Genomic DNA, 94,840 nt, shown 5'->3' on the forward strand with positions numbered 1-94,840 from the left:
CAGTTTTCCGGTTTAGGATTACTGGCATCAACCGTTACAATTCGCTTATTAGGAGCATCCCTATCGGTCACAATCAACAACTTTGTTCCCTCGTTATCAATAACGGTATTATCACTATTAAAATCAGCAACAACAGTAACAATTGGGCTATCAGCTTTAGACAAATCCTGAATATACAATTCATTTCCATAGGTAGAAGTAGCGGCTGTAATAACCAAATAGCGGTCGTCTTCAGTAACAGCTCCACCTACATAGCGTCTTTTTTGGCTTTCGCCAAAGATAATTTTATCTTCTTTTTGAGGAGTCCCGAGTTTATGAAAATACAATTTATGCTGATCGGTTTTAGCCGATAATTCACTGCCTTCAGGTTTCTCGTAACTCGAATAATAAAAACCTTCATTCCCTTTCCAGGACAAACCACTGAATTTTATATCGACCAAAGTATCTTCTAAAATCTTCCTGCTCAAAGCATCCATGATGATGACTTTCCGCCAGTCACTGCCCCCTTCTGAAATGGAATAAGCCATTTTAGAACCGTCTTTAGAAAAAGCAAATTCACCCAAAGAAGTCGTTCCATCTTTTGAAAAAGTATTTGGATCCAAAAAAACAGTTTCATTCCCCTGCACGTCTTTTCGATACAAAACCGAATGATTTTGCAAACCGTTATTTTTAAAATAATAAGTAAAATCGCCTTCAATAAAAGGAGCTCCTATTTTTTCATAATTCCATAGTTTCTCCAATCTTTCTTTGAGTTGCTTTCGAAAAGGGATTTGTTCCAGATAAGCATTTGTTACTTTGTTTTCTGCCTTTACCCATGCAGCCGTTTCAGCTGAACGATCGTCTTCCAGCCAACGATACGGATCATTTACTTTTGTTCCAAAATATTCCTCTACAGTATTGTCTTTTCTGGTTTCCGGATAAATGATGGTTTTTAAATGGTGGGCAAATGATGTCATTACAGAACTGATAATTGTAGTTAAAATAATTGTTTTTTCATAGCAATCTCACTATTGATTTACACAAAAATAAGCATAAAAATACCACAGATTCACAGATTCCTTTTTAATCTGCAAATCTGCGGTAAATATTTCTGTATTCTTTTTGCTTAGAAAAATTATAAATTAAAATTCACGCCCAGAACAATGTTTCTTCCAATATTAGGAATCCCGTCTGTTTTTAATCTTGACAAGTGAGCAATGTATTTTTTGTCGAATAAATTATTGGCATTCAAATTGACATTGAACGCTGTTTTACCCAATTTTATATTTCCTCCCAAACCTAGATTCACTAAAGTATAACCATTAGAACCGGTTTCAAAACCGCTGACATTGTCCTGATTAAAAGTGGTATTTACATTCAAACTGGCAAATCCTTCTTCGAGCCAGTTCATAATTTTAAATTCGGTTCTGATGGTATTGTTCCAATTGTTTGCCGGAATTAAAGGTAAATAATCACCGTTTTCTTTTTTTCCCATTACGGTTTCAAAACTGGTTTCATAATGCAACCAATCTAATGGATGTGGATGAAAATGCAAACCTATTTCGCCTCCATATAATTTAGCATTGTCCTGAATATACTCAAAAACAGCATTGTCTTCCAGCTGCTCTCCGGTGGGCGAAGTATAAATATAATTGTTAATGTGATTGTAAAATCCATTAACAAAAAACTCAAAATGTGTATTTCCGTATTCTAAATTAATATCCGTTTGCAGATTTTGCTCCGTTTTTAAATTAGCGTTTCCTATCTCGAAACGATTCGTTCCATGATGCACACCATTAGAAGTCAACTCGGCCAAATTAGGTGCTCTAAAACCCGAAGCCACATTCATACGCAACACTAATGTTTTGGAAAGATTTGTTTTATATCCTAACGAAGCATTTACACTATTGAAAGATCGGTTCAGGGCATCAAAATCGCCACCATGATGTTCATGCTCATGTCCTTCTTCTGTTTCTTCATCATGATGTTCATGTTCTTCTCCGGCTTCGTGTGCCAAAGATTTCAAATTACGATTATCAAAACGCAATCCTGCCTGCAAAACACTTGTTCCCCATTCGTAATTCACCGTTCCAAAAACACCAAAATCATTCGTAGTAGCATCCGGAATCAAATATTCTTCTCCACGGTTTTTATTGGTTTGGTGCATTCCCTGAATTCCTAAAACCGTTTCAAAACGACCTAGTTTAGGCAAATGGTATTTTGCATTGTAATTATAGGTATTCAACAACATGTCTAAAGAAGCCTCATTGCCATTTTCATATTCCATACGGTTGTTAGAAATATAACCTAAATCGACATCTAATTTTGAATTGCCAAAATAAATCACATTATTCAAACTCAATAAATGATTGTACACTTCCTGACGGGGAGATTCAGGATCTTTACTGTAAGTTTGCTCCGCCAGACCTTCTTCGGGAATTCCTAAATCCAGTTTATTAAAATTGTATCGGACAACAGTAGAAAATTTGCTGTTATTGTATCCTATTCCGGTTTTAAAATCGGTTTCATTGTAACGGCTATTAGTCACCCGGTCTCCCTGTCCGGATTTATAATCAGAATGCGTATTGTGAGTTCCTCTGGCTAAAAATTTCCAGTTATCTGTTGATGTTTTCAGTCCCACTGAAGCATTGCTTCCCAATGTATTGCTGAAATACTTCTGATTAAAGTTAGCCTTAAAAGTATGCGCATCGGCAAATTTTTCAGGATTAAAATACAAAACCCCTCCCATAGCATCCGAACCGTATAATAACGAAGCCGGTCCTTTGATAACCTCAACACTTTCGATTCCGGCATCATTTAATCCCAAACCATGCTCCGCCCCAAACTGCTGGTTTTCGATACGAACACCCTGTGAATACACTAAAACACGATTCCCACTCAAACCACGAATTACCGGTTTACCTATCGAAGTTCCTGTCGAAATTTGTGAAACTCCCGGAATTGTTGCCAAACCTTCAATCAAAGTAGAAGTCCCTTTTTGCTGTAAACTTTCAATACTTTCATGTTCTACTTTCATTACGTTTTGCGACTGCATTTTATTAAAAGGAGTAGAAACAATTACCTCGTCAATCTCCAGAATAGCATTTTCCATTTGGATATTCACAATGGTATTTTTAGTGAGTTTTTCAATCCATTGATTTATAGTCTTAAAACCCACATAAGAAAAAGCGATTCTGAAACTTCCGTTAGGCAAATTTTTAAAAGCGTATTTTCCATCAGCATCAGTAGTAGTTCCTTTGTGCAATTCCGGAATATAAACAGAAGCCCCAATAATAGGTTGATTTGAAATATCGGTTACGATTCCTGAAACGGTATTTTGAGCCTGCAACATAGCCGAAACGCCCAGAAACAGGGCTATTATATATTTTTTCATTGAAAATGATTGTTGTGTTTTACAAAAAGATGAAGCCAAGTAGATATCCGTTATCACCACGGACAAAACGAATTTAACAGATTAGCACTGATGACCAAAAAGATTTCATACAGATTAAATCTGTATTTATCCGTTATATCAGTATAATCTGTGGGCTGAAATTTTATTTAGCAATTAGCTTAATTAATAAAAAAAGTGTTTTACACAAAATATGGAGGACCGCGGTGAGCAAACAAACTCCCTGAGAAGGAAAAAATTTCTTTTGGATTAGTAGCGAAAAAAGGAATCGCCCGGAAATCAGAAAAGAAATGGTAACTTATAAATTTTGGATACAAACAACTCCCAAAAGCAAACTGACAAATGGCACAATGCTCAACTATTTTGTGCTCATGAGTGAGTTCTGACTTATTCCTTGTGGAATCGTGCTGGCAGAATTTATGAGAAAGTTGTTCTTCTAAATGCTCATAACTATGAAAAGACTGGAACAGTACCGAGAACAATACTACTATCGCAAGTATGACACTATATTGAATTTGCTTTCTTTTCATTGGTTGCAAAGGTAAGCTGTGGGATTAAGAAATCCAAGGTGGGCTGATTTTGATTTTTATTCAAAACGTTTTTTGAAAAATTTGTAAGAATATTTTAATATATTTGAAATGCTTTTTAGAGAAAAGAATTCCCATAGATTAAATATTTTTCCACCTTTATAAGTTGTATATGTTATCAATTAGCTATCATTGTCTATGTTACAAAAAATTCACATTAGTTTATAATAAATCTAAACAAATTATTTATAATTTTGCACTATGAACCAAATTAAAGAAATACAAATAACCAATGCTCAATTACTTGCAGATTTTATTTTGCAAGAATATGGCTCTATGTCACATTTAAAACTTCAAAAATTAATCTATTATTGTGATGCTTATCATTTAGCTTATTTCGACAACCAACTGGTTGAGCAACAGTTTGAAGCTTGGGTTCATGGTCCAGTATGCAGGGAAGTTTACAATAATTTAAAAGATACTTCATTATTATATTCTGACATTTCAATAGATTTAAAAGGTTCTAAATATGATCCCAAAAATGAGCTTACAAAAATCATAACAAGTAACCAATTTGAACTAATTAAAGATGTTCTAGATGAGCTTACAACTTGGACTGGATTAGAATTAGAAGATGCAACTCATAATGAATTACCATGGATTGAAGCCAGAAAAGGTTTTTCACCAGCCGAAAGGTGTACTAATGAAATTTCCAAAGAAACTATGAGAGTTTTTTATAAAGAGGAAATCAATGCCTAGTTTTAGGAAAGACAAACAAAAATCAATAATAAAATCCACTTTAGAATCTAAGAAATCTGTAAATGATAGTTCTGAAAATTTCAAAGTATCATTTCAATTTATTGACACTTCACAAAAATTTGGCTCAACTTTTAAAGATTGGCAAAAAAGTGGATTATTAGCTAAAATGTTAGAATGTTTTAGCGGTTACTGTTGTAATCAATTATTACAGCAAGTTGATGGAGATAAGTTTTCAATTTACGGAAACTTTCCACCAAAAGACAAGACCTTATTTTCTTTTCCTGAATTTGTTCCTGAAGATGCTAACTGGGCGAGAATCCATATAACCGGAAAAGTTGTTGTAATTGGACATATAGTAAAGGACACTTTTTATGTTGTCTTTCTAGACAAAACACATAAATTTTGGTTAACTAAAAGAATCACTGACAACTAAAAAATAACTACAGCAAATACTTGCGCTAAATTTTGATTCTTCTCAATGGCTTTCAAAAAAAACGCAAAAAACTCCAAAAAATGAGATTGAAAAAGCGTTATGATTAATGAACTCAGTATTATCAGGAAAAATCAAATGAACATGGAAACTAAAAGCTGGAAAGAAATTAAAGATACTGTTTACGGTGAAAAAGGAACCGGAAGACGCGACGAACTGGAACGGGATTTTGAAGGTTTTAAAATTGGTCTGCAATTAAAAAAAGCCCGTGAAGAAAAACATCTTACCCAAACAGAACTTGCTGAACGCATTGATAAAAAACGAGAATATATTTCCAGAATTGAAAATAACGGAAGTAACTTAACACTAAAAACGCTTTACGACATTGTAGAAAAAGGTTTTGGCGGAAAAGTTACTATCAATATTGAAATCTAAAATTTTCACAAAAAACATAAAAAAACCTTCCCCTGACCATTCAGATATACACAAACGTTAGCGCTGCATTGCATTCTGTGCCCAGCAAGATGTGATTGCTTCGCTGCGCTCGCAATGAATTTAACCCATAAAAAAAGCTTCTCAATCGAGAAGCTTTTCAGTTTATAGTTATTTAGTAATTACACTAAGTTGTTCGCTACTAAATATTCAGCAATTTGAATCGTATTAGTTGCAGCACCTTTTCTTAGGTTATCAGCAACAATCCACATGTTCAGGGTATTTGGTTGAGATTCGTCTCTTCTGATTCTACCTACAAACACATCATTTTTACCCTGGGCAAAAAGTGGCATTGGGTATTCAAACTCTTTTAAATTATCCTGAACCGTAACACCATCTGTTTCAGAAAGAATGTTTCTTACTTCGTTTACATCAAAATCATTTGAAAATTCCACGTTTACAGCCTCAGAGTGTCCACCTACGATTGGCACACGAACCGCAGTAGCCGTAACTGCAATAGTGTTATCGCTTAAGATTTTTTTAGTTTCGCGAACTAATTTCATCTCCTCTTTAGTGTATCCGTTTTCTTCAAAAACATCACATTGAGGAATTGCGTTGCGGTGAATTTGGTATTTGTAAGCCATATCTCCGTCAATTCCGGCATATTCGTTTTCTAATTGTTTTACTGCTTTCACACCCGTTCCGGTGATAGACTGATAAGTAGAAACGATAACTCTTTTTACATTGTATTTTTTATGTAAAGGCGCTAAGGCCAAAACCATCTGGATTGTAGAACAGTTTGGGTTAGCAATGATTTTGTCTTCTTTTGTTAATTGGTCTGCGTTAATTTCCGGAACAATTAATTTTTTAGTTGGATCCATTCTCCAGGCAGAAGAGTTGTCTACTACGGTGGTTCCTGCAGCAGCAAATTTTGGCGCCCACTCTAATGAAGTATCACCTCCTGCTGAGAATAAAGCAATTTCCGGTTTCATATCTACAGCAGTAGCTAATCCTACTACTTTATAAGTTTTCCCTTGAAATTCCATTTCTTTTCCAACTGAACGCTCAGAAGCTACAAGAATTAATTCGTCATTAGCAGTCACAAAATTTCTTTCTGCCAATACCTGTAACATTACTTCTCCAACCATACCGGTTGCACCAACAACTGCTATTTTCATATCTATATCTTTAGTTTTGTCTTTAGTTTTATTTTAAAAATCAAATTTCGAACTGCAAAAGTAATTAATATTCAAAGGAAAACAAGCGCGTTCACAAAAAGTAACAAAAAGTTATAAATATAACAAAAATAGAAAAACCATCCGCCGCAGCGGATGGTTTAGTTGAACATATAGTGAAGCGGTATTATCTTTTCTCTTTCAGCAAATCTCTAATCTGGATAAGCAATTCTTCCTGAGTAGGTCCGGCCGGTGGCGGTGGAGCAGCAGCAGCTTCTTTCTTTTTAGTTTGCTCGTAAGCCTTCAGCACTAAAAAAATACAAAAGCCGATAATTACAAAATCAAAAACCGTTTGAATGAAAGCTCCGTAATTAATGGATACTTCAGCAATTCCGGGTGCTATTTCGGCTCCATTTTCAACAACTGCCGGAGTACCTTCCTGCAGCACTATTTTTAAATTCTTAAAATCTACTTTACCTAATAACAGACCTATTGGAGGCATTAAAACATCATTAGTAAAAGAGGTTACTATTTTTCCAAAAGCTCCACCAACAATTACGGCTGTTGCCAAAGTTACTATTTCACCTTTCATCAAAAAGGCTTTAAAATCACTAAAAAATCCCATAGGTATCTTTGTTTTAAAATTGAACTTGATTGAAAATCTAAATTAACATATTTTTTAACAAAAAAAGCATTTTAAACTAAAAAATAAACTATCGATAGAATATCCGCTTGACTCTCTGAGAGATACTCGTTAAAACCTCATAAGGAATCGTATTCAGTTTCTGAGCGATATAGGAAACCGTTGGGCTTTCGCCAAAAATTATTACATCGTCGCCTTCTGCACAATCAATTTCAGTTACATTTACCATTAACATATCCATACATACGCTTCCTAAGATGAATGCTTTCTGATCTTTAATGGTTACAAACCCCACTCCATTTCCCCAGGCTCTCGAAATCCCATCGGCATAACCTATAGGTATAGTAGCCACCTTAGTCTGTTTATCAGCCATAAATCTACGACCATAACCCACACTATCACCAGCCGGAATAATTCTTATTTGAGAAATAATGGATTTTAATGTCCCTACATTTTCTAATTCTTTTTGTTCATTTTCATCATTTGAAACACCATATAAGCCAATACCTAAACGAACCATATCAAATTGCGCTTCAGAAAAATTACTGATTCCCGATGTATTTAAAATATGACGAATAGGATTAATTTCTAACTCTGTCATTATTTTGGCTGATAGTTTATCAAACAATTGTATTTGAGATTTAGCAAAATCAGAAAATTTTGGATCATCACTGGTAGCCATGTGCGACAGAATGCTTTGCACTTTAACCGTTGCATTTCCTTTTAATGTTGCAATCAATTCGTCTACTGTATTTTCTTCAAAACCCAAACGATGCATTCCTGTATCAACTTTAATGTGAATAGGAAAATGCTGCAGATTTTTTTGTTTGGCGATTTTAAGAAAAGCCTGCAAACCTTTTATACTATAAATTTCAGGCTCTAATCTATGCTGAATAATAGCTGAAAAACTGGTGCTTTCAGGATTTAGAACCATAATAGGCAATTTGATTCCGCCGTTTTTCAACGAAATTCCTTCATCGGCGAAAGCCACACCTAAATAATCCACTTTATGATGCTCGAGTAATTTGGCAATTTCGAGTCCGCCATTCCCATAACTAAAAGCTTTGACCATCACCATGATTTTTACGTTAGGTTTTAGCTTTGATTTAAAAAAGTTCAGATTGTAGCTAATCGCATTCAGATTGATTTCCAGAACAGTTTCATGGGTTTTTTCTTCTAATAAAGCTACGATTTCTTCAAACTGGAACGAGCGCGCTCCTTTTATCAAAATGCTTTCATTGGAGAAATCCAGCTTGTCAAAATTGGCAATAAAATCGGCAGTATTTTTGAATGTAATACAATTTGAAAATTGACCTTTAAACTCCGAAATAGTTTCTCCAATTCCGATTACCCGATTGATTTTATTCGAAATAATCAACTGCGCTACCTTTGCATACAATTGTTCATTAGGAAAACCACTTTGAAAAATATCGGAAAGAATGACTGTTTTCTTCTTAAATTTATTCTGACTTTCCAAAACGTCCAACGCTATTTTTAAAGACTGAAAATCCGAACTGTAACTGTCATCAATAATACTGCAATTGTTAATACCGTTTTTTACTTCCAGACGCATCTCTACCGGAAACAGCATTTCCATGCGCGATTGAATAACGCTGTTTTCATAACCAAAATACAGCAATACCATTAAACTGGAAACAGCATTTTCGACAGAAGCTTTATCAATAAAAGGAATTTTTAACTGGTAATTATTGTTTTTATAGGTATAGAATAATGTTGTTTGTTGGTTTTCAGTTTCTTTTCTAAATATAAAAACATCGGCATTCTCTTCTTTATAGCTCCACGAAAAAGGATTTGTTTTTGCAGAAATATATTTTTCAACTTCGTTGTGTTTTTGGTAAATCAAAACTACTGCGTTTTGAAACAACAACATTTTTTGTTGGATTTTTTCTTCTAAATTGGTGAATCCTTCATCGTGTGAAGAACCAATATTGGTCAAAACACCTATAGCAGGTCTGATGATTTTTTCCAGTTTATCCATTTCGTTCACGGTAGAAATTCCCGCTTCAAAAATTCCTAAATTGTGCTTTTCATTAATTGCAATTACCGACAAGGGAACGCCCACCTGTGAATTGTAACTTTTAGGACTTCGAATTACGTTATAATCAGGACTTAAAAGAAAATTAAGCCATTCTTTCACAATGGTTTTTCCATTACTACCCGTTAAACCAATAATTGGAAAATGAAAAAGACTGCGGTAATAAGCGGCAAATTGTTGCAACGCCACGAGCGTATTTTCGACAATTAAAAAGTTTGCCCGATTTTCGCAATCTTCAGGAATATGGGTAACAACAAAATTCTGAACTCCGTTATCAATTAACTCATTGATATAATGATGGGCATTATTATTAGGTCCCGTTAAAGCAAAAAACAGGGTGTGTTCGTTATTTTGCAACGACCGGCTGTCAATTGAGATATTATCAACAGCTGTTTCGGAATTTATGCCAATCCATTTGGCATTTAGGATAGTAATACTCTTTTTAATTGATATACTCATGGATTTAAAATAGGCTTAAAAAACTATGTTTCTTCAAAAGTAAGACTTCTTTTTAAATTGAAACCACACAGAGAGCGTTAAAAATAAGAGCACAGAATAATTCGGGTCTTACAAAACAATCTCTTTTTACAAGATTCGTTATATTTGTGAAACTAAGCTATTTTACAATGCCAAAAAAAATATTTTCTTCCTTTTCTTATGTATTCCATCCGGTTTTTATCCCGATTTACGCTACGTTATTTTATCTTTTTTCGAACCATTCTTATTTTCTGAATAAAGAGAAATACCTTGTTTTGCTGGAAGTAACAACGATTACTTTTATAATTCCTGTATTATTTTTTTTTCTGCTACGTTTAACCGGAAAAATTAATTCGATAATGGCTGCTGAGTTATCAGAACGAAAATTGCCATTAGTTATTCAGTGCTTTCTCATTATTCTGTTGGTTCGAAAAAGCATTACCTTAGAACGTTATCCTGAACTTCATTTCTTTTTCCTGGGAGCCTTAATGAGTACATTAATCGCTTTAATCCTTCTGTTTTTCAATAAAAAAGCCAGTTTACACATGATGGCACTAAGTGCTTTGACGCTCTTTGTATTTGGATTCAGCATACACAATCATAATCCAAACACTTTAATGATTATTCTTCTGGTTTTAATGAACGGTTTTGTTGCCTCCTCCCGACTGGTTATGAAAGCACACACTCCTATGGAACTGATTATTGGAGTACTTTTAGGCAGTATTCCGCAAATATTTTTACTTTTTTTGTGGTTATAAAATATAGAAAATCACTCCAACACTTAGAGCTTTCATATCTATTTTCTGACCATCAACTTCGGCGGACTTAAATATTGGATTTAAGCCATAATAAGCATACACATTTAAAGTATTGTATCCCGCAGACAAATACAATCCATATAAAAATTTATTAAAATCAGCATTATTGGTAATCACTGTTTTGCCCTGATTAACCTTAAGTACTGATTTGCTATAGGCAAGATAACTGAATTTCATGCCGCCATAAATCCTCCAGAACTTATAACTTTCATAAGTAGAGGTTCTCCATCTGAACTCAATAGGAACATCAATTAACAGCTGCTTGAAATTATTTTTATCAAAATCCAAATCGGAATCCAAAACAGTATAGACCGCATCCTGTGCTGTTCCTGTAATTCCTATGTTTTGATTGTAATTGTTGTAACTGACTCCTAAACCTGTTGCAAAAGCTTTAGTTCGGGTTTTATTAATGGGCATATCTCTCAAAAAACCACCTGAAATACCGATAGAAAATTTTTGTTGTTTTACTCCTGCCGGTTTTTGCTGCAGTGTATTATAATTGAAACCAAAGTAAAACTGATCTTCCCGATACAACGAATCCACTTTTATTTCCTGTATTTCAGGTTTAGTTTGTATTTCTTCCTGTGCAAAAGCACTAAAAAAGGGCAACAATAGCAAAACACTTAAAAATAATTTTTCTCTAAACTGGTTTTGAAGTAGATTCATAGGTTTGTTGTTTTTTTAAATGCATTACAAATATAATTGTTTCATAGCAGTAACGATTTATTAAACAAAAAAGGAGCAAAAAAATTGCTCCTTTATATATGATATGTCTGTCTGCTAATCAGACTAAACAGAGAAATAAGCTACAGTGACACCGATACCAACGGATTTTTATAACTTTTATAAATTATAATCTGCGGTAATCAGCTACTATTTATTTTTGATTTCCTCTAATTCCTCTTTCAAGACCTCTTAATTCGGCTAAACCTCTTAAGCGACCAATTGCAGAATAACCCGGATTCATTTTCTTATCTAAATCATCCAGCATCTGGTGACCGTGATCGGGACGCATTGGCAATCGGTAATCCGGACGACCATTAGCGATTCTTTTATCTTGTTCTTCCACAATGGCTTTCATCACGCCGTACATATCCACATCGCCATCTAAATGATCTGCTTCGTAGAAGTTTCCTTCTGCATCACGTTTTGTTGCTCTTAAATGGATAAAGTTGATACGGTGACCTAAACGCTGTACCATTCCTACCAAATCATTGTCTTCTCGTACGCCATAAGAACCGGTACAAAAACACAGTCCGTTACTTTTGCTATCCACAACTTCAATCAATTGCTTGGCATCAGCCTCAGTACTTACAACTCTTGGTAATCCTAAAATCGCATAAGGCGGATCATCCGGGTGAATGGCCATTACAATTCCTGCTTTTTCAGCTGCCGGGATAATTTCTTTCAGGAATGCATAAAGATTGTTTCTCAATTCGGCATCGCCTATTTCAGCATAATCGTCTAATGCTGTCTGCAATTGCTCTACTGTATAGCCTTCTTCAGCACCTGGTAATCCTGCAATAATATTTTTAACCAATAATGTTTTTTGGTCTTCGTTCATCGCTTCGAAAACCTTCGTTGCTTTAGCGATTTCTTCAGCAGTATAATCGTTTTCAGCACCTTTTCTTTTTAGCAAAAACAATTCGAAGGCAGCAAATTCCATACGGTCAAAACGCAAAGCTTTAGAACCATCTTCTACTTCGAAAGCCAAATCCGTTCGGGTCCAGTCTAAAACCGGCATAAAATTATAACACACAGTATCAATTCCGCAGGCACCTAAATTAGCAATGCTTTGACAATAGTTTTCAATGTATTTTTTATAATCGCCTTTTCTGGTTTTGATGTTTTCGTGAACCGGAATACTCTCTACAACTGACCATGTCAATCCAGCGTCTTCAATTTCTTTTTTTCTTTTTTGAATTTCTTCCACAGTCCAAACCGTTCCGTTTGGAATATGATGTAAAGCTGTCACAATTCCTGTAGCACCAGCCATTTTAATATGAGAAAGAGGCACAGAATCTTTTGGTCCGTACCATCTCCAGGTTTGTTCTATTCCCATTATTTTTTATAAGTTATTTATATTAAACACCACTATACGCTAAAAACCCTCCATCAACAGCAACAACAATTCCCGTTACAAAACGAGAAGCAGGATTACAAAGCCATAATAAAGTGCTGTCTAAATCACTTGGTTCACCAAATCTTCCCATTGGAGTTTGCGAAAGGATTTTATTTCCTCTTTCTGTCAGGCTACCGTCCTGATTAGTTAATAAAGTTCTGTTTTGTTCTGTAAGGAAAAAACCCGGTGAAAGTGCATTGACACGAATTCCTTCTTTAGCAAAATAAACCGACAGCCATTCTGTCAAATTACTGATTGCCGCTTTAGCAGCACTGTAGGCCACCACTTTTGTCAAAGGATGAAAAGCACTAACTGAAGATATATTAAGTATGCTACATCCTTCTCTTCCGATCATATCAGCAGCAAAAACCTGAGTTGGTAATAAAGTACCAATAAAATTCAAATCGAATACAAAGCGCAAACCTTCGGTATCTAAACCAAAGAAAGTTTGTAATCCTTCTGCTTTATTTTCTCTGTCGAAAGATACATCAGAACTTGTTCCTTTTGGGTGATTTCCTCCAGCACCATTAATTAAAATATCAACTAATCCTAAACTTTCATTAATTGCTGCATGGGCTTTTCTTAAACTGGCTTCGTCACAAACATCGGCAGAAACACCAATTGCTTTTCCGCCTTCATTATTGATTTCTTCAGCTAATTTTTGGGCTTTCGCCAAATCTCTGCCTAATATAGCTACTTTAGCACCTTGTTTTACTAATGCTCTTGTAAATCCTGCACCTAATACGCCGGCGCCTCCTGTTATTACAACTACCTTATCTTTTAGTCCTGTAATTATGTCCATTCTCGTTTATTTGTTAGTTTGTAGCGAAACTACAAAAAAAGATTTATTTATTTCTTTTAATCGTTATTTTAAGGGGGTTAGCTAACATTTTCGCCTGTTTTTGTAATAAAGTATCCCAATCAGCTTCATTAGCAATTTGTCCGCTTTTCTGCCAGGCAAAACCAGCGTAATAAGTCAATTGATTGTTTTTTGGTTTGCCAATTACTAATAAGTTACTCTGATCTTTTTCAGTGGAAACATTTGCAAAAGCCTCTTTTACCACCTTCGGATTCAACACAATTCCTTCTCCTAATAAATTTCCATCGATAGTTTCTGTATGACGGAACCAGCCTTCTTTTTTGTTGATTTTCACTTCGCCTTCATTGTCATGCAAAGTTATTCCTGTTGTAATATTAGGAAGTGCTTTATTAACATCCATGGTTATTTCGAACTTAGAAAAATTCGAACCTAAATCTAAAGAAATCCTTTTGGTTTCCTTAACTTCATAAGGGCTATAAGGAGCATAACTCAATTCAAAAACAGTGCGTAATGGTCCAACTGCAATAGTTTTATAACTGACAAAGTTTTTAGAAACGGCTAAATTGTTATTTTCCCAAATTCCCGTTCCTCCGGTGCCGCGACTGGCACCTACATGATACGGGTCATAACCCTCACCATGATCAATATGGTAATAACCTCCCTTTTTTACATTCTCAGCATACCATTTGTTGATGATGGATTTATCTGTTCTTTTTAACCAAAGATCAATTCCGCTGCTGAGTGTTCCTTCAGGACGTTTTTCTTCTGTTCTTTTCTGGGCATCCGGACCATACGTTCTAAAAGCTACCTTATCATTTTCCCAGGCATAATCATCCGTTCGCTCCGGTACAAAACGGGAATAGGTTGTAATTGTGCTTTCCGGCAAAGCAGTAGTTTCATCAAAAACAATTTCATAATTTACTTTTGCTTTAGCGGGAACCTCAGTTTCAAATAACAGCTCATCCTGAATTCCGTCCTGATTATAATCAATCCATTGTAAAACAATAAATTCAGAGTTTCCTTCTTTTTTAATTCGTAAATCCTTAGTTTGATTTCCTTGTAACAAGTCTGAAAGTGATTTACCCGATATAGAAACAATCTCCGTACGTGAGAAATCGAGCTTATTTTTTACCGTAATTTTAGCAGTTGTATTTTGGGCATTGACCAAAATTGGAAAAGATAAAAACACTAATAAACACCCAAGTATTACAGTAATATAATTCTTCATAGTTTTAACATTGTTTAATTTTAACAAAATTCACACCTGTTTATTCACCTTGGACAAATTAGTGCAACTCGTGTCAGTAATTATTTTTTCAAAGGCTGAATCCCTTCCAATGTAGGTTTTACAGCAATGATATTTCCTTCTTCATCAAAATACAAACGGTCAATACATACTTCTCTGTTAAATCCGGCAGCACGTCCCATTGTAATTCCTTTTGGAATCGTAAAACGATGATATACTATGTACCATTCATCAGTTCCAGGAATCTGGATCACAGAATTGTGTCCCGTTCCGTAAATTCCCAGCGAAGGATCTTTAGCCAGTATCAGATTATTTTTGGGTATCGTAAAATTACCCAATGGAGAATCAGAAGTAGCATAACGCACTCTGTAATTTTCGCTTCTGGTATCATCCTGTGACCATAAAAAGTAATATTTTCCTTTTCTATAAAACACCTCTGTTCCTTCTCTAAAAGTCCCATCGGGTTTTAAAACCGTGAGTGTATTCTCTTTCAGCGAAACCATATCGTCGTTTAATTCGGCTCCTACCATAAAACCATTGCCCCAGTACAAATAACTTTTTCCTGACACAGGATCATTAAAAACATCCGGATCAATTACCTGCCCTCTTGTAATTCCGTTTGGCTTAGTGGCTATTAATGGTTTTCCAATATCAGTAAAAGGACCTTCTGGATTATCACTTACTGCCACGCCAATTTTTGCTTCACCGGTATAATAAAAGAAATACTTGTATTTCCCATCTATTTTTTTCTCGGCTGCTGCAGGTGCCCATGCATTTTTATCAGTCCAGGAGACATCTTTTTTAAAATCCAGAATCACACCATCATCTGTCCAGTCTACCAGATTAGCGGATGAAAAACTCTTGAAATAATAACCACTCCAGCTATCAAAACCATCGCTGGTAGGATACAGATGAAAACGTTTGTCTTTATTAGAATACAAAATTTCCGGATCAGCATAATATCCCGCTAATGCCGGATTGTTTCTGACTGCAACTTCAACATCATAAGATGCTTTTGTTAAACCTTCCAACTCAAAATCGTATTTTACAGCTTCTTTTGAAAAATCCTGAGGTGCTGACGGACTAACTAACACTCCAGCATTAGTTTTAAACTCAGGATTGAAATGTGTTAAATCAGTTCCGTTTTTTACCGGAAGCAGGATTTTTTTATTCTCAGCATCAATAATAACATTATTTTGCTTTACAGCTTCTGATTTTGTTTTTAGAATTTCTTCATTTGGAGTCCATCCAAACTTTGCTATTAAAGCATCAGCTTCCGTTTTAGTAATAGGTAAAACTGTTCCGTGTCTTGGATGAAAATCCATGGAAACATTCTCATCGATTACTTTGAAATTTTTTAAATCCGTTGAAGAAGTAAACTGATATTTCCCTTTTCTGTACATATCATACATTAAAATATAAGTATCCGAATTGTTTAGTTTAAAAACCCCGGAACCTTCAACCGATTCATTGGTTTGATCCACATACCTCTCTTGTAATACATATCCAGATGTTAATTTATCCGAAACAGCCACTTTAATTCCTTTGTCTTTTTCATCTTCGGTTTTCATAAACAAATGGAATTTTCCATCTTTTTCAATAATATCGGCATCAATACAAGAACGATTTATCGGACTGTAAAACAATTGTTGTGGCGCAGTTTCTAAGGCGGTAAAATCTTTATTAGCATATGCATAATAAACAATATCTGTCCCACCCGGCTGCAACATCGAGAAATACACCATATATTTCTTAGCCTTAGTATCATAAATAGTTTGTGGTGCCCAAACTCTTTTCACATCTTTGAAATTCTCAAAAACTTTTGAAACATCCACTTTTGAAGAAGTCCAATTGACTAAATCGGCTGATTTTAAAAGTACAATAGCCTGGTTTTCCCAGCCGTTAGTTGTTTGCAAATCGGTAACCGTCATATAAAAAGTACCATCAGCACCTCTTAAAATATGCGGATCACGAACTCCTCCGGTTGTACTAATTGTTTCAGATGCAATTACAGGCTGATTGCCATTGAGAGCATAAAAATTATATCCGTTGTTACTTATAGCAAAACGAATGGCCTCATCTGTTTTGGCATTTCCTGTGAAATACACAAAAAGGTAAGCACTGTTATTTTCTTTTACTACTGTTTTTTTAGTACTGCTACAAGAAGAAAACAGTACTAAAATCAGACTTACTGAAATTATTAAAAAGGCAGATTTTATTTGTTTCATAGGTAGTAACTATAACGCCTTGGAGCAATTATCCTGATAATCCCGTCCAAGGCGTTAATTATATTATTTAGTAGAATTCATTAAACTCAATGTATAACTATAGCTGTATTTAGGAGCTCTAAGTAAATATTGCGAATGCGGATAAGCACCCCAGCTCGTATCGCCTCCTACTCCGCGTTGTGCTAAATCGACATGTACATATACCTTGTCTTGCGGTTTCACATCATTAGTATGACGTTGATTTTTGGCTTTTCCAGGATCTAAAGATTCTGTCGAAACATTTAAACTACTAAATCCTAAAGTCTGTTCCCCGGTAATTTTCAATCCTAAACCTTTGCTGTTTTGCAAAGAAAACCAACGTGTATCTGTTTTATAACCACATTCCTGTGGACGAATGTATTCCCATACAAACTGATTTGCTACTTTGTCTTCATAAGTCCCCACGAAAGAAGCCGTTTTTCTATCGGAATAATTTTCTAAGGGCCCACGACCGTAGTAACTTAAATTCTCAAAAGCACCCGGAAGCTCTACTCGCATTCCAAAGCGTGGCAATTCCGGTAAATTTTTATCAGTCATATCAATGCTGGCTGTGACTTTAATTTCGCCATTATTCTGGATCAGATAATTCACTGTGTAAGGCGCATTGGCTCCAGCTAAAACATATTGAACATCAATAGGTAATCCTAAATCGGTTTGTTTCCCTACCGTAACCGATTGTACTTCCGGATTCAAATGAGCATCTTTCCAAATGGCTAATTTCTCCGGCATTTTGTTTCCAAAATCATTATCTGTTGGTGCTCTCCAGAAATAAGGCGTTGGGAAATGTGTGATAATTTCAGCATTTTCAGCTTTAAAATTATAGCTTTTAATTTCTCCTTTAGCCAAATCAAAAGTACCGGCAATTGTTTTAGTCTCAAAAGACAATTCATTGCCTTTTTTCCTGATTTTTAATTCCTTCTTTTTAGCTATTTCGGCTGTTTTTTCTGCAAAGAAATTTCCTTTTCCAATAGCAAATTGCTCTCTGGCAATTTCATGATTCGCCGGAACTAAATCTGTTGCTATTTTTGTATAAGCATAAACATTTAAGAAATATTCTCCGGTCTCAGTCAAGGCTTCAATTGGCAAATCCAGCGTTGTACTTTTCTCAGGAGCGCAATCTACATCGAATGTTTTCTTCTGGATTACCTGACCGTTTTTAATCAATTCAAATTTGAACTGATATTGATTTAAGTTCGTATAATGAAAAATATTCTTGATTGTCAATTGGTTTGTCACCTTCAAACTAAACAAAATATCCTGATATACTTTTTTCACTTCTGCCAATCCCGGATGTGGCATTCTATTGGCACTCACCAAACCATTGGCACAAAAGTTATCATCATTTTGCAAATCTTTCCCTCCTAAATCACCTCCGTATGCATAGAAGACGGTTCCGTTTTTATCCTGAGTTTTAATACCCTGATCCACCCAGTCCCAGATAAATCCACCCTGCATGTGCGGACTGCTGTTGATGATATCGAAATATTCCTGAAAATTTCCGTTAGAATTTCCCATCGCATGTGAGTATTCACACATAATAAAAGGTCTGGGTTTATCTGCAGCTGCATATTCTTTCATGTATTTGATACTTGGGTACATTGGCGCCACAATATCTGTATTTGGGTTTTCTTTAGATTGTTCAAATTGTACCGGTCTCGAAGTATCTCTGTTTTTCAACCATTTGTAAGCTTCATAAAAAACAGGACCATTAGCACATTCGTTACCCATTGACCAAATAATAATCGAAGGATGATTTTTATCAGCTTCTAACATACGCTTAATGCGATCCAAATGCGCAGGAGCCCATGCCGGAACATATGCCGGATGAATATTTTCGTCTAATGATTTTTGCCCATCAACTCCCATTCCATGCGTTTCAATATTAGCCTCGTCTACTAAATACATACCATACTCATCACATAATTCATATAAATACGGGTCATGCGGATAATGACTCATTCTGATAGCATTGATGTTATTTTGTTTCATCAATTCCAAGTCTCTGCGCATCGTTGGTCTGTCAGGTGCATGTCCTTTGGTTTCATGATGATCGTGAATGTTTACGCCACGCACTAACATTACTTTTCCGTTTACCAAAAGTTGGGCATTTTTAATTTCCACTTTTCTAAAACCTGCTTTGCGATAAATCACTGAATTTTCGGCAGGATTAGCAGTTTCTAATTTGATAATATAACTGTACAAATAAGGCGTTTCTGAACTCCATTTATTCACGTTATTAATCGTCGAACTAAAAACAACTTCCTTCGTTGCATTGGTCACCTTCTTCGTTTCACTGTACACTTTTTTGCCTTGAGCATCTAATAAAGTCAAACTTAGATTGGCATTTTTAATTTTATTTTGCTGAAAAGCTCTTAACTGAACAGTTGTTTTAAAAAGCCCATTGGTATAATTTTCGTCCAAATCGGCATTTACAAAATAATCCCAAATAGTTAATTTAGGAGTCGCCTGCAAATAGACATCTCGCTCAATACCGCTCAAACGCCAAAAATCCTGATCTTCTAAATAACTGCCGTCGTGCCAGCGAAACACTTGTACCGCCAAAAGATTTTCTCCTTTTTGTAAAAAGGAAGTGACGTCAAATTCGGCTGCTGTTTTGGAAGCTTTGGTCATCCCCACTTCTTTGCCATTTAAAAATATGCGTGCATATCCCGAAATAGAATTGAAATGTAAAAGCACCTCTTTGCCCGACCAGTTTTCCGGCACTGTGAATGTTTTACGGTAACTCCCTACCGGATTGTAAGTGTTGTCTACAAAAGGGGGATTCTTTGGAAAAGGATACACAATGTTAGTATAAATTGGAATATCATAACCTTCCATTTCCCAGTTTGAAGGTACCGGAATATTTTTCCAGCTTTTATCATCTAAGTTTGCTTTGTAAAAATCCAGCGGACGATCGGCTGGTTTTTTAACAATGTTAAACTTCCAATCGCCATTTAAACTTTGATAATAAGCCGATGCTTCCGGTTTATTTTTAGTCGCCATAGCTTCATTTTGATACAAAACAAAAGTAGCCCTCCCTGCTTCTTTGTTTCTGTCAACGATAGTTGGGTTTTCCCATTCATTTTGTTGCTGTTGTGCCGAAACTAACTGCACAGCTACCAGCAACGCTAACATAATTTTTCTTTTCATTCTCTTATTTTTTAGTGGTTTTTAGTGTTCTTTTTAATATTGTTTGTTCCGAATTAAAGGCATTTTTTTTAATTCCAAAACCTGAACCGGCTGTGGTGCTACCTTTGCCAATCCTTCTCCGTCGGTTTGAGTAACGTTTTGAGAAAAAATATGTAATTGTTTTTTGGTTGCCCAAAGTTCTTTATCAAAATTAGGTTCCCATTGTCCTACCGAATTTGGACTAACATCTTCTAATTGCCATTGTTTCTGTTTCAAATTGGCATAAGCCAAGGTAATTTTATTGGCTCTTTCTTCATCCCGATACAGTAAATACAACATCGATTTGTGTACTAAAATCTCCGGACGGGAAATAGGGATTCTTTTCGTTCCTCCTCCGCCTAAAGCAAATGTTTTATGATGAAAATCCGTATTGATTAAATTCCATTTTCCTTCTTTGAGATACACTACTTTGTATTGTGGCACCCCGTCATTATCCCAATAACTGGCAATATAAGGATTACCATTTTCATCAACAGTCATTGAAGTCTGATTGATTAAACTACTGTTTGGAGATACTTCCCAGGCAATTTCAGCAGTAGCTTTAGTGATAGGTAATTGGTATTTTTCTCCGGTTGATTTTTGCCAGGTTTGTCCGCCATCAGCTGAAAAAGCATAACAAATATCGTGATTTGTCGAAACATCCCAGCTTTCTCTCCAAACCCAGGAAAGATAAATCCCTTTTTCGCCTACGCAAATTTGCCAATAGGCTGAACGCTGATTTTCGCCATTAATTAAATTATTTTGTAACGCAGTCCATTTTTGAGTTTCAACATCATACACTTTCATAATCATATTTCCTCTTCCCGAAGCTCCCGAACGGTAACAAAACAATAATTTTCCATTGGGTAAATTATGGAATTCCGGATAGGTTACTTTAGCTTCATCCGTTCCGGTCATTGGCAATTCTTTTCCTAATTCGAGACTATACGGCTGTGTGCTTCTTGCATATCGCAAATGGGTATCATGATGATCCCAGCTTACATGTAAAAACCCTTTACTATCTATAGCAATGCTTATATCATTATGCGCATCTTTTACATTTCCAGCATAGGAAGTAACCACTACATCCCATTTTTGAGAATTCAGTTTACGCTTTGCCAGAACCATTTTTCCTTCCTGATTGTAATAAGCAGTGTATTGAATTCCTTTAAAAGTAGTGAGTGCTTTATTTCTAAAAATCACTGTATTTACAGAGTTATTACTCCAGCCCAAACCAATGTCGCTTACTTTAGTATTTATCTGCGCCAAAATTACAGCAGGAAAAAAAAGAATCACTAAAAGTAAGCCCTTAACAATGACTGCTACTTTATTACAATACATCTTCATATTTCTATTTTTTAGAAAATCTTATTTTCAATATCCAAAACCCTATTTTAGAATAAAATAGCAAATCTATTTTTTTTCAATATTATTTTTATGGACTAAATAACAAATGTATGTACAACACTAACAAAAACAAACCAGCACCTACCAGTTTATGATTTTATCTACCAGATGTAAACAATAATAGTTATTGAAAAAAGTATTGATAAAAAAAAGAAGTCCAAAACCATACTACCACACACCGGTTATTTATTTATATTTATACCCTCACATTTTTATTATGAAAATAATATCTATCAATAAAAGGCAGAATTTACCCAAATACAAACAAATTATCCTGTCTATTGAAGTATCAATAGCCGAAAAACGTCTAAAAAGAGGAGATAAACTGCCTTCTGTAAACAAAGTATCACTGGAATTCGGAATTTCCAGAGATACCGTTTTACTGGCTTATGACGAACTTAAAAAAAGAGGAATTATTTATGCTATTTTAGGCAAAGGCTATTATGTAAAAAGTGAGGACTTTAGTTTTGAGCAACGTATTTTTTTATTGTTTGATGAATTGAACGCCTTTAAAGAAGATCTTTACAATTCATTTCTGGAAACCATCAACAGAAATGCGCAAATTGATATTTTTTTCCACTATTTCAACCCGGAAGTTTTTAAAAAACTCATTCATGATAACAATGGCAATTATTCTAAATACATTATCATGCCTACCAATTTAGTTAATGCCGCTGCGATAATCAAAACATTACCTCCACAAGACGTATTAATTCTGGATCAGACTAATGCAGAATTAAAAAACTATCCATCCATACATCAAAATCACGCTAAAGACACTTTTAATGCTCTGGAGTCCGGGAAAGATAAAATTAAAAAATACCAAAAATTAATCTTGATTTTTTCCAGTTACAAACAACCTGTAGGAATGAAAGAAGGATTCATCGATTTTTGCAACAAACATGAATTTCATTACGATATCATTTCAAATTTTGAGCAAAACGAAATACAATCTGGCGATCTTTACCTCATTCCTGACGACCGTCATCTGGTAAATGTTATTGAGCAGGCCAAGGAGCAAAAACTAGTTATAGGCAAAGATTTGGGAATCATTTCCTACAATGATACTCCGCTAAAAAAAGTAGTAGCCGACGGAATAACTACTATTTCAACTGATTTTAAAGAAATGGGATGTGTTCTGGCCGAATTGATCTTAAAGCAAAGCAAAGAACAAATTGAGAATAAAAGCAGCCTGATTATGAGGAGTTCTTTGTAATTTTTTTTATGCTAAAAAACCTCGAAATCCTATCGTATTTCGAGGTCTTAATGCCTTTTTTATTTAATAGTGGTTTGAAAAAACAGAGAACTGATGAAAATTATTTACTTTTAGGCTCTTTAAGCATCATGAATTTTCTAATTTCAACATCTGAAATCTCAGGGTTTGCACCTTCCTGTCCGGCAACTAAAGCACCTACTGCGCAAGCATAGTTTAATGCTTTTTGAGGTGATTTCCCTTTGAGCAATTTCATGGTTAATGACGCTAAAAAAGAATCTCCGGCACCTACTGTATCCACCACTTTTATAAAGTAACCACTGTTATAATAGAACTTTACATCATAATACAATACCGCTCCAAATTCTCCTTTGGTTACACAAATGTGTCTGGCTTTTGTTTTCTCAGCTATAAATTTAATATTTTGTTCGAAAGAATTGTATGGAGAATCTAGTTCCCGACTTATTTCTCGTAATTCATCATCATTCAATTTGATAAAATCAGCTTTTGACATTAGCTCGATAAGCACTTCGGTAGTATAATAAGGAGCTCTCAGGTTGGCATCCAGTATTTTGTATTTTGCAACATCCAAAAGAGCATACAAGGTTTTTCTTGACACTTCGTCTCTACAAATCAAACTTCCAAAAACGAATGCATCTGCTTTTGAAACCAATTCCATCATTTCATCGGTCAGTTGGATTTTATCCCAAGCTGAAGGATACATAATATCATAAGAGGCATTTCCTTTTTCGTTAATCATGACATTAACCACACCGGTTTTGTAATCAGCTCCTTCCTGAATAAATTGAGTATCGCTCTGATGGTCTTGAATAAATTCTTTGATATCGGAACCATTTTCATCTACTCCCACCCGACTGATCATTGTGGTTTGAATGCCAAATGAATTCAATCGAAGCGCCACATTCAAAGGTGCTCCTCCAATTTTTTTGTGTGTAGGGAAGACATCCCAAAGCACCTCTCCAAAACAAACTGCATTAAGTTTTTTTCCGTTGTTCATAATTTTAAAGTTAAAAATAAAAGAGAAAACCCTCTCAGGGAGCTAATAAAAACACTAATGAAACCATAACTCGTTCATCCTCATTAAGAAAATTTCCATTAAGGATTTATCAACCAAAATGCAATTTAAGCTTCTTGAATTATGCAACACCTATGGAGATTTCATAAAATTAGCATAATATTATTGAATTCAGATCCAGATTCTGCTGTATTTGACATTAATATCATTAATCTTGTCGTACTCAACAAAAACATCATCAAGTAATTCATCTCCTATTAGAATCTTTTTCCAGAATAAAATTTTTGTAACTAATAACTGACTCTACTCATTCGAAGATTTCAACATGGAATCATTTTAAAAGCAAAAAACCTCGAAAACTAAGATTTTCGAGGTTTTATTCCATTTGAATTTTAATCAGCAGAGAGGAAGGGATTCGAACCCTCGATGCAGTTACCCACATACTAGCTTTCCAGGCTAGCTCCTTCAACCACTCGGACACCTCTCTTTTTGGGATTGCAAATAACATGAAAAAATCTGACTTAGAAAAATATTTTTTGAAATATTATGTCATTTCTCCCCGTAAAGAAGTTTCAAAAACTGTTTTAAAATGGTTTGGAGGTGTATTTTGCCCCAACAAGAACATCAGTTTAGTAATTGCAGCCTCTGTTGTACTGTCTTTAGCGGAAATTACTCCTATTTGCTTCAAGACTGAACTCGTTTCATATTGTCCCATATTTACTGTACCTGTTAAGCATTGCGTAACATTCACAATATGCTTTCCGCTTTCTATTGCCTGCGTCAGGGCTTTGATAAACCATTCATCGGTGGTAGCGTTTCCGGCACCATAGGTTTCCAGCACAATTCCTTTAAGATTTGGAATATTTAAAATGGCTGTAAAAACACTTTCGCTCATTCCGGGAAACATTTTTAAAATAACCACATTGGTGTCAAAAGAAGTATGAACAATCAAATCCTTAGAATCATCATTAGTTAAAAACAAATCAGATTTCAGATTTAAATTCACTCCTGATTCTACTAAAGCCGGATAATTAGGGGAACAAAAAGCATTGAAATTTTCAGAATTAATCTTAGTCGTTCTGTTGCCGCGATACAATTTGTATTCAAAATAAAGGCAAACTTCAGTAATAACCGCTTTATTATGCTGCTGTAAAGAGGCGATTTGAATGGCTGTAATCAGATTTTCTTTGGCATCTGTACGCAAATCACCAATAGGCAATTGTGAACCGGTTAGAATTACCGGCTTAGCTAAATTTTCGAGCATAAAACTCAGTGCCGATGCTGTGTACGACATGGTATCAGAACCATGAAGCACCACAAAACCATCAAATGCTTCATAATGGGATTGTATCATTCCGGAAATCGAAATCCAATGCGAAGGATTCATATCAGATGAATCAATTGGTTTTTCAAAAGAAAGGGTTTCTATCTCACAATCCAATTGTTTTAACTCAGGAATTTTTTGTAATAATTTACTAAAGTTGAACGCTTTTAATGCTCCGGAATTCAAGTCCTTTTGCATACCAATGGTTCCGCCCGTGTAAATTAAAAGAATTTTAGTCCTTGAGTTCATGGGTATATTTCAGTTTATTGACAACCGGATTAGCATACATGGCTAATATCCCTTGTAATGCTATAGGATTTTCGGCATCAATTCTTTTTTCTAACCTGCGCTTGAAAACTGCTTTTTCATCTTCGGTATACAAATGCGAATATTTATCCGTTTCATTTAAAATATCATAAGCAATATAATTAGTAGGCCATAATTTATAACTGCTCAAAATAGAATCATCTATGGCTTGTGCCAAAGCCTGAATTTGTTTATTTACATTATCGTTTTCAGCAATAATAGTATCAATTTCAGTATCCAGAACTTTTCCAATATGAATAAAAATACGTTTTTTAGGACCTAAAGCACCGCTCAGGATAGTCATAAAATCCTCGTTTTCCTGTTTTACATACACTTCATTATTTGCTTCCGCCAATAATTGAGGCATTTTTAAAGCGTCGGTAGGATCGTATTCATACGAAATTGAAACGGGAACAATTTTGATTTTTTTGAAATAGTCCATCAAATTGGCTTCGTCATTTGCCATTCCCAGCATTTTTAAAACCCCGGGATTAGTCATGTCATTACCATCTTTTGTTCGTCCTTCGCGTTGTGCAATCCAAACCGAACGGTTTTCATGTTGCAACAAATGACTTATGTATTCTGATAATGTTTTGGAACTTTGCAACATCTCCCTTGGTGGCAAGCCACGCTGTACCAAAAAATTCCGATTTAGTTTAGCTAATACATTTAAAAAAGGCTGTTTTACTAAATTATCACCAATGGCCGAAGCGGTCATCACTAAATCATGCTCAAATAAAGTAGCGTTAAGCAAGGTGGTATCGAGTAAAATATCTCTGTGATTAGAAACAAACAAGTAAGAAGTATTAGGTTCTAAATGTTCAAATCCGGAAGTTGACAAGCCTTCAGAACTTTTTTCTAATACTTTTTGAACGGATTGATAGATAAAATTACATTGAAAATCACGAATAGAATGCGTTTTCATCAATTGCTCTTTCCATACTTCATCATCCACATTGGGGAAAGAGAAATTCATTAATGACTTCAACATCGGATGATGAAGTACTTTTTTTATCGCTTTATTTATTTCGGAATCATAATACGGCCGAATCTCGTCAAACTTTTGCATTTTGGTACTATTAGAAAAACAAATGAACAAAAAAAATATTAAATTTTAGCGAATTCTACTTTAAATCCCAAAAATTGCTTTTGAATTTTCAGTCGTTTTTTGCGCAATTTCAACAGCAGAAACATTGTAAATCTGTGATAACTTATCAATTACATTCACAAGATAACTGCTTTCATTTCTTTTGCCCCTGAAAGGAACCGGAGCCAGATAAGGCGCATCCGTTTCTAAAACGATGTGTTTTAAATCAATTTTATTCAAAAACTGATCGATTTTTCCATTTTTAAAAGTCACTACACCACCAATCCCCAATTTCATATTATAAGACAAAGCCTGCAAAGCTTGTTCGTATGTCCCCGAAAAACAATGAAAAATTCCAAATAAGTCATCTGCTTTTTCTTCTTCCAAAACTGCAAAAACTTCATCGAATGCGTCCCTACAATGGATCACAATTGGCAATTGATATTGTTTTGCCAATTGGATTTGCTTTTTAAAAGCCAGTTGTTGTTCTTTCAAATGGGTTTTGTCCCAATACAAGTCAATCCCAATTTCGCCAATAGCATAGAATTTTCTTTTTTTCAGTTCTTCTTCCACATGAGCTAATTCGTCCAGATAATTATCCTTCACATGCGTAGGATGTACCCCAGTCATTAAAAAAACATTTTCCGGATATTTCGCTTCCAAATCATACATTGCAGCCGTATAAGCCGAATCGATGGCTGGAATAAAAAAACGAGTCACACCAGCCGCTAGGGCACGTTGCATCATTTCACCTCTGTCTTCATTAAAATCCTCGCTGTATAAATGCGTGTGGGTATCGGTAATTATGGGTTTTGCTTCCAATGTTGCTGTTTTAAGGATGCAAAATTGCAAAGTTTTTTAAAATTTAAACACAAAAGACACAAAAGTTTTATTTTAATCCCATTAAAAACCAAAGACACAAAGTATAAAATCTTTGTGTCTTTGGTTTTCCTTTGTTTCTTATGTGTTTAAAAACTTAATCCAATTTATCCAGCAATTCCTCAACCTTCTCATAATTTTCATAATCCGAAGGAATCGTCAACAGGATTTTTTTACAGGATTGATACTCTTTTTGTTTCAATTTGGCTAAAGCCAAAGCATAAATCGCTTTGTTTTTGTAAACCGAATTTCCTGATTTTATTTCGTTAAAAACTACTTCTGCTTTTTCAATTTGGTCGTTTTCTAATAAGGAAATCCCATAAAAATACTGAATCTCTGCTGTTTTATTTACTTTTAAAACAGACTCAAAAAGCGGAATAGCGGTTTTATAATCCTTAGCATTAAAAGCTATTTCAGCTTGTTTTAAATTCGCAACCTCATCTCCCCTTTCGGTTAAATAAGCGTTTTCGTATTGATTGTAATCCTCAAAACTAGGTTTGGAAGGATTAAACAAAAACAATCCCAATAACAAAACCACTGATGCCGCAACTAAATACGCCCAAGGTTTCAACGAAATCACTTTAGTATTTTTAGGCTTAAAATGTTCGTTAGAAATTCTTTTTAAATTTGCTTCAAATGTATCTCTATCAACTGCAAAATCAAATTTTGTTTCTAACTGTAATTGTACTTCTTTGAAAGTTTCAAATTCAGAAGCCAATTCAGGATTCTCCAAAAGTTGGTTTTCAAAATCCAATCGGGCCTCGTCTGACAATTCGTCCTGAAGATATTGATCGAATAATATGTATTTGTCCTCGTTCATGACTTCTATTTTTTTAATGATTTAAAACGACTACTTTCCTGAATCCACTGCGTCAATTGACCAGTACAAAGCGATTTTTTCTTTCGAACATAACCATAAGTTACATTCAGTTTTTCGGCTACTTCTTCCATTGATTTCAAAGTAAAACTCCACTTTAAAACTTCTTGGCATTTTTCACCTAATCGCTGAAACATGGTATCAAAAAGCTGTTGCTTTTCTTCAAACACCTCTGTTTGTGCCACCATTTCTTCTGTGGGTTCATTAGTAGATGTAAAATCATCGGAAATTGTTACCCCTTTATTAGCCGATTTTTTGAGTTCGTTCAACCATTTTCTTTTGCACAACAAAAAAAAGTAGGCATCAAAAGGACAGGTCAATTGCAATTGCTTGGCTTTAGCCTGATTGAACAACAAAATCATGATATCCTGAATTACATCTTGCGCCTGATCTTCATCGCCCGAATTGTTTCTGATATAAGAAACCACCTTGGGAACAAACTTCTTATAAATGGACTGGATTATCGCCGAATCGTTATTCGCCAATCCTTCTATTAAATATTGATCAGGATGCAATAGATTTTTGGACATAGAAAAAATTTTAACTGCTAATGTAAAAAAGAATCTGAAATAAAAACGGATTTAAGGGGTAACAATTATAAAATCAAATGGATATAAGACTAATAGCAGAAGAATAATTTCAATTTAGAAACTATGAAAAATAAAGCACACAGTACTAAAAACTTTTCTAAAAAGCTTTCGAATAAAATAAAAGCCGGTTTTAAAATAACCGAATACAACACCAAATTACCCTATGTGGTTTTGACAAAAGAACAAAAAAACATCAACCACAATGTACACCTAGTACTTTTTTGCCTCACCATCGGGATTTGGTCTTTGGTCTGGATTTATGTGACACTAACTCATACTCCTAAAAAAGAAATCCTTATAGCCATTGACGAAGATGGAAATGTTTTTGAAGAAAAATGTTTGCTCAACTAATTGAAAACAGGGTAACACTTTTAATACCTAATTGATATAGCAGTATAAACAAGGAAAATCATTTTAATCATAATTAAAAATCAAGAAATCATGAAAAATCTTAAAACCTTATTATTTTGTTTTACAGTCGCGTCAATTATTAGTTGCGACAATGACAACGACCCAACAAATAACGTATGTGACACCAGTTATGTTTCTACCCTAATTACAAATGCTTTTTCTACAGCAAATGGTTATGACGATATAGAAACCATGGATTTAGAAACCCATGAATACACCATTCAAATTAATGCAGATGGCGAAATTTGTAGTGTGGGGTATCAAAATCCATCAACCTATACAGGCGGTTATACCATGACGATAACTAATACAACCTCTAACACTTCCTATTCCGGAGTCCATACTTTTTCACAAACAGCACTAGATTATCAATCCATTACTCCTGTACTAGTGAATAATGGAGATATTATCAATGTAAAAAGAACCATCCTTCCCGGCTATACCATGTTAAATCAAACTATTGGCCGATTGCTAAGACCCTCTAATTATAATGACGTTCCTTATCCAATTACTCAGGGAAATGTAGTGTTTTTAAGTTCTAACTTTTACGGCACAGGCGGACCTATTCCTGATTTTGCTCAACCCTATATTGCATTGGGCTTCAAAGTAAATTAAAAATAGGGGTAACAATTTGAAACAAATATTGATATACCAATAGAAACCCGAAGTTTTAAAAATATTTTAAAAACAGGGGTAACAAATTAAAACAAGAATTGATATAACAACAGAGTCAGAAACACAGAAAAAAAATTTAAAAAAAATCAAATACCGGGGTAACAATTTAACAACCTAATTGATATAACGGTATAAAACAAGTAAAATCATTTTAACCATAATTAAAATCAAGAAATCATGAAAAATCTTAAAACCATCGGAATTTTATTTTTAGCAGCCATTTCATTAATAAGCTGTAACAACGACGACAACGAACAAATGCCAGCAACAGCAGCAGAATTTGCAAACGTAAGACAAGCGGCCTTAGACAAAATGGTACAAGAATTTACCATCACTGCCGAAGACGGTGCTACCACACTAACATCCGAAAACGGAGTAAAAATTACCTTAAACGGAAATTGTTTGACTAAAGACGGAAATCCTGTAACTGGAGATGTGAAAATTGAATTCGTAGAAATCTTCAACAAAGGAAATATGTTGGTAACTAACAAACCAACTATGGGAATCATGCCTGATGGAAAACGAAACTTATTAATCTCAGGAGGTGAATTCTTCATCAAAGCCACTCAAAACGGAAAAGAATTAGCCACAAGCTGCAACATTAGCTTACAAGTTCCTACTGATTTAACTGGTGGAGTTGACAACACTATGACTTTATGGAACGGAATCATTGACGACGAAGGAAACCTGGCTTGGGAAGATGCTCGTAAAGCCGATGGAAATGGAAAAGGCGGTGTAGAAGCTGGACAAAACAGCTACTATGTAAGTTTTGGAAACTTTGGATGGACAAACGTTGACCGTTTCTATAGCGACCCAAGACCTAAAACGACTATCCTTGCCGATGCTCCGGAAGGATATGACAATACAAACAGTTCTATCTACTTGTCTTATGATGGCGAAGGAACTAACGCTTTAGCAAAATTAGATACTTATACTGCCGAAGGATTATTCAGCGAACACTACGGTCAAATTCCAATTGGTTTAGCTTGTCACGTGATTTTTGTAACCGAAGACAATGGAATGTGGAGATATGCTATCAAAGGTGTAACTGTTCAGGCTAATGATGTTTACACTTTCACAATGGGAGAAACCACTGTAGGAACCGAAGCTCAATTAATTGCCGCAATCAATGCGATTCAATAAAGAACTCCAAATTTAATTTCTGAAAAAAGTGGTGATTTACTCATCACTTTTTTCTATTTTTAAAAGATTTTAACCGCTAACCAACCAAGAATTAGTAGCTTATTCCTGCTGTTCGCTGTATCTTTTATGTCTTAAAGAAAGCCATAAAAGGATGCCGCTGCCATCAGGGCTAAAACCAGATTTGATTATGAAATACTATCTATCTTTTCTCTGTCTTCTTTGTTCTTTCCTCTTATTTTCACAAAAAAAAGTCAAAGACACCATAACCCGAAGAGCTGCAATAAACTACATTCAAAATGCAAATGTACTTAGCTACAAACCCGAAACACCACCATTAATTCCTATTGCAGGCGCACCTAAACCTAGTTTTTCTTATTTATGGGAATTTGGCGATGGTGCTTACAGCAAACAAGCCGAACCCAAACACACCTATAAAAACAAAGGAACTTACACCACCCGACTCACCGTAACCAATAATTATGACAACGGAAAACCTCCAGCAACCCGTCCCAAAAAAGTGGTTATTAATGAAATCACAGATAAAAATTTTAACGAAATCGCATCAGTTGCAGACCAAAATGGTTTTACCTTACAAAAAAATTGCGACCCTATTCCCGACCAACAAATGGAAGTTATCCTGAGTTATCAAAACCTGGAAAATTATGTAGCTAATGGCAAAATCTATCTGTTTTATAACGAAACGCAATTTAAAGACAATAACTTCGAATTGACTGATTTTCGAACCTATGCAGGCGAAAGAGAAGTCAAAGAAAATACTTTTGCTGTCAGCAACGACATTAATCAATCCAATTTATATTTGGCGTCAACCAACAATTATTTGCCCATTAACAAATACGAAAATACCACTACCGAAGAAGACTTAGACGCTACACTTGCCGAAGCACATAAAACCTTTAAAAATGTTTCTATCTTAGAATTTGACGACGCTAATCCGCAGGAAACACGCAATGTTTTTTACACTTTCAAGACCACTCCCGAAATGCTAAAAGACACTAGCGCCACCATAACCATGCGTGGTATTTATGTTCCCAACCGCAGTTATAAAAACCATAAAATAAAAAACCTGGAAATGGAAATTGTAACTTCTCATGACCCTAACAAAATGGGATCTAACGGAAGCTTTATGAATTACAGATTCGTTCGTTATAAAAGAGTGAATTTCAAAACCCGTTTTCAAAACAACGGCGAAGGTCCGGCAAGAATGATTCGTCTGGAAACTGATATTCCGGATATGTTTGACAAAAAAACATTCCAAATTGAAGACATGTATCCTAAATGTCCCATTTGCCCGAAAGACGAAATTCCAACTACGAGTTGTTTAGACACAATAATTAAGCAAAAGCAAATCTTCTTTACTTTCAAAAACATTTATTTGCCTGGAAGCGAACAAAAAAATGTAAAAGAAAAAGACAGTACTAAAGGCTTTGTAAAATACTCGATGAAATTCAACAAGGATTTCCACAAAGTAAATACTAAAAGCAGAACAGCTATTATTTTCGATAAAAACGAACCTATTATCACTAACTACGCCACTACCCGATTCCTACCCGGAATTTCTATTGGTGCTAAAGCAGGATATAACTATTATCCAAACTTAGATAAATCAACCAGCTATTTTGTGGGTGCTACTATTTCGCCGTACAAATCCTATCGTTTCTATTGGCAAGCGGAATTAATCAATAGCAAACATGATTTTAATTCAGAAACTACCGTTAGCAATAGTATAATCTCTTCTGCCAATGGCGTTCGTCAAGCTACCAGAACTACTTCTACGACAAGTTATTCTAATTTCAACAACGAAATTCCTTTACTTATTCGCTACAACATCAACAATTACATCGGAATTGGAGCGGGTGTACAAGCCAATATGAATGCTTCACAAAAAGAAGAACGATATACCAAAACAGAGACTTTTGAAACAGAAAAACCAGATACCAACATCATTGACATCCAAGAAAACAGTGAGAACACCAGTAAGACATTTACCAATTTCAAATCAGGTTTATTATTTGATTTAACAGTTGGTGCCGCTCGCATCGGGCCAAGTTTAGGTGTACGTTATGTGATGAATTTCAAAGAAAATTTCAATTATTTTCAAGTGTATGGAATATGGAAGTTTTAGTTTTATTTTTATTTTTTAAACCACATAAGTCACAAAAGTTTTTCAAAATCCTTTCGTGAATGTCGTTGATTTACTTTGCGTATCTTTGTGAAACAGCTGTTTATGAAAACATTTATTCTCTATCTTTTCCTATTTTGCTCTCCGATTATATTCGGACAAAATCCGCCTGCCCAAGAAGATAAAATCTACGATGCCATTGATCATTTTGTAGCTAATCCAACTGAAGAAAAATTACACGACCTCAGTATTACCGAAAATGCTTTCTGGAAAAATCCAAAACCTAAAACAAAACCGGAACTCCTGGCGATTGTCATTTTAAATTGCAACAAAGCCTATTACGAAAAACAATTCAATCGCATTCAGGATGCAATTAACAGTTACGAAAATGCCTGGAAAATATACAAAAAATATAATCTCAGCAATTATGACATTGTAGAATTTTGCTTAAAACCCTTAGGAAATCTGCACAGTATTATTGGTGATTACGACAATGCCGAAAACACCATCAAACAGTATTATTATATTGCGAACCAAGAAAAAAATCAAGAAAAAAAAATAGCGGCAATACTCAATTTATCGAATGTATACCAAAACTCGGGTAAGATTGACTTGGCCATCGACTTACTGGAAAAAACCATCCGAAGTGAGAAATTATCTAAAACTCAAAAAGGAATTTTACTGAATAATTTGGGAAATAGTTATGTATTGAGCTACAATAAAAGAGATATAACTGTAAAAATTATTCCCAATATTTTTGACAAACTTGAAAACACATATCTTGATGCCATCAAATTATTACAATCTGACAAAAACCAAGTGGAAACTATCGCTAATTGCTATAGAAATTTAGCTTCCCTTAATTCCCAATGGCAAAAGTTTGACTTAGCTAATTCTTATTTCGAAAAAGCCAAAAACTATTTCTATGCCACACCCAATCTTTCTACCCGCAAAACAGCGCAATTCAAATATGAGGAAGCTTCTTTGTTGTTTCAACAACAAAAACTAAACGAATCTACTGCCGCCATTACTGCTGTATTCAAATTGTTAATTCCGAATTATTCTGGTAAAAATAATTCTTTACCGGAACAAAATTCACTTTATACCGAAACGACTTTGTTAGATGCTCTAGATTTACAAGCAGCTATTTTCAGCAAACAGAACCAACCTAAAAAAGCACTAGAAAGCTATGCTTTAGCATTCCACATAGATGAATTGTTTGCTAATTTAATGGTGTATGAAAACTCTAAAATCATCAATCAAACCCGAGTAAGAAACCGCACCGAAAAATGCATAGCTATTTATGATTTGTTGTACCAAAAAGAGCAAAAACAAAGTTATATTGAAGCCGCTTTTCAATTAGCGGAGCAAAGTAAATCGGGTGTTTTAAAAAGTTATTTATCCCAAAATAAAACAGCTTCCAGAAAAGAAAAACTCCACATCGAACAATTGCAAAACTGGAGTAATGTTATCCTGAAAGAACAACAAAAAGGAGATTTGGCAGACATTGCCAAAATAAATGAAGCCATCGAAAAGCAAAATGGATTGATGCTCTCGTTAAAAAAAATACGTTCTGAAAACACCGCTTCCGAAAAACAAACTATCGACTTGAAAGCTTTGTATACCAAATTAGAAAAAGACAAAGCCATGATGATTGAGTATTTTTCTGGATATGAAAAAATGTATTTTTTCACCTTGGCTAACAAACAAATATCTTTAAACCAATTGAGTAATAATGCACATACTTCTGTAAAAATTCTCCAATTTATTGACTATTTCAATAATCCAAATGCTATCATAAACAACATCAAAAGCTATAATCATTATGGAAAAATAGCCTATGATGTTTTGCGTTTACCAAAAAAAACCAATTATAACAACTGGATAATCATCCCTGACGGAATTTTAAACTTCCTTCCTTTTGAAGCCTTAATCACTCAAGAATCGAACACTACTAATTTTGCCCAAATGCATTATTTATTGAATGATTACAATATAGGTTATGAGAATTCAGCTCAGTTTTATTTGTCTTTCGACCCAAATAAAAAAATGCAGGACAAAACAGTTTTAGGCATTTTCCCTGTTTTCGAAAATACAGCTTTCACTTTGTCTTATTCTAAAAACGAAATGAATTCGATTCAAAAAAAATTCGAAGGAAAGTATTTTCAAAATGCCGAAGCTACTTTCGATAATTTTAAAAATAATGCCGTTAATTATTCTATTTTGCATTTATCTACGCACGCTTCATCGGGGGACATTGACACACCGGCAAGCATTAAATTTTATGATCAGGAAATTTTATATTCGGAATTTTACAATTTAAATATCAATCCGGATTTAGTAGTATTAAGTGCCTGCGAAACGGGTATTGGCAAACTCTTTAAAGCCGAAGGAGCCATGAGTATTGCCCGCGGATTTCAATTGGCGGGAGCGCAAAACTTATTATTTTCGCTTTGGAAAGTCAATGATTACACCACTTCGGTTTTTATGGATTCTTTTTACCACAATATAAAAAAAGGTCAATCTTATTTAGAGGCTAATGCTAATGCCAAACGTGATTTCCTGAAAAACCCTAATATTTCCAATGCTAAAAAATCGCCTTATTACTGGAGTGCTTTTGTCTATTATGGTGATTTAGAAAAAAATAAAGCTCCTTTTAATTATATTTATATTATTTTGGGAATTGTACTTGCAATTGCATTAATTTGGCTGTTTATCCGATTTAAAAAATGAAAAACCTGCACGAAATCCTTAAAAAGGAAAAATATAAAAAAGTAAAATTCAAAATTACCAAAACGCAACATTTACTGATAAAAGCCAAGATCAATGGCGTCAGAGGCAACTTCATTTTAGATACTGGAGCCTCTAACAGCTGTGTAGGTTTTGAACATATTGCTTTATTTAATTTAAATGCCGAAGACTCAATAACCAGAGCCTCGGGTGCAGGAGCAACAGGAATGCTTACTCAGACCGCTTCAGAAAATAAATTACAGTTAGGTTCCTGGAAAAATCACAGTTTTGATTTGGTTATTTTTGATTTATCTCATGTCAATGAAGCCTTGACAGCCTACAAATCAAAAACTGTTGACGGTATCATTGGTGCTGATGTATTATTGAAGGGAAAAGCAATTATCGATTATTATAATAATTATTTATATTTACGCTAACCAACCAACACCAAGATATATGACTAAAAATTACTATAAAGCAGCTTGTTTAGCAATTGGAATGCTCTTGTTTTCCTGTGCCAGTGAAGACATGATGGAAGAAACATCAACGCAAACCACTACAGTTGGCATCAATAACACACTTGAAATGTCTAAAAAGACTCCAATAAAAACTCCTGTAGATATTCTAACATGGGATTTTAATGATTTAAACGAATGGGAAGATGCTACACAGGCAGGTGTTCCTAATTATTACATCGAAAATGGAATTTTACGCATGTTTACCAATGCAAACACCTGGGACAGAACTAAAGTTAAATCGGTAGCCACTTATACTTCGGGAACCTATTCCTGGCGTGTTTATGTACCCACAATGGGTGTTGGCGACTGCGCCAGCATTGGTGCATTTTTATACAATGATGACACGCACGAACTCGATTTTGAAATAGGTTATGGGAAAGAAAGCGCTCGTCAAGAATTAAATGCCGTTGCAGATGATCTCATTGTTTATGCAACTTCTCAGGCAAATCCTTATCATTCTTTTCCAACAAAAATCAAACGGGAACAATGGTACACCCTTTCGATTACATTAGCCTTAAACAACAAGAAAAAATATGTTGCTACTTGGAAAATCGACAACCAGATCTTAACTACAAAAACACTTACTTATGGTACTCAGAAAAAGTTTAAAATCTTCTGTAGTGTCGAAAACCTCAGTTTCATCGGCGATCATATTCCAACGACACAGAATTATGGTTTGTTTGACTGGGTAGAATTCAAATAAAATAAATAATCCTTCTTTTGGAATTAAAAGAAGGATTATTTATTTACCATCCGAGCCAAATCATTCCAATTCCGCACACTAAGATTATGGAACCGCTAATTAACTCAATAAACTTTTCAAATCCTTTATAGTTGATGGAATTAGCACCAAAAAAACCAATTAAAACCATGGACAGCATGGTTAAAACAGTTGCTAACGTGTAGACTATAATCAGCATTCCAACCTCAGTTAATGAATAATCAATAGCAGGATAAATAATAAGTGGAATCATGGGTTCACTTGGACCAGATGCAAAAATGAAGAACATCACCCAAGGCGTTACTTTAAAACGCTGGTTTGGTGCTACCGTTTGTCCATGTTGGTGTTCAAAAACATAAATCTCTCCTTCCTCGGAAGTATCAAAATGTTTGTGAATTTTATTTTTATTCATATTATAAAGAGCGTACAATACATATCCTAATCCAAAAAGGAACAACATCCAGGAAGCAAATCCACCACGAATGGATTCTATGTTAAAAGTTTTGGCCAAAGTCCAGCCTAAAACTATTCCCACAATCCCTAATAATACGGAACTTAAAACATGAGCCAGCCCACATAAGGAAGTCCAAAGTATTGTTTTCTTTAAGCTCCATTTTTTAGAACGCGATAAAACAATAAACGGTAAATAATGATCCGGCCCACTAAAAGTATGTAAGGCACTAATGGAAATTACCGTTAAGCAAAGTATATTAAAATCCATTTTGTTTGATTATTTTAGTCATTTCTCTCATCCAGAATAATAGTTTTTCGGCTTTGTCATGCAAAATTTTAACAACCAAGCCATTTGTTGGCGTTCCTGAAATTCCGAACACACAGTTTTTATCCTCTAAATAAGTGTCCAATTGCTTCTTTAAGTTCTTTACATCGCAAGATTCGTTCAAAAAAACCAAACTCAACTGATGTGTAAAACCTTCATATTGTCCTAAATTCATCGGATTAGATTCTGATGGTTTTAAATATAAATTTTCAAAAAACACTAATCTATTTTCCTGATAAATCTTTGTCACCGATTGAAACTGCTTGAATTCAAAAACTTCTTCTTTTAGTTTTCTTCCACAAGTAAAAATTTCACCCCAGAGTACCGAAGCATTTTTTTCTAAATAAATCGTATTACTACTCTTAAAACTAGAATCTTTATGAGGTACACAAGGATGTGGCAAATAGCATAAAAAAGAGTTGGTTTTCAAAGTCACATTTGTTTCTTGAAAAGCGCTCTTTTCCATGGTAAACAAGCGTTGAAAAGATTGAGTAGTAAACTCCATTTGACTATTTTCATGCAAAGTAAAATCAAAATACAATTCATCCTCGTCCAAAACTCCAGGTGAAGAACTCATCAAAATAAGTTCCAGCAAGGGATTTTTTTTATCTTCCCGAATGTCAACTACTTTAAATGGGGTATTAAAAAAAGCCGATTTCAATTGGGTAAGCCCATTTTTCACTTCAGCTTCTATGCTTACTTTTGAAATCATCTAACTAAATTAGGTTCGTCTACAGCTTCTAACAAGGCATATTTTTGAATCCAACCAATCACATCATACAAGCCTTCTTTCTTCATTAAATTGGTAAAAACAAAAGGTTTTCCATTTCGCATTTTTCGGGCATCGCGTTCCATTACACCCAAATCGGCATTGACATAAGGAGCTAAATCAATTTTATTAATCATCAACAAATCGCTACGTGTGATTCCTGGGCCACCTTTTCTCGGAATTTTATCTCCTTCGGCAACATCAATTACAAAAATGGTTAAATCAGCTAAATCAGGACTAAAAGTCGCCGATAGATTATCGCCACCACTTTCGATAAAAACCAATTCGATATCTGGAAATCGTTCAATCAATTCATCCACTGCTTCAAGATTCATACTGGCATCTTCGCGAATAGCAGTATGAGGACAACCTCCTGTTTCCACCCCGATAATTCTATCTGCTGGCAACAAACTGTTTTTTGTTAAAAAGTCGGCATCTTCCTGTGTATAAATATCATTGGTAATTACACCTAGTGAATATTTAGATGCTAATTCGCGTGTTAATCGCTCAATCAAAGCTGTTTTTCCTGAACCTACTGGTCCTGCAATTCCTATTTTTATATAATTTCTTTCCATTTTTTATTTTTAAGACATGTACAATCTGGAGTATAAATTTTCATGTTCCATCGCCCGAATGTCAAAAGCAGTGGCACTCATTCCTAATACGTCAAGATTGGGCTGTAGTGCTTTTTGAGTCAATTTTTCTAAAACAGGTAATAATTCAAACAGCATTATTTGTCCGGAATCCTGACTCAAAGGGATTAATTTGACAGCATTGGTGATGTAACCAATGGTTGTATTATAAAAGAATCCTTCTAAAGCTTCTTGTTTTACTATTTTTAATTCGTGCGCATAAATGGCATATAAAATACAATAATGTCCATTTATACTTTTGTTTTTTAGTGCCAATTTTAATTCTTGGATTAATTCGGTTTCAATTAAAGGATTGAAAATTTTCGTTAACCGAATCCCTAGTTTCTGACTAGCGGTTCTAATTTCTTTGGGCAATTTTGACGCATGACACAAACCATCAAGTTCTATAATTTTGTCCCAATCTTTTTGCTCACAAGCATCATAAACCAAACTAATAAAAGAAGCTTCATTAGGCAAAATGCTATGAGTCAATATTTCGGTCAAAAAAACTCGTACACTTTCTACCGATTTTACTATTTCTTTTTGAGTATATGTTTCCAATCCATAAGAATGTGAAAATCCCCCAATAGGTAAAGTAGGATCAGAAAGATGCAATAAATGCAGCAATGAACTTTTCATTATTTTTGGGTTAGATTCATAATTTTCGAAAACAAAGTACCACTTTCTCCATGTGGCGCCACTGAAGTTCTTAAAGGAGTTAACAACTGTCTTGTTTGCTCATAGACTTCAAAACCCATCGCTGACAATTGGCGAAAAAGCGGTTTTTCTAAAGGGACTAATAGCGCTTCTTCTTCATAAAACAAGGGCAAATGTTTGTTTCCTATTTCATAACAAATAGAGGCCGTTTCAAAATTATTTTTGGGAATAATAACCAAGCAATCACAAGGAAGAATATTCACTACGTAATTCTTATCTCCTTCCTGACTTAAGATTTCTCCTTGTTCTAAATTAGGATTTTCGTTTAAAAATTTCAATCGGAAATCTTTACCATCCCTTGCTGTTTTATGTTGGATACGCTTATTGGTTTCAAACCATTCAAAATCAATTAAGATTTCAGTTCTCGGTTTAAGACAAAGCGATTCGGGTTGAATTTTAGTGGTAATAATCATTTAAAATAAAAAATATCTTTGCGCCATTGGTACTTCTTTCAAAGGTTCGCAAGTAATATGCTCTCCATCTACTCTTACTTGATAATTCTCTGGATTGACTTCTATATTTGGCGTTTTATCATTGTGAATTAAATCTTTCTTCCCTATGTTTCGGCAATTTTCTACCGGAAGGATAATTTTGTTTAATTCGTATTTTTCAATCGTTTTGTTTTCAATCGAAATTTTGGAAACAAAAGTAACACAGGTTTTATGCAAAGCTTTTCCATAAGCCCCAAACATAGGACGGTACATTACAGGTTGCGGGGTAGGAATAGAAGCATTAGGATCTCCCATTCGTCCTGCGATAATCATTCCGCCTTTAATAATCAATTCGGGTTTTACGCCAAACATAGCTGGTTTCCACAACACTAAATCGGCTAGTTTTCCAGGTTCAATAGAACCTACATGTTTTGAAATTCCGTGAGAAATGGCAGGATTTATCGTGTATTTGGCAATATATCTTTTTACTCTAAAGTTGTCATTGCTATTGGCTTCATCTTCGGGTAAAAAGCCTCTTTGGATTTTCATTTTATGAGCGGTTTGCCAAGTTCTGATTACAACTTCACTCACTCTTCCCATGGCTTGTGAATCACTACTCATCATACTAAAAATACCTAAATCGTGTAAAATATCTTCGGCAGCAATGGTTTCTGGACGAATTCTGGAATCAGCAAAAGATACATCCTCAGGCACGGATTTGTCCAAGTGATGACAAACCATCAACATATCTAAATGTTCATCAATAGTATTAATAGTAAAAGGACGCGTAGGATTAGTACTGGATGGCAAAACATTTGGATACATGGCTGCCTTAATAATATCAGGTGCATGACCTCCTCCTGCTCCTTCGGTATGGAAAGTATGAATTACTCTGCCATCAATCGCCTCAACAGTATCTTCCAGAAAACCACTTTCGTTAAGTGTATCCGTATGGATAGCAACCTGAATATCGTATTTATCAGCAATAGTTAAGGAAGCATCAATAGTAGCCGGAGTAGCTCCCCAGTCTTCGTGAATTTTTAATCCTAAAGCTCCTGCTTCAATTTGTTCTACAAGTGGATCCAATGTAGAACAGTTTCCTTTTCCAAAAAAGCCTAAGTTCATCGGAAAAGCTTCTGCACTTTCGAGCATTTTTTGAATATTCCAAGCACCCGGAGTTACCGTTGTAGCATTGGTTCCATCAGCTGGACCTGTTCCGCCACCAATCATAGTGGTCACTCCACTATATAAAGCGTGGTCTATTTGTTGCGGACAAATAAAATGAATATGCGTATCAATTCCTCCAGCAGTAACAATTAATCCTGCTCCCGAATGCACTTCGGTTGAGGCACCAATAATCATATTTTCGGTAATGCCATCCATAGTGTCTGGATTTCCTGCTTTTCCAACGGCAACAATTTTTCCGTCTTTAATACCAATGTCACCTTTCACAATTCCCCAATGATCAATAATCATGGCATTGGTAATCACAAAATCAAGTACACCTTCATCTCTGGTGGCTCTAGCGGATTGTGCCATTCCATCGCGAATGGTTTTTCCTCCACCAAATTTGGCTTCTTCACCATAAACCGAAAAATCTTTTTCAATTTCGATAAACAATTCTGTATCAGCCAATCGTATTTTGTCACCAACTGTTGGCCCAAACATATTGGCATATTTTATTCTATTTATTTCTATACTCATCGCATATTATGGTTTTAGAAATTCGTTTAATTTTTCCTGAATGCTTTCTTTGTCTAAAATATTGACATTGGAATCTATCAAATTATTGAATCCATAAATAGTTTTATCGCCACTTATTTCAACTAACTCCACTTCTTTTGCTTCTCCTGGCTCAAAACGCACCGCAGTTCCTGATGCAATATTCAATCGCATTCCAAGAGTTTTCATTCGATCAAAATCCATTTTTTTATTGACTTCAAAAAAATGAAAATGAGAACCAATTTGAATTGGACGATCTCCAGTATTGGTTACTTCAATAGCAACGGTTCGCTTACCAACATTAATTTGAATGGGTTCCTCTTTTAAAATATATTCTCCTGGTATCATTTGATTGGATTATGAACGGTTACTAATTTAGTTCCATCTGGAAAGGTAGCCTCAATTTGGATATCGTGTATCATTTCAGGAACTCCTTCCATTACATCTTCTCGACTCAGAATTGTTGTTCCATAATGCATGAGTTCTGCAACTGTTTTTCCATCTCTAACTGCTTCTAAAAGTTCCGAACTAATTAGAGCAATTGCTTCTGGGTAATTTAACTTAAGACCTCTTTTTTTTCTTTTATGGGCGACTTCTCCAGCAGTATGCAAGAGTAATTTTTCTATTTCTTTTGGAGTTAGGTGCATGATATATTATTTGAACTTATTGTTACAAAAATATCATTATTTTTTATTGAAATCCGAATCTACAACGGAACATTTTAAATAAAATACCACAAAATACTTATTTCTCAAAAAAACTAATTGTAAAAATAAAATACAAAAAAATAGGGGTGATAAATCTAAAATATAATAATTCTTACACTACACCCCCTATTTTTTAGGGGGTCTTACAAAAATAATTATAATTTTACCTCAGTAGAAACCAAAAATAAAAATCAAGCATTATGAAAAAAATCATTTTAGCACTTACAAGTTTAGCATTATTTGCATCATGCAAAAAAACGACCTCTACTGAAGGCAAAGAAGATGCCGAAACAGTAAAAATAGGAGTATTACATTCATTATCAGGAACAATGGCTATCTCCGAAACAGATTGCAAAAACGCTACTCTTTTAGCTATTGAAGAAATAAATGCCGCTGGCGGAGTTTTAGGAAAAAAAATTGAACCTATTGTAGAAGACGGCGCATCTGATTGGCCGACATTTACTGAAAAAGCAACTAAATTAATTGACCAAGATAATGTAAAAGCAGTTTTTGGATGCTGGACTTCATCAAGTAGAAAAGCTGTTTTACCTGTTTTTGAATCTAAAAACAACTTGTTATTCTATCCAGTACAATATGAAGGAATGGAAGCTTCTAAAAACGTAATTTATACCGGAGCAGCTCCTAACCAACAAATCCTTCCTGCTGTTGACTACTTAATTAAAGAAGGAAAGAAAAAATTCTTCTTAGTGGGTTCTGATTATGTTTTTCCAAGAACAGCTAATAAAATCATTAAAGCTAAATTAAAGGCAGAAGGTTATGAAGTGGTAGGTGAAGAATATGCTCCACTAGGTCATACTGACTTTACATCTATTGTTCAAAAAATAAAAAGTTCAGGAGCTGACGCTGTATTAAATACCATAAATGGAGACAGCAACATTGGATTCTTTAAACAAATGAAATCAAACGGATTAGTTGCTCCAGCAGTAACTTGTATGTCGTTTTCTATTGCTGAAGTGGAGTTAAAAGGAATTGGAATTGACATTATGAAAGACCAATTGACTGCCTGGAATTACTTTATGAGCATGAAAGGAGAAGCTAACGAAAAATTCATCAAAGCATATCAAGCAAAATATGGCACTGATAAAGTTACTGATGACCCAATTGAGGCAGCTTATTTTGGAGTATACATTTGGGCTGAAGCTGTTAAAAAAGCAAATTCATTTGAACCGGCAGATGTACAAAAAGCAATTGGCGGTGTTAGTTTTGACGCTCCGGAAGGAAAAGTTTCAATTGACCCGGTAACAAATCACACTATTAAAAACTTTATGGTTGGTAAAGCCAATGACAAAGGACAATTTGATATTATGTACCAATCTCCAGAAATGATTAAAGCCGATCCTTTCCCGAGTATTGCTACTAACAAAAAAGTAATTGCCCCGGGAAACATCCAATAACCAAAACCATTTTATAACAATCCCAAATAATAGCCATTTATGAAAAAAATTTTATTGACACTCGTTGCTCTTTTATGTACTTCCGTTTTTTTTGCCCAAGATAAAGGAGAATTCAATTTAACCGGATCATTCCATAATCAATGGTACTGGAGAGGCTATGCAGTAGGACCGGATCCCATTGTGGCTGCTCAGGCTAGTTTTAAATACAAAGGTTTAGAAGTAGGTACCTGGAACGGATATGGTTTAGCCGGAATCTGGAAGGATGTTGATTTGTATGTTTCCTATACCACTAAATTCGGATTAAGCATAGCACTGTGGGATATTTATAATTACAGTGATTACACCGCTTCTCCAGCGTATGCGGCTTATGGAAATCACTCACAATCTAATTATTTTAATTATGGAGATGGAACCAGACATTTCTTTGATTTGTCTTTAGCCTACACTATTCCAAAAACAAACCTCAATTTATTTCTGGCTACAATAGTAGCAGGAAGAGATAAAAATACTGATGATTCGCAACGACTGTCTTCTTATTTCAAAGCTTCATACGACTTTAGTTTTGAAAACAGCATAACAGTTAGTCCTTATATCTCTTATGGGTTTGCATTGAATAGTGATGAAGGAGATACGTTTTGGCAATGGACAGACAAAGCCGTTGCTGATGCTAAAAGTTCGGGATTTAATGAAATTGGAATCAACATTAGTAAGCCAATAAAAATTACTGATAACTATAGCATAAAAGCGAGCGCTGGTGCAGTTGCCAGTCCTGTAAATCACACAATGACAGGTTTACTTGGTGTTACTTTATTTTAAAAATTAATTTTCAGCTTATGGATTGCATGAGTATTATCAATTCATGTAATCCGTTTGCTTTTATAACAAAAAACTCATGGAAGAATTTCTACCATTTTTATTTAACGGATTAAGTATTAGCTCCATACTTCTGCTCACAGCAATTGGATTGAGTATTGTTTTTGGAATGATGGGAGTCATTAATTTCGCACATGGTGAATTTATAATGATAGGCTGTTACAGCACCTACATTGTAAGTCTGGTAATGGGAGGAGAAGGTACGTGGCTCACTTTAATTATAGCATTTTTCCTTTCATTCATACTCTCGTTTAGTATTGGATTTCTGGTCGAAAAATTTATTATAAAACGACTATACGCCAGACCTTTAGACAGCATTCTGGCCACATGGGGAGTTAGTTTAATATTACAACAGGTTGCACGGAATATTTTTGGCTCTAATAATGTGAATGCACCGATGCCTAAAATATTAAATAACGGATGGAAAATTTCAGAAGACATTACTTTACCTTATAACAGGCTTTTTATTATTCTGATCTCTATTTTGGTTTGTCTTTTTGTTTATTATTTCATGTATAAAACTCCGAAGGGAAGAATTTTACAATCGGTAATGCAAAACCGTTCCATGGCAGCCTGTATCGGTATCAATACAAAGAAAGCAGATGCATTTACTTTTTCATTTGGTTGCGGCTTGGCCGGAATCGCCGGAATTTGTATTTCAATGTTAGGTTCAATCGGCCCGTCTACTGGTCAAAATTACATTATTGACACCTTTTTGGTTGTTATCTTAGGAGGAATTGGAGGCTTAAGAGGATCTATTTTAGGAGCTTTACTAATTGGTATCAGCAGTCCGTTTATAGAAAATTTTACTACATCAAGCATGGCAAAAGTGATTATACTATGCCTGGTACTTATCACTTTACAATATAAACCTCAAGGTTTATCTCCAATGAAGGACAGAACTATTGACTAATCTTTTGAATTATAAAAAATGAAACAAAAAATAATATATATAATATTAATTACAATACTCATAATTGTTCCCATTTTTGCACTGTCGGATTTCCGTCTTTCATTATTAAGTAAATTTTTAGTGTTTTCTATTGTAGCAATCTCTATCAATTTACTATGGGGATACACCGGAATTCTAAGTTTAGGACATGGCGTTTATTTTGCACTTGGCGGCTATTCTATGGCTATGTATTTAAAACTTCAATCACAACCACTTCCTGATTTCATGGAATGGTCCGGAATTGAAACTTTACCATGGTTTTGGAAACCCTTTCAACACTTACCCTTTGCATTAGCAATGGTAATATTGTTACCTGTGACATTAGCTTTATTAGTAGGTATTCCTCTTTTCAAATCCGGAACTAAAGGTGTTTACTTTACTATTATTAGTCAGGCAATAACATTAATCATGTCTATTCTTTTTGTTGGACAACAAGGATTTACCGGAGGTTCAAACGGGATTACTGGTTTTGACGGTCTATTTGGCTATTCTTTGAGCGATCCCAATTTAATTAAAATATTATACCTCATGGCAGTATTGATTTTGGTAGCCATCTATTTTATAGTCAGATTTATGTTGAATACTCATGGTGGAATTATTATTAGAGCTATTAGAGACAGAGAAACAAGACTTCGTTTTTTAGGTTATAAAACAGATTCTTTCAAAATACTTACTCTAGCTACCTCGGCAGCAATTGCAGGAGTTGCAGGTGCTTTATTTGTACCAATTGTCGGCATCATATCTCCGTCAATAATGAGTATTTTAATGTCAACTGAATTTGTGATTTGGGTAGCTATTGGCGGTAGAGCCACGTTATTAGGCCCCATCATTGGAGCTTTGGTCATCAATTATGCTAAAACCAGTTTTTCAGAATCCATGCCCGAATACTGGTGGTATTTTTATGGTTTCTTATTTATAGCTGCCACTATAATTGTTCCTAAGGGAATTGTTGGAAGTTTATTAGAAAAAAAATGGTTTATCAATGCATTAAACAAAATTAAAAATGAGTAAATTACATCAGTTAGTACCAAATCCCATTATTAGTTTACGTGATGTTGAGGTAGATTTTGACGGATACAAAGCATTAAATAAAATAACCATTGATTTTCCGCACAAAGGAGTGCAATTTATAATAGGTCCTAACGGAGCCGGAAAAACAACAATTTTAGATGCTATTTGTGGACGTGTCAAAACCTCAAAAGGGAGTATTACTTATAAATTTGATACTGAAATTCAAAACAAGAAACCTGAAAAAATTGTTCATCTTGGAATTAGCCGAAAATTTCAAAATCCCACTATTTTCAATACACAAACCGTTTATGAAAATATGAAGCTGGCTTTAATTTCAGGAAAGGCAACAATTTGGTATCTTTTCAATTATAAAATCACTACAGAACAAGAAGTCATAATTGATGAAACTTTAGAAAAATTAAACTTATTAGCATTCAAACATGCTGTTAGTGGTTCTTTATCACATGGCCAAAAACAATGGCTAGAAATCGCCATGTCTATCATCAACCAACCCGAGTTGCTATTGGTAGACGAACCCATTGCCGGAATGTCGCCAAACGAACGAGATAAGACCGGAGAATTACTGACACAAATTGCCCAGGACCGAACTGTTTTTGTTGTAGAACACGACATGAAATTTGTAAGTAACTTTTCAACTTCCGTACTTGTTATGCATGAAGGACGGATTATAGACCGAGGTACTTTTGACCAGATTGTAAACAACCAACAGGTGATTGAAATTTATCTGGGAAGACAGAAATAACTCTCAAGTTAAAGTCTCTCCAGTAATTCACACCATCCTAATCAAAATAAAAATGTTAGAAATAAAAAATTTGACCGCCGGATATTCAGACGAAACCGCAGCCATTCACGACATCAACATTCAGGTACCCAAAAATGAAGTTTGTTCTATTATTGGAAGTAACGGAGCCGGAAAAACAACGCTGTTAAAATCCATCATGGGCTTACTACCTTCTTCTAATGGTGAAATTATTTTTGACGGACAAGAAATCTCTAAATTAGATTCAGAAACAATTTCTCAAATGGGAATTGGCTATGTGCCTCAAGGACGAATGATTTTCCCTTATCTGACAGTAGAAGAAAATCTATTGTTGGGCTGCGAAGTTCGAAAAATGAATTTAAAAAAGGCACTTGAAGTAGGCTACGATTATTTCCCTGATTTAAAAGGAATAAACAAACGAAAAGGCGGAATGCTAAGCGGTGGTCAACAACAACAATTAGCCATTGCCAGAATGCTCGTTATAGACCCAAAACTGATTATACTAGACGAACCCGCTGAAGGAATACAGCCCAATGTGGTTCAGGAAATAGGCCGTATACTAACAAAAATCACTTCAGAGCTAAATGTTTCGGTTCTTTTAGTAGAGCAATTTGTAGGCTTTGCACTCGAATTGTCTCATTCTTATTACTTCCTTCAAGGGGGGCAAATAACCAATGGAGGCATCATTACAAATGAGAACAGAACACAAATCATTGATAGTATTAAATTGTAAAATTTAAATTAGCCATTAAAAAAAAACGGTATGGAGTGTGGCTTAGAATTAAAATGAATAAAATAAAAATGAATAAAATATTAGCATTGCTATTAATACTAACAAACTGTATTTGTAATGCCCAAAATATAAAAGGAAAAATTATAGATCATTACGGACATCCAATTGAAAACGCCTATATTTTAAACACCATAACTAATAATCATGCGCATAGTAATGAATTAGGCATTTTTTGTATGGATAAAACCACAACAAATACGCTATTAAGAATAAGCGCTTTAGGATTCAAAAAAACCGAATTTACTGTTAGTGATAGCGTAATTTTAATTACACTTGAACCCGCTACTTTCCAATTATCAGAAGTAGTTATTCAACCTACATTATCGGCAATGAACGTAATTACCCAAATTGATTTAGAAACATCTCCTGTAAATTCTACTCAAGAAATATTGCGTAAAGTACCTGGTTTATTCATCGGACAACATGCTGGTGGCGGTAAAGCAGAACAAATGTTTTTGAGAGGATTTGATGTCGATCACGGTACAGATGTAGCACTTTCGGTTGATGGAATGCCTGTAAATATGGTTTCTCATGCTCACGGGCAAGGGTATTCTGATTTACATTTTGTGATTCCTGAAACGGTTGATAAAATAGATTTTGGAAAAGGAACTTATTATACCAATAAAGGGGACTTTAATACTGCTGGCTATGTTGATTTTAAAACGAAAGATAAACTCGAAAAAAGTACTATCGGAGTTGAAGTTGGACAGTTTGATACTTTTAGAACCATTGGTTTATTTGATTTATTAGGTAACCAAAAAAAGCAGAGTGCTTATTTGGCAACCGAATACATTATGACAAACGGTCCTTTTGATTCTCCACAAAACTTCAATCGCATTAATATATTAGGTAAATATTCGACAATTTTGGACGATAATAGCTCGATTTCTGTTTCAGGCTCTCATTTTACCAGCAATTGGGATGCTTCAGGACAAATTCCACAAAGACTGGTAGATACTGGAACTATTTCAAGATTTGGTGCTGTTGATGATACCGAAGGAGGAACTACTTCAAGATCCAATTTCAATGTTATGATGAACAAACATATTGACGAAGACACCTTTTTAAAAACTAATGCTTTTTACAGTAATTATCAATTTGAATTGTATTCTAATTTTACCTTTTTCTTTGAAGATCCAATAAATGGAGATCAAATCAAACAAAAAGAAAACAGAAACATTTATGGTATTAACGCCGAACTAAATAACAAACATCATTATGGAGCAACTGATGTTTTATACCAATTGGGAGTTGGTGTTCGCAATGATCAGACAACAGACACTGAATTATCCCATACCATAAACCGAAATACTACTCTGGAACAAATTAAATTAGGTGATATTAATCAGTCTAACTTGTTTACTTATTTAAATACTGAAATTACATTAGGAAAACTGACAATCAATCCCGGACTTCGATTAGACTATTTTAAATTCAATTATCAGGACAAATTGCAAATAGCTTATAAAACTCAAACGGAAGACAAAGTAAAAATTTCTCCAAAATTGAATTTTATTTATTCTGAAAATGCCAATTTACAATTCTTTATAAAATCAGGAATGGGATTCCATTCCAATGACACTAGAGTTGTAGTAGCAAATAATGGAGAAAAGATTTTGCCTACTGCTATTGGAACCGATATAGGAACGATTTGGAAACCTTTTCCAAGATTAATTGTCAATTCTGCTTTATGGTATTTGTATTTGCAACAAGAATTTGTCTATGTAGGTGACGCAGGAATTGTTGAACCCAGTGGAAAGACCAAAAGAATGGGAATTGATTTAGGCTTACGCTATCAATTGAATGATTTTTTATTTTTTGATTTTGATGGGAATTACACTCATGCGAGAAGCATAGAGGAAGCAAAAGGAGAAGATTATATTCCGTTAGCTCCCGCTTTTACAAATACTGCTGGAATCAGTTTACAAAATTGGAAAAATTTTTCAGGTGGAATTCGCTATCGTTACATGGATGACAGACCTGCAAACGAGGATAAGTCAATTGTAGCTAAAGGATATTTTGTAGCAGATTGCAATTTAAATTATACCTACAAGAAATTAATATTTGGTATTTCAGTTCAAAATTTATTCAACACCCAATGGAATGAAACTCAATTTGCAACCGAATCCAGACTACAAAACGAATCAACTCCTGTAGAAGAAATTCATTTTACACCCGGAACACCATTCTTCTTAAAAGGAATGATAACTTATAATTTTTAAATAGAATCAAAAAACCCAACGCCTTCTTTCAGTTTAAAAAGAAGGCTTTTTTGTATGCACTATTTATTTTATTTTTTCTTCAAATGAAACTCTTTTGGCTTCTTACCCAAAGCCCACAGAAGCCCACCTTCAAGATGTTTTAAAAATACGGGATCAACATAATCTTTACTATCATGACCTAAAGCGGTATAAAACACTCTGCCTCCTTCAAACTCATGACACCAGGCCAAAGGTAAATAATCCCCAAAAGTACGCCCTGGATAGATTTCTTTTTCTTTATCTTTCACTGTTCGCATATCGGCAGCCAGAAGAACATGGTTATTAGGATTGAATTCGTTCATATAATAACACTCATCTTCTTTTGTCCATTTTTCTCCTAACATTGAAGTAGCCGGATGATTTTTATCAATTACTTTTATTTCAAATTCCTGAAAAGCCGGATGCCTTTTAAACTTTCCTCCTACCATTTCAGCATACCAAGGCCAGTCTTTTTCAGAATCTGATGCACTATGAACTCCAACATAAGCACCACCAGCATGAATATAGTCGACAAGAGCCTGTTTTTGTTCTTCGGTATCAAAGATATCATTGCAGGTATTCGAAAATACCAGACAGCTGTATCGAGCCAGATTTTCGGTCGTCATTACCCCTGGATCATTAGAAGTATCAACGATTAAATTATTTGCTTCGCCAATTTTTTTCCAGGCTTCCACACTTGAGGGAATGTTTTTATGCACATAGCCTTTTCCGTTTTTGGTATACACCAAAATGCGTTTTTTAGCAGGTGGATTTGCAAAAACAGAACTTAAGCTAAAAACAATAGTAAGCAGTAGTAATTTGATTTTCATATCCTTCTATTTTTTTATTTTTTTAATAATTCACCGAATTCCTGAATAATATAATTTTCTAATTCTTTCATCACATTATCCAAATCGTGTTTCACTCTAAAATCAGAAACCCTGTAAACATGTAGTCCTAAATTACTCAAAAACGCCTCTCTCATAGCATCATATTTTTCTTTATTATCATGACTCGAACCATCAATTTCTATAATTAATCCAAGAGATTTTACATAAAAATCAACAATAAAACTACCTATAATTCGCAGCCTGTCAAAATCAATAGACCAAAAAGTATTATTTCGCACTTGTCTCCAAAAAATAACTTCCGACAAAACTCCTGCTTTTCGCAAAGACCTCGCCCTGCCAGATAGCGCTTTATTATATGGCAACAAATCGACACTTCTCCTGTAAATGGGCTTCTCATTAATATAAGTAAGAATTTCGGATTCCATACTCTGATTTATTTTTTGATTCAAATATAGTAACCACCCCGCCCTTCGGGCACCCCTCCAAAGGAGGGGAAGATAAAGTTTCTAAAAAAAACCGCATTGATTATAAGCGTTACACTTCCCCTCTTTTTAAGAGGGGTGCCCGAAGGGCGGGGTGTTTTTAACGAATAATCGCATTACCGAATATAAAAAGAAAATCCCAAAGTCCTTAAATGAACTTTGGGATTTATATGTTTGTCAGACTGAGCTTGTCGAAGTCTACAATTCAAATGCTTTTTTAGGATTTCCACCGCAAAGCAATTCTACCGGGTTTTCTAAAGCTTCTTTTACAGCAACTAAGAAACCAACAGACTCACGACCATCAATAATTCTGTGGTCATAAGATAAAGCCACATACATCATTGGGTGAATTTCAACCTTACCGTTTACAGCTATTGGACGCTCAATAATGTTGTGCATTCCTAAGATTCCTGATTGTGGAGGATTGATAATTGGAGTAGATAACATAGAACCAAATACACCACCGTTAGTGATTGTAAAAGTACCACCAGTCATATCGTCAACCGTAATTTGACCGTCACGTGCTTTGATAGCTAATCTTTTGATTTCAGCTTCAATTCCACGGAACGTCAGGTTTTCAGCATTACGAACTACAGGAACCATTAATCCTTTAGGACCGGAAACTGCGATAGAGATATCAGCAAAATCATAAGCTACTTTATAATCACCGTCCATCATAGAGTTCACATCAGGGAACAACTCTAAAGCTCTTGTAACCGCTTTTGTAAAGAATGACATATACCCTAAACCAACACCACCGTGTTTTGCTTTGAAAGCATCTTTGTATTCATTACGCAAAGTATTAATTGGCGTCATGTTCACTTCGTTGAAAGTAGTCAACATAGCTGTTTCGTTTTTAGCAGCCACTAATCTTTCGGCCACTTTACGACGCAACATGGATAATTTAGTACGCTCAGCACCACGGTTTCCTCCTGTAGGAGTTCCCATTGACGGTACTGCATTTACGGCATCATCTTTAGTTATTCTTCCTCCTTTTCCAGTTCCAGAAACTGAAGCAGGCTCGATATTTTTTTCGTCTAATATTTTTTTAGCTGCCGGAGATGGAGTTCCGGTTGCATAAGTAGCTGCTGGTGCTGCCGGAGCCGCTGGTGCAGGTGCTGCTTTTGGAGCTTCCGCTTTTGGAGTCTCTGCAACAGGTGCTGCTGCCGGTGCTGATCCTTCCGGTTTAGCCGCTGCAGTATCAATATGGCAAACTACTGCTCCTACTGCTACTGCATCACCTTCTTCTGCTTTTAGGGTAATTATACCACTCGCTTCAGCTGGTAATTCTAATGTAGCTTTGTCTGAATCTACTTCAGCAATTGCCTGATCTTTTTCAACATAATCCCCATCTTTTACTAACCAAGTGGCGATTTCAACTTCTTTAATAGATTCCCCTGGTGATGGAACTTTCATTTCTAAAATCATGTCCTAATATTTTAAATTATGAATTTTATTTTTTAATGTATGAATCGTTATTCTTTTGTGTTTAATTCTAGCCCTGATGACAGCGGCATCCTTTTTCTTTTTTTCTTTAAAAAGAAAAAGATACAGCGGACAGCAGGAAATAGCTTCTGAAAAAAAAATATTTTAATGAGATTGCTTTGCCACGTACCTCGCAACTCTTCGCAATGACTATCTAAATAAATTTTTATCAAATACCATTCTGATAGCATCTGCATGACGGCGTTTTGCTCTTGTATAACTTCCTGCAGCTGGTGCCGAGTATGCTTTTAACGAAGCCAATCTCCATTTAACCAAATCAAAGTTAGCCAACATATACGTGTAAGCTCCCATGTTTTTAGGTTCTTCCTGTGCCCAAACATAATCATCCGCATTTGGATATTGAGCGATAATTGCTTTTAATTGTTCTACCGGTAATGGGAACAATTGCTCGATACGAACCACCGCTACATCATTACGTCCGTTATTTTCTCTTTCGGCTACAATATCATAGTAGAATTTACCCGTACAGAAAACTAATGTTTTCACATCGGCTTTGTTAACAGTAGTATCGTCAATAGTTTCCTGGAATTCACCATTAGCTAATTCTTCCACTGTAGAAACACATCTTGGATCACGCAATAAACTTTTTGGAGAGAAAACAACTAATGGCTTACGGAATTTAGTTTTCATTTGTCTTCTCAACAAATGGAAGAAGTTAGCCGGCGTTGTACAGTCTGCTACATACATATTGTGACGGGCACATAATTGTAAATAACGCTCCATACGTGCAGAAGAGTGTTCAGCTCCCTGACCTTCGTATCCGTGAGGCAATAACATTACTAATCCGTTTTGATTGTTCCATTTGTCTTCTCCACAAGAAATGTATTGGTCAATCATGATTTGAGCTCCGTTAGAGAAATCTCCAAATTGTGCTTCCCAAATAGTCAGTGAGTTTGGATTAGCCAGAGCATATCCATAATCAAATCCTAAAACTCCGTATTCAGACAAGAAAGAGTTGAAGATGCGGAAGTTTCCTTTTTTGTTTTCGATGTGGTCTAATAAAACTACTTCTTCTTCAGAATCTTCTACTTTTACTACTGCATGACGATGAGAGAAAGTACCACGCTCTACATCCTGACCTGAGATACGGATATCAAAGCCTTCGGTCAATAAAGTACCATAAGCCAAAGTCTCAGCAGTACCCCAATCGATAGTATTGTTGTCGTAACCCGCTTTTCTGTCGGTAACGATTTTTGTAATTTTATTGATGAATTTTTTATCAGACGGTAACGTAGAAACTGTTTTAATAATTGAATCCAAAGTTGTTTTTTCAACTTTAGTTTCTACTTTTTGCAGCATTACATCATCGGAAACCTGTTCAAATCCTTTCCATTCATTTTGCATAAACGGAGTAATTACAGTTAAATCTTTTTTACGGGAGGCTTCCAGATTATGATCTAAATCGTCTTTGTATTCTTTTTCTAAAGTTTTAACCAAATTAGCATCGATTACACCTTCAGACAATAATTTTTCAGCATAAATATCTCTTGGATTTCTGTGCTTTGCAATCAGTTTATACAATACTGGCTGTGTAAAACGAGGTTCGTCCCCTTCATTATGACCGTATTTTCTATATCCTAATAAGTCAATAAATACATCACGTCCAAACTGCATACGGAAATCCAATGCAAATTGCATGGCGTGAACTACAGACTCAGCATCATCAGCATTCACGTGCAATACCGGAGACAAAGTCACTTTAGCCACATCCGTACAATATGTTGATGAACGTGCATCTAAGTAATTCGTTGTAAAACCAACCTGATTATTGATTACAATATGAATGGTTCCTCCTGTTTTGTAACCATCTAATTGTGCCATTTGAATAATTTCATAAAGAATTCCCTGTCCTGCAATTGCAGCATCACCGTGAACGGCGATAGGCAATACTTTAGAAAAATCATTTGCAAAATATTTATCCTGTTTTGCTCTTGTAATACCTTCAATAACTGCACCTACAGTTTCAAGGTGCGAAGGATTTGGAGCTAAGTTAATGTTGATTTTCTTGCCTGACTTGGTAATTTTATCAGCCGTAAGACCTAAATGGTATTTTACGTCACCATCAAAATATTCCTGATCATAATCTTTTCCATCAAATTCAGAAAAGATATCCTGAGTAGATTTACCAAAGATATTAGCCAAAACGTTCAGACGACCACGGTGAGCCATCCCCATAACAAATTGCTCTACTCCTTTTTCGGCTGCTCTCTCAATTAAGGCATCCAGTGCAGGAATAATTGTTTCTCCTCCTTCAAGAGAAAAACGTTTTTGACCTACATATTTAGTATGCAGGAAGTTCTCAAAAGAAACTGCCTGATTTAATTTATTTAAAATTCCCTTCTTTTCTTCAGCAGAAAAAGTAGGGCGGTTTTCATTAATATTTAATTTCTCCTGAATCCACTCTACAATCTCAGGTCTTCGGATGTACATGTATTCAATACCGATATGCTGACAATAAACCGCTGTAAGATGGTCAATAATCTGAGACAAAGAAGAAGGTTGCAGGCCTAATAATTTAGCCGCATCAAAAACAGTAGCTAAATCAGCAGACGACAGACCAAAATTCTCTAAATCCAGACTAGGAGAAAAAGTTCTGCGTTCTCTTACAGGATTTGTCTTAGTAAATAAATGTCCTCTGGTACGGTATCCTTCAATTAATTTTACAACTTTAAATTCTTTTTGAAGTTGTTCTGAAATCTTGCTGTTATCAACAGCTGCAGGAGACACTGAAGCTGAAGCAACTTCTCTGCTGTATTGAACTGGATTCTCCTCATTGTAAGTTTCCATTCCAAAATCGAAACCCTGGAAAAAACTTCTCCAGCTAGGCTCAACGCTATCTGGATTTTCTAAATATTGATCGTATAATTGAGCGAAAAATTCGGTATGCGCTGCATTTAAAAATGAAAACCTATCCATAATATTGTGAATATACTTTTTGTTAAAATAGTTTGGCAAAAGTACAATAATCAACTAAATTTACCTGTAAATTAAAACACTTTTAACTATTAAAATGTTAAATACCTTACTACTTATGACAAAAAAACATGTCTTAGGCGTATCAAATTTAATTTTGACCGTCTTAATCGGATTTTTTTCAGCTCAATTATCAGCTCAAAATCAGAGTTCCAACTTTAAATCCGGTAATAATTTTTGGCAGAAAGTACAATTTGGAGGCGGATTAGGCTTAAGTTTTGGCAACAGATACACTGATATTTCCGTTTCTCCAAGTGCGATTTATAATGTAAATGAATATTTTGCAGTAGGTCTTGGCGCACAATATACCTATGTAAAACAAAAAGATCTTTACAATTCAAACCTTTACGGCGGAAGCTTAATCACCCTTTTCAATCCTATTCCTGAAATTCAGCTTTCTGCCGAACTGGAACAATTAAGAGTCAATGTCAAAGGAATTGGCGACAATGATGGTTTTAGCAACAATTTCTGGAACACTGGTTTGTTCCTAGGCGCCGGTTACCGCAGTGGAAATGTAACTATTGGCGCCAGGTACAATGTTTTACATGACGACAACAAAAGTGCTTACAGCGATGCGTTTATGCCTTTTGTACGGTTTTATTTTTGATCAAAGTTGCTGAGGCACTGAGTTTCTAAGATTCTAAGTTAAAACTTATTTTAAAGATAACGATCTAGCAAAATCATGAATAAATTTGCAATTTTTAAAAAAACCAAAAAAATTTACTGGAGCACTAACAAAATATATTATTGCACATTATTTTCCCTTTTAGGGTTAGGCTACGTTTCAGAAAAAATATTCAAACCAATTGGTCTTATTTTTCAATGGTCGGCTCTAGTAAGTATGTTTATTGGTATTTTTTACAAATTCAAAGGTTTTACAGAAATCGAGCCTGTAAGAGGAACTTTAGGAGGGAATTTGATTTTTGAAAAAGATTCAATTATTATAGATGATATTCACTATTCTTTAGACGAAATAAATAAAATTAAAATCTCAAACGATGACTACATTGGAAAATTAATCTATACTTCCAAAGGACATATTGGCCCGGCTCTATCGAACGGAACCAACAATTACTTAATTATTTTCTTTAAATCAAAAGAACCTATAAAAGTCTTTTTCGAACTAATAAACTCTAATGATTTTCAAAAAATCAAACCCATACTAATCGAATATTATTTAAAGAAGAAAATTGATTTTGATGAAATGACATACGTTCTTGGAGAAAAAAGCCGTTCAGATCTTCAAGAATTCAAAAAGGACATAGAGAAAATCCGAGATTCAAACAACCTCAGCAAATCAGAATCTTAGCTTCTCAGCAACTCATTTAAACTTATTTCTGAACCACACTTTTTGCCATTCTCTTTTTAAAATTAAAAAAGCAACTTGTTCTGCTAAGACAACTAAATCAGAGCCATCCAACTTTTTGATTTCATCTTCAGAGACATCAATTACATAAAGCAAATTCAAATATTCTGCAAACTTATACTGGATTAACCGATAGACTTTCTCATGCAATTGAATCTTTAGTTCTTCCGGAGAAATACTCATAGGAAAATCCACTCCTTCATTAGCCAGATTGAAATCTTTGTTTAATTGCTCGACTAACTTCAAATACAAAGCATCTTTTTGCGCTTCTTCAAACAACAAATCAGTATTTACAGGACTAATAAAATTCATAACAGTAATCAACAGGTTAATATTCTTTTTTGCCTTTCCAAAAGTTCAACAATCTTAACTAAAAGCACATCTCCGCCGGCATAAACGAAAACTGCTCCAAGAGGCGGATTTACTGTAGGTATTATTCCGAAAATTTCAGGTTCCCAAATCCAGCATTGAAAAAAAGTACCCACTAATTCTATAAAAACAACACAAAGAGCAATAAAAAAATAGAGATTTTCCCAACGCTTTCTTTTTAAAAGTAAAAAAAAGCAAATACCGAAAATCAAAGAAAAAATATCATTTAAAAAAAGACCCACAAAAAGAAACAGCAAGATAAACAATATTGGAAAAAACACTTTTAATTTTCGTTCTTGCCTGATTGCCCATTTTGTATGTGCAAAAACATAACCTGAAGCATACACTATTGCGTGACCAAAAGGAACATATAAAGGTATAGCTTCATTTCGATAATGATACATTTCTAAGCATTTACAAAAGATAATTTCACCTAAATAAGATAAAAAGACCATGATAAACATTAATTTCCTCAAATAGGAATCAGATGCAAAAAAGAAAATCAGGAAATAAACTATCGAAATAAAATTAGTTATTTGCCTTCCGTCAAAACAACGTCCGGCAAAAAAGACAGAATCAATTCCGAGTGCCGTAAAAGTAAAAACAGGAAACAAAAACGCCAATAACAATTGCATTCCGGCATTTGGTTTTTCGGGAAGAAATAGAATCCTGTTTATCATTTTTAAACTTTACGCCCCATCAGATTCTCGCCAAAAGAACGGAGAATTTGTTTTTTATCCTCCTCAACATCCATCTTATCTAAAGTATCAAAAGCTTTAAAAGTATAGACTTCAATCGCTTTCTTAGTTGCAGCCGAAGCTCCTGAATTGATAAATATTTCTTTTACCTGAACAATCTTAGCTTCATTTTCTTCCATTTGAATCGAAAATAAATCAGCCAGTTCCTGCCTGTCCATCGCGTTAGCAAATTCCATTGCTTTTAGATACAAATAGGTTTTTTTATTCTCAATAATATCACCACCCACCTGCTTTCCAAATGTTTCCGGATTGCCAAAAGCATCCAGATAATCATCCTGCAACTGAAACGCTAATCCTAAATTCAAACCAAATTCATAAATTAAATCAGCATTTTCATCAGAAGTCTGAGCTATAACAGCTCCCATTTTCATTGCCGCAGCCACAAGAACAGCAGTTTTATATTCAATCATTTTTAAATATTCCGGAATGGTAACGTCATTTCGAGTTTCAAAGTCCACATCCCATTGCTGACCTTCGCAAACCTCCAGCGCTGTTTTACTGAATAACTTAGCTAACGCCTGAAAAATTACAGGTTCATATTTTTCAAAATACTGATAAGCCAGAATCAGCATTGCGTCTCCGGACAAAATAGCGGTATTAGTATCCCATTTTTCATGCACAGTGACATTCCCTCTTCTCAACGGCGCATCGTCCATAATATCATCATGTACCAATGAAAAATTATGAAAAACCTCAACAGCTAAAGCAGCCGGTAATGCTTTTTCATAGGAAACATCAAAAATTTCCGCACTCATCACCGTTAAAACAGGACGAATTCTTTTCCCGCCAAGATGCAATATATAATGTATGGGTTCGTATAAATTTTTAGGTTCTTTTACTTCTAACTGCGATTTAAGATATTCTGTTACGAATTCCTGATATTGACTTAAGGCGTGCATAAACATAATTTTGGGCTAATTTACAGCATTCACACTGGATTACAAACTTCGATTATCAATGAAATGTTAAATTATTTTAAATACAATGGAAACTATTTTGGTTTTTAAAGTTTCCGTTCTATATTTGCGCCATATTTAACAATTAAATTCCGAAGCGCTTCTAATCAGGAAAAACTTTATATCATCGGAAGAAATTGTAAAAAACCTATGGCATCATGAAGACAAAATGGAAAGTTAATTCAAATGAATCGGATGTTTTAATCAGAATGAGACATTCAATAATTGCCTATTTAGGAGGTACATTCAACAGTTTTCAAGGCTATGCTGATTTTGACAACAATGAGATTGAAGACGCCACAATAGCTTTTTCATTAGATGTTAAAAACAGGGAATCCAAGCTGGAACAGTTTAGTAATTACTTAAAACTGAATGATTTTTTCGACGTAAATCAATACCCCACTATCAGCTTTAAATCCACATCTTTTCAAAAAATTAACAAAAATATTAATTTTATAAAAGGAGATTTAACCATCAAAAACATAACTAAAACAGTAGAACTTGATGTTGAACTGATAGAAAATGACTATTTAGACGGAGAAAAAAAAATAGCTTTTGAACTCACGGCAGCTATTAACCGAAAAGATTTTGGATTAGCCTCTAATTCTTTTCACACTAATAACGGTTTAACAACCGGACAGGATATAAAACTAGTGGCCAACGTAGAGTTTAGTATGTAATCAATAATGAAAGTAAGACAACAATGAAAGAGAAGATTATTTCCAAGGCAAGCGAAATGTTTTTAAAATTAGGTTTTAAAAGCATCACCATGGACGACATAGCAGGTGAAATGTGTATTTCTAAAAAAACCATTTATAAATATTTCTGCAACAAAGAAGTATTAATTCAGGAAAGCACCGAACTGGTTCACAAACAGGTGCATGAATTAATTGACAGTGTTGTAGCGAAGAACTACAATGCCATCCAGGAGAATTTTGAAATCAGAAAAATGTTTGGAGAACTTTTTAACAGCAGCCTGGACAACTCTCCTATTTATCAGTTAAAAAAACATTATCCTGAAATATACCAGCGGGTTCTAGAACAGGAAGTAAACCAATGCGAACACTGTTTTAGACAAAACATCACCAAAGGAATTCAGGAAGGCTTATACCGAAACGATCTTGATGTTGAAACTTATGTAAAGTTTTATTACATCCTGATTTTTCATATCAATGAAAATACCAGTTCTGAACGCGAAGCTAAAAGAATAGAACTTGAAGCTTTAGAATACCACACCAGAGCTATGGCTACAGAAAAAGGAATTACTGAGTTAAATAAACAATTATCAAATCTTAATATAATTAATAATCAATGAAGAGAATAATTTTAATCACCATATTATTTCTAGCCGTTTCCATCGAAGCGCAGGAAATTAAATCGCTAACACTCAAAGAAGCGATTCAGTATGCACTGGAAAATAAGGCAGATGCTAAAAAAGCGCAATTACAAATTGAAAACAGCGAATATCAGATTCAGGAAGTTCGCTCCAGAGCTTTACCTCAAATTTCGGCAAACGGAAATTTGACTTATAATCCTATTTTGCAGTTGAATGCTTTACCGGGCGATTTTTTCGGCACACCGGGAACGACAATTTTAGCACCATTAGGACAAAAATGGACTTCTACAGCAGGTGTATCTTTAACACAGGCGTTATTTGATCAATCTGTTTTTACAGGTTTGAAAGCAGCAAGAACGACCCGTGAATTTTATCAGATCAACAATCAGCTAACCGAAGAACAGGTTATTGAAAGAGTGGCTAATAATTATTATCAGGTATATGTTTTACGTCAAAAGCTGGCGCTTGCTGAAAGTAATTTAAAAACAACTACTAAAGTTCGCGATATTGTAAAAGGACAATTTGATAACGGATTAGCCAAAAGAATTGATTTAGACAGAATGACGGTAAATCTTTCTAATATCAATACTCAAAAACAACAAATTATTAACTCGCTGCAGTTACAGGAAAATGCGTTGAAGTTTTATATGGGAATGCCAATGGATGCACAAATCGAAATCCCGCAAACAGAATTTGAAATAACTCCTGCTGCTTTTACAGATGCTCCAAATACCAATAATCGTTCTGAATATTTACTGCTCAAAAAACAGGAAGAATTATTAGTACTGCAAAAAAAATCAATAATTGCAGGCTATTACCCAACACTATCTCTTTCAGCAAGCTACAATTACATTGGTCAGGGTCCTGAGATGCCATTGTTTGCAAAACCATCTGACGGTGTTTACTGGTCAGATTTTTCAACCATTGGGATGAATTTAAGAGTTCCTATTTTCTCAGGTTTTGGGACAAGAGCTAAAATAAGACAAGCTGATATTGAACTAAGAACGATTCAGGAAGATATTAAAGACACGCAGTTATCTTTAGATTTAGATTACAAAAACGCAAAAACTCAAATTGAGAACAGCATCATCACGCTGCAAAATCAAAAAGAAAACATGAGTTTAGCGGATGAAATTCTGAAAAACATCAACAATAACTATCAGCAGGGTTTAGCCTCTTTAACAGACTTACTCGATGCAGAAAATGCTTCTACCGAAGCACAGAACAATTATACTGCCGCAATTTTAGATTATAAACTGGCAGAAATTAAACTAATAAAATCAAAAGGAGAACTTAAAAACTTAATAAATAACTAAAATGAAAAAAAAAATAATATATGCCATCGTAGCAGCTGTTTTAATAGGACTGGCAGCTTACAAAATTGGAAATAATAAAGAAAAGCAACAACAAGAAGTAGCCGAAGTTGCTAAACAAGTAGATAAAATCAACGTAAATACCATTACTGTTTCCAGAGAAAATATTAATACCGCTTATGTTGCCAATGGTACTTTTCTTCCAAAACAAGAAATTAATCAAGCCGCAGAAATTTCAGGTCGCATTCTAAGTGTTCTTGTAAAAGAAGGATCGAAAGTTAGTGCCGGACAAACCCTGGCTACTATCAAAAGGGACGCTATTGAAGTTGAAGTAACTCAGGCACAAAACAATTTACAAAATGCCATTGCCGATAATGAACGTTATGAAAACGCCTATAAAACCGGTGGTGTTACAAAACAACAGCTTGACAATTCAAGATTACAGTTGAAAAATGCTCAGGCTGCTTTAAAATCACAAAATGTAAAAGTAAACGACACCCGAATCAAAGCCGGAATTAGTGGTACCATTAATAAAAAGATGGTTGAACCAGGAATGGTAGTTTCGCCTGGAACTGCTTTGTTCGAAATCGTTAATATTAACTCTTTAAAACTTTCTGTTTTAGTGGATGAAAGTCAAATAGGGAAAATTTCAATAGGTCAAAAAGTATCAATAAATGTTAATGTTTTAGCAAACGAAAACTTTAGCGGAAAAATTACTTTTATTGCCCCTAAAAGTGATGCTTCATTAAATTTTCCAGTGGAAATTGAAGTTCAAAACAGTGGAAATTTAAAAGCAGGTATGTATGCTACAGCTAATTTTAAAACTAATAGCGGAGCTGAAACTCAAAATATGATAACCGTTCCTGCAACAGCATTTGTAAACGGAGTAAGTTCAGGGCAATTGTTTGTAATAAACAATGGAACTGCAAAATTAATTAAGGTACAAACCGGAAAAGTATACGGTGATAAAGTTCAAATCTTAGACGGATTAAATGAGGGAGAACAAGTAGTTACTTCTGGACAAATCAACCTGGACAACGGTTCTAAAATTAACATCATAAAGTAACATAAAAATGAAGTTAGCAGAAATATCTATTAAAAGACCATCCCTGGTAATCGTACTATTTACGATACTTACCTTAGGAGGTTTGTTAAGCTACTCCTTAATGGGGTACGAGTTAATCCCGAAGTTTGAAACTAATATGGTAACTATTTCTACGGTTTATCCGGGAGCTTCGCCAAGTGAGGTAGAAACTTCGGTAACCCGAAAGATTGAAGATGCCGTTGGTGCTCTGGAAAACGTAAAAAAAGTAGAAGCTTCATCATACGAAAGTTTATCAGTTGTAATGGTTCAGCTAAACACTGGTGCCGATGTAAACTACGCTATGAATGACGCGCAAAGAAAAGTAAATGCAATCTTGGGAGATCTTCCTGAAGATGTAGATGCTCCATCTCTTCAAAAATTCTCATTAGATGATCTTCCTATTATCACCATGAGTGTTTCCAGTGATAAACTGAATAATAAAGAATTATACGATCTTTTAGATAAAAAAATCGAACCAATATTCTCACGTGTAAACGGAGTAGCTCAAGTTGATCTTGTAGGTGGTCAGGAAAGAGAAATTCAGGTTAATTTAGATGAAAAGAAAATGCAAGGATACGGCCTTTCTATAGGCGATGTACAACAGGCAATTTTAACATCTAACCTTGATTTCCCTACTGGTGCTCTAAAAACAAGAACATCAAGAGCAACTATCCGACTTTCCGGAAAGTACCAAAACATTGCCGAAATGAATAATCTTGTGGTTTCTAATAGAAACGGAGCACAGATAAGACTTTCTGATATTGCAAGCGTTTTTGATTCTCAAAAAGATACTGAAAAAGTAGCAAGATACAATCAGTTACCAACTATTTTAATGCAGGTTAAGAAACAATCGGATGCCAATGCAGTAACGGTTTCTGAATTAATAGAAAAAACAGTTGCTCAGGTAGAAACGGATTATAAAACACAAGCGGTAAAAGTAAAAATTGTAGATAACACTACCGATTTTACATTAGAAGCAGCAGATCACGTAATCTTCGATTTGTTCTTAGCAATTATTTTGGTTGCAATTGTGATGTTACTATTTCTTCACAACATCCGAAATGCCTTTATTGTAATGGTTTCTATTCCAGTTTCGTTAATCGCAACTGTAATCGGGATGTACTTGATGGGATACACCTTAAACTTAATGAGTTTATTAGGACTTTCATTAGTAGTTGGTATTCTTGTGGATGATGCGATTGTGGTTTTAGAAAACGTATATCGTCATATGGAAATGGGTAAAAGCCGAATTCGCGCTGCTTATGACGGTGCTTCAGAAATTGGATTTACAGTAACCGCTATTACATTGGTAATCGTGGTAGTGTTCTTACCAATTGCGATGAGTTCCGGATTAGTAGCAGATATATTAGCTCAATTTTGTGTGACTGTAGTAATCGCAACAATGTTCTCTTTACTAGCTTCTTTCACCATTATTCCATGGTTATCCTCAAGATACGGTAAATTAGTTCACCTTACTGGAAAAAATATTTTCGAAAGATTTATTCTTGGTTTTGAAAAACAATTAGATAAATTCACACACTGGATTTCAGGAATTTTAGAGTGGTGTCTAAGAACAACTTTAAGAAGATTCCTTACTGTGTTTTTAACATTTGTCCTTTTAATTGTAACTACAATGGGATTACTTGGGGGTGGATTTATTGGTGGAGAATTCTTTCCTAAAACCGATAGAGGTCAATTTTTAGTTCAAATGGAATTAACCAAGGATGCTTCGGTAGAAAAAACAAATCAATTAACTTTACAGGTTGAAAAATTTCTTAGAAATGATAAAGAAGTAGTAGATATGATTACTACCGTGGGACAACAATCCACCGGTTTTGGTGCTGCACAGGCTACTTTATATCAATCTGAAATTCAGGTAAATCTAGTAGACAAATCATTACGTTCCGAAAGCACAGATATTAAATCGGCTAAGGTAAAAAGAGCATTAGAAGAAAAATTCACGGGAGTTGAATTTAAAACCGCTCCTATAGGATTAATGGGTGCAGATGCTGCACCAATTGAAATGGTAGTTACAGGTCCGGATAATGCAACAGCCAATAAAGAAGCAAATCGAATTCTTGAATTGCTTAAAAAAGTACCCGGATCAGTAGATGCTGAATTATCATCAGATGGCGGTAGTCCGGAGGTTCAGGTAAATATTGACAGAGATAAAATGGCATCCTTAGGTTTAAACTTAGCAAGTATAGGACAAACCATGCAAACGGCTTTCAGCGGAAATACCGATGGAAAATTCAGAGCAGGAGAATATGAATATGACATCAATATTCGTTTTGGTGATGCTAACAGACAATCTATTGAAGATGTTAGAAACTTAATGTTTACAAATCCGCAAGGACAACAAATTAGATTAAGTCAGTTTGCTGATGTAAAAATGGGCTCTGGACCAAGTTTGCTAGAGCGTAGAGATAAATCACCATCTGTAAAGGTTAAATCAAAAGTAGTAGGTCGTCCAATAGGTGACGTTGCTAATGAATGGGCAGCCCAGTTTATGGATAACGAAAAAACGAAACCAGCTGGTGTAAATTACATTTGGAGCGGAGATATGGAAAACCAAACTGAAGGTATGGGTACCTTAGGAATTGCGTTATTAGCGGCTATCATATTAGTTTATTTGGTTATGGTATCGTTATATGACTCGTTTGTATATCCGTTTGTGGTATTGTTTTCAATTCCGTTAGCATTGATTGGAGTAATGGTAATTCTGGCATTAACAGCAAATTCATTAAATATCTTTACGATGCTTGGTATGATTATGTTAATCGGTCTGGTAGCCAAGAATGCAATTATGATTGTCGATTTTGCGAATATGCGAAAAGCTGAAGGAGAAAATACTCATGATGCATTGATTCAGGCCAATCATGCGCGTCTTCGTCCGATTTTGATGACTACCATTGCGATGATCTTTGGTATGATTCCGATTGCAATTGCAAAAGGAGCCGGAGCAGAAATGAATAACGGTTTGGCTTGGGTAATTATTGGTGGTTTGACATCATCATTATTTCTGACTTTGATTATCGTTCCAGTAGTATATTCATTATTTGACTCTATCTTAAGGAGAATGGGCAAAGATGAAAAAGTAGATTACGATGCCGAAATGGTGGCGGATTATGACCATAAAGAATTAAGCGAAGACGGTTTTACCCCAAAACATACAGTTTAATTTTTACATTCAAAGACAAAACTAATAAAGCCTGTACAAACTACCGTACAGGCTTTATTAGTTTTGTAATAATACTTCCTTCAGCAACATCAGTTTTTAGCATCTTATTTAGAATAAATTAAAATTATTTGGTTTTTCGCATTTCACTCTTTACTTTTGCGCTATCAAAAACAATTCTAAATAAAATGAAAACAAAGGCTACGCTGATTATTTTAACTTCATTATTTATTCTCTTATTTTCTAATCCAAGCTGGGCACAGGAAAAAGGGACAATAACAGGACAAGTGAGCTTAAATGACAAACAGTCTCCTGAAAACATTTCTGTTATTCTAAAAGGAACCAGATGGGGTACCATTACAGACGCAAATGGAAATTATAAAATTAAAAATGTAAAGCCCGGAAGTTATACTTTAAAAATTTCGGCTATTGGATACATCGCCAAAGAATTTAAAATAATCTTGTCTTCAGGTCAGGAATTAATTCAAAATGCTGAAATCAATGTTAATTCAGAAGAACTTTCAGGAGTAACCGTTAATAGTAATAAAAAGAACAATTTTGCCAGAAAAGAAAATGTTCAGGTATCACGATTACCTCTGAAAAATCTTGAAAATCCTCAGGTTTATACCACCATCACTTCAGAATTATTAAAAGACCAGGTAGTTACTAATATTGACGACGCCTTAAAAAATGCTCCTGGCATACAGCCACTTTGGACATCAACGGGAAGAGGTTCAGACGGTGCGGGTTATTTTTCTCTACGTGGTTTTGCAGTTCAGCCAAGAGCTCTAAATGGATTACCGGGATTGTCTAACGGAAGTCTTGATCCGGCAAACATAGACAAGATTGAAGTTATCAAAGGACCTTCTGGAACCTTATTTGGAAGTACTTTAGTTTCCTACGGAGGATTAATCAATATTACTACTAAGACTCCACACGACCGTTTTGGCGGAGAAGTAAATTATACTACAGGCTCCTACGGATTAAACCGTGTGACAGCTGACATTAACACGCCTCTTAACGAAGAAAAAACCGTTAATTTCAGAATAAATACTGCCTATCACAACGAAAATAGTTTTCAGGATGCAGGATTCAGAAAAGCACTATTTGTAGCTCCATCATTGTCTTATAAAGCGTCTGACAGGCTTTCATTCTTAATTAATACTGAATTTTTAAGCAATGAAGCGACGAATGCAACAATGTTGTTCCTGACCCGTTCTACTCCACTAAGAGTCAAAAACATGGATGAATTAGGATACGACAACAAGCGCTCTTACACCAGTAATCAATTATCAATTAAAACTCCTTCTTTCAACTTACAAGGGCAAATGTTTTATAAAATAAATGATTCCTGGACTTCACAAACCGCTGTTTCCAGAACATCGGCAAAATCAGAAGGCTATTACAGCTATTTATTTGAAGGTACTTCGTCTTTTCCGGCCATTACAGACGGTGTAGTATTTGCTCGCTATATAAACTATCAAAACTCAACAACTTTAGCAACCGATATTCAACAAAATTTTATTGGTGATTTCAGAATTGGAAAACTGAGAAACCGAATTGTAGCGGGGCTGGATTATTTTAACAGACAAATTATTGACAATGGTACAGGGTATATTATTAATGGAACTATATATATTGGAAATGATAATTTACAAACTGTAAACGAAAATGTTTTTGGAATAACTGATCCTACAAAATATATAACTACAGGAGATAACGGTAAATTGAGTAAAAATGCCACTGATGCCTTATTAGCCGGAGCAACTGTTAATAATTCCAAACAAAAACAGGAAGTATACAGTGCTTATGTATCAGATGTAATCAACTTTTTGCCTAATTTATCTGCTATGGCGAGTTTGCGCGTAGACCGATTTATGAATGCTCAAAACGGAGGCTACAATCAAACAGCACTTTCTCCAAAATTTGGAGTAGTTTTCCAGCCTGTTTTAGATAAAGTATCCCTTTTTGCCAACTATATGAACGGATTTACAAATGTTGCCCCTGCGGAAGACATTAACGGATCCACCAGAACACCAAGAGTTTTTGATCCTGAACATGCAGACCAATTAGAATTTGGAACAAAACTGAATTTATTTGAAGATAAATTATACACAACAATCAGTTACTATAACATTAAAGTTACTGACCGTGTTTATAACATTCGTAACTCAGCAACTGATATTACATACTTTCAGAACGGAGCTCAAAGAAATGAAGGCTTTGAAGCCGAAATTATTGCCAACCCAATTCAGGGATTCAACATTGTTGCAGGTTACAGCTATGTAGATGCCGGAGTAACTAAAGGAGATATTAATACTGTGGGATACAGACCAACAAGTGCTGGTGCTTATAATACAGCTAATTTATGGGCAAGTTACAGATTCCAAAATAATACATTAAAAGGATTTGGTTTAGGATTTGGAGGAAACTATTCCGGTGAAAACAAAATTACTCACGGTCTGGTTACCGGAACATTTACTATACCTGAATATACGGTTCTGAACTCTTCTGTGTTCTATGGAAATGACAAATTCAATTTAACATTAAAAATTGATAACATTGCTAACGTAGATACCTACGACGGATGGTCAACGATTCATCCCAGAAACATGAGAAGCGCGTCAGCCAGTTTCTCTTATAAATTTTAATAGTATAAAAACAAATCAGCTTAGACAGTCTATTTCCAGCTAAGCTGATTCTAGTATATTAAGTTATGATTTCAGTTGTAAGTTTTCTAATCTTCATGGGCTTTTATGCACTTTATTATACTTCGCAAAAAACCTATGTTTCGTATGACAGGCCATATGAGCAATGGATTAAAAAAAATACCAGACCTACTAAATATGTAGGTTTAGTATTGTTGCTGAGTGCTTTTTTTGTTTTATTACTCGAAAAAGCATTAGGTTCAGGAACACTGATTTACTTCATACTATTAATGACTATCGGAAGCCTGATTATCATTATAAGTCCCTTAAAGATTATAAAACCGTCATTTGTCATTCTACTTTTTACAACGGCCACTTTAATCGAAATGTTATAACTAATTAACCATGCCAGCAAATCCAAAATATTTAACACAATCCAAATGGCAGCGTTTTGCTAAAATAACTGCAGCGATTTTAGGCGGTTATCTGGTCTCTATCAGCTTCCATTTAGCTTTAGCCAGCTGGTTTAACCGAGCCAACATTATTATAACAATGGCTTTTAGTGGTTTTATCCTTTGGGTGGCATTGATGGTAGTGGCATTCTTAGCTAAGAATGGATGGAAAATCTGGCTGATTTACTTAGCATTAAGCCTGCTCTTTTCAGCAATACTATACTTAGGGCAAAATTATAATCCGATAGCACAATAATTATGAATAATAGAAATTACAACATCTTTTTTCATACCCACACTGTCAGTGGAATTGTAATCAGCGTCGTTTTATACGTAATCTTTTTTGCAGGTTCATTTTCATTTTTTAAAGAAGATATTGCAAGCTGGGAAAAAGGGACACCCACTTCAGCAAGTCAAACGATACAATTAAATTTTGATGAGGCTCTGAAAAAATTAGATTCGGCTTATGATTTACAGGGCAGAAACATCAGTTTTTATCAACCTCAGAATAAGCATAGCACAGGAATTTCACTTGAAGCATCAAAAGGCAGCCTGGCTTCTGATAAGGCAAAAGAATCAAAATACCTTATCTTAAACAATAAGACTTATCAAACATCGACCTATGAGGAATCATACAATCTGGGCGAGTTTATTTATCGTTTGCATTTTCTGGCACAAATTCCCTATCCTGTAGGTTATTATCTGTCCGGATTTATTGCTCTGTTTTTTCTTTTTGCCATTGTCACCGGAGTTTTATTACATTGGAAAAAAATTATTTCCAGCTTTTATGTTTTTCGTCCAAAAGAAAAATTAAAAACCTGGTGGACCGACGCACATACTTCTCTGGGAATGCTGGGTTTACCATTCCAGTTTGTATATGCAGTAACGGGTGCTTTTTTTATGATAAAATTAGTCATTGTAGCTCCCAGCGTTCAATTGCTTTATCAGGGAGATCAGAAAAAATTATATACAGAATTACAATATTTCGGCACTGATTATCCATTTAAATACAAAGTATTAACCAAACCGTTCAGTATTAATGAAATGGTTGTAAATACTAAGAAAAACTGGGATGATTTTAATATTACCCGTGTAGAAATTCAAAACTATGGGGATGCTAACATGCACGTAACTGTAAAAGGAGAAATCGAATATGACAAAAAATTTACCGGTGCTGGTGAAGTAGTTTATAAAGTTGCCACCGGGGAGATCGTATCTAAAAAAAATCCTCTGACACAAACCACCTATTTAGATTGTGTAAAAAACATTTTGTATCGCATTCATTTTGGCGACTATGGCGGTTATGGTTTAAAAATAATCAGTTTTTTATTGGGAATTTTATCCTGTTTTGTAATCATTTCAGGAGTTATGATTTGGTTGGTTGCAAGAAATAAGAAAAGTATACCTGAGAAAAAAAGACGTTTCAATGAAGTTGTAGTCCGCATTTATTTGGCGATTTGCCTGAGCATGCTACCGGTTACCGCATTTACCTTTATTATTGCTAAAATGTATTATCCTCTGGGGAGAGACAATACGTATTCAGTATATTTTATCAGCTGGTTACTTTTAAGCATCTTTTTTGTTCTAAAGAAAAACAATCGTTTTACTAATCAGTTTTGTTTAATTTCGGGAAGTATACTGGGTTTTATGATTCCTGTTGTAAATGGTATCAAAACAGGAAACTGGTTTTGGATAGCTTATAACAACAATCAATTTCAAACATTTTTTATAGATGTTTTCTGGATTATACTCTCGACAATAACTTTATATGCCAGCTTTAAATTAAAAAGTCATAAAGAAAAAAAATAATGAAGCTAAAAAAAGGCTTTTCCTGAATAGGAAAAGCCTTTTTTTGAATCAACAATTGCACATTTAATCAATGTTCACTATTGCTTCTTTTTTCCAGTTTTTTACAGAGGCAATTTTATTATCAGCATAATCCACTTCGCTTAGAGTTGAAGCATTCCAGTGGAACCATTTCCCCACTTTTTCTCCTTTTTTGTACTCAGCAATAGCTAATTTGTTTCCTTCTTTATCATAGGAAACCCATTTTCCGTCTAATTTTCCGTCTTTATAAAAACCTGTTTGCTGCACGTGTCCGTTTTCATAAAAATAAGTTGCTTTTACTTTGTTTCCTACTGCTTCTAATTGTGGTTTAGGTGCTTGTGCAAAAATCATCCCTGTAATTAAAATTGCTCCGATAACTATATATTTTTTCATAATGTAAAATTTTACGTGGTTTCTTTTATCAAAATTACATATTAATTTACATTTAAAAAACAATTTAGTAACAATTTAGTAACATTGGATAAAAACTTAACATTGGAAATTAAAACTACTTATTACCACTACTATTAAAAAATCAATTTTCTCAATTCAATGTACATAATTAGTTCTAAATTTGCAGCCGGTCTTTAAACGGACTTACAAATCAAATAATTAAATTTTTCAAGAATGTATAGAAGTCATAACTGTGGCGAGTTAAACGCCTCACATATTAATACCGAAGTCACACTTGCGGGTTGGGTTCAGAAATCACGTGATAAAGGATTCATGAATTGGGTAGATTTAAGAGACCGTTATGGAATAACACAATTAATTTTCGACGAAAGTCGTACTGAAAAAATAGTATTTGAATTAGCAAAAACTCTTGGAAGAGAATTTGTAATTCAGGTAAAAGGAACTGTTATTGAGCGTGAAGCTAAAAATAAAAATATCCCAACGGGTGAAATCGAAATTTTAGTTTCTGAGTTAAACATTCTAAACAGCGCTTTAACACCTCCTTTTACAATTGAAGATGAAACAGATGGTGGGGAAGACATCCGAATGAAATACCGCTACCTTGATATCAGAAGAAATCCGGTAAAAAACAGTTTATTATTCCGTCACAAAGTAGCGATGGAAGTGCGTAAATATTTATCTGATTTGGATTTCTGCGAAGTAGAGACACCCTATTTAATTAAATCGACTCCGGAAGGAGCTCGAGATTTTGTAGTACCTTCCCGCATGAATGAAGGACAATTCTACGCTTTACCACAATCCCCACAAACCTTCAAACAATTATTGATGGTAGGTGGAATGGATAAATATTTCCAGATTGTGAAATGTTTCCGTGACGAAGATTTGCGTGCCGACCGTCAACCTGAGTTTACTCAAATTGACTGCGAAATGGCATTTGTGGAACAAGAAGACATTTTAAATATTTTCGAAGGGCTAACACGTCATTTGCTAAAAGAAATAAAAGGAGTTGAAGTGGACAAATTCCCTCGTATGACCTATGAACATGCGATGAAAACTTATGGAAACGACAAACCGGATATCCGTTTTGGGATGGAATTTGGTGAGTTGAACGAATTTGCACAACACAAAGAATTCCCCGTTTTCAATACTGCCGAATTAGTAGTAGGAATTGCAGTTCCGGGAGCAGGAAGTTACACCAGAAAAGAAATTGACGCCTTAATTGACTGGGTAAAACGTCCTCAGGTCGGTGCATCAGGAATGGTGTATGTAAAATGTAATGAAGACGGAAGCTTTAAATCATCTGTAGATAAATTCTATGATCAAGAAGATTTAGGAAATTGGGCAAAAGTTACTGGTGCAAAAGCCGGAGACATGATTTTTGTACTTTCAGGACCGGCTAACAAAACCAGAGCACAATTAAGTGCTTTGAGAATGGAATTAGCTACTCGTTTAGGATTACGCAATCCGGATGTTTTTGCACCACTTTGGGTTGTTGATTTCCCATTATTAGAGTTTGATGAAGAAAGCGGTCGTTACCATGCGATGCACCACCCCTTCACTTCTCCCAAACCGGAAGATATTGCTTTATTAGAAACCGAACCCGGAAAAGTTCGTGCCAATGCATACGACATGGTTTTAAACGGAAACGAAATTGGTGGTGGATCAATTCGTATTCACGATAAAGCTACACAACAATTGATGTTTAAATATTTAGGATTCTCCGATGAAGAAGCAAAAGCACAATTTGGCTTCCTGATGGATGCTTTCCAGTTTGGAGCACCACCACACGGAGGACTTGCTTTTGGATTGGATCGCTTAGTGGCTATTTTAGGTGGACAGGAAACTATTCGCGACTTTATTGCTTTCCCAAAAAACAACTCCGGAAGAGATGTAATGATTGATGCTCCTGCAGCCATTGACAGCACACAATTAAAGGAATTACGCATTCAATTGGATTTATAATAAATATCTTTCGAAACGCACTGAATAGGCTGAATATCAATTATTTTATTAAAAAAATTGATATTAATCATTTTCGTATTGTATTAAACATTACATTTGCCTTATTATAAATTATTATTACTATTACAATGCGTACAGGTACAGTTAAATTTTTCAATGAATCAAAAGGTTACGGATTCATTACAGACGAAGAAACAGGAAAAGACATTTTTGTTCACGCTTCAGGAATCAACGCGGAAGAATTACGCGAAGGTGACAGAGTTAGCTACGAAGAAGAAGAAGGAAGAAAAGGAAAAGTTGCTGCTAAAGTTGCAGTAATCTAAACAAAATATTTTTTTGTTACGAATGCTCAAAGCGTCCCGATAATATCGGGACGCTTTTTTTTATAATTAAAAGTTAAATTTTTAGTTTTTTTTAAGAAACACAGAAATCCTTATTTATAATCATTAAAAACTACCGAAAAACTCCTTCAAAACCAATATGATTTTACATTCACTGCTTGTGATTTATAACATTGAAGCATATCTTTGTGACTTATTTTAGCACAAATATTTTATTATGCAATCAGAACAGTTCAATTATTTTCCTATTTTAATGCAAGCCTTACTTGCTGTGGGCTTCGTAGTAGCCACCATCCTTATTTCCGGGAAATTAGGCCCTAAAAGAAAATCAGTTATAAAAGACAAAAATTTTGAGTGTGGAATTGAATCTGTGGGAAATGCACGTATCCCTTTTTCAGTAAAATACTTTCTGGTCGCTATTTTATTTGTTCTATTTGATATCGAAGTAATTTTCTTATATCCCTGGGCTATTAATTTCAAAGAACTGGGAATAGAAGGAATGATAAAAATGATTGTGTTTATGGCTTTACTTTTAGTTGGTTTTTTCTATATCATCAAAAAGAAAGCTTTACAATGGGAATAAAGAAATATTAGATTTCAGATTGTAGATTTTAGATTTTTTTGATTTAGAATTTTAGATTTGAAAAGTAAATTTCTCAAAATATAATATTGATTTTTAAATATTGATTTCATTTTTAAGGTTTTCCAAATCTGAAATCTAAAATCTAAAATAAATGAGCGATTCAAAGATAAATATGGTTGCCCCTCCGGAAGGTGTTGTTGGTGAAGGTTTTTTTGCTACAAAACTGAATGATGTTGTAGGATTGGCACGTGCTAATTCACTTTGGCCATTACCTTTTGCAACTTCTTGTTGCGGTATTGAATTTATGGCTACTATGGCATCTCATTATGACCTGGCTCGATTTGGTTCAGAGCGTGTAAGTTTTTCTCCTCGTCAAGCTGATATGTTATTAGTGATGGGAACAATTTCTAAAAAAATGGCTCCGATTTTGCGTCAGGTTTACGAGCAAATGTCTGAACCCAGATGGGTTATTGCCGTTGGCGCTTGTGCATCCTCAGGAGGAATATTTGACACATACTCTGTTCTTCAGGGAATTGACAAAGTAATTCCGGTTGATGTATATGTTCCGGGTTGCCCTCCAAGACCGGAACAAATTGTAGATGGTGTAATGAAATTGCAAGAACTGGTAAAAACAGAATCTGTAAGAAGAAGAAGTTCGCCGGAGTATCAAGAATTATTAGCTTCTTATAATATCAAATAAAATGGCATTAGAAAACACCGCTATTCAGGAAAAATTAGTAGCTGCTTTCGCTGAGAATGTAGTTAACTTCCAACAGGAAAGAGATATTTTTTCTTTCGAAATGAATGCAAATACTAACACCGCTATAATTTTATTTTTAAAAAACGATCCCGAATTACGTTTTCATTTCTTAACTGATTTATGCGGTATTCATTACCCTGACAATCCGATTGAAAAGCAATTTGCAGTAGTTTACCATTTGCACAATTGGTATGAAAATAAGCGAATCCGAATTAAAGCTTTTCTGAACTCAGAAAACCCTGAAATAAAAACAGTTTCTAATATTTTCTTAACCGTTAACTGGATGGAAAGAGAAACTTATGATTTTTTCGGCATTAACTTTATTGGCCATCCACAGTTGAAACGTATTCTGAATATGGATGAAATGATTTCTTTCCCAATGCGTAAAGAATTCCCAATGGAAGATGGTGGAAGAACCGATAAAGACGACCGATTCTTCGGAAGAACAATAGACAATTGCTAAAATAAAATATATAATTTTTCACATTCTATAAATGTCAGAACTATTATTACCACCAGAGCATCGCTATGCTAAAATAATAAAAGAGCAACTAAACGAAGACGGAAACGAGCTTTCTATCCTGAATTTAGGTCCGACTCACCCGGCCACTCACGGAATTTTCCAAAATATTCTGCTGATGGATGGAGAACGAATTTTAGATGCTGAACCAACTATTGGTTATATTCATCGTGCTTTTGAGAAAATTGCCGAAAATCGTCCGTTTTACCAAATTACTCCTCTTACTGACCGAATGAACTATTGCTCTTCTCCTATCAACAACATGGGATGGTGGATGACATTAGAAAAATTATTGGGTGTTGAAGTTCCTAAAAGAGCACAATATTTAAGAGTTATCGTAATGGAATTAGCCAGAATTACTGATCACCTGATTTGTAATTCGATTTTGGGCGTAGATACCGGTGCATATACAGGCTTTCTTTATGTTTTCCAGTTTAGAGAAAAAGTATACGAAATATATGAAGAAATTTGCGGTGCCCGTTTAACTACTAATATGGGGCGAATTGGCGGTTTTGAAAGAGACTGGTCTCCTAAAGCTTTTGAATTATTAAATACTTTTCTGGAAGAATTTCCAGTTGCCTGGAAGGAATTTGAGAATCTGTTTGAAAGAAACAGAATTTTTATAGACCGTACTGTAAATGTAGGTGCAATTTCAGCCGAAAAAGCAATGGCTTACGGATTTACAGGACCTAACTTACGTGCTGCAGGTATTGATTATGATGTACGTGTTGCACAACCATATAGTTCTTACGAAGATTTTGATTTTAAAGTCCCAGTAGGAAAATCAGGTGATACTTACGATCGTTTTTGTGTTCGTAATGCCGAAGTTTGGGAAAGTTTGAGTATCATTCGTCAGGCATTGGATAAAATGCCGGAAGGAAATGAATACCACGCCGAAGTTCCTGATTACTACTTGCCTCCTAAAGAAGATGTTTACAACAATATGGAATCTTTAATCTATCATTTCAAAATTGTAATGGGTGAAGTTCCAGTTCCGGTTGCCGAAATTTATCATCCGGTAGAAGGAGGAAATGGAGAATTAGGTTTCTATTTAGTAACTGATGGTAGTCGTACTCCATACAGATTGCATTTTAGAAGACCTTGTTTCATTTATTACCAGGCATATCCCGAAATGATTAAAGGCGCATTATTATCAGATGCCATTGTTATTTTATCCAGTTTAAATGTAATAGCCGGAGAATTAGACGCATAAATTATGGAACGTACACATTACAAACAAGAAATAAACATGACGGAAGCATTGATGACTCGCATCAGTGAATTACTAAGTCATTATCCTGAAGATAAGAAAAAATCGGCTTTGTTGCCTGTTTTACATGAAGTACAAGATGCACATGACAACTGGCTGAGCATTGAATTGATGGATAAGGTTGCTGAAATTCTTGAAATATTACCTATTGAAGTTTACGAAGTAGCTACTTTCTATACCATGTACAACCTAAAACCTATTGGGAAATACATGTTTGAATTTTGCCAAACATCCTGTTGCTGCCTGAGAGGAACTGAAGATTTAATGGATTATACCTGCGAAAAGCTAGGCGTGGGCATTGGCGAAACTACTGCTGACGGACTTTTTGAAGTGAGAGGTGTAGAATGTCTGGGTGCTTGTGGCTATGCTCCAATGATGCAATTGGGGGATTTCTATAAAGAACACTTAACCAGAGAAAAAATCGATCAGATTATTGCTGATTGCCGAGATAATAAAATAATATTACACGATAAATAAGATGTCAAAAAAAATATTATTAGACAAAATCAACATTCCGGGGATTAAAACCTACGAAGTTTACCGCCAGCACGGAGGTTATGCTTCTGTAGAAAAAGCTATGAAATCAATGACTCCTGACGAAGTGGTTGAGGAAGTGAAAAAATCAGGACTTCGTGGTCGTGGTGGAGCGGGTTTCCCAGCCGGAATGAAATGGAGTTTTATTGATAAAAAATCAGGAAAACCAAGACATCTGGTGTGTAATGCCGATGAGTCAGAACCAGGAACATTCAAAGATCGCTATTTGATGGAATTTATTCCTCACTTATTGATTGAAGGAATGATTACTTCCAGTTTTGCATTGGGTGCAAACCGTTCTTATATCTACATTCGCGGAGAGTACATGTGGGTTTTTAAAATATTAGAAAGAGCCATTGCCGAAGCGAAAGCTGCAGGCTGGTTAGGGAAAAATATTTTAGGAACAGGTTACGATTTAGAATTATACGTTCACTGTGGTGCCGGAGCTTATATCTGTGGAGAAGAAACCGCTTTGATCGAATCATTAGAAGGTAAAAGAGGAAACCCACGTATCAAGCCACCTTTCCCGGCAGTTTCCGGACTTTGGGCTAACCCAACAGTAGTAAACAACGTAGAAACAATTGCAGCAGTGCCATGGATTGTAAACAATTCAGGTGATGATTATGCTAAAATTGGAATTGGAAGATCTACAGGAACTAAATTAATTTCGGCTTCGGGACATGTTAAAAACCCTGGAGTTTACGAAATCGAATTAGGATTAAGCGTTGATGAATTCATGAATTCTGACGAATATTTAGGCGGAATGAGTTCGAACAGACCTTTGAAAGCTTTAGTTCCGGGAGGTTCATCAGTGCCAATTTTACCAGCCGATTTAATTTTTAAAACTGCTAATGGGGAAGACCGTTTAATGACTTACGAATCCTTGAGTGACGGAGGTTTTGCTACAGGATCTATGTTAGGTTCTGGTGGATTCATTGTTTATGATGATACGGCTTGTATTGTACGCAACACTTGGAATTTTGCTCGTTTTTACCACCATGAATCTTGTGGACAATGTACGCCTTGCCGTGAAGGAACTGGATGGTTAGAAAAAGTATTGTGGCGTATTGAAAACGGCCAGGGTCGCGAAGAAGATATTGATTTGTTATGGAGTATTCAATCTAAAATTGAAGGAAACACAATTTGTCCATTAGGAGATGCAGCTTCATGGCCGGTAGCAGCAGCTATTCGTCATTTTAGAGACGAATTTGAATATCATGTTCGTTTTCCGGAAAGAATAAAAAACAGAAATCATTTTGTTGCCGAGCCATTTGATAAAGTAAAACATTTGGTAAGCAAACAAACAGTATAAAAGTTGAAAGTTAGTAGTTGATAGTTGATGGATGCTCCTAAACTAACAACTGACAACTGACAACCAACAACTTATAATATGAAAGTAACAATAGACGGTCAAGAAATTGAAGTTGAAGCAGGAACAACCATCTTGCAGGCGGCTCGTATGATAGGAGGAGAATCAGTTCCACCTGCTATGTGCTATTATTCGAAACTAAAAGGGAGCGGCGGAAAATGCCGTTGTTGTTTAGTCGAAGTTGCTAAAGGGAGTGATGCTGATCCAAGACCAATGCCTAAATTAATGGCATCTTGTGTAACAGGATGTATGGACGGTATGGAAGTGAATAGTAAAAATTCGGATCGGGTGCGTGAAGCACGTCAGTCGGTGACAGAATTTTTATTAATTAATCACCCTTTGGATTGTCCAATTTGTGATCAGGCCGGAGAGTGTGATTTGCAGGATTTAAGCTTTGAGCACGGAAAATCGAAGACTCGTTTTATTGAAGAAAAAAGAACATTTGAACCGGAAGATATCGGTCCAAACATTCAGCTTCATATGAACCGCTGCATATTATGCCAACGTTGTGTACAAGTAGCCGATCAATTGACAGATAACAGAGTTCATGGAGTTTTAGACCGTGGCGATCATGCTAATATTTCGACTTGTATTTCTAAGGCTATTGACAATGAATTTTCAGGAAATATGATTGATGTATGCCCTGTAGGTGCATTGACGGATAAAACGTTCCGATTCAAATCAAGAGTCTGGTTCAACAAACCGTACAACGCTCATAGAGAATGTACAACTCCGGGTTGTTGTGGAAAAACTACGGTTTGGATGTTTGGAGACGAAATTCAAAGAGTTACGGGGCGTAAAGATCAATACCATGAAGTAGAGGATTTTATCTGTAACGAATGTCGTTTTGACCACAAAGACCCTGCTGACTGGGTAATTGAAGGACCAAGAAAATTTGATAAAGATTCGGTAATTAATCAGAATAATTATACTCAAAAATTAGATACCGTTCGTATAGCTACCGAAGAAGGAATTCTGAAAGGAAGAGAGCAAGACCGTAAAAAAATCAGTATGACTGCTATACCTTTAGATAAAGAAGAGCAGGAAGAATTTAAAAATGGTAATCTGTAAAAAATGGACAGTACAATTATTATAGAAAAAAGTGTTATCATTCTGGTTGTCTTTGCCATCACGATGGTTATGGCAATGTATTCTACACTTGCAGAAAGAAAAGTTGCAGCCTGGTTGCAGGATCGTATTGGTCCTAACAGAGCTGGAAAAGGCGGTATACTACAACCACTTGCAGATGGTTTAAAATTATTTTCAAAAGAGGAATTTGAACCTGATACTCCAAACAGATTCCTGTTTTTTGTAGGACCGGCAGTAGCAATGAGTACAGCTTTAATGACCAGTGCCGTAATACCATGGGGAGACCATTTCCATCTTTTTGGAAGAGATATTATCCTTCAGGCTTCTGACATTGACAATGCTTTGTTATACATTTTTGCAATACTTTCTATTGGTGTTTATGGTATCATGATTGGTGGATGGGCATCTAATAACAAGTTCTCTTTAATGGGAGCGGTTCGTGCGGGATCTCAAATGGTTTCTTATGAAATTGCCATGGGCTTATCCATGATTGCATTATTAATGATGACAGGAACATTAAGCTTAAGAGAAATTAGTTTACAGCAATCGGGAATGAGCTGGAATGTATTTTACCAACCGCTTTCCTTCTTAATCTTTCTGATTTGTTCTTTTGCAGAAACAAACAGAACTCCTTTTGACTTAGCGGAATGCGAAAGTGAACTGATTGGTGGTTATCATACTGAATATTCATCTATGAAAATGGGATTCTACTTATTTGCTGAATATGCGAGTATGTTTATCTCATCTACTATTCTTGCTGTATTATTCTTTGGAGGTTATAACTATCCGGGAATGAGCTGGGCGGTAGAAAATTGGGGAGTCAATTTAGCAAATCTAATAGGAATTGCAGTATTATTTGCAAAAATATGTTTCTTCATCTTTTTCTATATGTGGGTAAGATGGACTATTCCAAGATTCAGATACGATCAATTGATGAATTTAGGATGGAAAATATTAATTCCGCTGTCGATTATCAATATTGTAATTACAGGAATCGTAATTTTGAGACACGAATTAGCCGTATTTTTAGGATTTTAAATTATAGCAAAGAGTAGCACTAGCCCTGATTGAAGCGGCATCCTTTAATTTTTTTCTTTAAAAAATTAAAGATATAGCGGAAAGCAGGATTAGCTTCAAATAAAAAAATAAAATAAAGATGTCAATAGAAACCATATCCTTATCGGGAAGGAAAGTACAAGTCTCTAATAAAGAGATGACTTTTTTAGAACGTTTGTATCTTGTTGCAATTGTAAAAGGATTATTTATCACACTGAAACACTTGTTTTCCAGAAAGGTTACTATTCAGTATCCGGAGCAGGTGCGTACTATGAGTCCGGTATATCGCGGTCAGCACATGTTGAAACGTGATGAACAGGGAAGAGAAAATTGTACGGCTTGCGGATTGTGTGCTTTATCTTGTCCTGCAGAAGCCATTACTATGAAAGCTGCTGAACGTAAAGCGAACGAAAAACATTTATACAGAGAAGAAAAATATGCCGAAATATATGAGATTAATATGTTGCGTTGTATTTTTTGCGGATTGTGCGAAGAAGCCTGTCCTAAAGATGCTATTTATCTGACTACTTCAAAAGTATTAGTTCCTTCGAATTATGAAAGAGAAAATTTTATTTTTGGCAAAGACAGATTAGTGATGCCGCTAGATATGGCAATCAAGAACACTCAATTTAATAACGCTAACTAAATGATACATATTCCTGATTTTGCTAACGCAACTCCTGTACAAATTATATTTTGTTTCTTATCGTTTATTACGTTAATCACGGCCTTTCTGGCCATATTTAGCAGAAATCCTATTCATAGTGCACTTTACTTAGTGATTTGCTTTTTTACTATAGCAGGACATTATTTACTATTGAATTCTCAGTTTCTGGCAATTGTTCATGTCATAGTTTATTCGGGAGCCATTATGATTTTGTTCCTGTTTACGATCATGCTTATGAATCTGAATAAGCAAAATGAGGTTCACAAACCCCGTATTACCAGACTAGGAGCTATTGTTTCTTTTTGTTTAATCTGTGTGGTGCTGATTTTGATATTTATCAATTCAAAACCTATTGAAGGAGAATATATTGCTACCGGAGAAGATTACCAATCTATAAAGGTTTTAGGACGTGTTTTACTGAACGAGTACATGGTTCCTTTTGAATTTGCTTCTGTCTTGCTTTTAACAGCTATGATAGGAGTTGTATTATTGTCTAAAAAAGAAAAAACGGAGAAATAAAATGACTAATATTTTAAATGAAATAGGCATCGAAAACTATATCTTCCTTTGTGTAATACTTTTTTGTATTGGAGTATTTGGAGTATTATACAGACGAAATGCCATCATCGTATTTATGTCTATTGAGATTATGCTAAACGCGGTAAATCTATTATTCGTAGCATTTTCGACCTATCATCAGGATGCACAAGGTCAAATATTTGTGTTTTTCTCTATGGCTGTAGCTGCGGCAGAAGTTGCTGTAGGTTTAGCGATTTTGGTATCGATTTTTAGAAATTTAGGTTCGATTGATATTAATAATTTAAAAAACTTAAAAGGATAAACGATAATGAATACGAATTTAGCTTTACTCTTATTATTAGCTCCTTTTTTAGGATTTTTATTTAATATTTTCTTTGGAAAAAAAATTAGCAAATCGGCTTCCGGAAGTATTGGAACTTTGACTGTTCTCATTTCATTTGTTGCAACTCTTGTTTTTTTTCTGCAAATTAACGAAAGCAAACAACCGGTTCAAATTGAATTATTCAATTGGATTCGGACTCATAATTTTCGTGTGAATTTTGGTTTTCTGCTAGACCAATTATCAATCTTGTGGTTATTATTTGTAACCGGAATCGGTTCATTAATTCACCTCTACTCTATCAGCTACATGCATGATGATGAGAATATGCACAAGTTTTTTGCGTATTTGAATTTGTTTATCTTCTTCATGATTACGTTAGTTATCGGAAGCAACTTATTAGTATTATTCATCGGATGGGAAGGCGTTGGACTTTGTTCTTACCTGCTTATTGGATTTTGGCACAAAAATCAGGAATACAATGATGCGGCTAAAAAAGCTTTCATCATGAACCGAATTGGAGATTTAGGATTATTGATTGGTATTTTTATTATTGGTTCTTTGTTCAATACTTTAGATTATACTACATTAAAAACGGCTATTGCTACTTCCGGTAATTTAGATATTACGATGATTTCAATTGCTGCCTTTGCTCTATTTATTGGAGCTTGTGGAAAATCAGCGCAAATTCCATTGTACACCTGGTTGCCTGATGCGATGGCTGGACCAACACCAGTATCGGCTCTGATTCATGCCGCTACAATGGTTACTGCAGGTATTTTCATGATTACAAGATTAAATTATGTATTTGATTTAGCTCCTGAAGTACAAAATATCATTGCTATTATAGGTGCTGTAACTTCTTTAGTTGCTGCAACAATTGCTTTAGTTCAAACCGATATCAAAAAAGTATTGGCTTATTCTACGGTTTCTCAATTGGGATTAATGTTCTTAGCTTTAGGTTTTGGAGCTTACGAAATTGCGGTTTTTCACGTAATCACACATGCTTTCTTTAAAGCTTGTTTGTTCTTAGGTTCAGGATCAGTAATTCATGCTTTACACGGAGAACAAGATATGCGCAAAATGGGTGGATTGAAAAAAGTAATGGGAATCACGTTTATTACGTTTTTACTTTCGTCATTAGCTATTTCAGGAATTCCTCCTTTTTCAGGATTTTTCTCGAAAGATGAAATCTTAATGACTGCTTATCATAACAATATAGTGCTTTGGGTTATTGCATCTTTAGCTTCTTTAATGACTGCTTTTTATATGTTCCGTTTGTTATATCTGACATTCTTTAAAGAATTCAGAGGAACTGAACACCAAAAAAGTCATTTACACGAAAGTCCTAGATTAATTACATTTCCACTTATTGTATTAGCAATTTTGGCAACTATTGGCGGTTTAATTAGTTTACCAACAAGTAGCTGGCTGAATGGTTACTTAGCGCCTTTATTTTCGAAAGAAGCGCACGAAGCACATCATTTTGGAACAACAGAATACACGTTAATGGCTATAGCTATTGTTGGAGGAATTATCGGAATTGCAATTGCTTTTGTAAAATACATCAAACAAAATCAGGTTCCGCCAGAAGATGCTGGAATCACAGGATTTTCAAAAGTATTGTATAACAAATATTATGTGGATGAAATTTACAATATCATCTTTGTAAATTCAATCAACAGCTTGTCCAAATTTTCTAGAGATTATATCGAAACCTCTTTAGCTGCTGCAGTTTTTGGATTAGGAAAAGTAACCAACGAATTAAGTTACCAGGGAAAGAAATTACAAACAGGAAGTATTGGTTTTTACTTGTTTGTATTTGTCTTAGGGCTTAGTGCCATACTAACTTATTTATTTTTAGCTCAATAATTTTATATCATGAACGTATCACTACTATTAATTATACTTCTTGTTGGTGCATTTGCTACTTATTTTGCCGGCGATAAACTGGCTTCAAGAGTGGCATTATTATTCAGCTTAGTTGCTTTAGGAATATCAATTGCTTTGTTGAATGCTTATAATTCAGGAGAAAATATTAGTTTTTTTAAATTTTGGATTAACAAACCTGCTATTGCTTATTCGCTTACTGCCGATGGATTATCCCTAATCATGTTATTACTGACTACGGCATTGACACCTTTGATTATCTATTCTTCTTTTGGAAATGAATATAAAAATGCTAAATCATTCTATGGACTGATCTTGTTTATGTCATTTGCTATGACAGGAACTTTCTTAGCTTCGGATGGACTTTTATACTATATCTTCTGGGAATTAGCATTAATCCCAATTTATTTTATTGCTTTAATTTGGGGTAACGGAGATGTTGAAGAACGCAAAAAAGCAGTAGTAAAATTCTTTATCTATACGCTTGCCGGATCTTTATTTATGCTAATCGCCTTTGTTTATTTATATCAAAAAGCTGGCAGCTTCCTGTTACAGGATTTATACAAAGTTGACCTGAGTCAAATAGAGCAATTCTGGATTTTCTGGGCATTCTTTTTAGCTTATGCCATCAAAATTCCAATTATTCCTTTCCATACCTGGCAGGCAAAAGTGTACCAAAAAGCACCCACAGTGGGAACCATGCTTTTATCAGGTATCATGCTAAAAATGGGATTGTATAGTGTATTGCGTTGGCAATTACCAATTACTCCTATTGCATCAACAACCTATTTACCAATATTAATCGGTTTAGGAATTGCTGGTGTAATCTACGGTTCAATTGTCGCTTTAAGACAAAAAGATCTGAAAAAATTATTGGCATATTCTTCCTTGGCACACGTGGGACTAATTGCTGCCGGATGTTACACGTTAAACATTGACGGATTGCGTGGCGCTGTTTTACAAATGATTTCGCATGGTTTTGTTGTAGTGGGATTATTCTTTACGGCAGAAATTATTTACAGAAGATTCGACACCAGAGTGATTACCGAAATGGGAGGAATACGCTCTCAGGCACCAAAATTTGCGTCATTGTTTATGATATTGGTTTTGGCTTCGGTAGCCTTACCTACTACTTTTAACTTTGTGGGAGAATTTACGGTTTTGTATAGTTTGTATCAAATTAATGTATGGTTTGCCGTATTAGGCGGAACAACAATTATTTTAGGAGCTTATTATATGTTAAAAATGTACCAACAGGTAATGCTGGGAGAACCTAACACAAAAGTTTTTGCTGATGTTAGTTTCCATGAGACATTCGTTTTAGTGATTATCATTGCGGTTATTTTCTTTTTCGGAATGTACCCAAGACCTATCAATGAACTCATTACTCCTAGTTTGGATCAGATTTTAAGAACATTATATAAAATTCAATAATAAACCGACTATTTTTAATATCAGGTGCCAATCCTGAATCACAAAATAATATATGAATACATTAATAGCAATAATAGGATTAGGTATTTTATGCCTTATATTTGAAATTTTTGATGCCAGAAAAGCCATCATTCCGGTAGTCGTACTCGGATTATTGGCCGTTCTTGGATTAGACATCTCTGACTATAATGCTGCTCCGCAATTTTACTACAACAACATGATTGTTGTGAGTAAATTTTCTTCGGCGTTTTCAGGATTATTTATCATCCTTACTGTTTTCTTAGTTAGTTTAGGACATAAATTTTATGAAGGAAATCAAACTAAAATCTCCGATTTTATTGCCATAAAAATATTCCTGTTAGCTGGAGCAGTTGCTATGGTTTCTTTTGGAAACTTGGCGATGTTCTTTTTAGGAATTGAGGTTTTATCTATCGCTTTGTACGTTTTGGCGTCAAGCAACCGATTAAGCATTAAAAGTAATGAAGCCGGTTTAAAATATTTCTTAATGGGATCCTTTGCATCTGGAATTCTCCTTTTTGGTATTTGTTTGATTTACGGTGCAATGGGAAGTTTTGACATTGCCGAAATTAGTGAATTATCCCGCTCTGCCGAATTACCAATTTGGTTTCCAATAGGAATTGTTTTAATTTTTATTGGAATGCTTTTCAAAATTGCCGCTGTTCCGTTTCATTTCTGGGCACCGGATGTATACGAAGGTTCTCCTGCTCTCACTACCGCATTGATGAGTACTTTGGCTAAAGTAGTTGCTATTGCCACATTATACAAATTAGTAAAAACCATGAATGCTGATATTTCTCCTGCATTTCAGTTGATTATTGTAATTGTATCGATTGCTTCGATGACTGTTGGTAATATTATGGCTTTACGCCAAATCAACGTAAAGCGTATATTAGCTTTTTCAGGTATTTCACATGCCGGTTTTATGTTAATGACTTTATTAAGTACCGAGAAATCATCGGGAACTTTATTGTATTATACCTCGGCTTATGCACTGGCAGGAATCGCAGCTTTTACGGTAATTTTATATGTTTGCAAAACCAGAGAAAATGAAGACATTACTAATTTTCATGGCTTAGGAAAAAACAACCCCTTAATGGCAGCAATACTAACGGCTTCTTTATTGTCTATGGCCGGAATTCCAATCTTTGGAGGTTTCTTTGCTAAATTATTCTTATTTACTCAAACCATTCAGGCCGGATTTATTGTCTTAGTTGTAATAGCAGTAATCAATTCTATAATTAGTGTAGGATACTATTTCAAACTAATTTTGGCTATGTACACTAAAGAGCCTAATGAAGCTAAAATTCCAACTTCAAAAATTTATTATGCTGTAGCGGTTATTTCGATTATAATGAATATTGCTTTAGGTTTCTTCCCCTCTTTTGTTTTAGACTTATTGTAATATCATTTTACACCTTAAATAGGAAACCATCAAAGTACATTTTGATGGTTTTTTTGTTTTTAAACAACTCAGACCTAAATCACAATTCCTAATAAAAGCATAAAATAGAAATGGTTACAAAAGGTTTTTAGTACATTTGTATATACAAATAATTTTATTTAACATGGAAAATAAACTTAAAATACAAATCTGGTCGGATATTATGTGTCCGTTTTGTTATATTGGAAAAAGGAGATTAGAGAATGCTTTAAATCAATTTGGGCACCAAGATACTATTGAAATCGAATGGAAAAGCTTTCAGTTGGATCCTAACTTTGTAGCCGATGAAGATGACAATCTAATTGATCACCTTGCTGAGAAATATAGAAAAGATAAAGATTGGGCTATTGAATCACTAGAACATATGACCCAAAATGCAGCTAATTCAGGATTAGAATTCCATTTTGAAAAAGCCATTATGGCAAATTCATTTCATGCCCATCGCTTACTGCATTTAGCCAAAGAACATCAACTAGGTAATGAGCTTAAAGAACTGCTCTTTAAAGCCTATTTAACAGACGGAGAGGATGTAAATAACAAACACACCTTAACCAAACTGGCAATACAAGTAGGACTTGATGAAAAAACCGTTACGGAAGTTTTAAACTCAGATGCCTTTGCTGATAAAGTACAAGAAGATATCACAATGGCACAAAAAATAGGAATTCAAGGTGTCCCATTTTTTGTATTCGATAATAAATATGCAATTTCAGGTGCACAACATGAAGAGACATTTGTAAAAACATTAGAAAAAGTTTGGGAAGAAGGTCAATTTGAATCAAAAATTACTATCTTGAACGCTACAGATGCCGACAGCTGCGGTATTGATGGATGTAATTAAATTGATTAAAATGAGTGCTATAAATAATGAAAAAACAATTCGATGGGGAATCATCGGATGTGGAAATGTAACCGAAAAGAAAAGTGGACCTGCTTACCAAAAAACGAAGGGATTTGAAATTGTTGCCGTAATGCGCAGAGATGCCGATAAAGCAGCTGATTATGCTAACAGACATAACATCAAAAAGTATTATTCGGATGCTGACGCTTTGATTAATGATCCTGAAGTCGATGCCGTTTATATTGCTACTCCACCCGATTCGCATAAATTATACGGCTTAAAAGTAGCCGAAGCAGGAAAAATATGTTGCATTGAAAAACCTTTGGCGCCAAGCTACGAAGACAGCAAAGCCATATCTGAAGCCTTTGAAAGCAAAAACATTCCTCTTTTTACAGCTTATTACAGACGTTCTTTACCTCGCTTTAAGCAAATTAAAAAATGGCTGGATGCTAACAGCATTGGGCAAATCAGACATATTAACTGGCATTTAAGCAAGCCCGCTTCTCCACAGGATTTATCGGGTTTGTACAATTGGCGTACGGATGTTAAAGTGGCCAAAGGAGGTTATTTTGATGATCTAGCCAGTCATGGGCTGGATTTATTCAACTATCTTCTGGGGGATATTAAAGAAGTTTCAGGTATGAGTTTAAATCAACAAAATTTATATTCAGCCAAAGATGCTCTTGTAGCCTGCTGGATTCATGAAAATGGCATTACAGGAACCGGAAGCTGGAACTTTGGTACGGCAACCAGAGAAGATAAAGTCTTTATTTATGGAAGTCAGGGAACAATTGAATTTTCTATTTTCGATGAGCATCCTGTAATCTTGACTAATGGAAACGGAATCGTTCCAATGGTTATCGATCATCCGGAAAATGTTCAGCTTCATCATGTGGAAGATATGAGAGAGCAGCTGTTTGGAACCGAAAGGCATCCCTCAACTGGAAAAACAGCAACGCATACCAGTTGGGTCATGGATAGAATTACAGGTACATTATAAATAAAAAAAAGCTTCATAATTGAAGCTTTCTTTTTTAACTACACAAACTAATTAATTACTAACAAATAGCAAAATTTCTAACCACAATTTGATTATCATAATTCGTGCCAAAAAATACTTTTAACCGTTTTAATTTTAAAAATTTTACAAAACAGGCTTAACAATCTCTGAAATCGGATCCGTCATAATCGTTGCTGAATCATCTAAAACTAAAACTTCATATTTTATAATTTTAGATTGAGACTCTTCAACTAAAAAATAAATGCCTTTATCAAAGTTATTTAAATCATAACTTCTGACAATTTTCCCATTCACCATCAGACTTTCATAATGGATTAATTCTTCATCAGCATTATAAATGCTTATTCTAACCTGATCTTTTCCGTTTAAACCAAATGAAATCATCTTTTCTTGGCGAAATTCATTGCGCGCTGAAAAATTGATCGCCACCGCATACATATTCATAGCTATTAAAACTATTCCTGTTACCAAACTGATTTTTAAAATCTTTTTCATAATACCTACTTTTAAGATTTATACTCATTTAATAATGTAAAGTTATTATAAGCAGACTCTACAAAAAGACAGTAGATTTTCCAGTTGCTATGTTATTTTACCATCTACTAAAACGTTATCGCTTGGTTTAGTTAATATTACATATTTTTTTGTTAATTTAGTATAGCCAACCAAATTGAAAAAAAATGAAATCAACCTTACCAACACTCAAAATTATTGAGCCCTCTTTTGGCAGCTCTTTTACACTGACAAAATATAATATCAATTATAACTCTCATTTTTGGCATTATCATCCGGAAATTGAATTGATTTATGTAAATGGTGGAGCGGGAAAACGCCAGGTAGGAAGCCACATTTCCTATTATACCAATGGTGATCTGACCTTAATAGGGAGTAATCTACCCCATTGCGGTTTTACTGATGAATTAACAGGAAATAAAAACGAAATTGTTATCCAAATGAAACCTGAATTTTTAGGAGAACATTTTTTTGAGATTCCGGAAATGGTAAACATCAAAAACCTGTTACAGCAAGCTAAGTCAGGAATTACTTTTGGTGGAAAAACTAAAAGAAAAATTGGGAAGAAAATTGGAAAAATGGAAGATAAAACTCCTTTTGAACGCTTATTAAGTCTCATCGAAATCTTGAATGAATTAGAATTAGCAACGGAAGATGCAACTGTTTTAAACGCCGAAGGTTTCCGTATGGAAATGCATGTTCAGGACAATGAAAGAATCAATTCTATTTTCAATTATGTAAAAGATCATTTTAAAGAACCAATTCGTTTAGAAGAAATTGCAGAGAAAGTGAGTATGACGGTACCTTCATTCTGTCGCTATTTTAAGAAAATAACCCATAAAACTTTTACCAAATTTGTTAATGATTACAGATTAGTGCATGCCTGTAAATTATTAGCCGAAAAACCCATCAGCATTTCGGCCATAGCTTTTGAAAGTGGTTTTAATAATTTTAGTCATTTTAACAAATCTTTCAAAGAGTTCACCGGTAAAAATGCTTCGGAATACCGGCATGAATTAAAATCATTTTTAGAGTAAAACAAAAAAAGACTCCTAAAAAGGAGTCTTTTACTACTAACCTAACCAAAGTTAATTATTTAACCGCAACCGTTTTGTACACTTCTGAATAAGGATCTGACATAATTGTTGCAGTTTTATTAGCAACAATAATTTCATACTTCACAACTTTCGTTTTTGACTCAGCCACCAGATAATAAATCCCGTCAGCTAAAGGATTCAAATCGTATGTTTTAACGATTTTGTCATTTGATTTAAGAGGATTCAAATTCAATGTGTACAATTTTTCTGTATGCAACAACTGATCATTGGAATCATAAAGAGATACATTAGCTTTATTTACATCATTCAAGGCAAATGTTACCATTTTCTTTGGATTTGCTTTTTCAACTTTAGGAAATCTAACATCAGTTGCACGAGTATTTATAGCGATTAAAACAACTATTAATACTAAACTTAGTTTTAAAATCTTTTTCATAATTAGAAATTTTAGATTTATATTTCTTTTAACTGGTACAAAGATAGTTTGCGAATACAGATTTAAACTACAGTAGTTTTTCATATTTATATGCTATATTACCTTTTACGAAAACGTTTTAGTTAAAATATAGTAATATAACACAGTTAATAGGTAAAATAGCATAGTTATTTAGTATCCGGATAACTTTCTCATCATTTTAAATAAAATAAAAATCATTATCAAATCCTAAAAAATTAACTTTATAACAGTATTTAACAACAGTGCTATTGCGTAATTTTGTATTATGTATGCTTTAGTCGATTGTAATAATTTCTACGCCTCCTGCGAACGTGTTTTCCAACCGGAACTCAATGGTAAAGCCATTGCGATATTATCTAACAATGACGGCTGTGTAATATCCAGAAGCTATGAAGCGAAAGCCGCCGGTATCCCTATGGCTGCTCCGGCATTCAAGATTAAAGATTTAGTCAAAGAAAAGAATGTAAAACTCTTTTCATCAAATTATGCACTTTATGGTGATTTAAGCCGCCGTGTCATGGCCATTCTCAATCAATTAACACCTAATATTGAAATTTATAGTATCGATGAGGCCTTTCTAAACTTCGACGGATTAAATATTACGGATTATCATGACTACGGTCTACAGATGAAAAATCGTGTCCGAAAATGGATTGGAATCCCAATATGCATCGGATTAGCAGAAACCAAAGCCTTATCTAAAGTAGCCAACAAAATTGCAAAAGAATTTCAGGATAGAACCCAAGGTGTCTATGTTATCGATTCGGAAGAAAAACGCATCAAAGCTTTAAAATGGACTAAAATTGAAGATGTCTGGGGTATCGGATATAGAATGTATAAAAAAGCAAAAATAAGAAACATTAATACAGCCCTGGATTTCATACAACCAGAACATGAAACGTGGATAAGAAGAGAAATGGGCGTTGTTGGGCTTCGTTTAAAAGCCGAATTGGAAGGAAAATCAGTATTAGATTTAGAACCGATTGTCCAACAAAAGAAAAGCATTGCTATAACCAGGAGCTTTCCCAAACAAATCTCCGATTTTGACTTACTTCGGGAACGTATAACCACTTTTGCAGCTGTATGTGCAGAGAAATTACGCAAACAGCAATCATGCTGTCATACCATAATAGTAATGCTTGTTATTGACAAACATACTTTAAAAACATCGAAATATTATTTTAATAAAGCTATCACTTTACCTTATGCGACAAATTCTACTTTAACAATCTCAAATACCGCTATTGAATTATTTAAGCAGTTACATCAGGGAAATGAACATTTGAAATTTAAAAAAGCAGGTGTAATTGTTAGTGAACTTATTGGAGAAAGCCAAAAGCAATTCCAACTTTTCGAAGAAGAAAATCCCAAACATTTAGCATTAATGAGAGTGATAGATCATCTCAATACTAAAATTGGTGATACCAAAATAAAACTGGCAAGCCAAAATTTAAAAGTGACCTGGGACATGAATCAAAAACTTTTATCTAAAAAGTATACCACTAAATTCGACCAGATCCTTGAAATACGATGCGAATGAAAAAGAATCAAAAACTCAGTTTCTATAAACCGAATTATAAAAGTGAAGTGCGGATTCCTTTTATTCCTGATGGTGTATCAGCAGGGTTTCCTTCACCCGCTGCTGATTTTATGGAAAATAATATTGATTTAAATAAAGAACTGAGTGAAAATCCACTAGCAACTTTTTACATTAAGGTCAAAGGAAATTCAATGATTGATGCAGGAATTGAAGATCAGGATGTACTCATTGTCGATCGAAGTATTGAACCACGGGATAATAAAATTGCAATTTGTTTTATTGATGGAGAATTTACAGTAAAACGTATTAAACTACAGAAAGATTGCCTTTACTTAATGCCTGAAAATAGCAATTATAGTCCTATAAAAGTCTCCGAAGAGAATGAATTTATAATTTGGGGAATTGTAACTTATGTGATAAAAAAAATATAAAAATCAATCTTACTCTGAATTTTCCCTTTTATAATATTCTTTACAAAAATAGTCCAAAACAAAAACCCTGTTTCTATCGAAACAGGGTTTATAGCATCTGAAACAAGTTCAGATTAAAGAAAGGCGACGAACCGAACCGTTAGGCGAACACGTCGTACCTATAAAAAAAAGAGCCCCAACCTTTTCAGGTTGGGGCTCAATAAAGAAAGGCGACGACATACTCTCCCACAAAACTGCAGTACCATCTGCGCAGGCGGGCTTAACTACTCTGTTCGGGATGGGAAGAGGTGAGCCCCGCCGCAATAACCACCTTAAGAAGTTATAATTGCTTTGGGCAATCTTTTTTAATTAATAATTAACAATTGATAATTCATAATTAAAAACAATATCTTAACATACTGAGATAAAGAAAGTATTTTTAGTATTAGAAAGTTTCTCCCCCACACCCTAGTGTGGGGAAA

General features: G+C 34.8%; 88 protein-coding genes, 1 tRNA gene and 1 rRNA gene (1 of these 90 running past the window's edge). 51 read left to right on the top strand and 39 right to left on the bottom strand.

Going from position 1 to position 94,840, the window contains the following annotated elements:
- The 3 genes from ACSV4D_RS06925 to ACSV4D_RS06935 all read right to left on the bottom strand — a co-directional run.
- Positions 1-956, bottom strand: partial view of a prolyl oligopeptidase family serine peptidase gene (locus ACSV4D_RS06925; RefSeq protein WP_439227632.1) — the beginning only. 1,117 nt of this gene lie to the left of the window's left edge; 956 of the gene's 2,073 nt are visible here — the first part of the coding sequence; its start codon is at positions 954-956; its stop codon lies off the left edge, out of view.
- A 158-nt stretch (positions 957-1,114) separates the two neighbouring features.
- Entirely contained in the window at positions 1,115-3,373 is a 2,259-nt protein-coding gene (locus ACSV4D_RS06930; protein ID WP_439227633.1) for a TonB-dependent receptor, read from the bottom strand.
- Positions 3,374-3,573: 200 nt separating this feature from the next.
- Complete coding sequence (locus ACSV4D_RS06935; protein WP_439227634.1) at positions 3,574-3,921, bottom strand: hypothetical protein; 348 nt, start codon at positions 3,919-3,921, stop codon at positions 3,574-3,576.
- A 258-nt stretch (positions 3,922-4,179) separates the two neighbouring features.
- On the opposite strand from ACSV4D_RS06935, the gene ACSV4D_RS06940 reads away from it, so the two are divergent.
- The 3 genes from ACSV4D_RS06940 to ACSV4D_RS06950 all read left to right on the top strand — a co-directional run bounded on the left by ACSV4D_RS06940 (position 4,180) and on the right by ACSV4D_RS06950 (position 5,542).
- Entirely contained in the window at positions 4,180-4,677 is a 498-nt protein-coding gene (locus ACSV4D_RS06940) for a Panacea domain-containing protein (protein WP_439227635.1), read from the top strand.
- The gene (locus ACSV4D_RS06945) at positions 4,670-5,110 is read left to right on the top strand and encodes a hypothetical protein (protein ID WP_439227636.1); all 441 of its coding nucleotides are present in this window, start codon (positions 4,670-4,672) and stop codon (positions 5,108-5,110) included. The genes ACSV4D_RS06940 and ACSV4D_RS06945 overlap by 8 nt, the downstream gene beginning before the upstream one ends.
- 141 nt (positions 5,111-5,251) lie before the next feature.
- Entirely contained in the window at positions 5,252-5,542 is a 291-nt protein-coding gene (locus ACSV4D_RS06950; RefSeq protein WP_439227637.1) for a helix-turn-helix domain-containing protein, read from the top strand.
- A gap of 179 nt (positions 5,543-5,721) precedes the next feature.
- Here ACSV4D_RS06950 and ACSV4D_RS06955 read toward each other — a convergent pair whose 3' ends face one another.
- From ACSV4D_RS06955 to ACSV4D_RS06965, 3 genes are all read right to left on the bottom strand, one after another.
- Positions 5,722-6,717 (bottom strand): aspartate-semialdehyde dehydrogenase, encoded by a 996-nt coding sequence (locus ACSV4D_RS06955; RefSeq protein WP_439227638.1) that lies wholly within the window; start codon positions 6,715-6,717, stop codon positions 5,722-5,724.
- 184 nt (positions 6,718-6,901) lie between these two features.
- On the bottom strand, positions 6,902-7,339 hold the full coding sequence (mscL, locus tag ACSV4D_RS06960; RefSeq protein ID WP_408081624.1) for a large-conductance mechanosensitive channel protein MscL: 438 nt from the start codon (positions 7,337-7,339) through the stop codon (positions 6,902-6,904).
- Positions 7,340-7,427: 88 nt separating this feature from the next.
- Positions 7,428-9,872 carry a bifunctional UDP-N-acetylmuramoyl-tripeptide:D-alanyl-D-alanine ligase/alanine racemase gene (locus ACSV4D_RS06965; RefSeq protein ID WP_439227639.1) on the bottom strand — a complete coding sequence of 815 codons (2,445 nt, stop codon included), beginning with the start codon at positions 9,870-9,872 and terminating at the stop codon, positions 7,428-7,430.
- Positions 9,873-10,039: 167 nt separating this feature from the next.
- Here ACSV4D_RS06965 and ACSV4D_RS06970 point away from each other — a divergent pair, with 167 nt between their 5' ends.
- Positions 10,040-10,648, top strand: a complete 609-nt coding sequence (locus ACSV4D_RS06970; RefSeq protein ID WP_408081622.1) for a hypothetical protein — start codon at positions 10,040-10,042, stop codon at positions 10,646-10,648.
- Here the strand turns inward: ACSV4D_RS06970 and ACSV4D_RS06975 are convergent.
- From ACSV4D_RS06975 to ACSV4D_RS07005, 7 genes are all read right to left on the bottom strand, one after another.
- A complete protein-coding gene (locus ACSV4D_RS06975; protein ID WP_408081621.1) occupies positions 10,643-11,374 on the bottom strand; it encodes a porin family protein in 732 nt (243 codons plus the stop codon). The genes ACSV4D_RS06970 and ACSV4D_RS06975 overlap by 6 nt on opposite strands.
- Positions 11,375-11,585: 211 nt before the next feature.
- Complete coding sequence (uxuA, locus tag ACSV4D_RS06980; protein WP_439227692.1) at positions 11,586-12,764, bottom strand: mannonate dehydratase; 1,179 nt, start codon at positions 12,762-12,764, stop codon at positions 11,586-11,588.
- A 28-nt stretch (positions 12,765-12,792) separates the two neighbouring features.
- A complete protein-coding gene (locus ACSV4D_RS06985; protein WP_408081620.1) occupies positions 12,793-13,632 on the bottom strand; it encodes an SDR family oxidoreductase in 840 nt (279 codons plus the stop codon).
- A gap of 43 nt (positions 13,633-13,675) precedes the next feature.
- A complete protein-coding gene (locus ACSV4D_RS06990; RefSeq protein WP_439227640.1) occupies positions 13,676-14,878 on the bottom strand; it encodes a DUF4861 domain-containing protein in 1,203 nt (400 codons plus the stop codon).
- 80 nt (positions 14,879-14,958) lie between these two features.
- On the bottom strand, positions 14,959-17,124 hold the full coding sequence (locus tag ACSV4D_RS06995; protein ID WP_439227641.1) for a family 43 glycosylhydrolase: 2,166 nt from the start codon (positions 17,122-17,124) through the stop codon (positions 14,959-14,961).
- Positions 17,125-17,187: 63 nt separating this feature from the next.
- A complete protein-coding gene (locus tag ACSV4D_RS07000; RefSeq protein WP_439227642.1) occupies positions 17,188-20,313 on the bottom strand; it encodes a glycoside hydrolase family 2 TIM barrel-domain containing protein in 3,126 nt (1,041 codons plus the stop codon).
- Between the two features lie 33 nt (positions 20,314-20,346).
- Positions 20,347-21,678 carry a BNR repeat-containing protein gene (locus tag ACSV4D_RS07005; RefSeq protein ID WP_439227643.1) on the bottom strand — a complete coding sequence of 444 codons (1,332 nt, stop codon included), beginning with the start codon at positions 21,676-21,678 and terminating at the stop codon, positions 20,347-20,349.
- A 277-nt stretch (positions 21,679-21,955) separates the two neighbouring features.
- On the opposite strand from ACSV4D_RS07005, the gene ACSV4D_RS07010 reads away from it, so the two are divergent.
- Positions 21,956-22,954, top strand: coding sequence for a GntR family transcriptional regulator (locus ACSV4D_RS07010; RefSeq protein WP_439227644.1), 999 nt, complete (start codon positions 21,956-21,958; stop codon positions 22,952-22,954).
- A 100-nt stretch (positions 22,955-23,054) separates the two neighbouring features.
- Here ACSV4D_RS07010 and ACSV4D_RS07015 read toward each other — a convergent pair whose 3' ends face one another.
- From ACSV4D_RS07015 to ACSV4D_RS07045, 7 genes are all read right to left on the bottom strand, one after another.
- Positions 23,055-23,969 (bottom strand): carbohydrate kinase family protein, encoded by a 915-nt coding sequence (locus ACSV4D_RS07015; RefSeq protein ID WP_439227645.1) that lies wholly within the window; start codon positions 23,967-23,969, stop codon positions 23,055-23,057.
- 418 nt (positions 23,970-24,387) lie between these two features.
- Positions 24,388-24,474, bottom strand: a tRNA-Ser gene (locus tag ACSV4D_RS07020).
- Between the two features lie 57 nt (positions 24,475-24,531).
- A complete protein-coding gene (locus ACSV4D_RS07025; RefSeq protein ID WP_439227646.1) occupies positions 24,532-25,560 on the bottom strand; it encodes an asparaginase in 1,029 nt (342 codons plus the stop codon).
- On the bottom strand, positions 25,544-26,686 hold the full coding sequence (locus ACSV4D_RS07030; RefSeq protein WP_408081605.1) for a 1-acyl-sn-glycerol-3-phosphate acyltransferase: 1,143 nt from the start codon (positions 26,684-26,686) through the stop codon (positions 25,544-25,546). Before ACSV4D_RS07030 ends, ACSV4D_RS07025 begins: the two co-directional genes overlap by 17 nt.
- Positions 26,687-26,746: 60 nt before the next feature.
- On the bottom strand, positions 26,747-27,526 hold the full coding sequence (locus ACSV4D_RS07035) for a TatD family hydrolase (protein WP_439227647.1): 780 nt from the start codon (positions 27,524-27,526) through the stop codon (positions 26,747-26,749).
- Between the two features lie 154 nt (positions 27,527-27,680).
- Positions 27,681-28,403 carry a tetratricopeptide repeat protein gene (locus ACSV4D_RS07040; protein ID WP_439227648.1) on the bottom strand — a complete coding sequence of 241 codons (723 nt, stop codon included), beginning with the start codon at positions 28,401-28,403 and terminating at the stop codon, positions 27,681-27,683.
- Between the two features lie 5 nt (positions 28,404-28,408).
- Positions 28,409-28,990: an RNA polymerase sigma factor gene (locus tag ACSV4D_RS07045; RefSeq protein ID WP_439227649.1), complete on the bottom strand. Its 582-nt coding sequence runs from the start codon at positions 28,988-28,990 to the stop codon at positions 28,409-28,411.
- A 123-nt stretch (positions 28,991-29,113) separates the two neighbouring features.
- On the opposite strand from ACSV4D_RS07045, the gene ACSV4D_RS07050 reads away from it, so the two are divergent.
- The 7 genes from ACSV4D_RS07050 (at position 29,114) to ACSV4D_RS07080 (ending at position 37,370) form a co-directional block, all read left to right on the top strand.
- Positions 29,114-29,401 carry a hypothetical protein gene (locus tag ACSV4D_RS07050; RefSeq protein ID WP_439227650.1) on the top strand — a complete coding sequence of 96 codons (288 nt, stop codon included), beginning with the start codon at positions 29,114-29,116 and terminating at the stop codon, positions 29,399-29,401.
- Positions 29,402-29,491: 90 nt separating this feature from the next.
- Positions 29,492-30,076, top strand: a complete 585-nt coding sequence (locus tag ACSV4D_RS07055) for a hypothetical protein (RefSeq protein ID WP_439227651.1) — start codon at positions 29,492-29,494, stop codon at positions 30,074-30,076.
- A gap of 237 nt (positions 30,077-30,313) precedes the next feature.
- Positions 30,314-31,279 carry a hypothetical protein gene (locus tag ACSV4D_RS07060; RefSeq protein WP_439227652.1) on the top strand — a complete coding sequence of 322 codons (966 nt, stop codon included), beginning with the start codon at positions 30,314-30,316 and terminating at the stop codon, positions 31,277-31,279.
- A gap of 187 nt (positions 31,280-31,466) precedes the next feature.
- Entirely contained in the window at positions 31,467-33,422 is a 1,956-nt protein-coding gene (locus tag ACSV4D_RS07065) for a PKD domain-containing protein (protein ID WP_439227653.1), read from the top strand.
- 102 nt (positions 33,423-33,524) lie between these two features.
- The gene (locus ACSV4D_RS07070) at positions 33,525-36,152 is read left to right on the top strand and encodes a CHAT domain-containing protein (RefSeq protein WP_439227654.1); all 2,628 of its coding nucleotides are present in this window, start codon (positions 33,525-33,527) and stop codon (positions 36,150-36,152) included.
- Positions 36,149-36,586: a retropepsin-like aspartic protease gene (locus ACSV4D_RS07075; RefSeq protein WP_439227655.1), complete on the top strand. Its 438-nt coding sequence runs from the start codon at positions 36,149-36,151 to the stop codon at positions 36,584-36,586. Before ACSV4D_RS07070 ends, ACSV4D_RS07075 begins: the two co-directional genes overlap by 4 nt.
- A 19-nt stretch (positions 36,587-36,605) precedes the next feature.
- The gene (locus tag ACSV4D_RS07080; protein ID WP_439227656.1) at positions 36,606-37,370 is read left to right on the top strand and encodes a hypothetical protein; all 765 of its coding nucleotides are present in this window, start codon (positions 36,606-36,608) and stop codon (positions 37,368-37,370) included.
- Positions 37,371-37,413: 43 nt separating this feature from the next.
- On the opposite strand, the gene ACSV4D_RS07085 is transcribed toward ACSV4D_RS07080, so the two are convergent.
- Genes ACSV4D_RS07085 through ureA form a run of 8 tightly spaced genes read right to left on the bottom strand, consistent with a single transcriptional unit; the run spans position 37,414 to position 43,084 of the window.
- A complete protein-coding gene (locus tag ACSV4D_RS07085; RefSeq protein ID WP_439227657.1) occupies positions 37,414-38,109 on the bottom strand; it encodes a hypothetical protein in 696 nt (231 codons plus the stop codon).
- A complete protein-coding gene (locus tag ACSV4D_RS07090) occupies positions 38,099-38,878 on the bottom strand; it encodes an urease accessory protein UreD (RefSeq protein ID WP_439227658.1) in 780 nt (259 codons plus the stop codon). The genes ACSV4D_RS07085 and ACSV4D_RS07090 overlap by 11 nt, the downstream gene beginning before the upstream one ends.
- Positions 38,875-39,510 carry an urease accessory protein UreG gene (gene ureG, locus ACSV4D_RS07095; RefSeq protein ID WP_439227659.1) on the bottom strand — a complete coding sequence of 212 codons (636 nt, stop codon included), beginning with the start codon at positions 39,508-39,510 and terminating at the stop codon, positions 38,875-38,877. The genes ACSV4D_RS07090 and ureG overlap by 4 nt, the downstream gene beginning before the upstream one ends.
- A gap of 9 nt (positions 39,511-39,519) precedes the next feature.
- A complete protein-coding gene (locus ACSV4D_RS07100) occupies positions 39,520-40,206 on the bottom strand; it encodes an urease accessory protein UreF (RefSeq protein ID WP_439227660.1) in 687 nt (228 codons plus the stop codon).
- Complete coding sequence (locus tag ACSV4D_RS07105) at positions 40,206-40,697, bottom strand: urease accessory protein UreE (protein WP_408081590.1); 492 nt, start codon at positions 40,695-40,697, stop codon at positions 40,206-40,208. The genes ACSV4D_RS07100 and ACSV4D_RS07105 overlap by 1 nt, the downstream gene beginning before the upstream one ends.
- Positions 40,698-42,419, bottom strand: a complete 1,722-nt coding sequence (gene ureC, locus ACSV4D_RS07110; protein WP_408081589.1) for an urease subunit alpha — start codon at positions 42,417-42,419, stop codon at positions 40,698-40,700.
- A gap of 6 nt (positions 42,420-42,425) precedes the next feature.
- Positions 42,426-42,785, bottom strand: coding sequence for an urease subunit beta (gene ureB / locus ACSV4D_RS07115; RefSeq protein ID WP_439227661.1), 360 nt, complete (start codon positions 42,783-42,785; stop codon positions 42,426-42,428).
- Positions 42,782-43,084, bottom strand: a complete 303-nt coding sequence (ureA, locus tag ACSV4D_RS07120; protein WP_408081587.1) for an urease subunit gamma — start codon at positions 43,082-43,084, stop codon at positions 42,782-42,784. Before ureA ends, ureB begins: the two co-directional genes overlap by 4 nt.
- A 260-nt stretch (positions 43,085-43,344) precedes the next feature.
- On the opposite strand from ureA, the gene urtA reads away from it, so the two are divergent.
- The 7 genes from urtA (at position 43,345) to ACSV4D_RS07155 (ending at position 51,191) form a co-directional block, all read left to right on the top strand.
- The gene (gene urtA, locus ACSV4D_RS07125; protein WP_439227662.1) at positions 43,345-44,559 is read left to right on the top strand and encodes an urea ABC transporter substrate-binding protein; all 1,215 of its coding nucleotides are present in this window, start codon (positions 43,345-43,347) and stop codon (positions 44,557-44,559) included.
- A gap of 39 nt (positions 44,560-44,598) precedes the next feature.
- Positions 44,599-45,375, top strand: a complete 777-nt coding sequence (locus tag ACSV4D_RS07130; protein ID WP_408081585.1) for a hypothetical protein — start codon at positions 44,599-44,601, stop codon at positions 45,373-45,375.
- A gap of 76 nt (positions 45,376-45,451) precedes the next feature.
- Positions 45,452-46,345 carry an urea ABC transporter permease subunit UrtB gene (gene urtB / locus ACSV4D_RS07135; RefSeq protein WP_408081584.1) on the top strand — a complete coding sequence of 298 codons (894 nt, stop codon included), beginning with the start codon at positions 45,452-45,454 and terminating at the stop codon, positions 46,343-46,345.
- Positions 46,346-46,363: 18 nt separating this feature from the next.
- Positions 46,364-47,395 carry an urea ABC transporter permease subunit UrtC gene (gene urtC / locus ACSV4D_RS07140; RefSeq protein WP_408081583.1) on the top strand — a complete coding sequence of 344 codons (1,032 nt, stop codon included), beginning with the start codon at positions 46,364-46,366 and terminating at the stop codon, positions 47,393-47,395.
- Complete coding sequence (locus ACSV4D_RS07145; protein WP_408081582.1) at positions 47,388-48,158, top strand: ATP-binding cassette domain-containing protein; 771 nt, start codon at positions 47,388-47,390, stop codon at positions 48,156-48,158. Before urtC ends, ACSV4D_RS07145 begins: the two co-directional genes overlap by 8 nt.
- A gap of 52 nt (positions 48,159-48,210) precedes the next feature.
- Positions 48,211-48,909 (top strand): ATP-binding cassette domain-containing protein, encoded by a 699-nt coding sequence (locus ACSV4D_RS07150; RefSeq protein ID WP_408081581.1) that lies wholly within the window; start codon positions 48,211-48,213, stop codon positions 48,907-48,909.
- 68 nt (positions 48,910-48,977) lie between these two features.
- Positions 48,978-51,191, top strand: a complete 2,214-nt coding sequence (locus tag ACSV4D_RS07155; protein ID WP_439227663.1) for a TonB-dependent receptor — start codon at positions 48,978-48,980, stop codon at positions 51,189-51,191.
- A 68-nt stretch (positions 51,192-51,259) separates the two neighbouring features.
- Here the strand turns inward: ACSV4D_RS07155 and ACSV4D_RS07160 are convergent, their stop codons facing one another.
- The 4 genes from ACSV4D_RS07160 to ACSV4D_RS07175 form a co-directional block, all read right to left on the bottom strand.
- The gene (locus tag ACSV4D_RS07160) at positions 51,260-52,039 is read right to left on the bottom strand and encodes a ThuA domain-containing protein (RefSeq protein ID WP_439227664.1); all 780 of its coding nucleotides are present in this window, start codon (positions 52,037-52,039) and stop codon (positions 51,260-51,262) included.
- A 14-nt stretch (positions 52,040-52,053) separates the two neighbouring features.
- Entirely contained in the window at positions 52,054-52,485 is a 432-nt protein-coding gene (locus tag ACSV4D_RS07165) for an endonuclease domain-containing protein (RefSeq protein WP_439227665.1), read from the bottom strand.
- 255 nt (positions 52,486-52,740) lie between these two features.
- Complete coding sequence (gene odhB, locus ACSV4D_RS07170) at positions 52,741-53,970, bottom strand: 2-oxoglutarate dehydrogenase complex dihydrolipoyllysine-residue succinyltransferase (RefSeq protein ID WP_439227666.1); 1,230 nt, start codon at positions 53,968-53,970, stop codon at positions 52,741-52,743.
- Between the two features lie 207 nt (positions 53,971-54,177).
- On the bottom strand, positions 54,178-56,964 hold the full coding sequence (locus tag ACSV4D_RS07175) for a 2-oxoglutarate dehydrogenase E1 component (protein ID WP_439227667.1): 2,787 nt from the start codon (positions 56,962-56,964) through the stop codon (positions 54,178-54,180).
- Positions 56,965-57,079: 115 nt separating this feature from the next.
- Here ACSV4D_RS07175 and ACSV4D_RS07180 point away from each other — a divergent pair, with 115 nt between their 5' ends.
- Positions 57,080-57,628 carry a hypothetical protein gene (locus tag ACSV4D_RS07180; RefSeq protein ID WP_408081576.1) on the top strand — a complete coding sequence of 183 codons (549 nt, stop codon included), beginning with the start codon at positions 57,080-57,082 and terminating at the stop codon, positions 57,626-57,628.
- A gap of 75 nt (positions 57,629-57,703) precedes the next feature.
- On the top strand, positions 57,704-58,330 hold the full coding sequence (locus ACSV4D_RS07185) for a hypothetical protein (RefSeq protein ID WP_439227668.1): 627 nt from the start codon (positions 57,704-57,706) through the stop codon (positions 58,328-58,330).
- A 12-nt stretch (positions 58,331-58,342) separates the two neighbouring features.
- Here the strand turns inward: ACSV4D_RS07185 and ACSV4D_RS07190 are convergent, their stop codons facing one another.
- The 3 genes from ACSV4D_RS07190 to ACSV4D_RS07200 are packed head-to-tail and all read right to left on the bottom strand — an operon-like array spanning position 58,343 to position 60,413.
- Positions 58,343-58,699 carry a hypothetical protein gene (locus ACSV4D_RS07190; RefSeq protein WP_408081574.1) on the bottom strand — a complete coding sequence of 119 codons (357 nt, stop codon included), beginning with the start codon at positions 58,697-58,699 and terminating at the stop codon, positions 58,343-58,345.
- A gap of 8 nt (positions 58,700-58,707) precedes the next feature.
- On the bottom strand, positions 58,708-59,436 hold the full coding sequence (locus tag ACSV4D_RS07195; protein WP_439227669.1) for a hypothetical protein: 729 nt from the start codon (positions 59,434-59,436) through the stop codon (positions 58,708-58,710).
- Positions 59,437-59,438: 2 nt separating this feature from the next.
- On the bottom strand, positions 59,439-60,413 hold the full coding sequence (locus tag ACSV4D_RS07200; RefSeq protein WP_439227670.1) for a polyprenyl synthetase family protein: 975 nt from the start codon (positions 60,411-60,413) through the stop codon (positions 59,439-59,441).
- A gap of 215 nt (positions 60,414-60,628) precedes the next feature.
- Between ACSV4D_RS07200 and ACSV4D_RS07205 the strand changes: the two genes are divergently transcribed.
- The 9 genes from ACSV4D_RS07205 (at position 60,629) to ACSV4D_RS07245 (ending at position 72,290) form a co-directional block, all read left to right on the top strand.
- Positions 60,629-61,150 carry a YceI family protein gene (locus tag ACSV4D_RS07205; RefSeq protein ID WP_408081571.1) on the top strand — a complete coding sequence of 174 codons (522 nt, stop codon included), beginning with the start codon at positions 60,629-60,631 and terminating at the stop codon, positions 61,148-61,150.
- Between the two features lie 23 nt (positions 61,151-61,173).
- Positions 61,174-61,785, top strand: coding sequence for a TetR/AcrR family transcriptional regulator (locus ACSV4D_RS07210; RefSeq protein ID WP_408081570.1), 612 nt, complete (start codon positions 61,174-61,176; stop codon positions 61,783-61,785).
- A complete protein-coding gene (locus ACSV4D_RS07215; protein WP_408081569.1) occupies positions 61,782-63,122 on the top strand; it encodes a TolC family protein in 1,341 nt (446 codons plus the stop codon). The genes ACSV4D_RS07210 and ACSV4D_RS07215 overlap by 4 nt, the downstream gene beginning before the upstream one ends.
- 1 nt (position 63,123) lies before the next feature.
- Positions 63,124-64,185 (top strand): efflux RND transporter periplasmic adaptor subunit, encoded by a 1,062-nt coding sequence (locus ACSV4D_RS07220; protein WP_439227671.1) that lies wholly within the window; start codon positions 63,124-63,126, stop codon positions 64,183-64,185.
- A 7-nt stretch (positions 64,186-64,192) separates the two neighbouring features.
- Positions 64,193-67,384, top strand: coding sequence for an efflux RND transporter permease subunit (locus ACSV4D_RS07225; protein WP_439227672.1), 3,192 nt, complete (start codon positions 64,193-64,195; stop codon positions 67,382-67,384).
- A gap of 185 nt (positions 67,385-67,569) precedes the next feature.
- Positions 67,570-70,032, top strand: coding sequence for a TonB-dependent receptor domain-containing protein (locus ACSV4D_RS07230; RefSeq protein WP_439227673.1), 2,463 nt, complete (start codon positions 67,570-67,572; stop codon positions 70,030-70,032).
- A gap of 65 nt (positions 70,033-70,097) precedes the next feature.
- Positions 70,098-70,424: a hypothetical protein gene (locus ACSV4D_RS07235; protein WP_408081565.1), complete on the top strand. Its 327-nt coding sequence runs from the start codon at positions 70,098-70,100 to the stop codon at positions 70,422-70,424.
- A gap of 10 nt (positions 70,425-70,434) precedes the next feature.
- The gene (locus ACSV4D_RS07240; protein ID WP_408081564.1) at positions 70,435-70,737 is read left to right on the top strand and encodes a hypothetical protein; all 303 of its coding nucleotides are present in this window, start codon (positions 70,435-70,437) and stop codon (positions 70,735-70,737) included.
- Positions 70,738-70,739: 2 nt separating this feature from the next.
- Positions 70,740-72,290: a PepSY-associated TM helix domain-containing protein gene (locus tag ACSV4D_RS07245; RefSeq protein ID WP_439227674.1), complete on the top strand. Its 1,551-nt coding sequence runs from the start codon at positions 70,740-70,742 to the stop codon at positions 72,288-72,290.
- Between the two features lie 63 nt (positions 72,291-72,353).
- On the opposite strand, the gene ACSV4D_RS07250 is transcribed toward ACSV4D_RS07245, so the two are convergent.
- Positions 72,354-72,701, bottom strand: a complete 348-nt coding sequence (locus ACSV4D_RS07250) for a toxin-antitoxin system YwqK family antitoxin (RefSeq protein WP_439227675.1) — start codon at positions 72,699-72,701, stop codon at positions 72,354-72,356.
- Positions 72,702-72,935: 234 nt separating this feature from the next.
- Between ACSV4D_RS07250 and aspS the strand changes: the two genes are divergently transcribed.
- The 18 genes from aspS to ACSV4D_RS07340 all read left to right on the top strand — a co-directional run bounded on the left by aspS (position 72,936) and on the right by ACSV4D_RS07340 (position 90,359).
- Entirely contained in the window at positions 72,936-74,684 is a 1,749-nt protein-coding gene (gene aspS, locus ACSV4D_RS07255; protein WP_439227676.1) for an aspartate--tRNA ligase, read from the top strand.
- A 128-nt stretch (positions 74,685-74,812) separates the two neighbouring features.
- Positions 74,813-75,007 (top strand): cold-shock protein, encoded by a 195-nt coding sequence (locus ACSV4D_RS07260; protein ID WP_007137066.1) that lies wholly within the window; start codon positions 74,813-74,815, stop codon positions 75,005-75,007.
- 235 nt (positions 75,008-75,242) lie between these two features.
- Positions 75,243-75,608 (top strand): NADH-quinone oxidoreductase subunit A, encoded by a 366-nt coding sequence (locus ACSV4D_RS07265; RefSeq protein ID WP_408081560.1) that lies wholly within the window; start codon positions 75,243-75,245, stop codon positions 75,606-75,608.
- A gap of 151 nt (positions 75,609-75,759) precedes the next feature.
- The gene (locus ACSV4D_RS07270) at positions 75,760-76,308 is read left to right on the top strand and encodes an NADH-quinone oxidoreductase subunit B (protein ID WP_373390370.1); all 549 of its coding nucleotides are present in this window, start codon (positions 75,760-75,762) and stop codon (positions 76,306-76,308) included.
- A 1-nt stretch (position 76,309) separates the two neighbouring features.
- A complete protein-coding gene (locus tag ACSV4D_RS07275; RefSeq protein ID WP_439227677.1) occupies positions 76,310-76,831 on the top strand; it encodes an NADH-quinone oxidoreductase subunit C in 522 nt (173 codons plus the stop codon).
- Positions 76,832-76,862: 31 nt separating this feature from the next.
- A complete protein-coding gene (locus tag ACSV4D_RS07280) occupies positions 76,863-78,101 on the top strand; it encodes an NADH-quinone oxidoreductase subunit D (protein ID WP_439227678.1) in 1,239 nt (412 codons plus the stop codon).
- Between the two features lie 3 nt (positions 78,102-78,104).
- Entirely contained in the window at positions 78,105-78,635 is a 531-nt protein-coding gene (locus ACSV4D_RS07285) for an NADH-quinone oxidoreductase subunit NuoE family protein (RefSeq protein ID WP_439227679.1), read from the top strand.
- Position 78,636: 1 nt separating this feature from the next.
- Positions 78,637-80,004: an NADH-quinone oxidoreductase subunit NuoF gene (gene nuoF, locus ACSV4D_RS07290; RefSeq protein ID WP_439227680.1), complete on the top strand. Its 1,368-nt coding sequence runs from the start codon at positions 78,637-78,639 to the stop codon at positions 80,002-80,004.
- Between the two features lie 78 nt (positions 80,005-80,082).
- A complete protein-coding gene (locus ACSV4D_RS07295; RefSeq protein WP_408081554.1) occupies positions 80,083-81,132 on the top strand; it encodes a 2Fe-2S iron-sulfur cluster-binding protein in 1,050 nt (349 codons plus the stop codon).
- Between the two features lie 3 nt (positions 81,133-81,135).
- Positions 81,136-82,188: an NADH-quinone oxidoreductase subunit NuoH gene (gene nuoH / locus ACSV4D_RS07300; RefSeq protein ID WP_408081553.1), complete on the top strand. Its 1,053-nt coding sequence runs from the start codon at positions 81,136-81,138 to the stop codon at positions 82,186-82,188.
- A gap of 118 nt (positions 82,189-82,306) precedes the next feature.
- Positions 82,307-82,852 (top strand): NuoI/complex I 23 kDa subunit family protein, encoded by a 546-nt coding sequence (locus ACSV4D_RS07305; protein WP_408081552.1) that lies wholly within the window; start codon positions 82,307-82,309, stop codon positions 82,850-82,852.
- On the top strand, positions 82,853-83,392 hold the full coding sequence (locus ACSV4D_RS07310; RefSeq protein ID WP_073243866.1) for an NADH-quinone oxidoreductase subunit J family protein: 540 nt from the start codon (positions 82,853-82,855) through the stop codon (positions 83,390-83,392).
- Position 83,393: 1 nt separating this feature from the next.
- Positions 83,394-83,714 carry an NADH-quinone oxidoreductase subunit NuoK gene (gene nuoK / locus ACSV4D_RS07315; protein ID WP_408081551.1) on the top strand — a complete coding sequence of 107 codons (321 nt, stop codon included), beginning with the start codon at positions 83,394-83,396 and terminating at the stop codon, positions 83,712-83,714.
- 6 nt (positions 83,715-83,720) lie between these two features.
- Positions 83,721-85,604: an NADH-quinone oxidoreductase subunit L gene (nuoL, locus tag ACSV4D_RS07320; protein ID WP_439227681.1), complete on the top strand. Its 1,884-nt coding sequence runs from the start codon at positions 83,721-83,723 to the stop codon at positions 85,602-85,604.
- A 9-nt stretch (positions 85,605-85,613) separates the two neighbouring features.
- Positions 85,614-87,056 carry a complex I subunit 4 family protein gene (locus ACSV4D_RS07325; RefSeq protein WP_439227682.1) on the top strand — a complete coding sequence of 481 codons (1,443 nt, stop codon included), beginning with the start codon at positions 85,614-85,616 and terminating at the stop codon, positions 87,054-87,056.
- A 52-nt stretch (positions 87,057-87,108) separates the two neighbouring features.
- Positions 87,109-88,479: an NADH-quinone oxidoreductase subunit N gene (locus tag ACSV4D_RS07330; RefSeq protein WP_439227683.1), complete on the top strand. Its 1,371-nt coding sequence runs from the start codon at positions 87,109-87,111 to the stop codon at positions 88,477-88,479.
- A gap of 163 nt (positions 88,480-88,642) precedes the next feature.
- On the top strand, positions 88,643-89,359 hold the full coding sequence (locus ACSV4D_RS07335; RefSeq protein ID WP_439227684.1) for a DsbA family oxidoreductase: 717 nt from the start codon (positions 88,643-88,645) through the stop codon (positions 89,357-89,359).
- Between the two features lie 10 nt (positions 89,360-89,369).
- Entirely contained in the window at positions 89,370-90,359 is a 990-nt protein-coding gene (locus ACSV4D_RS07340; RefSeq protein ID WP_439227685.1) for a Gfo/Idh/MocA family protein, read from the top strand.
- A gap of 144 nt (positions 90,360-90,503) precedes the next feature.
- Here the strand turns inward: ACSV4D_RS07340 and ACSV4D_RS07345 are convergent, their stop codons facing one another.
- Complete coding sequence (locus tag ACSV4D_RS07345; RefSeq protein ID WP_439227686.1) at positions 90,504-90,875, bottom strand: hypothetical protein; 372 nt, start codon at positions 90,873-90,875, stop codon at positions 90,504-90,506.
- A 185-nt stretch (positions 90,876-91,060) separates the two neighbouring features.
- Here ACSV4D_RS07345 and ACSV4D_RS07350 point away from each other — a divergent pair, with 185 nt between their 5' ends.
- On the top strand, positions 91,061-91,930 hold the full coding sequence (locus tag ACSV4D_RS07350) for an AraC family transcriptional regulator (protein WP_439227687.1): 870 nt from the start codon (positions 91,061-91,063) through the stop codon (positions 91,928-91,930).
- A 55-nt stretch (positions 91,931-91,985) separates the two neighbouring features.
- Here the strand turns inward: ACSV4D_RS07350 and ACSV4D_RS07355 are convergent, their stop codons facing one another.
- Entirely contained in the window at positions 91,986-92,387 is a 402-nt protein-coding gene (locus tag ACSV4D_RS07355; protein WP_408081543.1) for a hypothetical protein, read from the bottom strand.
- Between the two features lie 286 nt (positions 92,388-92,673).
- Between ACSV4D_RS07355 and ACSV4D_RS07360 the strand changes: the two genes are divergently transcribed.
- Positions 92,674-93,948 carry a Y-family DNA polymerase gene (locus ACSV4D_RS07360; protein WP_439227688.1) on the top strand — a complete coding sequence of 425 codons (1,275 nt, stop codon included), beginning with the start codon at positions 92,674-92,676 and terminating at the stop codon, positions 93,946-93,948.
- Positions 93,939-94,379 carry a LexA family protein gene (locus tag ACSV4D_RS07365; RefSeq protein WP_439227689.1) on the top strand — a complete coding sequence of 147 codons (441 nt, stop codon included), beginning with the start codon at positions 93,939-93,941 and terminating at the stop codon, positions 94,377-94,379. Before ACSV4D_RS07360 ends, ACSV4D_RS07365 begins: the two co-directional genes overlap by 10 nt.
- 204 nt (positions 94,380-94,583) lie before the next feature.
- Here ACSV4D_RS07365 and rrf read toward each other — a convergent pair.
- Positions 94,584-94,693 (bottom strand): 5S ribosomal RNA (rrf, locus tag ACSV4D_RS07370).
- Between the last annotated feature and the right edge of the window lie 147 nt (positions 94,694-94,840).

The sequence above is a fragment of the Flavobacterium sp. ARAG 55.4 genome, assembly GCF_051846875.1.
GTDB lineage: Bacteria > Bacteroidota > Bacteroidia > Flavobacteriales > Flavobacteriaceae > Flavobacterium > Flavobacterium plantiphilum.

Excerpts from the sequence above, each read along its gene's own strand:
- ACSV4D_RS06930 (WP_439227633.1), bottom strand. The coding sequence starts at position 3,373 with ATGAAAAAATATATAATAGCCCTGTTTCTGGGCGTTTCGGCTATGTTG.
- ACSV4D_RS06935 (WP_439227634.1), bottom strand. The coding sequence starts at position 3,921 with ATGAAAAGAAAGCAAATTCAATATAGTGTCATACTTGCGATAGTAGTA.
- ACSV4D_RS06940 (WP_439227635.1), top strand. The coding sequence starts at position 4,180 with ATGAACCAAATTAAAGAAATACAAATAACCAATGCTCAATTACTTGCA.
- ACSV4D_RS06945 (WP_439227636.1), top strand. The coding sequence starts at position 4,670 with ATGCCTAGTTTTAGGAAAGACAAACAAAAATCAATAATAAAATCCACT.
- ACSV4D_RS06950 (WP_439227637.1), top strand. The coding sequence starts at position 5,252 with ATGGAAACTAAAAGCTGGAAAGAAATTAAAGATACTGTTTACGGTGAA.
- ACSV4D_RS06955 (WP_439227638.1), bottom strand. The coding sequence starts at position 6,717 with ATGAAAATAGCAGTTGTTGGTGCAACCGGTATGGTTGGAGAAGTAATG.
- mscL (WP_408081624.1), bottom strand. The coding sequence starts at position 7,339 with ATGGGATTTTTTAGTGATTTTAAAGCCTTTTTGATGAAAGGTGAAATA.
- ACSV4D_RS06965 (WP_439227639.1), bottom strand. The coding sequence starts at position 9,872 with ATGAGTATATCAATTAAAAAGAGTATTACTATCCTAAATGCCAAATGG.
- ACSV4D_RS06970 (WP_408081622.1), top strand. The coding sequence starts at position 10,040 with ATGCCAAAAAAAATATTTTCTTCCTTTTCTTATGTATTCCATCCGGTT.
- ACSV4D_RS06975 (WP_408081621.1), bottom strand. The coding sequence starts at position 11,374 with ATGAATCTACTTCAAAACCAGTTTAGAGAAAAATTATTTTTAAGTGTT.
- ACSV4D_RS06985 (WP_408081620.1), bottom strand. The coding sequence starts at position 13,632 with ATGGACATAATTACAGGACTAAAAGATAAGGTAGTTGTAATAACAGGA.
- ACSV4D_RS06990 (WP_439227640.1), bottom strand. The coding sequence starts at position 14,878 with ATGAAGAATTATATTACTGTAATACTTGGGTGTTTATTAGTGTTTTTA.
- ACSV4D_RS06995 (WP_439227641.1), bottom strand. The coding sequence starts at position 17,124 with ATGAAACAAATAAAATCTGCCTTTTTAATAATTTCAGTAAGTCTGATT.
- ACSV4D_RS07000 (WP_439227642.1), bottom strand. The coding sequence starts at position 20,313 with ATGAAAAGAAAAATTATGTTAGCGTTGCTGGTAGCTGTGCAGTTAGTT.
- ACSV4D_RS07005 (WP_439227643.1), bottom strand. The coding sequence starts at position 21,678 with ATGAAGATGTATTGTAATAAAGTAGCAGTCATTGTTAAGGGCTTACTT.
- ACSV4D_RS07010 (WP_439227644.1), top strand. The coding sequence starts at position 21,956 with ATGAAAATAATATCTATCAATAAAAGGCAGAATTTACCCAAATACAAA.
- ACSV4D_RS07015 (WP_439227645.1), bottom strand. The coding sequence starts at position 23,969 with ATGAACAACGGAAAAAAACTTAATGCAGTTTGTTTTGGAGAGGTGCTT.
- ACSV4D_RS07025 (WP_439227646.1), bottom strand. The coding sequence starts at position 25,560 with ATGAACTCAAGGACTAAAATTCTTTTAATTTACACGGGCGGAACCATT.
- ACSV4D_RS07030 (WP_408081605.1), bottom strand. The coding sequence starts at position 26,686 with ATGCAAAAGTTTGACGAGATTCGGCCGTATTATGATTCCGAAATAAAT.
- ACSV4D_RS07040 (WP_439227648.1), bottom strand. The coding sequence starts at position 28,403 with ATGAACGAGGACAAATACATATTATTCGATCAATATCTTCAGGACGAA.
- ACSV4D_RS07045 (WP_439227649.1), bottom strand. The coding sequence starts at position 28,990 with ATGTCCAAAAATCTATTGCATCCTGATCAATATTTAATAGAAGGATTG.
- ACSV4D_RS07050 (WP_439227650.1), top strand. The coding sequence starts at position 29,114 with ATGAAAAATAAAGCACACAGTACTAAAAACTTTTCTAAAAAGCTTTCG.
- ACSV4D_RS07055 (WP_439227651.1), top strand. The coding sequence starts at position 29,492 with ATGAAAAATCTTAAAACCTTATTATTTTGTTTTACAGTCGCGTCAATT.
- ACSV4D_RS07060 (WP_439227652.1), top strand. The coding sequence starts at position 30,314 with ATGAAAAATCTTAAAACCATCGGAATTTTATTTTTAGCAGCCATTTCA.
- ACSV4D_RS07065 (WP_439227653.1), top strand. The coding sequence starts at position 31,467 with ATGAAATACTATCTATCTTTTCTCTGTCTTCTTTGTTCTTTCCTCTTA.
- ACSV4D_RS07070 (WP_439227654.1), top strand. The coding sequence starts at position 33,525 with ATGAAAACATTTATTCTCTATCTTTTCCTATTTTGCTCTCCGATTATA.
- ACSV4D_RS07075 (WP_439227655.1), top strand. The coding sequence starts at position 36,149 with ATGAAAAACCTGCACGAAATCCTTAAAAAGGAAAAATATAAAAAAGTA.
- ACSV4D_RS07080 (WP_439227656.1), top strand. The coding sequence starts at position 36,606 with ATGACTAAAAATTACTATAAAGCAGCTTGTTTAGCAATTGGAATGCTC.
- ACSV4D_RS07085 (WP_439227657.1), bottom strand. The coding sequence starts at position 38,109 with ATGGATTTTAATATACTTTGCTTAACGGTAATTTCCATTAGTGCCTTA.
- ACSV4D_RS07090 (WP_439227658.1), bottom strand. The coding sequence starts at position 38,878 with ATGATTTCAAAAGTAAGCATAGAAGCTGAAGTGAAAAATGGGCTTACC.
- ureG (WP_439227659.1), bottom strand. The coding sequence starts at position 39,510 with ATGGAAAGAAATTATATAAAAATAGGAATTGCAGGACCAGTAGGTTCA.
- ACSV4D_RS07100 (WP_439227660.1), bottom strand. The coding sequence starts at position 40,206 with ATGAAAAGTTCATTGCTGCATTTATTGCATCTTTCTGATCCTACTTTA.
- ACSV4D_RS07105 (WP_408081590.1), bottom strand. The coding sequence starts at position 40,697 with ATGATTATTACCACTAAAATTCAACCCGAATCGCTTTGTCTTAAACCG.
- ureC (WP_408081589.1), bottom strand. The coding sequence starts at position 42,419 with ATGAGTATAGAAATAAATAGAATAAAATATGCCAATATGTTTGGGCCA.
- ureB (WP_439227661.1), bottom strand. The coding sequence starts at position 42,785 with ATGATACCAGGAGAATATATTTTAAAAGAGGAACCCATTCAAATTAAT.
- ureA (WP_408081587.1), bottom strand. The coding sequence starts at position 43,084 with ATGCACCTAACTCCAAAAGAAATAGAAAAATTACTCTTGCATACTGCT.
- urtA (WP_439227662.1), top strand. The coding sequence starts at position 43,345 with ATGAAAAAAATCATTTTAGCACTTACAAGTTTAGCATTATTTGCATCA.
- ACSV4D_RS07130 (WP_408081585.1), top strand. The coding sequence starts at position 44,599 with ATGAAAAAAATTTTATTGACACTCGTTGCTCTTTTATGTACTTCCGTT.
- urtB (WP_408081584.1), top strand. The coding sequence starts at position 45,452 with ATGGAAGAATTTCTACCATTTTTATTTAACGGATTAAGTATTAGCTCC.
- urtC (WP_408081583.1), top strand. The coding sequence starts at position 46,364 with ATGAAACAAAAAATAATATATATAATATTAATTACAATACTCATAATT.
- ACSV4D_RS07145 (WP_408081582.1), top strand. The coding sequence starts at position 47,388 with ATGAGTAAATTACATCAGTTAGTACCAAATCCCATTATTAGTTTACGT.
- ACSV4D_RS07150 (WP_408081581.1), top strand. The coding sequence starts at position 48,211 with ATGTTAGAAATAAAAAATTTGACCGCCGGATATTCAGACGAAACCGCA.
- ACSV4D_RS07155 (WP_439227663.1), top strand. The coding sequence starts at position 48,978 with ATGAATAAAATATTAGCATTGCTATTAATACTAACAAACTGTATTTGT.
- ACSV4D_RS07160 (WP_439227664.1), bottom strand. The coding sequence starts at position 52,039 with ATGAAAATCAAATTACTACTGCTTACTATTGTTTTTAGCTTAAGTTCT.
- ACSV4D_RS07165 (WP_439227665.1), bottom strand. The coding sequence starts at position 52,485 with ATGGAATCCGAAATTCTTACTTATATTAATGAGAAGCCCATTTACAGG.
- odhB (WP_439227666.1), bottom strand. The coding sequence starts at position 53,970 with ATGATTTTAGAAATGAAAGTTCCATCACCAGGGGAATCTATTAAAGAA.
- ACSV4D_RS07175 (WP_439227667.1), bottom strand. The coding sequence starts at position 56,964 with ATGGATAGGTTTTCATTTTTAAATGCAGCGCATACCGAATTTTTCGCT.
- ACSV4D_RS07180 (WP_408081576.1), top strand. The coding sequence starts at position 57,080 with ATGACAAAAAAACATGTCTTAGGCGTATCAAATTTAATTTTGACCGTC.
- ACSV4D_RS07185 (WP_439227668.1), top strand. The coding sequence starts at position 57,704 with ATGAATAAATTTGCAATTTTTAAAAAAACCAAAAAAATTTACTGGAGC.
- ACSV4D_RS07190 (WP_408081574.1), bottom strand. The coding sequence starts at position 58,699 with ATGAATTTTATTAGTCCTGTAAATACTGATTTGTTGTTTGAAGAAGCG.
- ACSV4D_RS07195 (WP_439227669.1), bottom strand. The coding sequence starts at position 59,436 with ATGATAAACAGGATTCTATTTCTTCCCGAAAAACCAAATGCCGGAATG.
- ACSV4D_RS07200 (WP_439227670.1), bottom strand. The coding sequence starts at position 60,413 with ATGCACGCCTTAAGTCAATATCAGGAATTCGTAACAGAATATCTTAAA.
- ACSV4D_RS07205 (WP_408081571.1), top strand. The coding sequence starts at position 60,629 with ATGAAGACAAAATGGAAAGTTAATTCAAATGAATCGGATGTTTTAATC.
- ACSV4D_RS07210 (WP_408081570.1), top strand. The coding sequence starts at position 61,174 with ATGAAAGAGAAGATTATTTCCAAGGCAAGCGAAATGTTTTTAAAATTA.
- ACSV4D_RS07215 (WP_408081569.1), top strand. The coding sequence starts at position 61,782 with ATGAAGAGAATAATTTTAATCACCATATTATTTCTAGCCGTTTCCATC.
- ACSV4D_RS07220 (WP_439227671.1), top strand. The coding sequence starts at position 63,124 with ATGAAAAAAAAAATAATATATGCCATCGTAGCAGCTGTTTTAATAGGA.
- ACSV4D_RS07225 (WP_439227672.1), top strand. The coding sequence starts at position 64,193 with ATGAAGTTAGCAGAAATATCTATTAAAAGACCATCCCTGGTAATCGTA.
- ACSV4D_RS07230 (WP_439227673.1), top strand. The coding sequence starts at position 67,570 with ATGAAAACAAAGGCTACGCTGATTATTTTAACTTCATTATTTATTCTC.
- ACSV4D_RS07235 (WP_408081565.1), top strand. The coding sequence starts at position 70,098 with ATGATTTCAGTTGTAAGTTTTCTAATCTTCATGGGCTTTTATGCACTT.
- ACSV4D_RS07240 (WP_408081564.1), top strand. The coding sequence starts at position 70,435 with ATGCCAGCAAATCCAAAATATTTAACACAATCCAAATGGCAGCGTTTT.
- ACSV4D_RS07245 (WP_439227674.1), top strand. The coding sequence starts at position 70,740 with ATGAATAATAGAAATTACAACATCTTTTTTCATACCCACACTGTCAGT.
- ACSV4D_RS07250 (WP_439227675.1), bottom strand. The coding sequence starts at position 72,701 with ATGAAAAAATATATAGTTATCGGAGCAATTTTAATTACAGGGATGATT.
- aspS (WP_439227676.1), top strand. The coding sequence starts at position 72,936 with ATGTATAGAAGTCATAACTGTGGCGAGTTAAACGCCTCACATATTAAT.
- ACSV4D_RS07260 (WP_007137066.1), top strand. The coding sequence starts at position 74,813 with ATGCGTACAGGTACAGTTAAATTTTTCAATGAATCAAAAGGTTACGGA.
- ACSV4D_RS07265 (WP_408081560.1), top strand. The coding sequence starts at position 75,243 with ATGCAATCAGAACAGTTCAATTATTTTCCTATTTTAATGCAAGCCTTA.
- ACSV4D_RS07270 (WP_373390370.1), top strand. The coding sequence starts at position 75,760 with ATGAGCGATTCAAAGATAAATATGGTTGCCCCTCCGGAAGGTGTTGTT.
- ACSV4D_RS07275 (WP_439227677.1), top strand. The coding sequence starts at position 76,310 with ATGGCATTAGAAAACACCGCTATTCAGGAAAAATTAGTAGCTGCTTTC.
- ACSV4D_RS07280 (WP_439227678.1), top strand. The coding sequence starts at position 76,863 with ATGTCAGAACTATTATTACCACCAGAGCATCGCTATGCTAAAATAATA.
- ACSV4D_RS07285 (WP_439227679.1), top strand. The coding sequence starts at position 78,105 with ATGGAACGTACACATTACAAACAAGAAATAAACATGACGGAAGCATTG.
- nuoF (WP_439227680.1), top strand. The coding sequence starts at position 78,637 with ATGTCAAAAAAAATATTATTAGACAAAATCAACATTCCGGGGATTAAA.
- ACSV4D_RS07295 (WP_408081554.1), top strand. The coding sequence starts at position 80,083 with ATGAAAGTAACAATAGACGGTCAAGAAATTGAAGTTGAAGCAGGAACA.
- nuoH (WP_408081553.1), top strand. The coding sequence starts at position 81,136 with ATGGACAGTACAATTATTATAGAAAAAAGTGTTATCATTCTGGTTGTC.
- ACSV4D_RS07305 (WP_408081552.1), top strand. The coding sequence starts at position 82,307 with ATGTCAATAGAAACCATATCCTTATCGGGAAGGAAAGTACAAGTCTCT.
- ACSV4D_RS07310 (WP_073243866.1), top strand. The coding sequence starts at position 82,853 with ATGATACATATTCCTGATTTTGCTAACGCAACTCCTGTACAAATTATA.
- nuoK (WP_408081551.1), top strand. The coding sequence starts at position 83,394 with ATGACTAATATTTTAAATGAAATAGGCATCGAAAACTATATCTTCCTT.
- nuoL (WP_439227681.1), top strand. The coding sequence starts at position 83,721 with ATGAATACGAATTTAGCTTTACTCTTATTATTAGCTCCTTTTTTAGGA.
- ACSV4D_RS07325 (WP_439227682.1), top strand. The coding sequence starts at position 85,614 with ATGAACGTATCACTACTATTAATTATACTTCTTGTTGGTGCATTTGCT.
- ACSV4D_RS07330 (WP_439227683.1), top strand. The coding sequence starts at position 87,109 with ATGAATACATTAATAGCAATAATAGGATTAGGTATTTTATGCCTTATA.
- ACSV4D_RS07335 (WP_439227684.1), top strand. The coding sequence starts at position 88,643 with ATGGAAAATAAACTTAAAATACAAATCTGGTCGGATATTATGTGTCCG.
- ACSV4D_RS07340 (WP_439227685.1), top strand. The coding sequence starts at position 89,370 with ATGAGTGCTATAAATAATGAAAAAACAATTCGATGGGGAATCATCGGA.
- ACSV4D_RS07345 (WP_439227686.1), bottom strand. The coding sequence starts at position 90,875 with ATGAAAAAGATTTTAAAAATCAGTTTGGTAACAGGAATAGTTTTAATA.
- ACSV4D_RS07350 (WP_439227687.1), top strand. The coding sequence starts at position 91,061 with ATGAAATCAACCTTACCAACACTCAAAATTATTGAGCCCTCTTTTGGC.
- ACSV4D_RS07355 (WP_408081543.1), bottom strand. The coding sequence starts at position 92,387 with ATGAAAAAGATTTTAAAACTAAGTTTAGTATTAATAGTTGTTTTAATC.
- ACSV4D_RS07360 (WP_439227688.1), top strand. The coding sequence starts at position 92,674 with ATGTATGCTTTAGTCGATTGTAATAATTTCTACGCCTCCTGCGAACGT.
- ACSV4D_RS07365 (WP_439227689.1), top strand. The coding sequence starts at position 93,939 with ATGCGAATGAAAAAGAATCAAAAACTCAGTTTCTATAAACCGAATTAT.